At 63.4% G+C, this 115343-nt stretch carries 102 protein-coding genes and 2 pseudogenes (1 of these 104 running past the window's edge); 75 read left to right on the top strand and 29 right to left on the bottom strand.

The annotated features are described in order from the left end of the window. A protein-coding gene (locus EOA13_RS12145; protein WP_127292922.1) for an isochorismatase family cysteine hydrolase crosses the window boundary here: on the bottom strand, positions 1-456 show its 5' portion. The gene continues 189 nt to the left of window position 1, outside the view; the window shows 456 of its 645 coding nt (coding positions 1-456); the start codon lies at positions 454-456; the stop codon falls past the left edge of the window. Positions 457-688: 232 nt separating this feature from the next. Between EOA13_RS12145 and EOA13_RS12140 the strand changes: the two genes are divergently transcribed. Both EOA13_RS12140 and EOA13_RS12135 read left to right on the top strand, forming a co-directional pair. Then, positions 689-1543: an NAD(P)-dependent oxidoreductase gene (locus EOA13_RS12140; RefSeq protein ID WP_127292919.1), complete on the top strand. Its 855-nt coding sequence runs from the start codon at positions 689-691 to the stop codon at positions 1541-1543. Then, positions 1540-2346, top strand: coding sequence for an SDR family NAD(P)-dependent oxidoreductase (locus EOA13_RS12135; protein WP_127292916.1), 807 nt, complete (start codon positions 1540-1542; stop codon positions 2344-2346). Before EOA13_RS12140 ends, EOA13_RS12135 begins: the two co-directional genes overlap by 4 nt. Before the next feature lie 105 nt (positions 2347-2451). Here EOA13_RS12135 and EOA13_RS12130 read toward each other — a convergent pair whose 3' ends face one another. Beyond that, positions 2452-3237 carry an SDR family oxidoreductase gene (locus EOA13_RS12130; protein WP_127292914.1) on the bottom strand — a complete coding sequence of 262 codons (786 nt, stop codon included), beginning with the start codon at positions 3235-3237 and terminating at the stop codon, positions 2452-2454. Positions 3238-3335: 98 nt separating this feature from the next. On the opposite strand from EOA13_RS12130, the gene uxuA reads away from it, so the two are divergent. Continuing rightward, positions 3336-4520, top strand: coding sequence for a mannonate dehydratase (gene uxuA, locus EOA13_RS12125; protein ID WP_127292911.1), 1185 nt, complete (start codon positions 3336-3338; stop codon positions 4518-4520). A gap of 34 nt (positions 4521-4554) precedes the next feature. On the opposite strand, the gene EOA13_RS12120 is transcribed toward uxuA, so the two are convergent. Further along, complete coding sequence (locus EOA13_RS12120; protein ID WP_127292908.1) at positions 4555-4860, bottom strand: hypothetical protein; 306 nt, start codon at positions 4858-4860, stop codon at positions 4555-4557. Between EOA13_RS12120 and EOA13_RS12115 the strand changes: the two genes are divergently transcribed. The 23 genes from EOA13_RS12115 to EOA13_RS12015 all read left to right on the top strand — a co-directional run bounded on the left by EOA13_RS12115 (position 4861) and on the right by EOA13_RS12015 (position 30229). Further along, the gene (locus EOA13_RS12115; RefSeq protein WP_127292906.1) at positions 4861-6270 is read left to right on the top strand and encodes an LLM class flavin-dependent oxidoreductase; all 1410 of its coding nucleotides are present in this window, start codon (positions 4861-4863) and stop codon (positions 6268-6270) included. It begins immediately after the preceding gene. Beyond that, positions 6267-7505: an acyl-CoA dehydrogenase family protein gene (locus tag EOA13_RS12110; protein ID WP_127292903.1), complete on the top strand. Its 1239-nt coding sequence runs from the start codon at positions 6267-6269 to the stop codon at positions 7503-7505. Before EOA13_RS12115 ends, EOA13_RS12110 begins: the two co-directional genes overlap by 4 nt. Positions 7506-7513: 8 nt before the next feature. Continuing rightward, the gene (locus tag EOA13_RS12105; RefSeq protein WP_127292900.1) at positions 7514-8938 is read left to right on the top strand and encodes an LLM class flavin-dependent oxidoreductase; all 1425 of its coding nucleotides are present in this window, start codon (positions 7514-7516) and stop codon (positions 8936-8938) included. After that, positions 8935-9603, top strand: coding sequence for an LLM class flavin-dependent oxidoreductase (locus EOA13_RS38305; protein WP_206535276.1), 669 nt, complete (start codon positions 8935-8937; stop codon positions 9601-9603). Before EOA13_RS12105 ends, EOA13_RS38305 begins: the two co-directional genes overlap by 4 nt. Then, positions 9498-10079: an LLM class flavin-dependent oxidoreductase gene (locus EOA13_RS38300; protein ID WP_245490366.1), complete on the top strand. Its 582-nt coding sequence runs from the start codon at positions 9498-9500 to the stop codon at positions 10077-10079. The genes EOA13_RS38305 and EOA13_RS38300 overlap by 106 nt, the downstream gene beginning before the upstream one ends. 50 nt (positions 10080-10129) lie before the next feature. Next, positions 10130-11392 (top strand): acyl-CoA dehydrogenase family protein, encoded by a 1263-nt coding sequence (locus EOA13_RS12095; protein WP_206535274.1) that lies wholly within the window; start codon positions 10130-10132, stop codon positions 11390-11392. Further along, complete coding sequence (locus EOA13_RS12090; protein ID WP_127292895.1) at positions 11389-12606, top strand: GNAT family N-acetyltransferase; 1218 nt, start codon at positions 11389-11391, stop codon at positions 12604-12606. Before EOA13_RS12095 ends, EOA13_RS12090 begins: the two co-directional genes overlap by 4 nt. Positions 12607-12729: 123 nt before the next feature. Beyond that, positions 12730-14487, top strand: coding sequence for an ABC transporter substrate-binding protein (locus EOA13_RS12085; protein ID WP_127292893.1), 1758 nt, complete (start codon positions 12730-12732; stop codon positions 14485-14487). A gap of 29 nt (positions 14488-14516) precedes the next feature. Further along, positions 14517-16163, top strand: coding sequence for an ABC transporter ATP-binding protein (locus EOA13_RS12080; protein ID WP_127292891.1), 1647 nt, complete (start codon positions 14517-14519; stop codon positions 16161-16163). Further along, on the top strand, positions 16156-17121 hold the full coding sequence (locus EOA13_RS12075; protein WP_127292888.1) for an ABC transporter permease: 966 nt from the start codon (positions 16156-16158) through the stop codon (positions 17119-17121). The genes EOA13_RS12080 and EOA13_RS12075 overlap by 8 nt, the downstream gene beginning before the upstream one ends. Positions 17122-17125: 4 nt before the next feature. Further along, positions 17126-18118 (top strand): ABC transporter permease, encoded by a 993-nt coding sequence (locus EOA13_RS12070; RefSeq protein WP_127292886.1) that lies wholly within the window; start codon positions 17126-17128, stop codon positions 18116-18118. Positions 18119-18342: 224 nt separating this feature from the next. Beyond that, the gene (locus EOA13_RS38640; protein WP_245490363.1) at positions 18343-18927 is read left to right on the top strand and encodes an ABC transporter substrate-binding protein; all 585 of its coding nucleotides are present in this window, start codon (positions 18343-18345) and stop codon (positions 18925-18927) included. Next, positions 18924-19919, top strand: coding sequence for an ABC transporter substrate-binding protein (locus EOA13_RS38635; RefSeq protein ID WP_245490362.1), 996 nt, complete (start codon positions 18924-18926; stop codon positions 19917-19919). The genes EOA13_RS38640 and EOA13_RS38635 overlap by 4 nt, the downstream gene beginning before the upstream one ends. Positions 19920-19936: 17 nt before the next feature. Then, on the top strand, positions 19937-20914 hold the full coding sequence (locus EOA13_RS12060) for an ABC transporter permease (protein ID WP_127292883.1): 978 nt from the start codon (positions 19937-19939) through the stop codon (positions 20912-20914). Between the two features lie 4 nt (positions 20915-20918). After that, a complete protein-coding gene (locus EOA13_RS12055) occupies positions 20919-21761 on the top strand; it encodes an ABC transporter permease (RefSeq protein WP_127292880.1) in 843 nt (280 codons plus the stop codon). Continuing rightward, positions 21758-23395, top strand: a complete 1638-nt coding sequence (locus tag EOA13_RS12050; protein ID WP_127292877.1) for an ABC transporter ATP-binding protein — start codon at positions 21758-21760, stop codon at positions 23393-23395. The genes EOA13_RS12055 and EOA13_RS12050 overlap by 4 nt, the downstream gene beginning before the upstream one ends. A 176-nt stretch (positions 23396-23571) precedes the next feature. Further along, positions 23572-24624 (top strand): 2-oxoglutarate and iron-dependent oxygenase domain-containing protein, encoded by a 1053-nt coding sequence (locus tag EOA13_RS12045; RefSeq protein ID WP_127292874.1) that lies wholly within the window; start codon positions 23572-23574, stop codon positions 24622-24624. A 29-nt stretch (positions 24625-24653) separates the two neighbouring features. Next, the gene (locus tag EOA13_RS12040; RefSeq protein ID WP_127292872.1) at positions 24654-25979 is read left to right on the top strand and encodes a PLP-dependent transferase; all 1326 of its coding nucleotides are present in this window, start codon (positions 24654-24656) and stop codon (positions 25977-25979) included. A 60-nt stretch (positions 25980-26039) separates the two neighbouring features. After that, on the top strand, positions 26040-27074 hold the full coding sequence (locus EOA13_RS12035) for an ABC transporter substrate-binding protein (protein ID WP_127292869.1): 1035 nt from the start codon (positions 26040-26042) through the stop codon (positions 27072-27074). A gap of 11 nt (positions 27075-27085) precedes the next feature. After that, positions 27086-28087: an ABC transporter permease subunit gene (locus EOA13_RS12030; protein ID WP_127292867.1), complete on the top strand. Its 1002-nt coding sequence runs from the start codon at positions 27086-27088 to the stop codon at positions 28085-28087. Then, positions 28081-28872, top strand: a complete 792-nt coding sequence (locus tag EOA13_RS12025; protein ID WP_127292864.1) for an ABC transporter ATP-binding protein — start codon at positions 28081-28083, stop codon at positions 28870-28872. Before EOA13_RS12030 ends, EOA13_RS12025 begins: the two co-directional genes overlap by 7 nt. Then, the gene (locus EOA13_RS12020; protein ID WP_127292861.1) at positions 28869-29207 is read left to right on the top strand and encodes a hypothetical protein; all 339 of its coding nucleotides are present in this window, start codon (positions 28869-28871) and stop codon (positions 29205-29207) included. The genes EOA13_RS12025 and EOA13_RS12020 overlap by 4 nt, the downstream gene beginning before the upstream one ends. A gap of 2 nt (positions 29208-29209) precedes the next feature. Next, entirely contained in the window at positions 29210-30229 is a 1020-nt protein-coding gene (locus tag EOA13_RS12015) for an isopenicillin N synthase family oxygenase (RefSeq protein ID WP_127292859.1), read from the top strand. A 2-nt stretch (positions 30230-30231) separates the two neighbouring features. Here EOA13_RS12015 and EOA13_RS12010 read toward each other — a convergent pair whose 3' ends face one another. Then, entirely contained in the window at positions 30232-30504 is a 273-nt protein-coding gene (locus tag EOA13_RS12010) for a hypothetical protein (protein WP_127292856.1), read from the bottom strand. A gap of 157 nt (positions 30505-30661) precedes the next feature. Here EOA13_RS12010 and EOA13_RS12005 point away from each other — a divergent pair, with 157 nt between their 5' ends. The 4 genes from EOA13_RS12005 to EOA13_RS11990 all read left to right on the top strand — a co-directional run bounded on the left by EOA13_RS12005 (position 30662) and on the right by EOA13_RS11990 (position 35471). After that, positions 30662-31696, top strand: a complete 1035-nt coding sequence (locus EOA13_RS12005; protein ID WP_245486044.1) for an amino acid ABC transporter substrate-binding protein — start codon at positions 30662-30664, stop codon at positions 31694-31696. A 13-nt stretch (positions 31697-31709) separates the two neighbouring features. After that, positions 31710-32903, top strand: coding sequence for an ABC transporter permease subunit (locus EOA13_RS12000; protein ID WP_127292853.1), 1194 nt, complete (start codon positions 31710-31712; stop codon positions 32901-32903). Continuing rightward, the gene (locus EOA13_RS11995) at positions 32900-33982 is read left to right on the top strand and encodes an amino acid ABC transporter permease (RefSeq protein WP_127292850.1); all 1083 of its coding nucleotides are present in this window, start codon (positions 32900-32902) and stop codon (positions 33980-33982) included. Before EOA13_RS12000 ends, EOA13_RS11995 begins: the two co-directional genes overlap by 4 nt. Before the next feature lie 166 nt (positions 33983-34148). Beyond that, positions 34149-35471 carry an LLM class flavin-dependent oxidoreductase gene (locus tag EOA13_RS11990; protein WP_127292847.1) on the top strand — a complete coding sequence of 441 codons (1323 nt, stop codon included), beginning with the start codon at positions 34149-34151 and terminating at the stop codon, positions 35469-35471. A gap of 79 nt (positions 35472-35550) precedes the next feature. Here the strand turns inward: EOA13_RS11990 and EOA13_RS11985 are convergent, their stop codons facing one another. From EOA13_RS11985 to EOA13_RS11965, 5 genes are read right to left on the bottom strand one after another with little or no spacing between them, the layout of a single operon-like run. Then, entirely contained in the window at positions 35551-36867 is a 1317-nt protein-coding gene (locus EOA13_RS11985) for an aspartate aminotransferase family protein (protein ID WP_127292844.1), read from the bottom strand. Next, positions 36864-37631 carry an N-formylglutamate amidohydrolase gene (locus EOA13_RS11980; protein WP_127292842.1) on the bottom strand — a complete coding sequence of 256 codons (768 nt, stop codon included), beginning with the start codon at positions 37629-37631 and terminating at the stop codon, positions 36864-36866. The genes EOA13_RS11985 and EOA13_RS11980 overlap by 4 nt, the downstream gene beginning before the upstream one ends. After that, a complete protein-coding gene (locus tag EOA13_RS11975; RefSeq protein WP_127292839.1) occupies positions 37631-38953 on the bottom strand; it encodes a glutamine synthetase in 1323 nt (440 codons plus the stop codon). Before EOA13_RS11975 ends, EOA13_RS11980 begins: the two co-directional genes overlap by 1 nt. After that, positions 38950-39597, bottom strand: a complete 648-nt coding sequence (locus EOA13_RS11970; RefSeq protein WP_127292836.1) for an isochorismatase family cysteine hydrolase — start codon at positions 39595-39597, stop codon at positions 38950-38952. Before EOA13_RS11970 ends, EOA13_RS11975 begins: the two co-directional genes overlap by 4 nt. Next, positions 39594-40532, bottom strand: a complete 939-nt coding sequence (locus tag EOA13_RS11965) for a MurR/RpiR family transcriptional regulator (RefSeq protein ID WP_127292833.1) — start codon at positions 40530-40532, stop codon at positions 39594-39596. The genes EOA13_RS11970 and EOA13_RS11965 overlap by 4 nt, the downstream gene beginning before the upstream one ends. A 145-nt stretch (positions 40533-40677) precedes the next feature. Here EOA13_RS11965 and EOA13_RS11960 point away from each other — a divergent pair, with 145 nt between their 5' ends. The 7 genes from EOA13_RS11960 to EOA13_RS11930 are packed head-to-tail and all read left to right on the top strand — an operon-like array spanning position 40678 to position 48214. After that, on the top strand, positions 40678-41844 hold the full coding sequence (locus tag EOA13_RS11960; RefSeq protein ID WP_127292830.1) for an FAD-binding oxidoreductase: 1167 nt from the start codon (positions 40678-40680) through the stop codon (positions 41842-41844). Positions 41845-41858: 14 nt separating this feature from the next. Further along, complete coding sequence (locus EOA13_RS11955; protein ID WP_245490361.1) at positions 41859-43700, top strand: branched-chain amino acid ABC transporter ATP-binding protein/permease; 1842 nt, start codon at positions 41859-41861, stop codon at positions 43698-43700. A gap of 41 nt (positions 43701-43741) precedes the next feature. After that, positions 43742-44908, top strand: a complete 1167-nt coding sequence (locus EOA13_RS11950; RefSeq protein ID WP_127292824.1) for an ABC transporter substrate-binding protein — start codon at positions 43742-43744, stop codon at positions 44906-44908. Between the two features lie 4 nt (positions 44909-44912). Next, the gene (locus EOA13_RS11945; protein WP_127292822.1) at positions 44913-45617 is read left to right on the top strand and encodes an ABC transporter ATP-binding protein; all 705 of its coding nucleotides are present in this window, start codon (positions 44913-44915) and stop codon (positions 45615-45617) included. 5 nt (positions 45618-45622) lie between these two features. Continuing rightward, a complete protein-coding gene (locus EOA13_RS11940) occupies positions 45623-46504 on the top strand; it encodes a branched-chain amino acid ABC transporter permease (RefSeq protein WP_127292820.1) in 882 nt (293 codons plus the stop codon). Positions 46505-46508: 4 nt separating this feature from the next. Beyond that, positions 46509-47138: an FMN-binding negative transcriptional regulator gene (locus EOA13_RS11935; RefSeq protein WP_127292818.1), complete on the top strand. Its 630-nt coding sequence runs from the start codon at positions 46509-46511 to the stop codon at positions 47136-47138. A 29-nt stretch (positions 47139-47167) separates the two neighbouring features. Further along, on the top strand, positions 47168-48214 hold the full coding sequence (locus EOA13_RS11930; RefSeq protein ID WP_127292815.1) for an ornithine cyclodeaminase: 1047 nt from the start codon (positions 47168-47170) through the stop codon (positions 48212-48214). A gap of 16 nt (positions 48215-48230) precedes the next feature. Here the strand turns inward: EOA13_RS11930 and EOA13_RS11925 are convergent, their stop codons facing one another. The 4 genes from EOA13_RS11925 to EOA13_RS11910 all read right to left on the bottom strand — a co-directional run bounded on the left by EOA13_RS11925 (position 48231) and on the right by EOA13_RS11910 (position 52876). Then, positions 48231-49334: an alcohol dehydrogenase family protein gene (locus tag EOA13_RS11925; protein ID WP_127292813.1), complete on the bottom strand. Its 1104-nt coding sequence runs from the start codon at positions 49332-49334 to the stop codon at positions 48231-48233. A gap of 8 nt (positions 49335-49342) precedes the next feature. Further along, on the bottom strand, positions 49343-50722 hold the full coding sequence (locus EOA13_RS11920; RefSeq protein WP_127292810.1) for an aspartate aminotransferase family protein: 1380 nt from the start codon (positions 50720-50722) through the stop codon (positions 49343-49345). Between the two features lie 38 nt (positions 50723-50760). Then, a complete protein-coding gene (locus EOA13_RS11915) occupies positions 50761-52254 on the bottom strand; it encodes an NAD-dependent succinate-semialdehyde dehydrogenase (RefSeq protein WP_127292807.1) in 1494 nt (497 codons plus the stop codon). A 130-nt stretch (positions 52255-52384) separates the two neighbouring features. Then, positions 52385-52876, bottom strand: a complete 492-nt coding sequence (locus EOA13_RS11910; protein ID WP_023809051.1) for an Lrp/AsnC family transcriptional regulator — start codon at positions 52874-52876, stop codon at positions 52385-52387. Positions 52877-52957: 81 nt separating this feature from the next. Between EOA13_RS11910 and EOA13_RS11905 the strand changes: the two genes are divergently transcribed. From EOA13_RS11905 to EOA13_RS11850, 11 genes are all read left to right on the top strand, one after another. Beyond that, on the top strand, positions 52958-54343 hold the full coding sequence (locus EOA13_RS11905) for a PLP-dependent aminotransferase family protein (RefSeq protein ID WP_127292804.1): 1386 nt from the start codon (positions 52958-52960) through the stop codon (positions 54341-54343). A 124-nt stretch (positions 54344-54467) separates the two neighbouring features. After that, on the top strand, positions 54468-55253 hold the full coding sequence (ehuA, locus tag EOA13_RS11900) for an ectoine/hydroxyectoine ABC transporter ATP-binding protein EhuA (RefSeq protein WP_127292802.1): 786 nt from the start codon (positions 54468-54470) through the stop codon (positions 55251-55253). 87 nt (positions 55254-55340) lie between these two features. Beyond that, positions 55341-56192 (top strand): ectoine/hydroxyectoine ABC transporter substrate-binding protein EhuB, encoded by an 852-nt coding sequence (gene ehuB / locus EOA13_RS11895; protein WP_127292799.1) that lies wholly within the window; start codon positions 55341-55343, stop codon positions 56190-56192. A 204-nt stretch (positions 56193-56396) separates the two neighbouring features. Beyond that, positions 56397-57056, top strand: a complete 660-nt coding sequence (gene ehuC / locus EOA13_RS11890; RefSeq protein WP_127292796.1) for an ectoine/hydroxyectoine ABC transporter permease subunit EhuC — start codon at positions 56397-56399, stop codon at positions 57054-57056. A 34-nt stretch (positions 57057-57090) separates the two neighbouring features. Next, complete coding sequence (gene ehuD, locus EOA13_RS11885; RefSeq protein ID WP_127254759.1) at positions 57091-57750, top strand: ectoine/hydroxyectoine ABC transporter permease subunit EhuD; 660 nt, start codon at positions 57091-57093, stop codon at positions 57748-57750. A 3-nt stretch (positions 57751-57753) separates the two neighbouring features. Continuing rightward, positions 57754-58530 (top strand): ectoine utilization protein EutA, encoded by a 777-nt coding sequence (gene eutA, locus EOA13_RS11880; RefSeq protein ID WP_127292793.1) that lies wholly within the window; start codon positions 57754-57756, stop codon positions 58528-58530. A gap of 183 nt (positions 58531-58713) precedes the next feature. Then, positions 58714-59709 carry a hydroxyectoine utilization dehydratase EutB gene (eutB, locus tag EOA13_RS11870; protein WP_127292790.1) on the top strand — a complete coding sequence of 332 codons (996 nt, stop codon included), beginning with the start codon at positions 58714-58716 and terminating at the stop codon, positions 59707-59709. Then, complete coding sequence (eutC, locus tag EOA13_RS11865) at positions 59706-60698, top strand: ectoine utilization protein EutC (RefSeq protein ID WP_127292787.1); 993 nt, start codon at positions 59706-59708, stop codon at positions 60696-60698. Before eutB ends, eutC begins: the two co-directional genes overlap by 4 nt. A 150-nt stretch (positions 60699-60848) precedes the next feature. Continuing rightward, positions 60849-62027, top strand: coding sequence for an ectoine hydrolase DoeA (gene doeA / locus EOA13_RS11860; RefSeq protein WP_023809042.1), 1179 nt, complete (start codon positions 60849-60851; stop codon positions 62025-62027). 5 nt (positions 62028-62032) lie between these two features. Beyond that, positions 62033-63031: a N(2)-acetyl-L-2,4-diaminobutanoate deacetylase DoeB gene (gene doeB, locus EOA13_RS11855; protein WP_127292785.1), complete on the top strand. Its 999-nt coding sequence runs from the start codon at positions 62033-62035 to the stop codon at positions 63029-63031. Positions 63032-63435: 404 nt separating this feature from the next. Beyond that, complete coding sequence (locus tag EOA13_RS11850) at positions 63436-63756, top strand: hypothetical protein (protein ID WP_245478279.1); 321 nt, start codon at positions 63436-63438, stop codon at positions 63754-63756. 154 nt (positions 63757-63910) lie between these two features. Here EOA13_RS11850 and EOA13_RS11845 read toward each other — a convergent pair whose 3' ends face one another. From EOA13_RS11845 to EOA13_RS11835, 3 genes are all read right to left on the bottom strand, one after another. Further along, positions 63911-65029, bottom strand: a complete 1119-nt coding sequence (locus EOA13_RS11845) for a P1 family peptidase (protein ID WP_127292782.1) — start codon at positions 65027-65029, stop codon at positions 63911-63913. Between the two features lie 4 nt (positions 65030-65033). Next, positions 65034-66665, bottom strand: a complete 1632-nt coding sequence (gene xseA, locus EOA13_RS11840; protein WP_127292779.1) for an exodeoxyribonuclease VII large subunit — start codon at positions 66663-66665, stop codon at positions 65034-65036. An 83-nt stretch (positions 66666-66748) separates the two neighbouring features. Then, complete coding sequence (locus EOA13_RS11835; protein WP_027035580.1) at positions 66749-67705, bottom strand: LysR substrate-binding domain-containing protein; 957 nt, start codon at positions 67703-67705, stop codon at positions 66749-66751. Between the two features lie 178 nt (positions 67706-67883). On the opposite strand from EOA13_RS11835, the gene EOA13_RS11830 reads away from it, so the two are divergent. Next, a complete protein-coding gene (locus EOA13_RS11830; protein ID WP_127254768.1) occupies positions 67884-68174 on the top strand; it encodes a DUF1127 domain-containing protein in 291 nt (96 codons plus the stop codon). A gap of 161 nt (positions 68175-68335) precedes the next feature. On the opposite strand, the gene EOA13_RS11825 is transcribed toward EOA13_RS11830, so the two are convergent. From EOA13_RS11825 to EOA13_RS11810, 4 genes are all read right to left on the bottom strand, one after another. Further along, positions 68336-69385, bottom strand: a complete 1050-nt coding sequence (locus EOA13_RS11825; RefSeq protein ID WP_127292776.1) for a DUF937 domain-containing protein — start codon at positions 69383-69385, stop codon at positions 68336-68338. A gap of 100 nt (positions 69386-69485) precedes the next feature. Continuing rightward, the gene (locus EOA13_RS11820) at positions 69486-70859 is read right to left on the bottom strand and encodes a glutamate--cysteine ligase (RefSeq protein WP_127292773.1); all 1374 of its coding nucleotides are present in this window, start codon (positions 70857-70859) and stop codon (positions 69486-69488) included. A 142-nt stretch (positions 70860-71001) separates the two neighbouring features. Next, entirely contained in the window at positions 71002-71736 is a 735-nt protein-coding gene (locus tag EOA13_RS11815; RefSeq protein ID WP_127292770.1) for a 16S rRNA (uracil(1498)-N(3))-methyltransferase, read from the bottom strand. 31 nt (positions 71737-71767) lie between these two features. Continuing rightward, positions 71768-72415, bottom strand: coding sequence for a hypothetical protein (locus EOA13_RS11810; RefSeq protein ID WP_127292768.1), 648 nt, complete (start codon positions 72413-72415; stop codon positions 71768-71770). Positions 72416-72503: 88 nt separating this feature from the next. Here EOA13_RS11810 and EOA13_RS11805 point away from each other — a divergent pair, with 88 nt between their 5' ends. Further along, the gene (locus tag EOA13_RS11805; protein WP_127292765.1) at positions 72504-73202 is read left to right on the top strand and encodes a type 1 glutamine amidotransferase; all 699 of its coding nucleotides are present in this window, start codon (positions 72504-72506) and stop codon (positions 73200-73202) included. Positions 73203-73495: 293 nt separating this feature from the next. Then, positions 73496-73627 carry a hypothetical protein gene (locus EOA13_RS39350; protein ID WP_013893872.1) on the top strand — a complete coding sequence of 44 codons (132 nt, stop codon included), beginning with the start codon at positions 73496-73498 and terminating at the stop codon, positions 73625-73627. 39 nt (positions 73628-73666) lie between these two features. Here the strand turns inward: EOA13_RS39350 and EOA13_RS11795 are convergent, their stop codons facing one another. From EOA13_RS11795 to EOA13_RS11785, 3 genes are read right to left on the bottom strand one after another with little or no spacing between them, the layout of a single operon-like run. Further along, positions 73667-74440, bottom strand: coding sequence for a metallophosphoesterase family protein (locus EOA13_RS11795; RefSeq protein WP_127292763.1), 774 nt, complete (start codon positions 74438-74440; stop codon positions 73667-73669). A 27-nt stretch (positions 74441-74467) separates the two neighbouring features. Further along, positions 74468-75613 carry an alpha-hydroxy acid oxidase gene (locus EOA13_RS11790; RefSeq protein ID WP_127292760.1) on the bottom strand — a complete coding sequence of 382 codons (1146 nt, stop codon included), beginning with the start codon at positions 75611-75613 and terminating at the stop codon, positions 74468-74470. A gap of 18 nt (positions 75614-75631) precedes the next feature. Next, on the bottom strand, positions 75632-76435 hold the full coding sequence (locus tag EOA13_RS11785) for an FCD domain-containing protein (RefSeq protein WP_023809029.1): 804 nt from the start codon (positions 76433-76435) through the stop codon (positions 75632-75634). Between the two features lie 195 nt (positions 76436-76630). Between EOA13_RS11785 and EOA13_RS11780 the strand changes: the two genes are divergently transcribed. The 5 genes from EOA13_RS11780 to glcF all read left to right on the top strand — a co-directional run bounded on the left by EOA13_RS11780 (position 76631) and on the right by glcF (position 82713). Next, positions 76631-77953 carry a DUF3422 family protein gene (locus EOA13_RS11780; protein ID WP_127292757.1) on the top strand — a complete coding sequence of 441 codons (1323 nt, stop codon included), beginning with the start codon at positions 76631-76633 and terminating at the stop codon, positions 77951-77953. Positions 77954-78080: 127 nt separating this feature from the next. Next, positions 78081-79577, top strand: coding sequence for an FAD-linked oxidase C-terminal domain-containing protein (locus EOA13_RS11775; RefSeq protein ID WP_127292754.1), 1497 nt, complete (start codon positions 78081-78083; stop codon positions 79575-79577). 53 nt (positions 79578-79630) lie between these two features. Then, the gene (locus tag EOA13_RS11770) at positions 79631-80095 is read left to right on the top strand and encodes a DUF559 domain-containing protein (protein ID WP_245490360.1); all 465 of its coding nucleotides are present in this window, start codon (positions 79631-79633) and stop codon (positions 80093-80095) included. Positions 80096-80171: 76 nt separating this feature from the next. Continuing rightward, the gene (glcE, locus tag EOA13_RS11765) at positions 80172-81377 is read left to right on the top strand and encodes a glycolate oxidase subunit GlcE (protein WP_127292748.1); all 1206 of its coding nucleotides are present in this window, start codon (positions 80172-80174) and stop codon (positions 81375-81377) included. A 10-nt stretch (positions 81378-81387) separates the two neighbouring features. Then, complete coding sequence (gene glcF / locus EOA13_RS11760) at positions 81388-82713, top strand: glycolate oxidase subunit GlcF (RefSeq protein ID WP_127292746.1); 1326 nt, start codon at positions 81388-81390, stop codon at positions 82711-82713. Between the two features lie 15 nt (positions 82714-82728). On the opposite strand, the gene EOA13_RS11755 is transcribed toward glcF, so the two are convergent. Next, positions 82729-83649 carry a bifunctional 5,10-methylenetetrahydrofolate dehydrogenase/5,10-methenyltetrahydrofolate cyclohydrolase gene (locus EOA13_RS11755; protein WP_127292743.1) on the bottom strand — a complete coding sequence of 307 codons (921 nt, stop codon included), beginning with the start codon at positions 83647-83649 and terminating at the stop codon, positions 82729-82731. A 260-nt stretch (positions 83650-83909) separates the two neighbouring features. Then, entirely contained in the window at positions 83910-84647 is a 738-nt protein-coding gene (locus tag EOA13_RS11750) for a L,D-transpeptidase (protein WP_127292741.1), read from the bottom strand. 214 nt (positions 84648-84861) lie between these two features. Here EOA13_RS11750 and EOA13_RS11745 point away from each other — a divergent pair, with 214 nt between their 5' ends. Then, complete coding sequence (locus EOA13_RS11745; protein ID WP_127292738.1) at positions 84862-85500, top strand: DNA-3-methyladenine glycosylase I; 639 nt, start codon at positions 84862-84864, stop codon at positions 85498-85500. Positions 85501-85530: 30 nt separating this feature from the next. Here the strand turns inward: EOA13_RS11745 and EOA13_RS11740 are convergent, their stop codons facing one another. Continuing rightward, positions 85531-85782: a hypothetical protein gene (locus EOA13_RS11740; RefSeq protein WP_127292736.1), complete on the bottom strand. Its 252-nt coding sequence runs from the start codon at positions 85780-85782 to the stop codon at positions 85531-85533. Between the two features lie 229 nt (positions 85783-86011). Between EOA13_RS11740 and hisS the strand changes: the two genes are divergently transcribed. From hisS to EOA13_RS11710, 5 genes are all read left to right on the top strand, one after another. After that, positions 86012-87517 (top strand): histidine--tRNA ligase, encoded by a 1506-nt coding sequence (hisS, locus tag EOA13_RS11735; RefSeq protein WP_127292733.1) that lies wholly within the window; start codon positions 86012-86014, stop codon positions 87515-87517. Positions 87518-87695: 178 nt separating this feature from the next. Beyond that, complete coding sequence (locus tag EOA13_RS11725; RefSeq protein ID WP_127292729.1) at positions 87696-88817, top strand: ATP phosphoribosyltransferase regulatory subunit; 1122 nt, start codon at positions 87696-87698, stop codon at positions 88815-88817. Next, entirely contained in the window at positions 88814-89512 is a 699-nt protein-coding gene (hisG, locus tag EOA13_RS11720; protein ID WP_127292726.1) for an ATP phosphoribosyltransferase, read from the top strand. Before EOA13_RS11725 ends, hisG begins: the two co-directional genes overlap by 4 nt. Before the next feature lie 417 nt (positions 89513-89929). Continuing rightward, positions 89930-91702, top strand: coding sequence for an AMP-binding protein (locus EOA13_RS11715; protein WP_127292724.1), 1773 nt, complete (start codon positions 89930-89932; stop codon positions 91700-91702). A 184-nt stretch (positions 91703-91886) separates the two neighbouring features. Then, entirely contained in the window at positions 91887-92990 is a 1104-nt protein-coding gene (locus tag EOA13_RS11710) for a calcium:proton antiporter (RefSeq protein WP_127292721.1), read from the top strand. Positions 92991-93383: 393 nt separating this feature from the next. Here EOA13_RS11710 and EOA13_RS11705 read toward each other — a convergent pair whose 3' ends face one another. Together EOA13_RS11705 and EOA13_RS11700 are read right to left on the bottom strand one after the other, a co-directional pair. Beyond that, positions 93384-94436, bottom strand: a complete 1053-nt coding sequence (locus tag EOA13_RS11705; protein WP_127292718.1) for a sensor histidine kinase — start codon at positions 94434-94436, stop codon at positions 93384-93386. Then, the gene (locus EOA13_RS11700; protein ID WP_023809013.1) at positions 94433-95872 is read right to left on the bottom strand and encodes an ATPase domain-containing protein; all 1440 of its coding nucleotides are present in this window, start codon (positions 95870-95872) and stop codon (positions 94433-94435) included. The genes EOA13_RS11705 and EOA13_RS11700 overlap by 4 nt, the downstream gene beginning before the upstream one ends. A gap of 297 nt (positions 95873-96169) precedes the next feature. Here EOA13_RS11700 and EOA13_RS11695 point away from each other — a divergent pair, with 297 nt between their 5' ends. Continuing rightward, positions 96170-98086 (top strand): PAS domain-containing sensor histidine kinase, encoded by a 1917-nt coding sequence (locus EOA13_RS11695; RefSeq protein ID WP_164780057.1) that lies wholly within the window; start codon positions 96170-96172, stop codon positions 98084-98086. A gap of 334 nt (positions 98087-98420) precedes the next feature. Here EOA13_RS11695 and EOA13_RS11690 read toward each other — a convergent pair whose 3' ends face one another. Further along, positions 98421-99098: an MIP family channel protein gene (locus EOA13_RS11690; protein WP_023809011.1), complete on the bottom strand. Its 678-nt coding sequence runs from the start codon at positions 99096-99098 to the stop codon at positions 98421-98423. 182 nt (positions 99099-99280) lie between these two features. Between EOA13_RS11690 and EOA13_RS11685 the strand changes: the two genes are divergently transcribed. The 12 genes and pseudogenes from EOA13_RS11685 to EOA13_RS11625 all read left to right on the top strand — a co-directional run. Further along, positions 99281-100570 (top strand): RsmB/NOP family class I SAM-dependent RNA methyltransferase, encoded by a 1290-nt coding sequence (locus tag EOA13_RS11685; RefSeq protein ID WP_127292713.1) that lies wholly within the window; start codon positions 99281-99283, stop codon positions 100568-100570. A gap of 126 nt (positions 100571-100696) precedes the next feature. Then, positions 100697-101155, top strand: a complete 459-nt coding sequence (locus tag EOA13_RS11675; protein ID WP_013530371.1) for a PaaI family thioesterase — start codon at positions 100697-100699, stop codon at positions 101153-101155. Positions 101156-101303: 148 nt separating this feature from the next. After that, positions 101304-101972, top strand: a complete 669-nt coding sequence (locus tag EOA13_RS11670) for a 5'-methylthioadenosine/S-adenosylhomocysteine nucleosidase (RefSeq protein WP_127292711.1) — start codon at positions 101304-101306, stop codon at positions 101970-101972. Positions 101973-102027: 55 nt separating this feature from the next. Further along, entirely contained in the window at positions 102028-103590 is a 1563-nt protein-coding gene (gene guaA, locus EOA13_RS11665; RefSeq protein ID WP_127292708.1) for a glutamine-hydrolyzing GMP synthase, read from the top strand. 667 nt (positions 103591-104257) lie between these two features. Next, entirely contained in the window at positions 104258-107419 is a 3162-nt protein-coding gene (locus EOA13_RS11660) for a VCBS domain-containing protein (protein ID WP_127292705.1), read from the top strand. Between the two features lie 64 nt (positions 107420-107483). Continuing rightward, on the top strand, positions 107484-109178 hold the full coding sequence (locus EOA13_RS11655; RefSeq protein WP_127292702.1) for a type I secretion system permease/ATPase: 1695 nt from the start codon (positions 107484-107486) through the stop codon (positions 109176-109178). A 19-nt stretch (positions 109179-109197) separates the two neighbouring features. Then, the gene (locus EOA13_RS11650; protein ID WP_127292700.1) at positions 109198-110535 is read left to right on the top strand and encodes an HlyD family type I secretion periplasmic adaptor subunit; all 1338 of its coding nucleotides are present in this window, start codon (positions 109198-109200) and stop codon (positions 110533-110535) included. A 371-nt stretch (positions 110536-110906) separates the two neighbouring features. After that, positions 110907-111083, top strand: a pseudogene (locus EOA13_RS38630) (recombinase family protein); the annotation flags it as partial. 425 nt (positions 111084-111508) lie between these two features. After that, a complete protein-coding gene (locus tag EOA13_RS11640; RefSeq protein ID WP_127292698.1) occupies positions 111509-112768 on the top strand; it encodes an aminomethyltransferase family protein in 1260 nt (419 codons plus the stop codon). Between the two features lie 142 nt (positions 112769-112910). Then, positions 112911-113804 (top strand): methylenetetrahydrofolate reductase, encoded by an 894-nt coding sequence (locus EOA13_RS11635; protein WP_127292695.1) that lies wholly within the window; start codon positions 112911-112913, stop codon positions 113802-113804. Positions 113805-113836: 32 nt separating this feature from the next. Then, the gene (locus EOA13_RS11630) at positions 113837-115042 is read left to right on the top strand and encodes an aminotransferase class V-fold PLP-dependent enzyme (RefSeq protein WP_127292693.1); all 1206 of its coding nucleotides are present in this window, start codon (positions 113837-113839) and stop codon (positions 115040-115042) included. Between the two features lie 11 nt (positions 115043-115053). Next, a pseudogene (locus tag EOA13_RS11625) lies at positions 115054-115343 on the top strand (D-glycerate dehydrogenase); the annotation flags it as partial.

The following is a 115343-nucleotide window of genomic DNA, read 5'->3' as shown; positions in this document are numbered from 1 at the left end:
GACCGTCGAGCGCACACAGATGTTGGTGACCACGCCGAAGATGATCAACTGATCGGTCTGCATGTCTTTCAGCGTCAGGTCGAGGTCGGTTTGAAAGAAGGCCGAGTAGCGCCGCTTGATCACATGGATCTCATCGTCGCGGGCGCCGAGATCCTCGATGATCTCCGGCCCCCAGCTTCCGTCCAGGCAATGCGGCGTGCGCTTCAGCCATTCGCGCTCGCGCCGCATGCCGGGCCGGTGGCTGTCATGGACCCAGATCACCGGCACGCCGGCGGCGCGCGCGGCTTCGATCACGGCCAGTTGCGGCGCGACCAGCGTCTCGTACCCAGGCAGGACCATGGCCCCGCCGGGCTTGCAGAACTCATTGACCATATCGATGACGACAACGGCCGCACGGCGTGGATCGAGGCGCACCGCGTCATCGTGCCGATGTGAGGAAAAACTGTCCACGGACATGGCGAGCTCCTTTGACCGATCGTTGATGCTCATACAAAAAACCTTGATGGATGCCAAGTCAATCCCGTTCGACGCAAAGCGTGCTGGTCGGCCTTGCGCACCGCGCTCCGACAAGCGTATGCGCTATTTGTCCATCGCGAAATGGCCTTGACAACGCTTGTCAGGCATGTGCTCGATTTGTATGACCATCAACAATATTCAAGCCGCTTAATTGCGGAGCCGAGGCCGAGATATGAAAACCATCGTCACCGGAGCCAGTGGCCTGCTTGGCCGCCATGTGGCCGAGGCTCTGGTTGCGGCCGGCCACGATGTGCTTGGTGTCGATGCCGTGGTGCCGGGTGAGGTCGCATGGCGCCACGCAACCGCCGATTTGACCGATCTGGGATCGACACTGCAGCTGGTGCGCGATTGCGATGCCGTTGTGCATGTCGCGGCCATTCCGCGGCCGACCGGCCGGGCCGGCGGCGAGGTGTTCAAGACCAACATCGCGACCGCCTACAATGTGGTCGAGGCAGCTGCCATGGCCGGCGCCAGGCGCTTCGTCTATGCCTCGTCCTTCAGCGTTTTCGGCTATCCCTTTTTCGAGAAACCTGTGCGGCCGCCCTATCTGCCGGTCGACTTCAACCATCCGGTCGGCGCGCAGGACCCGTACGGCCTGTCGAAATGGCTGGGCGAGGAAATCGTCGACGCGGCGGTGCGCCGCGGTGCCTTCTCGGCGGTCAGTGTCCGCATGCCGTGGATCCAGACGCCGGGTTCTTTTTTCGACGGCGTCGGGCCGCGCCGCGCCACTGCCGACAGTGCCCGCGACCTGTGGGCCTACCTGGATGCGCGCGACGCCGGGCAGGGCTTCCTGCGGGCGCTTGAATGGCAAGGCGACGGCCATCTGCGCGTCCTCCTGAGCGCCGCCGACACATTCATGGAAGAGGAAACCGAAGCGCTTTTGCGCCGGGTCTATCCTGATGTCGTTCTATCGCGACCGATCGCCGGCTTCGGCGCCGTGCTAGACACGATCCATGCGCGCGAAACGATCGGCTTCGAGCCAAGCCATTCGTGGCGTTCCTATCCGAAGCCGGAGGCCGGACAATGAAACGGTTCGACAAACAGAATGTTCTCGTCACCGGCGGCGCGGGCGCGATCGGCAGCGCGGCGGTGCGGCGTTTCCTTGACGAAGGCGCGCGGGTCGCCATTGTCGACCGCAATGGCGCGGCGGCGCGGCAATTGGCCAGCTCCCTCCGCGACGACGCCCTGGCGATCGAGGCTGACGTCACCGATGAAGCGGATGTGCGGCGCGCCGTCGCAACGATCGTCGAGGCGTTCGGCGGCCTCGACGTGGTGTTCAACAATGCCGGAATTTCCGGCGTCGTCGCTCCCGTTCACGACCTGCCGGTCGAAGACTGGGATACGACCATCCGCATCAATCTGCGCGGCATCTTCCTCGTGCTGCAGGCGTCGCTTCGGGCGATGATCGAGGCCGGGACCGGTGGCTCGATCGTCAACATGGGCTCGTCCATGGCCGGTTGGGACGTCCTTTCGGGTGGTGCCGGCTATGTCGCTTCCAAACACGGGGTGGTCGGCCTGACGCGGGTCGCAGCGCTCGATGCCGCGCCTTACGGCATACGCGTCAACGCCATCTGCCCCGGCGTGATCGAGACGACGCTTGGCGTGCCGGCTTCCGGCGACGGCGAATTCAAGAGCAGCGTCCAGCATTTCGCCGACCGCATTCCGTTGCGCCGCATCGGCCAGCCGGACGATGTCGCGGCCGCCGTGGCTTTCCTGGCCTCCGACGAGGCGAGGCACGTCACAGGCGTGGATTGGCTGATCGACGGCGGCCAGACCTTGCAGAGTTGGGCCAATGCCCCTGATGGCGGTGCGTTTCCGAGATTTCGCTAGGGTGCGGCGCCGGGGCGCGCTCACCGTGCAGCCTGTCTCGGCCTTCAATGGCGAAGTGTAAATAGTCGGATGTCAACGACTCCCGGTCGCCCGACCCCTCATGATTTACTTCACCCCGATGCCGGCAGTCAGGCCGCCATCGATCTTGTAGTCAGCGCCAGTGCAGAAGCCGGCCTTCGACGAACACAGGAAAGCGATGAGTTCCGCCACCTCCTCCGGCTCGCCGATGCGCCCGATGGGGTGCGCTTTGCCGAAGCGCTTGTAGGCGGCCTCGACTTCGGCATCGCTGCCATTCTCGCCACGCGCGGCCTTTTCCAGGATCGGAGTGCGGATCGAGCCGGGGCTGACGGAATTGACCCGGATGCCGGAGCGCGCATGGTCGAGGGCCAGGGCACGCGTCAGCGTGTGGATGGCGCCCTTGGTGGTGGCATAGGCGGCGACGTTTTGCTGGCAGGCAAAGCCCTGCACCGAAGCGACGTTGATGATGGCGCCGCCGCCCCTGCGGACCATTTCCGGGATGCCGAAATGCGCTGTCAGATAGATCGACCCGACATTGACCGACATCGCCCTGTTCCAGGTCTCGAAATCGGTGCTGGTCGCGGTTCCGTACGGATGCACCGCCGCCGAATTGACGATGATATCGAGGCCGCCGAACCGCTCGACGCCAGTCGCGACCGCGTCGCGAACCTGATCGGGCACGGAGACGTCGGCGCCTATGACCAGCGCCCCGGCTGCGGAGCTTTCCAGTTCCGCTTTCAGCGCCGCGTTGGCCGCGCGGTCGATGCCGCAGGCGACGATCGCAGCGCCTCCAGCCGCAAGGCGTCTGGCGGTTGCGAGGCCAATCCCGGTCGTCCCCGTCACCAAGGCAACCTTGCCGTCGAAATCCTTCATTGGGAAAACTCCTTCATTCGCTGTCCGAAACCGTTCCTAGTTTGACACCCATCGTGGTCCAACAATAGGTTGCCGTTCTCTCGCAGAAGGAAGCGGCAATGGAACAGTGCTGGCGCTGGTATGGACCGAACGACCCGGTAACGCTCGATCATGTCAGGCAGGCCGGTGCGACCGGCGTGGTGAGCGCCTTGCACGATATCTATGACGGGCGCGCCTGGCCCCTCGAGAGCATTCTGGAGCGCAAGCGTGTCATCGAGGCCGCCGGCCTGACATGGTCGGTGGTCGAGAGCATTCCGGTCCACAACTCCTTCAAGATCGGCGCGCCGGAACGCGAGCGCTATGCCGGCTACTATCGCGACTCAATTCGCGCGCTCGCCAAGGCCGGCATTGCGACGGTCTGCTACAATTTCATGCCGGTGGTCGACTGGACGCGAACGGATCTAGCCTATCGGCTGCCGACGACAGGTTATGCGCTGCGTTTCGACGCGATCGATTTCGCGGCCTACGATTTGTTCGTGCTGAAGCGCGTCAATGCCGAGGCCGGCTATACCGCCGCCCGCATCGCCGAGGCGGAAGCGCGGCTGAAGGAATTGAGCAGCGAAGCGATCGACAGGATCGAGCGCAACCTGATCGCCGGCCTGCCGGCGACCGAGCGCAGCTATAACAGGGACAGTTTTCGCGAGGCCCTGGCGGACTACGATGCGATCGGACCAAAGGAGCTGCGCGACAACCTTGCTTGGTTCCTGCGCGAGATCATTCCGGTGGCCGAAGAGGAGGGGGTGCGCATGTGCATCCATCCCGACGACCCGCCCTTCTCGCTCTATGGCCTCCCCCGCATCGTTTCGACCGCCGAGGATGCGCGTTTCATCCTCAACGCCGTCGACAGCCCCGCCAACGGCCTGACGTTCTGCACTGGCTCCTATGGGACGCGCGCCGACAACGACATCGTCGCCATGGTCAAGGAATTCGCCGACCGCATCCATTTCGCCCATCTGCGCAACATCACCATCGAGGATGACGGCTCGTTCTACGAGGCCGAGCATCTCGAGGGCGGCACCGACATGGCGCATGTCATCCTGGCTCTGATGCAGGAAGAGGCACGCCGCCGCCGGGAAGGCCGTGCCGACTGGCGTATTCCGATGCGGCCAGACCATGGCCATCTGCTCGCCGACGACATCGGCAAGACCAGGATCAATCCCGGCTATTCGCTGCTCGGCCGGCTGAAAGGCCTCGCCGAGCTGCGTGGCATCATGCGCGCCATCGAGCGGTTCGAGCTGGCTTGAGCGGCCCCCTCAGTTCGGCTGGCAGGATCTGAAACTATCGCGCCGGTTTTGCACTCCCGCGGTGCTTATATGCCACATTGATGAGAAACGCCCTGGGCCGCATCGCGCCAGGGCAGCCATGCGCTGCCGCAGTTCGGCGAAGCTGGGCATGGATTGTCCGCATGGCTTGACGACAACCTTGGTGATGCGGCTCGACACTGGCCGCTTCGACGCCATCCAGTAATGGATTGTCACAAACACCGCGATCTTTAGGAAAAATCTCCACGCGCGATGCTTTGAATACACTAAATCCATAGACAAAGACCGATCCCGTGCTGAGCGCGTTTGTCTGGGTTGTCATATGGCAAAATCTCCTATTATTCTCAATGGCTTCACCATGAATGCCGTCTCCCATGTCGCCTACGGCCTTTGGCGTCATCCGGCCGACCAGGCCTATCGACATCCCGAGCTCGACTACTGGATCGAGCTTGCCAAAGCACTGGAGGAGGGCGGCTTCGATTGCTTGTTCATCGCCGACGCGCTGGGCCTTCTCGACGTCTATGGCGGTGGATACGACGCCTCGCTGGCAAAGGGCGTGCAGTCCCCCGTCAACGATCCGCTGTTGCTGGTCTCAGCGCTTGCCGGCGCGACAAGCCGGCTGGGTTTCGGCGTCACCGTTTCGACGACCTACGAAAAGCCATATCTGCTGGCGCGCAAATTCGCCACGCTCGATCATCTCACCAAGGGGCGGATCGCCTGGAACGTCGTCACCTCGCAGCTCGACAGCGCGGCGCGCAATCTCGGTCTCGACAGGCAGGTGGCGCATGACGAGCGCTACGAGATCGCCGACGAGTTCATGGATGTCGCCTACAAGCTCTGGCAGGGTTCCTGGGAAGACGGTGCCCTGGTGCGTGATCGCGGCAGCGCCGCCAACCCGGACGGTCTCTATACCGATCCGGAAAAGGTCCATCCGATCGGTCATTCCGGTCGCTACTTCAACGTTCCGGGTCCGCATCTCTCGGAGCCCAGTCCGCAGAGGGTGCCGGTGCTGTTCCAGGCGGGCGGTTCGCCGCGCGGCCAGCGCTTTGCCGCTCGTCACGCGGAGGTGGTCTTTGTCGCCGGTGCCGATGTCGATGGCATCCGCCGCAATGTCGCTGAGGTGAAGCGGCTTGCCCACGATGAAGGCAGGGCTCCAGGCAGCATCAAGTTCATATCCGCGGTCTCGGTGATCACGGATGAAACCGACGCCGCCGCGGCCGCCAAGCTCGCTGACTATAGGTCGCACTACGATGTCGAAGGCGCGCTGGTGCATTATTCGGCAACGACCGGCATCGATTTTTCCAGGCACGATCTCGACCAGCCTATCCGCTACACCGAAACCGATTCCAACCGCTCCCTGCTGCGCATGTTCGACGACCCGTCGTCGGGCCGCCAGTGGACCTTGCGCCAGGCGTTTTCCCCGGAGGGCGGTTTTGGGCGCGGCAAGTCGTTTGTCGGCGGTCCGAAGACCGTTGCGGACGAGCTCGAGCAATGGCTGGAAGCCACCGATACCGACGGCATCAATTTGACGCATGTGATCAGCCCGGGCAGCTTCATCGATTTCTCCGCCCATGTCGTTCCCGAGTTGCGGCGGCGCGGGCGCCTTCGCGAGGATCTCGGTCCCTCGCTGCGCTCCAGGCTCTTCGGGCGTGACAGCCGCCCGCCCGCCGATCATCCGGCGGCGCGGCATGCCTTCTCGCAGGTCCGCCGGCCGGAGGCGTTGGCATCATGACCATCCATGCCGTCGTTCAGCGCGAGCAGCGCAGCGATTTCCAGGGCTGGGCCGAGAAGGCCGAGGGGGTGGCACGCGAGCTCAAGCGCACCGCGGCCGCGCGCGATCTGGCCGGGGCCGCCCCGCACGCCGAAATAGACCTTTTGCGTCTAGCCGGCCTGCTGACGATCTATATTCCCGAGCGATTTGGCGGAGGCGGCGCGACGCCGGCCGAAGTACTGAGGATCGTCCGTATCCTGGCAAAGGGCGACACATCGATAGCCCAGATCGTCATCTACCATCTCTTCGGCACGGCAATCGGATTGGACGGCGACAACAAGTCCCTGATCGAAAGACGGCTTCAAGGCTTTCTCTCCAAGGGCTGGTTTCATGCCGGTATCGCGCAGGCCGCCTATGAGCCGCTTGTCGAGGCGAGGCAGGTGGACGGCGGTTTCGTGCTCAACGGCGCCAAGCCTTTCACCAGTGGTGCACAAGTGGCCGACACGCTGCAGGTCTGGGTGCGCTTTGCCGGGAGCACGCGGATCGCCGGCACCGATGCCAGCGGTCATATCGGCCAGTTCATCGTCGCCAACCCCACGTCAGGCCTCAGCTTCGGCAATGACTGGGACAATATCGGCCAGAGGCTGACGGTGAGCGGCAGTGCGGCGCTCGAAAATGTCGCCGCATCCGCCGACGATCTGGTCGGGCATTGGCCTGATGATACGGTTCATCCACCGCGTGCCATGCTGCATGTGCCGATCGTTCATGCAGCCTTCGGCGAACTTTATCTCGGCACCGCCCTTGCCGCCCTGGAAGACGCCAGGGATTACATCACCCAACACGGCAGGCCATGGCTGTCCTCGCCGGCAAAGAAAGCCTCCGAGGACACGCTGGTTGTCGAGCGCTTCGGCCGGCTTTCGATCGCGCTGGCGTCCGCGCAGGCGCTCGCGGACGCCGCCGGCGAGGCCGTGCAGCGCGCCTTCGAGCGAGGCAGGGATCTCACCGCGGAAGAACGTGGCCATGCCGCGGCAATCGCCTACCAGTCGAAGGTGCATTCGACCGAGGTCGCCCTAGAAGTGACGTCGCGCATATTCGAACTGACCGGTGCCCGCTCCACGGCGCGCTCGTTCGGCTTCGACCGCTACTGGCGCAACGTGCGTACGCACAGCCTGCATGATCCCGTCCACTACAAGGTGCTGGAAGTCGGTGACTTCGCGCTTAACGGCCGTGTGCCGCCGCCAACCTACTATTCGTGAGCCGAAGCATGGCAAATTCCACCCATAAGGCGGTCAAGCCTCTCATCCTCAACGGCTTCGGTATGACCGTGGTCGGTCACGTGTCGGCGGGCCTCTGGCGTCATCCGAGCGACCGCGCCAACACCTACACCAGCCTCGAATACTGGACCTCGCTGGCCAAGCTGCTCGACGACGGCGGCTTCGACGCGCTGTTCCTCGCTGACGCGCTTGGCCACCTCGATGTCTTCCGGGGGACACCGGATGCGTCGCTGCGCACCGCAGCCCAGTCGCCGGTCAACGACCCGCTGCTGCTGGTCTCGGCAATGGCCGCCGCCACCAGGCATCTCGGCTTCGGCATCACCGTGTCGACCACTTACGAGCAGCCCTATCTCCTGGCCCGCAAGTTCACCACGCTGGATCATCTGACCAAGGGCCGCATCGCCTGGAACGTCGTCACCTCGGTTCTGGAATCGGCGGCGAAGAATCTCGGCCTGGAGCGCCAGATCGACCATGACGAGCGTTATGATCTGGCGCAGGAATTCCTGGATGTCACCTACAAGCTCTGGGAGGGATCCTGGGAGGACGGGGCGGTCGTGCACGATCGCGAGAAGGGGCTCTACACCGATCCTTCCAAAGTCCATCCGATCGGCCATCACGGCAAATATTTCTCCGTGCCCGGCGCGCATCTCGCGCAGCCCAGTCCGCAGCGCACGCCGCTTCTGTTCCAGGCGGGAACCTCGCCGCGCGGGCGCGAATTCGCTGCTCGCAACGGCGAGGTGGTGTTCCTCGGCGGCACCAGCACGGCCTCCATCCGCCGCTCGGTCGAGGCGATCCGTGCCCGCGCCGTCGAACTCGGACGGGCGCCGGATGCGATAAAGTTTATCACCGCGGTCACCGTCATCACCGGAGCCACGGACGAAGAGGCCGAGGCCAAGCACAAGAACTATCTATCCTACACCAGTGTCGAAGCGGCCCTGGCGCTGTTTTCGGCATGGACCGGCGTCGACTGGTCGCAATATCCACTCGACCACCCGCTCGAATATATCGAGACAAATGCCGGCCGTTCAGCCCTTGCCAATCTGACGCGGATCGATGCCGACCGGCGCTGGACCGTGGCCGGGATCGCCGAGTATATCGGGCTCGGCGGCATCCATCCCAAGCTGGTCGGCTCACCGCAGAGGATCGCCGACGAGCTCGAACGCATCGCCGATGAATCCGGCGTCGACGGCTTCAACCTGGCCTATGTCGTCAGCCCGGGCACATTCGAGGACTTCATCGAATTCGTCGTCCCGGAGCTGCGGCGGCGGGGTCGCATCCGGGAACGTGGCGCGCCCGGCACCACGATCCGCGAGCGCTTCCAGGGAGCGGGCCAGCGGCTGCTGCGCGACGACCATCCGGGAACAGCCGCACGCGACCGCTCGAACTGGGGTACCATCGTCGAGGCGGCCGAGTGAGCGGTATCCATCTCCACTGGTATCTGCCGACCAACGGCGACAGCCGGGAAATCGTCGGCTCTGGCGATGATTCCCATCTCGGCAACGGCCCGTCACGATCGCGGTTCCGGGAAGCGAGCCTCGATTACCTCTCACTGGTCGCCAAGACCGCGGAGACGTTAGGCTTCGAAGCCGTGCTGACGCCGACCGGAACCTGGTGCGAGGATGCCTGGATAGTCACGGCGGCACTGGCGCAGGTCACCACGCGGTTGAAGTTCCTCGTCGCCTTCCGTCCCGGCCTGATCTCGCCGACGCTGGTCGCCCACCAGGCGGCGACCTTTCAGCGCATATCGGGTGGGCGGCTGCTGCTCAACGTCGTCACCGGAGGCGATCCGCTGGAGCAGAGACGCTTCGGCGACCACCTCGGCCACGATCAGCGCTATGAGCGCACGGGAGAGTTCCTCGAGATCCTGCGCGGCGTGGTCCTGCCCGCCGGTTCGGGCCGGCGCTTCGATTTCAGGGGAAAGCACTATGACATTGAAGGCGCCAGATCGATTTCGGCAAATGGCCGCTTCCCGACATCTTCTTCGGCGGCGCAAGTGGTGCTGCGCAAGCGGTCGCCGCGCGCCATGTCGACACCTATCTGGTCTGGGGCGAGAGCCCGGCAACGGAAGCTGCCCGGATAGGCCATGTGCGGGAACTCGCCGCCGCGCAGGGCCGCAAACTAAGCTTCGGCATACGCCTGCACGTCATCAGTCGCGATACCGAGGCGCAGGCCTGGGAAGAAGCCGAGCGGCTGCTGGAGAGACTGACGCCGGAACGGATCGCGCAGGCGCAGGCAATCCTGGCGCGCACGGAATCGGCCGGCCAGCGCCGGATGAACGCGTTGCATAGCGACAGCGGCACCGCGGCGCTCACCGCGCGCAGCGTGCGCGATCTCGAAATATCGCCGCATCTGTGGGCCGGCTACGGCCTGGTTCGCGGCGGCGCCGGCACGGCGATCGTCGGCAGCCACGAGCAGGTTGCGTCGCTCATCGAGGAGTACCACGCCGTCGGCTTCGACCACTTCATCCTGTCGGGCCAGCCGCACGTCGAGGAAGCCTATCATTTCGCCGAAGGCGCGCTGGCGGTCTTGAAATCGAAGGGGCTGCTCGCAGCCTGAAATATGTGCGGCCTCAGGTGGACGCGACAATGGAGCATGACGAGAAGACAATGTCGGACATTCAGATCTATCCGGGCCTCAGCGACGCCGAATTCGAGACCTGGGCCGAGAAGGCCCGCGACGTGGCGCAGCAACTCGCGGCAACGGCGCTCGAACGCGACCGGGCGAACAAGGACCCGGTGGAAGAACTGGCGCTGCTGCGCGACAGCGGCCTGCTCGGCTTGGCCGCGCCACGCGAGTTCGGCGGCGCCGGCGCAAACCTCGTCCAGGCGCTCAAGATCAGCCGCATCATCGCCGCCGCCGACGGCTCGATCGGGCAGTTGATCGCCTATCACTATTCCAACGGTGTCTGGACCTACATTCTCGGCACGGCCGAGCAGTGGGAAAAGACGGCGCGTGGCGTCGGCGCACAAGGCTGGTTCCAGGGCGGCGTCAGCAACCCGCGCGACCAGTGGAACGAGATCGAGCATGTCGGCGACCGCCGATTCCTGAACGGCAGGCGCACCTTCGCAACCGGCGCCTCGGTGGCCCAGGTCATCACCGTCAGCCTCTGGGACAACGGCAAACGCGCTCACTACCAGATCCCGCCGACGCGCCAGGGCATCAGCTTCGGCGGCGACTGGGACAATCTCGGCCAGAGACTGACTGCGAGCGGCAGTGTCACTTTCGACCATGTCGAAGTCTTCGAGGATGAGCTGCTCAGCGCCCTCGACGATTATGAGGGCGATGTCGAATTGCGCGACGGCCTGCGCGTCCTGTTCAGCCAGCTCATCTTCATCAATTTCTATCTCGGCATTGCCGAGGGCGCTCTTGCCGCCGCCGCCGATCATGTCCGCCGCTTCGGCCGGCCCTGGCCGGAGTCCGGGCTGGAACGGGCGATCGACGATCCCTACCATCTGGTGCTGTTCGGCCGGCTATCCGCCGGCATTGCGGCGGGCATAGCAATCGCCGACAAGGCCGCGGCGCTTTACGAGGCGGCACTGCATGCCGGAGCGTCGGTGACGGCGCAGCAATGGGGCGAACTCGCAACGATCATCGACCAGGGCAAGATCGTCGCCAACGACGTCGTGCTCGACGTGACGGCGCGCATCTTCGAAGCGACGGGCGCGCGCTCGACGGCCAACAAATATGGCCTCGACATCTATTGGCGCAACGCGCGCACCCATACCGTCCACGATCCGGTCTCCTACCGGGCGCGCGAGGTCGGCACATATCTGCTGGCCGAAACGCTGCCGAGACCGCGAACCTATGCGCAGCCGCCGCAGCCGGAAGCGCACAAGCCTGAAGCCGTGCCCACGCGGAGGGCATCATGATATCGGATGTGCGCCTGCTGACCGGGAAGGCCGAACTCGCGCAGGCCGCACGCACCTTCCGCACGGCCATGGTCGGCCTGCCGCCGCTCGGCCCGATCGACGACGCGCTGATCGACAGATTGTTCGAGCCGGATCGCACCTGGGGCGCCTTCGACGGCGAGACGCTCGTTGGCACAACCGACTCCTATTCGGGACGGATCGCGGTTCCCGGCGGCGCCTGGTTGCCGCAGGCCGCGGTCACCCATGTCGGGGTGCTGCCCACCCATACGCGGCGTGGCGCCGCCACGGCGCTGTTCAAGGCGCAGCTGCGCGCCGCGCGCGAGCAGGGCGAGGCGGCGGCCACCTTGCGGGCCTCCGACGCGCGCATCTACGGCAACTTTGGCTATGCGATCGCCAATACTTCTGTCAGCCTGGAAGTCGACACCCAGCGCGCGCGCCTGCGGGCAGGGCTGACGTACACCGACAAGATTCGGCTGATCGACAGCGACGATGCCTGGGCGATACAGGCGCGCATCTACGCGGATCAGCCTGTTTCGCGCGCGGGCGTCATCACACGCTCGGCCTATTGGTGGGATTTTCAGGCGTTGCGCCAGGCGCACAGCGGCACGCCTAACTACGTCGCCGTTCACGGCGACAACGGTTCGGAAACCGGGTTCGTGCGCTATCACCCTGTCGGCCTCGACAGCTGGTTCACCAGCTCGGAACGCACCATCGTGGTCGATGATATCGTGGCCTACAGTCCGGCCGCCTATGTCGCGCTGGTCGCACATCTGCTGGCGGTCGACCTGCCGCATCGCATCGTCTTCTGGAGCCGTCCCGCGGACGATCTGCTGCCGTGGCTGTTCGAGGATTTTCGAAGCGTTCGCGTTTCGGCGGCGCGCGACGAAACATGGCTGCGGCTCCTGGACGCTGAAAAGGCTCTAACAGCCCGGTCCTATGCCGGGCAGGGCAGCGTCGTGCTGGAAGTCTCCGATGCCATCCTGCCCGAGAACGCGACCAGGCTGCGCCTCTCGCCAGAAGGAGCCGAGCGCACCAATCTGTCCGCCGCCGTGGTGACGGACGTGGCCGCGGTTTCGGCGGCCTATCTCGGCGGCGTGAAGTGGTGGCAGCTCGCGCAGACGGGGCGCCTCGGCGACTTCGACCGGGCTGCGGTCGAAACGCTCGACACGCTGTTCACGGCGCCGGCCTTGCCTCATTCCGGAACAATGTTTTGACAGGCGGAGCTAATATAAAATGTATTTTGAAAGTGTGTTTGAAAAATGGGTAATTCTATCTCAAAATTATTCTCGCTAAATGCAATGGTATTTTGAAGAATTATTTATAATCGGAGAGAAGTAATGACAACACATGTTGCGCGTAAGTTATTATTGGGAATTGCAATTGGCATTCTGTCGATTTCTGTTCTTGGTTCATCCGCGCAAGCGGAAGATCTGAAACATGGCGGGGTCCTGCGGATTGCTTCGATCCAGTCCGATCTCGATGCGTTCGATCCACTCACCGGCTACAGCATCGATTCCTGGGAAATCCTGCGCGCAACAACGCGCCAGCTGGTGACCTATCCCGGCTCGCCAGCCGGCCTTAAGGAGGACACCACGCTCGTGCCGGATCTCGCCAAGTCCTGGGACATCAGCGACGACGGCAAGGTCTACACCTTCCATTTGAAGGACGACGTGTTCTTCTCCGGCAGCCTCGAGCGCAAGATCGTCGCCAGCGATTTCGTCTATGGCGTCAAGCGCTTCTGCGATCCCAACAAGCAGGTCGCCGCCATCAACTATTTCAACCTCGTGATCTCCGGCTTCGTCGACTATTGCAAGGAATTCGCGAAAGTGCCGACAGGCGATCTCGCTGCGACCAAGGCTTTCACCGACACGCATGAGATTGCCGGCGTCTCGGCTCCCGACGAGCACACGCTGGTCATCAAGTCGGACACCAAGAACTACGATTTCCTCAACATCCTTTCGATGAATTTCGTGTCGCCGGTGGCGCCCGAGATCGCGTCCAAATATTTCCCGGACTCGCTGGAGTCGCGCAAGAACCTGCCGTCCAGCGGCCCTTACTATGTCGACACCTACGAGCAGGGTCAGAAGCTGGTCCTGAAGAAGGCAAAGAATTTCAAGCCGGAGTCCGACCCAGCGCGCAAGGCCTATGCCGATGAGATCGATATCGATTTCACGGCCAACAGCGAGGACAGCGTCGTCCAGAAGATCATCGCCGGTGAGGCCGATCTGTCGCTGTATCTCGACATCCCGCCCATTCCGACGATCCAGCGCTTCCTGTCGCAGAAGAGCCCCGACATCCATGTGACGAACAGTGGATCGGCGAACTTCATCACCTTCAACCAGCGGCCGGAGGTCAAGAGCGACGGGGCCGAGGCGCTGCGCAAGCTGAAGGTCCGGCAGGCGCTGACCTATGCGGTGAACCGCGAACATCTGGCGCAGACCCAGGCCGGTTCGATCGGCGCCGTGCCGCTCACCCAGATCATCACCTCGACCATTCTCGGCTACGAGAAGTTCGATCCGTACCCGACCGAGAGCTACAGGGGTGATCCGGCCAAGGCAAAGGAACTGCTCGCCGAAGCGGGATATCCGAATGGCATTGCGTTCGACGCGATCTACAGGGGCAACGCGCAGTTCGAAGCGATTGCCGTGACGCTGAAGGAGGATCTGGAAGCAGCGGGTATCACGCTCAACCTGATCCCGATCCCGCCGACGCAGTGGTACGCCTTCATCCAGGATCCGAAGAGCCGCTGGGACGTGTCCCTCGGCGGCACATTCTCCCCGGACTGGCAGGGACCGAGCACGCGCATGCTGCTTGGCGGCTGGCTGAATTCGGACGCGGCACCTTGCGGCACCGGCAACGTCCACGCCATTTGCTACAGCAATCCGGAACTCAACAAGCTAGCGGCGCAGGCTTATCCGTCGGACGATCCGGGGCCGATCTGGACCAAGGCCGACAAGCTCGTCTCCGCCGACCTGCCTTGGATTCCGTTGTTCGAGAAACGCAAGGTCGTGGTCACCTCCGATCGGCTCGCCAACTGGGTGTGGTCGTCGCTGGCGGTCAATGCCGACATCACCAACATCGCTCTCAAGCAGTAGCAAGGCCGGACCGGCAAAAGGAGGCGCGCGTGCCCATCTTCTCTGTCGCCGATCTGCGCGTCGCGTTCGGCGGCGTGGACGTGGTGCATGGCGTCTCGTTTTCCGTCGAGCCGGGCAGGACGCTTGCCATCGTCGGTGAATCGGGCTCGGGCAAGAGCGTGTCGCTGCTCGGCGCCACCGGCCTTCTGCCACCGGCGGCGAGTGTTCGCGGCAGCGTGCTGCACAAGGGCGATGAGATACTGGGCCTCTCCGCCGGCGACCTGCGCCGGCGGAGAGGTGCCGACATCGGCTTCGTCTTCCAGGACCCGCTCAGCAATCTTCATCCGTTGAAGACGATCGGCCAGCAGATCGCCGAAGCGATCACCGCGCACCGCGGGGTGGGACGTGGGGAGCTGCGTCAGCGCGTTCTCGATCTTCTGGCCGATGTCGGCATCCCCGACCCTTCGGCCCGCGTGAACGACTATCCCAGGCAGTTCTCGGGCGGCATGCGCCAGCGCGTGATGATTGCAGCGGCGATCGCGCTCAATCCCGGTCTGATCATCGCCGACGAACCGACGACGGCGCTCGACGTGACCGTGCAGGCGTCGATCCTTGATCTGCTGAAACGAATCCAGCAGGACCACGGCACGGCAATGATCTTCGTCAGCCACGATCTGGCCGTCGTTTCGGACATTGCCGACGATGTCCTGGTGATGCGCGCGGGGCACGTCGTGGAGCAGGCGCCGGCCGAGCTGATTTACAGGGCACCGCGCCAGGCTTACACCAGGGAGTTGCTCGGTGCGGCGCGGCTTGGCGGCCTTGTTGCACGCGCGGCGCGATCATCGCTACTCCCGGCGCTGCCGTCGATGCCCGATTTGCTCTCCGTCTCGGCAATCGCGCGTTCGTTCGCAGGCCGCTCCGCCGCAGGCGGTCTGATCAGGCCGGTGCTCACGGATATCTCGTTCACCGTCCGCGAAAACGAGATCGTCGGCCTCGTCGGCGAATCCGGCTCCGGCAAGTCGACAATCGGCCGGCTGATCGCCGGGCTCGACCGGCCGGACGAGGGCAGCATCTCCCTGCGGGAGCGTATCTATTCGCGTCCGGGTGTCGGCGGCATCGCCATCGACCGGCAATTGCGGTCGGACATACAGGTTATCTTTCAAGACCCCTATGCAAGCCTCAACCCGCGGCGGCGCATCCGGTCCATTCTGGCGGAACCCTTCATCATCGGCACCAGACTGGACGCCGCGGCGATACGCCGGCGCGTGCAGGATCTGGTGCGCGACGTGGAACTTCCCGACGACGTGCTGGATCGTTTCCCGGCCCAGCTTTCAGGTGGCCAGCGGCAGCGTGTCGCCATTGCGCGCGCCATCGCGCTCGAACCCTCGCTGATCGTCGCCGACGAGCCGGTATCGGCACTCGACATCACGACGCAGGCGAAGATCATCAGGCTGCTGCAGACCATTCGCCGGCAGCGAGGCCTGTCGCTGCTCTTCATCTCGCATGATCTCGGCGTCGTGTCGGAACTGTGCGACCGCGTCATCGTGCTGGAGAAGGGCGTCATCGTGGAAGCCGGCGAGACAGGCCGTGTCTTCGGCGCTCCCCGGCATCCCTACACGGTCAGGCTGATAGACGCGATCCCCGGCAAGGTCCTGCGGCGCAACCCGGTTCCCGAGCGGATCGCCGCGCATGCCTGAGATCCGTGCCCTGGCGTCCGTCCAGGACCACGTCCTGCTGGGGCATGGCGAGGTGGTGAATTCCTACAGGTCGCTGCTTCTGCGAGCGCTGCTGCGCGAACGGTCCTTTCGCATCGGCGCGCTGATCATAGGCTTCGTCACCGCCGGTGCGCTGCTGGCGCCAGTGGTCGCATGGCTGCTGGGGCACGGGGTGACGGAGCAGTTCCGCGATACGGCGTTGACCGAGATGGGACTGCCGACTGGCCCCACGTTCGAATTTCCACTTGGCGCCGACGGCAACGGCCGCGACGTGCTGGTCAGAACGCTCTACGGCGCGCGCGTATCGCTGGCCATCGCCATCCCGGCGACCACGCTTGCCATGATCATCGGCACCGCCATCGGCCTCGTCAGCGGATTTCTTGCCGGTCGCGTCGACCGCGTCATTTCGCAGGCGGTGGACGTCGCTTTGTCGTTTCCGTTCATCGTCACCGCGCTCAGCCTCCTGTCGCTGAACCGGGGCGTCGATGGCAAGCCGTTTGTTGCGCCCTCCCTGGTGGTGGTGCTGATCATAACCCTGTTTTCCTGGACCTACTTTGCCCGGCTGACGCGCGGCCTGGTGTTTGTCCTGCGCCGCAGCCCGCTGGTGGAAGCCGCGCAGACGATCGGCGCCTCGAAGACCAGGATCATCATGCGCGAGATCCTGCCCAACATCGCGCCGGTCATCCTGGTCTACTGGGCGGTACAACTGCCGACCAACATCATCGCCGAAGCGACGCTCTCCTTCCTCGGCGTCGGCGTGCAGGCGCCGCAGCCGAGCTGGGGCAATATGATCGCCGAGGCGCAGCGCTCATCCCTCTACCAGTTGCAGCCATGGTTCCTGCTCGGACCCGGCATCGCGCTGTTTCTGACCGTGGCCGGCTTCAACACGCTGAGCGCTGGCCTGCGCAACGTCCTCGACCCCCATCGCCGCAGCGGGTGACGCCATGATCCGGCATACAGGCAGGCTGATCTTCCGGGCGCTCTCGACGCTGCTGATCGTGCTGGTGATCGCGTTCTTCATCACCCGCACAGCCTACCGCAATCCGGCCGCCATGCTGGCGCCGCGCAACGCCAGCCAGCAGGCGATCGATGCCATAGCGCACGCGCTGCGGCTTAACGAGCCATGGTATCTCCAGCTATGGTATTACCTCTACCGCGGCCCCGACATCCAGGGCGCGCCGATGGGGATCGCTCACTGGCCGCCGGCGCTGGGCTACTCCTTCCGCAAGCAGACACCGGTGACCGATCTCATCCTGTCCAAGGTGCCGGTGACGCTTTCGCTAGCCCTTGGTGCCGTCGTCATCTGGATGACGCTGTCGATCCTGCTTGGAGTGATTGCCGCGCGCCGGCAAGGCTCCTGGCTGGACAGGCTGATATCGAGCTTAGCCTATGTGAGCCTGTCGGTGCCGACGTTCCTATCCGGCATCCTGATCTCCTACTTCCTCTTCTTCCAGCTCTCCAATCATGGGGTCTTCTGGTTTCCAAGCAGCGGTTATGTGCCGCTGACGAAAGATCCGTTCGAATGGGCCCGGCATCTGGCCCTGCCGTGGCTGACGCTGGCACTTGCCGAGATCGGCATTTTCCAGCAGCTGATCCGCGCAAGCATGCTCGAGATCCTTGGCGAGGACTACATAAGGACGGCGCGCGCCAAGGGTGTTCCGGAATGGCGGGTCTATTACGATCATGCGTTGAAGGCCGCGCTCAATCCGGTGATCACGCTGGGTGGCCTGGAGCTTGCCGTCATCATGGGTGGGGCGATCGTCACGGAGACGATCTTCGGATTGGACGGCGTCGGCCGGCTGGCGATCAACTCGGCGCTTGAAGGCGATTTTCCGGTCGTCATCGGGACGACGATCTTCGCCGCGGCATCGTTCGTGTTCTGCACCTTCGCCGTCGACATCACAACCAGATGGCGCGATCCGGCGAGCCAGTCGTGACCGGTCGCCATCGGGCAATTCGCTCTCATTTCAGCACGGATATTGGGAAAAATATCCGCTCTTGCTGAAATCGATGAAGCACGTTCCCTTATCATAATCCCCTTTGTCACAAATTCGCACCGCAATTCGCAAGCAGATCGGCCGCGTCATTCGGTGGAGCCACACTCTCCTGCGGAGCGACATCTCAGGCTCCGCGATCAATTACTCGACAAGGTGAACTCACGATGATCTCCCGCCTGTTGCGAACCATCATGCTGTCTCTGGCAGTCACCCTCCCGACGCTGACCGGACTGGCGGCACAGGAGGCGGGCGGGACGCTCAATCTGATCGTGCAGCCCGAGCCGCCGACGGTCAATGTCGGCGTCAACCGCCTCGGCCCGACGACCTACGTCGGCAACAAGATCTACGAGAGCCTGTTGACCTATTCGGCCGATCTGAAGCCGCTGCCGAGGCTGGCGCAAAGCTGGTCGATTTCGGATGACGGCCTCGTCTACACCTTCAACCTGCGCCGCGATGTAAAATGGCATGACGGCCAGCCGTTCACGGCCAAGGACGTGGTGTTCAGCTTCCAGAAGTTTCTGCCGGCACTTCAGGCCCGCTCGCGACTCAACCTGGCGGAGGTGAAGGACATCGCCACGCCGGACGACCACACCGTGGTGTTCACGCTCAAGGCGCCGTACCCAGCCTTCATCTACGTCCACAACACCGCCGTGCTGCCGGCCCATCTCTATGAAGGGGTGAGCGACTTTCGCACCGCCGAGGCAAACAGCAAGTTCATCGGCACCGGGCCGTTCAAATTCGCCGAGTGAAGAAGGGGTCCTTCATCCACCTTGTCCGCAACCCTGACTATTGGGATGCCGGCAAGCCCCATCTGAACGACATCTTCTTCCACGTCATCCCTGACGCCAACAGCCGCGCCATCGCTTTCGAAACCGGTCAGGTGGATGTGCTGCGCGCAGGCGACGTCGAGAACTTCGACATCACGCGGTTGGCCGGGCTCGATGCCGTGCAACTGACCGAGGCAGGCTGGGAATTTCTTCAACCGGTCGGCTACATCCACCTCAACAACCGCCACAAGCCGCTCGACGATGCGCGGGTGCGCCGGGCGATCGCGCATGCGATCGACCGCCAGTTCATCATCGACACGATCTTTGGTGGATTCGGGCACGAGACCAACGGCCCGCTGTCGCGCCTGTCGCGGTTCAAGGACACATCGGTCGAAACGAAATATGAATTCGACCTGGCCAAGGCGAACGCCATCCTCGACGAGGCCGGCCTGAAGCCCGACGCCAACGGCGTGCGCTTCGAACTGCAGTTCGTTCCGCTGCCCTATGGCGAGCTGTGGCAGCGCGAGGCGGAATATATCCGGGAGGCGCTGGCGTCTGTCGGCATCAAGGTCAACATCGTGGCGACCGACGTGCCGGGCTGGTTCAAGCGGCTGACCACCTTCGACTATGATCTTGCCGAAAACTTTGTCTACACCACCCCCGACCCGGCAATCGGCATCAGCTATGCCTACACCACGCTCGAAGGCGACAATGCGGGCACGACCGGCGGCAATGTGCATGGCTATTCCAACCCCGAGGTCGACAGACTGCTGGCCGACGCCGCCCATGAGAACGACTTCGACAAGCGCAAGGCGCTCTATTCGCAAGCCCAGAAGATCATCTCCGCCGATGTGCCGCTGATCTGGACGCACGACATCGTCTTTCCGACGCTCTACCGAACCAAGGTTCACAATCTGATCGCGACCGGTCTCGGCACAGATGAAAACTTCGCCGATGTCTGGCTGGCGAAATAGCTGGCGGGCTGGGTAGGATGGATCGTCTTGGCTTCCTGACGGGACGGGCCGCCCGCGCGGTTCTCATCCTGTTTGGGGTTATCGTGCTCAACTTCGTGCTGCTGCGCCTCGCACCGGGAGATGCGGCATCCGTCCTGGCCGGGGATCAGGGCGCGGCCGACCCGGCCTTTGTCGCGGAACTGCGCCACGATCTCGGGCTTGATCGCTCCGTGCCCGAGCAATTGTGGATCTACACCAAGTCGCTGGCGCGTCTCGACTTCGGCCAATCCTACCGCGACCAGCGTCCTGTTGTCGATATCATCGCGGAAAGGCTGCCGGCCACACTGCTTCTGACATTGACCGCCTTTGGCTTTGCGTTGGGGATCGGCATTGCGCTCGGGTCCATCGCCGCCCGGCACGCCGGCAGTCTGCTCGACGCCGTGCTGACCGGCATTTCGGTGATGTTCTTTGCCATGCCGCTGTTCTGGACCGGCCTGATGGCGATCCTGCTGTTTTCGGTCTGGCTGAACTGGCTGCCGTCCTACGGCATGCAGACGGTAGGCGAGGGCGGGTCGGATCTCTCGCTTGTCGGGGATGTCGCCGTTCATCTCATTCTTCCGGCTCTGACGCTAGGCCTGTTCTACATGGCCATCTACATGCGCGTGACGCGCGCCTCGGTGCTCGACGTGCTCGATCGCGATTTTGTCCGTACCGCCAGGGCCAAGGGCCTGAAACCGGGATTGATCTGGCGCCAGCATGTGCTGAGGAACGCGCTGCTGCCGATCATCACCTTCGCCTCCTTGCAGGCCGGACAACTGATCGGCGGGTCGATCCTGATCGAGACGGTGTTCGCCTGGCCGGGCGTCGGGCGTCTCGCCTTCGATGCCCTCATGCAGCGGGACTACAACCTCTTGCTGGCGATCTTCTTCATCACCTCGACAATCGTCGTCGTCATCAACCTGGCCGCGGATTTTCTCTACGTTGCCGCCGATCCGCGCATCGAAATGGGAGCTTGAGGCGATGGCCTTGCCGCGAACCCCGTTCCTCAGGCATCCGGGCGCCATCGCCGGCGCGCTGATCCTGATCGCGATCCTCCTGATGGCGATCTTCGCCGGTATCCTCTTTCCGGGCGATCCCTGGCGCATGGTTGCGCGCCCGAACCTGCCGCCCTTCAGCCCGGGTCATCTGTTCGGCACCGACATGCTCGGCCGTGATCTTGCGGCCGGCATCGCCCACGGGGCGCAGGTCACGCTGCTGATCGCTCTGGCGGTGACGCTGCTCGCCGTCGCCTTCGGCACGGCGATAGGTGCTGTCGCCGGCTATTTCGGCGGCTGGGTCGACGACGTCGCCATGCGGTTCACCGAGTTCTTCCAGACCATCCCGAGCTTCCTGCTGACGGTCGTCATCGTTGCGATCGTCGCGCCTTCGCTGGCTTCGATCATCCTGGCCATCGCAATCGTCAGCTGGCCGCAGATCGCCCGGCTGGTCCGGGCCGAGGTGCTGAGCCTCGTCAACCAGGACTTCGTGCGGGCGGCACGGGTTGGCGGGCTGTCGACTGCCCGGATCATCTGGGGGCACATCCTTCCCAACGTGCTGTCGCCGGTGATCGTTGCCGCTTCGTTGATGACGGCGACCGTCATCCTGATCGAATCGGGCATCAGCTTCCTTGGTCTGGGCAATCGCGAGTTCGTCTCCTGGGGCTATCTGCTCGGCACCGGCAGGACCGCCTTTCGCGTCAACTGGTGGCTGTCGACCATTCCGGGCCTGGCGATCTTCCTCACCGTTCTTTCCCTGAACCTCGTCGGCGACGGCCTGAACCATTGGCTCAACCCTCGCAACAGCAATCGCGGTGGGCGCGCATGACGGCCCTGGTCGAGATCGCGGGTCTCTCCATCGCTTTGCCGGAGCACGCCGATCGAGCATTGGCCGTCGAAGACGTGTCGTTGCGTATCGACCGTGGCGAAGTGCTCTGCCTGGTCGGCGAATCCGGATCTGGCAAATCGGTATTGGCCGCGGCCATTGCCGGCCTGTTGCCTGCCAAGCAGCTCCGGATCGCCGCCGGTGCGATCCGTTTCGATGGCCGCGACATTGCCGGGATCAGCGAGGCTTCGTTCCGCCTGCTGCGCGGCAAGCGCATTGGCTTCATCTTCCAGGAACCGATGAGCGCGCTCAATCCGGTGCTGACCATCGGCCGCCAGATCGAGGAAGCGCTCGCCGCGCATGATGGCGGCGACCGCAAGGCGCGCACCGCTCGCGTGCTGGAACTGGCGCGGGCAACCAGGCTTCCGGATCCCGAGACGATCATTCACCGCTACCCGCACCAGCTCTCGGGCGGACAGCGGCAACGGGTGATGATCGCCATGGCGATCGCCAACGATCCGGACCTGCTGATCGCCGATGAACCCACCACCGCGCTCGACGTCACGACGCAAGCGGAAATCCTGCGGCTGATCCTTGAAATCCGCGAAAGGCTCGGCCTCGCCGTTCTGTTCATCACCCATGATATCGGCGTGGTCGCCGATATCGCCGATCGCGTCGTGGTGATGAAGGAGGGCCGGGTGATTGAGAGCGGCAGAGCAGACGACGTCCTCGAAGCGCCATCGCAGCCCTACACACGCCGCCTGATCGAAGCCGTTCCGGTTCTTCATACCAGTGCAATTCAAAGACGGGACGCAGGGGATCCGTTTCTCGTTGTCCGCGGGCTGAGCAAGACCTATCGTGATCGCCGCGCGCCTTGGCGGCGGCAGACCTCCGCCACCAGGGCGCTGGACGGTGTCAATTTGACGATTGGGCGCGGCGAGACGGTCGCCCTCGTCGGTGAATCCGGTTCGGGCAAGACGACGCTCGGCCAATGCGTCGTCGGACTGGCCGACTGGGATGAAGGCAGCCTGAGCTTCGACGGTGGCGATCTCGCCGGCACGACACGGGAGCGCATTTTACGTCCGCGTATCCAGATGGTGTTTCAGGATCCGTTCGCCTCCCTCAATCCGCGCCATCGCGTCCGCCGCATCCTTACCGAAGCCACCATAGTCAACGGCCTTTCACGCGAGAGGGCGGAGGAGAGCATGTCCCGCCTCCTTGTCCGCGTCGGACTTGACCCCGGTGCGGCCGATCGTTTCCCGCATGCCTTTTCAGGCGGCCAAAGGCAGCGTATTGGCCTGGCGCGAGCACTCATGCTTGAGCCCGACCTGCTCGTCGCCGACGAACCGGTCTCGGCCCTGGATGTCTCGATACAGGCGCAGATTCTCGACCTTCTGGCGGAAATCAAACGCGATCTTGGCCTGTCGATGCTGTTCATCACGCACGATCTTCGTGTCGCCTCGGCGATCGCCGACCGCATCGTCGTCATGCAGAGCGGCAAGATCGTCGAGGACGGTCCCGCCGAACAGGTTTTGACACGTCCCGGATCCGACTATGCGCGTGCGCTGCTGGCGGCGGTCCCAGGCCTGTCCTGGGAGCGGAGCCGCAGCCAGATCGACCGGGCCGCCGCGGAATAGAGGCGTGATACCGGTCGCAGGGCAAAATCTACCAATCTTGTAGAATTAACAAAAACGCGCTGTCCGTCTTGCCCGAGCGATACTGGAATTTCCCCACCTGCCACCGAAAGGGATGGCGTTTTCTTTGTTTCCATCGCCTGCGGTGCGACGCTTCGATCACCAAACAAGAGGTCGAAATGAGCAGTTCTGCTGGTAAACAAACGATTCCGGTGCTGGATTTTTCCCGCTATGAAGCCGATCCGGCATCTCGCAAAGAATTCATCGAGGGATTGCGGCGCGCTGCACGCGATGTTGGCTTTTTTTACCTGACCGGACATGGCATCGCACAATCGCTGATTGACGATGTGCTTGGCGCGTCACGACGTTTCTTTGCCTTGCCGGACAAGGACAAGCTCCAGATAGAGATGGTCAACTCGCCGCATTTCCGCGGCTACAACCGGATTGGACAGGAACTGACGAAAGGCCAGAGGGACTGGCGCGAGCAGGTCGACATCGGCTCGGAGGCACCGGCGCTGCCGCGCAATGCCTCGCTGCCGGCCTGGACGCGCCTGCAGGGACCAAACCAATGGCCGACCGCCTTGCCCGAGCTGAAGCCGCTTCTGCTGGAGTGGCAGGATCGCCTCACCGATCTTTCGACGCGCCTGCTGAAAGCCTTTGCCATTGTCCTGGAGCAGGATGAGGGTGCTTTCGAAGCCATCTATGCCGGCACGCCGAACCACCTCATCAAGATCATCCGCTATCCCGGCCGTGACGCGACCGAAAGCGAGCAAGGCGTCGGTGCGCACAAGGACAGCGGCTTCCTGACGCTCCTGCTGCAGGAAAGGCAGAAGGGGCTGCAGGTCGAAAGCGCCGATGGCGATTGGATCGACGCCGAGCCGCGCGCCGGCACCTTTGTCGTCAACATCGGCGAACTGCTGGAAATGGCGACCGATGGCTACCTGAAGGCCACCGTGCACCGGGTCGTAACGCCGCCAGCCGGCACCGACCGGCTGTCGGTCGCCTTCTTCCTCGGCGCTCCGTTCGATGCCGAGATTCCGCTCCTGGATCTGGCGCCGCACCTGAAGGCGCAGGCGAACGGGGTCACCCGCGATCCGCAGAATCCGCTCTACCGCAATTCCGGGCAAAACGCGCTGAAGAGCCGGTTGCGCTCGCATCCCGACGTCGCGCGGCGCCATCACGCCGATCTGCTGGCCGTCCAGGCACGCGCCGAAGCTGTCCCGGTCGCTTGACCGCCACAACCATCAGGAAGGAACGATAAATGACCCTGGAAAATCTTTCTCCCGAGACCCTTGCCCTTCACGGCGGCTCCTGGCGCGCCGATCCCGCCACCGGCGCCGTTGCCGTACCTATTTACCAGACCACGTCTTACCAGTTCCAGGACACCGGCCATGCCGACCGGCTGTTCGCCCTCGATGAGATCGGCCATATCTACACGCGCGTCTCGAACCCGACGCAGGATGCGCTGGAGACCCGCATCGCGGCGCTGGAAGGGGGTGCTGCTGCCCTTCTTGTGTCCTCCGGCCAGGCGGCCTCAGCCTATTCGGTGCTGAACCTTGCCGGCGCCGGCGACAACATCGTCTCCGCCACCGATCTCTATGGCGGCACCTGGGCCCTTTTTGCCGCGACCCTGAAGCACCTGGGCGTGGAAGTACGGTTCGTCGATCCGTCCGACCCTGAGAATTTCCGCCGTGCCACTGATGCGCGGACACGCGCCTACTATGCGGAATCGCTGCCCAATCCGAAGCTGCAAGTCTTCCCGATCAAGGAAGTCGCCGACATCGGCCGGTCGCTCGGCGTGCCGTTGATTATCGACAACACCGCGGCACCGCTGAGCATCAGGCCGTTCGACCATGGCGCGGCTGTCGTGGTCTATTCGGCGACGAAATACATTGGCGGCCACGGAACCTCGATCGGCGGCATCGTCATCGATGGCGGCAACTTCCCCTGGGAAGACCATGCCGAACGCTTCCCGACGCTGAACCAGCCCGATCCAAGCTATCACGGCAAGGTTTGGGTCGAGGCGGCCAAAGCGCTTGGACCGGTGGCGTATGTACTGCGCATCCGCACCGTGCTTCTGCGCGACGTCGGTGCCGCGATCAGCCCGTTCAATGCCTTCCAGCTGCTGCTGGGCCTGGAGACGCTGCCCTTGCGCATCCGTCAACACAATGAGAACGCCATCAAGGTGGCGGAGTTTCTGCGCGGTCATCCAAAGGTAAGCAACGTCATCTTCCCACGCTACCAAAGCGGCGAGAGCAAGCGCCGGGCCGATGCCTATTTCCGTCAGGGCAGCTACGGCGCGCTGGTCGGGTTCGAACTCAAGGATGGCCGCGAGGCTGGACGTTCCTTCATCAACGGGTTGAAGCTGCTCTACCACGTCGCTAACATCGGCGATGCGCGCTCGCTGGCTATCCATCCATCGACCACGACCCACTCGCAGCTTTCGCCGGAAGAGCAGCTCGCGACCGGCGTGACGCCCGGTTATGTCAGGCTTTCCGTCGGCATCGAGCATCCCGACGACATCATTCGCGATCTTGAACAGGCGCTCGATCAGGCCGTCGGCGATCGCGAATTGAAGGCCGCCTGAGGCATTTCTGCTGGCGAACAAATCGTCGGCTCCACATCGATCCGGTCACAGGAGGGTACAATGACTTCCAGCAGGAAAATCGGGGCAACATCGAAGATCTCGCGGCGCGGCGTGTTGCGCGCCGCCGGCACACTCGGCGTTGGCGCCGCAGCTGTGGCCCTGCTCGCCAGGCCGACCAGCTACGCCATAGCCGGCAATGCGACCAAGGTGCGGTTATCATGGACCGAGTTCGCGGCCTGCCATTCGCCGATCGCCTTCGCCCTTTCGAAGGGCATCTATGCCAGGCATGATCTCGACATCGAACTCTACTATCAAGGTGCCAGCGGCCAGACGCTGATCCAGTCGATCGCCACCAACAAGACGGATGCCGGCGCCGGCTTGCTCTATGACTGGGTCAAGCCGCTGGAGCAGGGGCTGGACGTCAAGCTGTTCGTCGGCTCACATGGCGGCTGTACAAGGCTGCTGGCGTCCAAGGCCTCCGGCGTCACCACGCTCGAAGGTCTGAAGGGCAAGACCATCGTCTCCTACGACGTCGCCAGCCCGCCAAAGCACTCCTTCCAGGTTGCGCTGGCCAAGGCAGGCCTCGATCCCGAAAATGATGTAAACTGGCTCAACGTGCCGTTCGATCTGGTCGGCGAAACGGTTGGTAAGGGTCAGGCCGATGCGCTGGCGCATCTCGATCCGTGGGCCTATTCCCACAAGAAGAAGTTCGACCTTGTGGAAGTCGCCAACACGCAAACCGGCTCGTTCGAAGGTGCAGTCTGCTGTGTGCTTGGCGTCAATTCGGCTTTCCTGGATGCCAACAAGGATGCCATCCGGCGGTTGGCCGAGGCCGACATCGAGATCCACGAATATGCCGCGGCGCATTCAGATGAGGTGGCAAAGTGGTTCGTCGACAATCTCAACCCGGGCTTCCCCTTTGAAGATATCCGCGACGAGATTGCGTCATGGGTGTTGCACAACCATCCGGTCGGCAAGGACCTGCAGGATCAGGTGAAGCATGCGGCCGCTGATCTGTCGCTGATCAAGGTGCTCGATCCCACCACCGACCCGGCGGAACTCGCGCAGCGGGTGACGGTCGACATTCTGGCCTGACGGTTGCGGTGATGAGCGCAGCGATCGACGAGGACGCAGGCGAAAAGAGTGTTTCTTCCGCTTCTGCCGGGCCCGTGTGGAAGCACGGGCTCTATGCCGCCTCGGCTTGGCTGCTCGCTGCCGTTGTCACGATTGCCTTCCCCGATGTCGTTCCGTGGGGTAGCCGCGATGTCTTCGTCGCCCTGCTGGTCGCCGGAGCGATGATCCTGGCCGGTCTTGCATTCAGCGTCGAAAAGCTTGGCGGATTTGGCCGCGGGCTGATGCACTACGGTCCATGGCTGATTGTGCTGGGCCTTTGGTTCGCGGTCTGGGAGTTGATCACCGCCAAGCTCGGCTGGATACCGAAACCATTCTTCACGCCGCCGCACGGCCTCCTGCATGTCTATATCGTCGACTGGCAACGCATCCTCATCTGCATCGCTTACACCGCGCGGCTGTGGACCATCGGCTTCTTCAGCGGCATCATTGTCGGCTTCATCGGCGGCGTGGCGCTAGGCTGGTCCAAAAACTTCGCCTATTGGGGCATGCCGGTGCTGAAGCTGATCGGCCCCGTGCCGGCGAGCGCCTGGATCCCGGCAACCTTCTTCCTGTTCCCGACGACGTTCCAGGCCAGCCTGTTCCTGGTCGCGCTTGCATCCGGCATACCGGTCGCGATCCTGACCGCGTCGGGCGTCAACTCGGTCAACCGCTCCTTCTACGACGTGGCGCGTACGCTTGGCGCCAGCAGCCGCTATCTGGTTCTTCGCGTGGCGATACCGGCCGCTCTGCCGCATGTCTTCGTCGGGCTGTTCATGGGGCTGTATTATTCCTTTGCCGTGCTGGTGGTCGCCGAAATGCTCGGCGCGAAATACGGTCTGGGCTGGTATCTGCAGTTCCAGACAGCCTATTCGGCCTACGCCAACGTCTACGCGATGCTGATCGTCATGGCATTGCTCTGCTCGGGTCTGGTCAAGCTGCTGTTCGTCGCGCGCGACCGGCTGCTCGGTTGGCAGAAGGGTGTCGTACAATGGTAGCCTTCGGCACCACTCGCGTCGCGGTCGATAACTCTGCCGGTCTTTCCGTCGACTTTCACGGCGTCTCGCATCAGTACGATCTGGATGGGCAACCCTTGCCGGTGCTGCGCCAGATCGACCTGGCCGTGGCGCCAGGCGAGTTCGTGGCGCTGCTCGGTCCGTCCGGCTGCGGCAAGTCGACCCTGCTGCGGCTGGCGGCAGGGCTGGAACGGCCAAGCAGCGGTGAGGTGCTGGCAAACGGGACAATCGTCGCCAGACCGGATCCGTCGCGCGTCCTGGTGTTTCAGGACCCGACGCTGTTTCCGTGGCGGACCGTTCGCGACAATGTCGCCATCGGGCCGGAAGCGCGCGGCGTCCTGCCTGGCAGTCAGAAGCGGATCGATGGTGTGCTTCGCCTGGTCAAGCTCGAGGCTTTCGCCTCCGCCTTTCCGCACCAGCTGTCCGGCGGCATGGCGCAACGCGCCGCGCTGGCGCGTGCCCTGATCAACGACCCGCGCCTGCTGTTGCTCGATGAGCCGCTGGGCCGGCTGGACTCACTCACCCGGCTGACCATGCAGGAGGAGCTTTTGGCGCTCTGGCGGCAGGCCGGATACACGGTCATTCTGGTCACCCACGATGTCGAAGAAGCGCTGCTGTTGTCCGGGCGCGTCATCGTGCTGACCGAGCGCCCGGCACGCATCAAGGCCGAGGTCGCGGTCGATCTGCCCTACCCCCGTCGGCGTGACGATCCGCGCATCGTAGCCCAACGCCAGCACATCCTCGAGATTCTCGGGTTCTCGGCATGACCGAAAATACGTCGGCATCGGTCAGAAAACTGTTTTCGCCGCGCTGGCTGGAAGCGGCGGGAATTGTCCTGACGCTCATTGCTCTCGTCTGGTGGGCGATCGTCTACGCACAGGTCATGTCGAACACCGGATTTCCAATCGAGCGCACCCTGCCATGTCTGCTGCAGACGTCTGACCGCTGCTCGCTAGCCATGTCGTTGTGCAAGACTTGGCATTTCCTCGGCATCCGGCGCTATTCGCCCGAACTGTTTTGGGCCGGAGCGATCATTTCCAGCTTCGCGCTTCTGTGGGGGAGCTTCATGCAAGATCCAAAGCAGAAAAAAGAAGGAACCTGACCATGCCCAGAATTGTGCCGGTGCTCGATCTGAGCCGTCTCGAACAAGGTGCCTCCGAATATCGTACCTTTCTCCTGGACCTGCGCACGGCGGCGCGAGACGTTGGCTTCTTCTATCTCAGCGGCCACGGAATTTCGGCCTTGGAGATCGACGACGTGCTCGATGCCTCGCGCCGGTTCTTCGCGCTGCCGGAGGCCGACAAGCTGGCGATCGAAATGGTCAAATCCCAGCAGTTCCGCGGCTACACCCGCGCCGGCGGCGAACTGACCAGGGGCGCGGCCGACTGGCGTGAGCAACTCGATTTAGGCGTCGAGCGCCAGCCCATAGCGCAGGGACCTGGAATTGCACCTTGGACACGGCTGCAGGGGCCGAACCAGTGGCCGTCTGCATTGCCGGAGCTCAAGCCGGCACTGCTCGCATGGCAGGCCAAGGCGACCGCGGTGGCGATTCGGCTGTTGAAAGCCTTCGCACTATCGCTCGATCAGCCCGAGGACGCCTTCGACGCGATCTACCGGGACTCGCCCAACCATCGCATGAAGATCGTCCGTTATCCCGGCCGTGACGCGACCGAAGGCGACCAGGGCGTCGGCGCGCACAAGGATGGCGGTTTTCTGACCCTGCTTCTGCAGGACGACAACAAGGGGCTGCAGGTCGAATATGACGGAAGCTGGGTGAATGTGGATCCGCTGGCGGGAACGCTGGTCGTCAACATCGGCGAACTGCTCGAACTGGCATCGAATGGCTATCTGCGGGCCACCGTGCACCGCGTCGTGACGCCGCCTGCCGGCGTCGAGCGGATTTCCGTCCCGTTCTTCTTCAGCGCGCGGCTCGATGCGACCATCCCGCTTCTTGGCCTTTCCGAGGAACTGGCGGCACAGGCGCGCGGACCGGCAAGCGATCCCGACAACCCGTTGTTCCGCGATGTCGGCACCAATGTGCTCAAAAGCCGGCTGCGTTCACATCCCGACGTGGCACGCCGCCACTATGCCGATCTTCTCAAGACCGGAACGGCGGGTTCGTGAGCTCAGCGGCGCATGAATTTTTGCCGTTTCATTTGTTTTTTGGAATGCCATTCGTCGCCAAGGCTTCGAAATAAGCCCAAAAAGGTAAAATCGTTCGGCGGTTTCCTCCCATTCCGCTGGACGGTGTTCCCCTCTGAAGGTTTTGACCTTCTATTGGCCGGGCCGTATTCGAGCCCGGCCATTTTTTGCCGCGCGATCTCCATCTTCAGCGGCGCGAACATATCCTTCGCATAAGCAATCCATTCGGGAACGGCGCGGTTCGCATTCGCCGCCAATGTGCATATTCGAAGCAATCTGCTTTCCGGACAGGCAAAAAAATGGATTGCCGTTCCTTAGTATACAAAACTTATAGAGTTAACTTCGGGGCAGTCGAACAGAGCGGGGGACGTTCCGCGATCGGCTGACAACAATGAACCTCAGGAGTTGACTGACATGACGATTGCAATGCGGCTTGGCGCCGGTTGGAGGACGGCACTGGCGACGACGCTGGTGGTGGCGGCGGGATTGTTCTCGACCGCGACCTATGCGGGCCCGACGCTCGACAAGATCAAGGAGCGTGGCTCCATCAAGGTCGGTGTCGGCACGACACCCGGTTTCTTCTCGCCGGACAGCAACGGTCGCTGGCAAGGCTTCTTCGCCGACTATGGACGCGCCCTGGCGATCACTGTCTTTGGCGACCCGGACAAGGTGGAGTTCACCAACTCTTCGCCGCAGCAGCGCCTGCCGGCGCTCCAGGCCGGCGAGTTCGACATTCTGCTGTCGGGCGTGACGGTAACGATCACGCGTGCCTTCCAGCTCGGCTTCCATTTCGGTCCGACGGTTTTCTACGACGGCCAGGGCATCCTTGTGCGCAAGGATCTCGGCGTCACCAAGGCTGCCGACCTGGACGGTGCCACGATTGGCGTTCAGAGCGGTACGACCGGCGAGTTGAACATCGCCGATTTCTTCCGCAAGACCGGCAAGAAGTTCACACCGGTGACGATCGAGGACACCGGCGAGTTCATCAACGCGCTGGAGACAGGGCGCGTCGACGCCATCACGCAGGACTCGTCCGATCTCGTTGGCAAGCGCACCCAGCTGAAGAAGCCTGATGACTACATTATCCTGCCCGAGCGGCTGTCGAAGGAGCCGCTCGCACCGGCAATCGCCGGTGGCGACGACCGCTGGCTCGAAATCGTCAACTGGACGGTCAACGCAACCATCCAGGCCGAGGAATGGGGCATCACCAGCAAGAATGTCGACGAGTTCCTGAAATCGCCGGATCCGGCCATCCAGCGCTTTCTCGGCGTCGACCCGTCGCTCGCCCAGGCGATCGGCCTCGATCCGAAATGGGCCTATAATATCGTCAAGACCGTCGGCAATTACGGCGAAATCTATGACCGGAACCTGAAACCGCTCGGTTGGGAGCGCGGCTACAACAGCCTGTGGACCAACGGTGGTCTGCTGTACTCACCGCCGTTCCGCTGAGACCCTTCAGCCAATGTCATTGACGGACGAAACCGTGCCGGGTCCAGACGGACCCGGCATGTTACGCAAGGTGTCCAGGTGGTGGGGCGACTGGCCGCTGACCCAGATCGCGGTGATCGCGGCTGTCATCGCCCTGTTCTGGCTGCTCGGCCACAACACCGCCGGGACCATGGCGCGCATCGGCATCACGCCGGGGTTCGACTTCCTCGGCAGGCCGGCGAATTTCGAGATCGGCGAGGCGCCGATCGCCTTCAGGGCGGGCGACCCCTATGCGCGCGCGATCCTGGCCGGTCTTCTGAACACGCTGACGGTGGCAGCGCTTGGATGTCTGCTCGCCACGATCCTCGGCGTTGCTCTCGGTGTTGCCGGCCTCTCAGGCAATCTGTTGCTGGCCGCGCTCGTGCGCTGGTATGTCGAGATCGTCCGCAACACGCCGCTTCTGCTTCAGCTGTTCTTCTGGATTTCGCTGGCAAAATCGTTTCCCTCGCCACGCCAGGCGCTCTCGGTCTTCGGCAGTTTCTTCCTCACCAACCGGGGCGTGTTCGTTCCCGGGCTCGCCTTTCATGGTGTGTCGGCGCCGACGCTCTGGCTGCTTGTCGGCCTCGCCTTGGCCTATATGGCTTTCCTTTGGAGGGCGCGGCGCGAGGGCAGCTTGCCTGCCAGGCGGCTGGGCATCGCAACCGCGGGGCTGCTGGCTGGCGTTGTGCTGACCTTTCCTCTAACCGGAGCCGGTGCGAGCTGGGAGATACCGGCGCTGGCTGGCTTCAACATTCGCGGCGGCTACAATCTGACGCCGGAATTCACGGCACTGTTGACGGGCCTGGTGGTCAAGTTTTCGGCGGCTATCGCCGAGATCGTGCGAGCCGGCATCCAGTCGGTCGACCGTGGCCAATGGGAAGCGTCCCGGGCGCTTGGCCTGCACAGCGGCCAGATCATGCGGCTCGTCGTGCTGCCGCAGGCCTTGCGCGTCATCACGCCGCTGACAACGTCCAGCTACCTGGACCTGACCAAGGATTCCAGCCTTGCGGTTGCCATCGGCTACCCTGATCTCGTCAGCATCATCAACACCACCGCCAACACGACCGGGCAGTCGCTGGAAGCGCTGACACTGCTGATAGGCATCTATCTGGCGATCAACCTGTCCGTATCGGCCGCCATGAACCACTACAACCGGCGTGTCGCTCTCAGAGGAATTGCGAGGACATGAGCATCTCCGACGCTGTTTACCTACGACCGTGGCGATCGTCGGCAACGCTGCGGACGTTGAAGATCGGGCTTTTCGGCACCCCGCTCAATTCAGTCATCACCCTGGTTACGGTGGCGTTGCTGGGCTGGATCGTACCGCCACTGCTGCGCTGGGGCGTATTCGACGCGACATGGACCGGAACCTCAGCCGACTGTGCACTCGCCAACGGGGCATGCTGGGCGTTCGTGGGGGCGAAATTCCGCTTCATCCTGTTCGCCTTCTATCCGCCGGCGCTGCAATGGCGCCCGCTCGTCGTCATGGTGCTGCTGCTGGGGCTCCTCGTCATCACCGCTCAGCCGCGATTTTGGCGCAAGGGATTGCTCGTCGCCTGGCCTGTCGTCGTCGTCGCCAGCTGGATCCTGATGTCCGGCACGCTGGTGCCTCCCGCCGTCCCATCGAACCAGTGGGGCGGGCTGGCCGTGACGCTGTTCGTATGGTCGGTCTGCTTCGGACTGGCGACGCCGCTGGCGATCCTGCTCGCCCTGGCGCGGCGTTCCGGCATGGGCGGCCTGCGCACGCTTGCGATCGCCTTTATCGAACTGATGCGTGGCACGCCGATGGTGGCCATCCTCTATGTGGCGATGCTCATCCTGCCAATGGCCATTCCGAATGGCCAGCTGATCGACAAGAATGTCCGGGCGATGATCATGATCACGCTGTTCTGGTCGGCCTATGTCGCCGAGGTCGTTCGTGCCGGCCTCCAGGCGATACCGGCGGGCCAGCACGAGGCCGCGACTGCGCTTGGCCTCGGCTATTGGCGCACGATGCAGCTCGTTGTCCTGCCGCAGGCGCTACGTCTGGTCATTCCCGGCATGGTCAATCTGGCGATCGGCTTCCTGCTGGCGACATCGCTGCTTGCCGTCATCGGCATTTTCGACCTGCTCAATGCGGCCCGATCCTCGGCGGCCGATCCGCAGTGGCTCGGCTACTACGACGAGGCCTATCTGTTCGCTGCGCTGATCTATTTCGTGCTGTGCTTCGGCGGCTCACGCTACAGCCTCTGGCTGGAGAAATATCTGCGCCGGTCGCAGCGACACTGAGCCTATAAAGCTCGCCGGCGTAGCGCTGTGCCATTTTGCGCTGGCGGCGGGGAAGCGAATGCTGCGGAAGCGCGTGGCGGGGGAACGCAATACCTTCCCCGTGCCTTGATGGAGGTCGATCCTCGTCGAGATTTGTTCAATCTCCAACGTCCGAGATATCCGCCACATGACACGAAAACAACTGCGCCTCGGCGCCTTCATGCGCCCCGTCAGCCTGCACACCGGCGCCTGGCGCTATCCGGGCGCCTATGCCGACGCCAATTTCAATTTCGCGCATCTGAAACGCTTCGCCCAGACCCTGGAAGCGGCGAAGTTCGACGCCTTCTTCATGGCCGACCATCTGGCCGTTCTCAACATGCCGATCGAGGCGTTGCGGCGCAGCCACACGGTCACCTCGTTCGAGCCGTTCACGCTGCTGTCGGCGCTCGCCGCCGTCACTGACCATATCGGGCTGGTCGCCACCGCATCGACGACGTTCGACGCGCCCTATCATGTTGCTCGCCGCTTCGCCTCGCTGGACCATATCAGCGGCGGACGCGCCGGCTGGAACATTGTCACCACGTCCAACCCTGACGCGGCGCTCAATTTCGGCCTCGACGAGCATGTCGAGCATGATGAGCGTTACCGGCGGGCGCGGGAATTCTACGAGGTCGTCACCGGCCTGTGGGACAGCTTCGCCGACGATGCCTTCATCCGCGACGCCGAAAGCGGGCTCTATTTCGACCCCGCAAAGCTGCATGTGCTTGACCACAAGGGCGAGCATCTCTCGGTGCGCGGTCCGCTCAACATCGCGCGGCCGGTGCAGGGCTGGCCGGTCATCGTCCAGGCCGGCGCCTCGGAGGCGGGGCGACAGCTGGCTGCCGAAACGGCGGAAGTCATTTTCGCCGCCCATGCCGATCTCGCGGCTGGCCAACGCTTCTTTGCCGACGTGAAGGATCGCGCCCAAAAACTCGGCCGGTCGCGCGACGACATCAAGATCCTGCCCGGTGCCTTTGTCGTGGTCGGCGACAGCGTCGAGGACGCACAGGTCAAACGGGCGAAGCTCGACAGCCTCGTCTATTACGAAAGCGGCATTGCCTCGCTGTCGATTGCGATTGGCCATGACGGGTCCGGTTTTGATCCCGACGCGCCCTTGCCCGAAATCCCCGAGACCAATGCCTCGAAGAGTGGCCGCGAGCGCGTCATCGAACTGGCACGCCAGGAGAACCTGACCGTCAGGCAGCTTGCGCAACGGCTGGGCGGCTATTTCGGGCTTGCTTTTGTCGGCACGCCTGAAACAATCGCCGACGAGATGGAGGAATGGCTGGTTGCCGAGGGCTCCGACGGGTTCAACATCATGTTTCCCTACCTGCCGGCAGGGCTCGATGATTTTGCCGAGAAAGTGGTGCCGGAATTGCAACGGCGAGGCATCTTCAGGCGGCAATATGAGGGGTCGACACTGCGCGAGAATCTCGGCCTGAAGCGGCCGCCCAACCGGTTTTTCGAGTAGAACATCCTTCGCGGAGAGGCTCCCAGGCAAGCGTCCGCGGTCATCGTTTGCGCCAGGATTTGCCTGCCCAGCTTCCCCGTCACCACATCATGAAGGAGGCGACGTCCGCGTCCGAGACCTTGCCGGCGTTGACGTCGGCGATCGCCTGATCGACGATCGCCACGCCCTCCGCCACTTCGTCTTCCGTCAGCGTCAGCGGTGGCATGAACTCCAGCACATTGGCCTTCAACCCGACATAGGTGAAGGCTGCACCCAGCTCATAGCCGCGATAGATGATCTTGGCCGTGGTCGCCGCCGCAACCGGCTCACGTGTCGTGCGATCCTTGACCAGGTCGACGCCGATGGCAAGGCCGCGCCCGCGCACATCACCGATGATCTCATGCCTGGCGGCAAGGGCTCGCAGCGCGTCGGAAAACAGCATGCCGATCCGCGCCGAGCGCTCGACCAGGCCGTCCGTCTCGATCGTCTTCAGCACCGCGTTGCCGGCCGATGTCGCCACCGGATTGCCGGCGGTTGTCTGCAGCGCGAAGGCCGGCGCATGGTCCATGATCTCCTTAGGGCCGATCACGGCCGACAACGGCAAGCCACCGCCGATGCCTTTGCCGAAGACGACGAGGTCCGGCGTCAGTCCTTCATGCTGGAAGCAGTGCATCTTGCCGCCGCGAGCGAGCCCGACCTTGACCTCGTCGACGACAATCTTGATGCCGTGCTTGCGGCAACGCTCCTGCAGCGCCTTGAGGAAACCCGGCGGCGGCACGATCAGTCCGCCATCCGACATCAGCGGTTCGATGAACACCGCCGCGACCTGATGCGGCGGGCAGGTGGTCTCGAACTGGTAGTCGAGCAGGGCAAACACGTCCTCGCTGCTGAAATTCGGGCGGTACGGATCGGGATAGGGCAGCAGAAGCACGCCCGGCCGGGGCAGCGTATGGGTCATGGCGGTATGGCCGCTGATGCCCATCGAGCCGGAGAGATTTCCGTGATAGGAGCCGATGAACGAGATGAAGCGCGAACGGCCGGTGGCCGCCTGCAGCACGCGCACCGCGCAGTCATTGGCGTCCGATCCGGAATGGCCGAACCAGACGCGCCGTTCGCCTTCTCCGGGCGTAATCGCCAGCAGCCGCTCCGCCAGCGATACAGCCGGCTCGTTCGGGTAGAGCAGCAGGCTCGCGCCGGCCATGTCGCGGATCGACATCTCGACCGCTTCGACGACGGCCGGATGGCCGTAGCCGAGCACCGCCGGACCGGCCGATCCCGACAGGTCGAGCAAGGAGCGGCCGCCTTCCTCGATCAGCCGGTTGCCCCGGCCGCCGATGACGCTGAGCGGCGAGAAACGCAGCTTGCCGATCTGGGCGATGGTCGCGGCATCACGTTCGCGCAAGCTGAGATTGCTCACGACACGGTTTCCGTATCGAGTGCCGGCAGTGCCGCTGCCAGCCGGTCCGCCCATTCCTCGATGCCGCGCCGTGTCGACAAAAGGTCCTGCCGGATCTCGACGAGGACAGCGGGGATACCGCGATCGTCGCCATGGATGGGCACGGCGTAGTCGGCGTCGCGGCTGATCACATAGGGCACGTTGGCCGCGACATTGAGCGCCGCGTCGGTGCGCAGGCCTGAAAGGATCGCCTCGGCGAGATCGCTTGCATGGTCATGCAGCACGCCGGCATGCCAAGGCCTGCTGACACCGAGGAAGACCGGCGTGAAGGAATGGATCGTCACGATCCGCGTCTGCCGGCCTGCTTGCGCCCGGCGATCGAGATACGCGGCCACCCGGTCATGGAACGGCGAAAAGATGATTTCGGCGCGCCGGATCCGCTCCGTCGCATCGATGCCGACATTGCCGGGAATGTCGGTGTCTTCCGACAGCACCGGAATGCTGCCTGGCGTGCCCAGTGGCCGGTTGAGGTCGATCAGCAGCCGCGAATAGCCGCTGAGGAAGGCCGAAGCATCGAGCTTCGACGACAGCAAGCGGGTCACTTCGGCGGCGCCGATATCCCAGGCGATGTGGCGCTGCAGATGGTGGGCATCGAGGCCGAGCTGCCGATACTCGGCCGGCATGTGGTTGGACGCATGCTCGCACAACAGCACGATATCGGAACGGCCGTGCTCGTTGAGGACCTCGACGGCCTCGGGCCAATCTTTTCCGGTCTGTACGGTCATCAATAGAGCGTCCGGTAGAGATCGCAGATGGAGGCCGGATCGAGACCGGCAAGACGCTCGGCTTCATGTCGCTTGAGGCCGACGAAGGTTTCGATGAAGACAGGCGCGAACCATCCCGTCACGGTGCCGTCGGCCAGCAACGCGTCCAGTGCCGCGGGCAGGGTTTCGGGCAGGCGCACCAGACCGAGACTTGCGCGCTCCGCCTCGCTCATCAGTGTCGGGTCGCCGGTGACCAAAGGTGGCGACGGCAGGCCCGCCTTCAGCCCTTCCAGCCCGGCGCGGATAATCGCCGCCAGCGACAGATAGGGATTGCCGGTGGCGTCCGCCGCCCGGTACTCGATATTGTACTGCCGCGCCGGATCGCGTCCGCCCATCGTCACAGTCGGGCAGATGCGCAGCGTCGCCTCGCGGTCGCGGTCGGCAAGCCAGGTGTAGGACGAACTCCAGTTGTGCGGCTTCAGCCGGTAGAAGGACGACACGCTCGACGCCGTCATCGCGGTCATTCCAGGCAGATAGCGCAGCACGCCGGCACAGAAGGCGCCGGCTTTGGCGGAAAGGCCGCCGGGCTGCGCCGGGTCGTAAGTTGCCGGCTTGCCGGCCTCGTCAACGAAGCTGAAATGGATGTGGACGCCGTTGCCGACGGCAGTTGGCGCGGTTTTGGGCGCGAAGCTCGCACGCCAGCCGGCATTGCGCGCCAATTCGCGCGTGATTTCGCGGATGGCGACGGCGCGGTCGGCTGCCGTCAGCACGTCCGCCGGCTCGTGCGTCACCTCGAACTGCTCGTCGCCGAATTCGGCGATGACCACTTCGGGTGCGACGCCGGCCTCCTCCAGCGCCGCCATCAGGTTGGGCGCGAAGGGGTCTGTGCGGCGCAATGCGGCGAAAGACATCGAATGCGCCGGCGCGAAGCCGCCGTCGGCGACATTGAATTCATGCTCGAAGGCGGCGATGACCGACAGGCCGGTTGCGGCTTTCAAATCGGCCAACGCCTCTTTGAGCATCATGCGGGTGCACCCGAGCCATGGGCTGCCATCGAGCTCGACGATGTCGCCGGCGACCATGTCGAACGGCGTCGCCGATCCGGTGCGTGTCGTGCGAAAGCGCGCCTTGAGATCGGGGATCAGCCGCAGGTCGCCCGACGAGCCCCAGGGGTTGGGATCGACGATCGAGTTGAACGGCGTCAGCGACAGATTGGCCTGCAGCCAGCCGACACCGGTCGTGGCAGTCTTCTGCAACTTGCTTTCGGCAACGAAGCGGCCCCGTGTGACGGCGGAGAGATCCGTGGTGACGACGGCAACCAGAGGCTCGACGGTCGATGTCATGCCGGTTTTCCCAAAGCGTTGAAGCGGGCGACGACCGTGTCGGTGTCGGCCACCCAGCAGTAGCCCCCGAAGGCCTTGAGCGCGATGTCGTGGCGTTCCTGCGTGATGGTGGCGCAGGCATCCGATACGCAGGTGACGAGATAGCCGCGGTCGGCGCCGTCACGCACCGCCATGTCGACGCATTGATCGGTCAGCACGCCGACCACGACGAGATAGCGGATGCCGAGGTTCTTGAGGAGATAGTCGACATTGGTCGAATTGAAGATGCCCGACGACGTCTTCGGCAGCATGATCTCGTCGCCAACCGGTGCCAGCGATGCCACCGGCAGTCCCTCCGGGAGGCTGGGGGCAACATGGATCGGCGTCAGCTTGTGGTCGAGCGAGCGGTCACGGCCGTCTTCGGTCAGGCTCTGGATGATGGTGTGCAGCACCTCGACGCCATTGGCCCGCGCAGCGGCCAGCAGGCGCTCCTGATTGGGGATCGTCTGCGACGATGTCTGCCGGTAGAAATAATGATCGGGGCCGCGCTCCGGATGCGACGGATCGGCGCCCGGCTCCAGCCAGATGCGCTGCATGTCGACGAGCAGCAGTGCCGTTTCGCCGGCACGGAAGCCTTCGTCTCGTTTGGGTAGGGCCTGGGTCATGCTTTGTCGTCCTGCTTTGCTGATTTGGGTCCCGGCGTCTTGCGGGGTCCGGATATCTTGCGCGCGCCGTTGTCTTGCGGGTCGCTGTCGAGTGTCACGGCATTGGCATGCCGCACCTTTTCGAGCCGCTCGATGCGGTTGCGGGCCTCGTCGCCCAGCGTCGAAACGATATGGGCGACCAGCGCTTCCATCTGTGCGATCGCCGGCGCCAGCGTGTCGTAGGGCGAGGCGACTTCGAGCGGACTGACGATGGTGACTTCGGCAAGATCTGATATCGGCGACAGCCATTGGTCGGTGAACAGGACAATGCGAACATCGAGCGCCGCCGCTTGGCTCGCATAGGCCATCACATCAAGCTGATAGCGGCGATAGTCGAACACGACGAGCACGTCGCGGCGGCCGAGGTCGGCGAGCGTGTCGAAGGTCTGCGGAGAAAGCACGCCGAGATCGCGAACCCCGGAGCGAAACTGTACGAGATAGCCGGCTAGCATGCCGGCGATGTGACGGCTGAACCGGCCGCCTACCATGACAATCTCGCCCTTGACCTCCATCAGCAGGCGGGCCGCCCGTTCGTATGTCTGGATGGGTGTTGCGGCAGTGGCTTTCTGCAAGGCCGTGGTGACGCTATCGAGGTATGCCAGCACGGCGCTGTCGTTGGAACCGCTCTGCCGCTTGGCCTCCATCATCAGCAGCGGCGAGTGCAGTCTTGCCTCGACTTCGGCCAGAAGCTTCGCCTGAAAATCCGGAAACCCCTCATAGCCGAGCTTCATCACCAGCCGCACCACGGTCGGGTCGCTGACACCGGCGCGCCGCGCCAGCGACGAAGCGGTGCCGAGGCCGGAGGTCGGATAGTCCGTCAACAGCAGCCGGACGATCTTCTCTTCCGACGGGGTCAGCGCAAGATCCCCGCGCATCAGAACATCGCGTATCGCCATGGGCCTCCCCGAAATCCATGTTCTCTTGTTTTGTCGAGTTTATTACAGAGATTTAAATCTCGGTCAACAATGAAGAGATGTTGACATTGTGCAATCGCTGGCTCTACCTTGTCGGAAAGCAGCCAAGAGACTGTGGGGAACAGCCATGCGAAACGGAAGCGACGTCATCGTCGTCGGTGCCGGTATTGTCGGATCGAGCGCCGCCTATCATCTGGCCAAGGCCGGTGTGAAGGTCACGTTGGTCGAGCAGACCCACCCCGCCGGCGGCCCGTCGGGCAAATCGTCGGCGCTGCTGCACGCCTTCTACCTGATGCCGGAACTGTCGCAGTTGTCCATCCGCGGCCGAGAGATCCTGGTGTCGCTGCCGGAAATCGCGGGCGAAGGATCCTTTGTCACCGAAATCGGCATGATGTGGGTCTGCGGCAACGACAACAAGGTGAGTTGGGCGGCGGCAGCCGAACGCATCCGCGGCGAGGGCGCGCGCATCGAGACATTGTCGCCGCAGGCCTTTGCCGACGCGGCACCCGGCTTTGCGCTGGAAAATGTCGCAATGGCGCTGTGGGAGCCGGAATATGGCTATGCCGATGCCTTCGGCGCCACCAACGCCATCGCCCGTGCTGCCCGCACCAGTGGTGCGAAGATCATGCAGAACACGCTGATCGAGAGCCTCCAGCGGCAGGGCGACCGCATCACCGGCGTCATCTTGACCGATGGAACGGTGTTGGAAGCCGATACGGTCGTCCTGGCCGCCGGGCCGTGGACGCGCCGCCTGCTGGCGACGGTGGGCCTGGATCTGCCATTGCATGTCGAGCGCCATCCGATGGCCGTGCTCGACGCTGCCGGCAAGGCAAGGCAGGTCATGCCATTCGCCTGGTGCGACGACATTTCCTGCAACTATGCTCGGCCCGACAATGACGGCGTCATCCTGGCCGGCACCTGGGCCGGCGGCGGCACCGGCCTGCGCCACGAACATGCAGGCCGCCCGCGCTTTGTCGAAAATCCAGATGATTACATGGAAGGTGTCGAGGAGCAGGAATCGGTCGAGATCCTTGAGACCTTCGCTGACAGAGTCCCGGCCATGGCCGAGCTTGGCATCCGCCCCGGCTATGCCGGGCTCTATGACATGAGCCCCGACGATCTGCCCGTCATCGGCGCCATGCCCGGTGTCGAAGGGCTGGTCGTTTCGGCGGGGTCCTCCGGCCACGGCTTCAAGACCGGGCCGGCCGTCGGTGAGGCCGTGGCCAAGCTGGTCACCGAGGGCGCGCAGCCGATCCTGGCGCCGTTTTCGCCCGATCGCTTCAGGGCCGCGTGATGGCGTCGCCGACGATGAGCGAGAGCAACTCACGTAGCTGCATGCCGGCCGCGTTTCGCAACGCCGCCGCCGATGCCCTGTGCATGGTCGCGGTGCTGCTGCTGGTGGCGCTTGCCGCCTTCATCTTTGGCAGCGCCGCCATGCAACGTGTAGTCACCTATGCAGCGATCATGCTGACGGCGGTGCTTGGCCTGCAGATATTCTCCGGCAACAGCGGCATCGTCTCGTTCGGCCAGGCCGCCTTCGTCGGCCTCGGCGCCTACGCCACCGGCATTCTCACCATGCCGACCGCATTGCAGCGAACGGCGCTGCGCGACCTGCCGCAATTCCTCGCAGGCCATCAACTCTCCTTTGTCGCGGCGCTGGCCGTCGTCCTGGTTCTGGCGGTCGTCATCGGCTTGTTGACCGGCACGCCGCTGCTCAGGCTTTCCGGATCGAGCGCTTCGATCGCAACGCTTGCCATGCTGATCATCGTCTACACGCTGCTGGTGGCCGGGCGCGAGATCACGCGCGGCAGTCAGCCATTCTATGGCGTGCCGCGCGAGGTCGGGCTGTGGACGGCTGCCGCTGTCGCTTCGATGGCGCTGGTGGCGGCGAGGCTGTTTCGCGAAACCTCCTTCGGCCTTGCCACCCGCGCCGCCGCCAATGACGAGCGTGGTGCGGCCGCCGTCGGCGTCGACCAGCGCACGGCGCGTCTGGCCGCCTGGGTGGCGGGCGTCGTCGCCGCCATGGCCGCCGGCGCCATGATGGCGCAATTCCTTGGCGCGTTTTCGCCGCGCGATTTCTATTTCGACCTAGGCTTCACCATGCTCGCTATGCTGATCGTCGGCGGCATGACCTCGTCGCTCGGCGCTTTCGCCGGCGTCATCGTCACCATCGTTTTGGTCGAAGTGGTGCGCCGCTTCGAAGGCGGCGGCGAAGTGCTCGGCCTGCATCTGCCCGTCCTGTTCGGTTTGACCCAGGGCGTGCTGGCCATCGCCATGATCCTGGTCATCTGGCGGCGCCCGACCGGTCTGTTCGGCGAGCGTGAACTGAACCTGCTGCGCCGGCCCGGACGTCAGGCCCTGATGGCTTCAACGGCGCCACCGCGGCATGTCGCGAGTGACCGGCTCACCGCCGACCATCTGTCGCGCCGTTATGCCGGCGTTGTCGCCGTCGACGACGTCAGCCTGAACTTCGAGACCGACAGCATCACCGGCATCATCGGCCCCAATGGCGCCGGCAAGACCACGCTGCTCAACATGCTTGCCGGTGATATCAAGCCAAGTGCCGGCACCGTGTCGGTCGGTGGCGTGGCCCGGCAGGCTTCGGCCTTCCGCTTCGCCCGCTCCGGCGTTGCCCGCACCTTCCAGAACATCCGTGTCTTCCCGCACATGACCGTGCTCGAAAATGTCGTCGTCGCCGCACGCCAGGTGGAACCTGATCTTGGCCATGCCGAGGCGGCGGCCATGGGCGAGCTCGCACGCATGGGGCTGGAGAAATTCGCCGATCAGCCGGCCGCCAGGCTTGCTTATGGCCAGCGCCGCCGGCTCGAAGTGGCGCGCGCTTTGGCGTTGAAGCCGCGCTTCCTGCTGCTCGACGAGCCGGCCGCCGGCATGAACGCCGTCGAGACCGCCGAACTGGTTTCGATTCTATCGACGGTTCGCGCTGAGCGCCGCATCGGCGTGGTGCTGATCGAACACGACATGCGGCTGGTGATGAACCTGTGCGAGCGCATCGTCGTCATCGATCATGGCCGCGTCATCGCCGACGGCACGCCGGGCGATGTCCAGAAGAACCCCGCCGTGATCGCAGCCTATCTCGGCAGCCGCACGGCGCGGGCCAAGACCGCAACGCCTGAAAACCAGACCGCATAGACCGCAACGACCAACGATAAAAATCCAGAAGGAGAACCGACATGCCAAGCCTCTATCGCCTCCATCGCGCCGCCCTGTGCGCGGCCGTGTTCGGCATCGCCGCCATTTCGACGGCCAGCGCCGAGGAGATCATCGTCGGTGCCGCGACCGCGCAGACCGGCGGCCTTGCCCCTTACGACCAGCCGGCACTTGCCGGCCTGCGCATGTCGCTCGACGAACTCAACGCCAAGGGTGGGCTCGGCGGCAAATACACCGTCAAGCTGTTGATCAAGGACACGCGCTCTGACACCGCGCAGACCGCCACTGTCGCCCAGGAACTGATCGACGCCGGCGCCAAGATCATGATCACGCCGTGCGATGCCGATCCCTCGATTTCCGCCGGCCAGCTCACCCAGCCGCTCGGTATTCCGACCCTGACGCTGTGCGGCTCCGCTCCCGTGCTCACCGGCGCGGTCGGCGACGTCATGTTCGGCACCTATCCGGCCGACAATGTGCAGGCGACGGCGGTCGCCGACTTCGCCGTCTCCGAAGGCAAGAAAAAGGTGTTCCTGCTGACCTCGCCGGATTCCACCTACACCGCCAATCTGCCGGAATATTTCGGCAAGGTGTTCGAGAAGAAGGGCGGCGCCATTGTCGGTCGCGGCACCTTCAGCATGGGCCAGCCCGACTTTTCCGCCGAGATCACCAACATCAAGGGCCTGGCCGACAAGCCGGACCTGATCATGACGGCGGCCTACGAGCCGGATTTCCCGGCCTTCATCCAGCAATTGCGCGGCGCTGGCGTCACCATCCCGGTCTATGGCGCCGATGCCATCGGCACGCCGACCATCAAGGCGCTCGGCAAATTGGTCGACGGTGTCGTCTACACCGCGGCTGGCTATGCCGAGCCGGGCAGCAAGCTCGAGGCCTTCAACGCCGCCTTCACCAAATATGCCGGCCACGCACCGGAATCGACCTATGAGGTCAATGGCTACGAGATCGGCCTGATCCTCGACCAGGCGGTCAAGACGGCGGGCTCCGACGACCCGAAGGCGATCCGCGACGCCATCGCCGGCCTCAAGGATTTCGAAGGCATCACCGGCAAGATCACCTATGCCGGCACCGATCGCATGCCGCTGCGGCCGGTGGCGCTGATGCGCTACGAGGGCGGCGAGGGCAAGCATGTCCAGACCCTGATCCCCGACGCTGCCGACGTTCCCGCGCCGTGATGTCATGCTGAGCGTCGAAGTCCTGAAAATCCGGTACGGCGAAGTCGAGGCGGTGCGCCGCGTCGACCTCACCGTCGGCAGCGGCGAGATCATCGCGCTGGTCGGCGCCAATGGCGCCGGCAAGAGCTCGACGCTCGGCGCCGTCGCCGGGCTGGTGCCGGCGGCATCCGGCAAGGTGATCTTCGACGGTGTCGACATCACCGGCCTGGCGCCGGAGGCGATCGCCCGCAAGGGCGTCGCGCTGGTTCCCGAAGGCCGCCGTATCTTCGCCAGCCTGACGGTGGCCGACAATCTGCGTCTCGGCGGCGCGGTGCACCAGCCGGCGGCCGAAGCCCGGCTGCGCGAGGAGGAGATGCTGGAGTTGTTCCCGATCCTGCGCCGCTATCATCGCGTCAAGGGCGGCAATCTGTCGGGCGGCGAACAGCAGATGCTGGCCATCGCCCGCGCGCTCATGGGCAAGCCGCGCATGATCCTGCTCGACGAGCCCTCGCTCGGCCTCGCCCCCCAACTGATCGACACCGTCTTCGACCTGATCGCCGAACTGCGCCGCAAGGGCCTGACCATCCTGCTGGTCGAACAGAATGTGGCCCTGGCGCTCGAAATCGCCGACCGTGCCGTCGTGCTCGCCAATGGCGAGGTGGTGCTGTCGGGCACGGCAAAAGAACTCGCCTCCTCGGACCTCGTCCGCCAGGCCTATTTGGGAGCTTGAGAAGCATGATCGCGCAGCAGATCATCAATGCGGTGAGCCTGGGCGGCGTCTATGCCCTGCTGGCGCTCGGGCTGGCGATCGTCTTTTCCATCGTCGGCCTCATCAACTTCGCCCATGGCGAGCTGATGACGCTGTCGGGCTACGCGCTTCTGGCCTCGCTGGTGCTCGGCTGTCCCTTCCCGGTCACCGTGCTTGTCGCCGTCTCCTGCGGCGCGCTCGCCGCCGTCGCCATGGAGCGCATCGCGTTTAGGCCGATGCGCGGCGCCAGCGTCACCAGCCTGCTGTTGACCAGCTTTGCCGTCTCCAGCCTGTTGAAGGTCGTATTCCAGAACGGCATTTCGGCGCGGCCGCAAGCTGTCGCCATGCCCGGCTGGATGACCGGCGCCTTCTCCTTCGGCGATTTCACCATTGGCGTTGGTCCCAGCATCTCCATTGTCGTCTCGGCACTGGCGCTGATTGCGCTGGAATTCTTTCTGCGCCGCTCGGTGACCGGCACGGCGATGCGCGCCGCGGCGGAAGATTTCGACGTCGTGCGCCTGATGGGCATTCCGGCCAGCCGCATCATCGCCACCGCCTTCCTGCTCTCCGGCCTGCTGGCCGGGCTGGCGGCGATGCTGTGGGTGGCACAGCGCGCCTCGGTCGATCCGCTGATGGGCTTCACGCCGGTGCTGAAGGCCTTCATCGCCGCCGTCGTCGGCGGGCTGGGCAGCTTGCCCGGTGCTGTCGCCGGCGGCTTCCTGCTCGGCATCATCGAGGTTTTGTTGCAGGCGACGCTTCCGGGAGCGATCGCCCCTTATCGCGACGCCATCGTGCTGTCAGGCGTCATCGCCGTGCTGCTGGTTCGCCCGCAAGGCCTGATCCCGGCGGTTCGGGCCCAGCGAAGCTGACCTGATGTATACAAAGCCTGAATTTGCACCGCTGTCGCGCGACGAGGTGTTCGGTCTGATCGAGGCCGCGGCCTTTGCCACGGTGGTGACAGCGGGACCGCAGGGCCTTGTCGTCTCGCATCTTCCCTTCGTGCTCGATCGCGACCGTGGTGAAAACGGAACGCTGGTCTCGCATCTCGCCGGGGCCAATCCGCACAGCACCTTGATCAGCGAAGGCAGGGAGACGGTCGCTATCTTCCACGGCCCGCATGGCTACATCTCGCCGTCCTGGTATCCGCGCAATCCGGTGCGCGACAGCGCGCCGACCTGGAATTTTGCCGTCGTGCATTGCCATGGGCATCCGGTTCCGCTCGACGATCATGCCACCGCAAGGCATCTCTTGCAGCTTGTTGACGTGCTGGAAAAAGATCGCGACGACCGCTGGCGCATGCGCGAGCTGGGGCCAGGCGGCATGGAGCGGCGCATTCCTGGTATCATAGGCTTCGACCTGCCGATCGGGCGGCTCGAGGCCAAGTTCAAGATGGGGCAGGATGAGCGCCTCTACGACACGAGCGAAGCCATCACGGCGCTGGAGCAAAACGATCCGGCGCTGGCGATGATGATGAAGACGCACAACGCGCATCGCCAGGACTGACCGTTTGCATGCGGCAAGGATAAGAAAAAATGATTCCCAATCTCAACATCGTGCCGTTCGTCAGCGTCGATCATATGATGAAGCTGGTGCTGAAGATCGGCGTCGAGCGCTTCCTCGTCGAACTCGCCGGCTACATCGAGGATGATTTCCGCCGCTGGGAGCTGTTCGACAAGACGCCGCGCGTCGCCTCGCACAGTGCCGAGGGCGTCATCGAGCTGATGCCGACCAGCGACGGCGAGGTCTATGGCTTCAAATATGTCAACGGCCACCCCAAGAACATGCGCGAGGGCCGCCAGACGGTGACCGCCTTTGGCATGCTCGCCGATGTCCACAATGGCTACCCGGTGCTGTTGTCGGAAATGACCATCCTGACCGCGCTGCGCACGGCGGCGATGTCAGCTCTTGCCGCCAAATACCTGGCGCCGACCGGCTCCAGCTGCATGGCGCTGATCGGCAATGGCGCCCAGGCCGAATTCCAGGCGGTGGCGTTCAAGGCGTTGCTCGGCGTCGACCGGCTGAGGCTTTACGACATCGACCGCACGGCCACCGAAAAATGCATCCGTAATCTCGCCGGTCTCGGTTTCGACATGGTCGCCTGCGGCACAGCGCAGGAGGCGGTCGAAGGGGCTGATATCATCACCACCGTCACCGCCGACAAGCAGTACGCCACCATCCTCACCGACAACATGGTCGGCTCCGGCGTCCACATCAACGCGGTCGGCGGCGACTGCCCGGGGAAAACCGAACTGCACCGCGATATCCTGCTGCGCTCCGATATCTTCGTCGAATATCCGCCGCAGACGCGCATCGAGGGCGAGATCCAGCAGCTTGCGCCGGATCATGAGGTGATCGAGCTGTGGCAGGTGATGTCGGGCGCCGTACAAGGCCGGCGCGATGCGACCCAGATCACGCTGTTCGATTCGGTCGGCTTCGCCATCGAGGACTTTTCGGCACTGCGCTATGTCAGGGATCAGCTGCGCTCGACCGGCCTCTACCAGGAACTCGACATGCTGGCCGACCCCGACGAGCCGCGCGACCTGTTTGGCATGCTGCTCAGAGCGGCCCAGCACGGTTGAGGGATAGTCGGGTTATTCAGCCAGCCGAACCCCACATCGCATCCGGCACCACCACCAGTTTGCCGACGAAATCCTTGGCGATGAAATCCGCCTGCGCATGGTGGAAATCGGAGAGCTTGTAGACGCCGCCGACCAGTGGCCGGATTTTCTTCGCTTCGATATATCCAACGATGCGGCGGAAATCGGCGCGCGTGCCCTGGCTCGAGCCATGCAGCTGCAACTGCTTGAGATACATCGTCCTGAGATCAAGCTGCACGACCGGGCCGGCAATCGCGCCGGCGGTGGTGTAGCGGCCCTCGGGCCGCAGGATGCGCAAGAGGTCGTTGAAGATGCCGCCGCCGACGAGGTCGGCGACAACGTCGATCGACTGGCCTCCGGTCGCCTCGGCCACCGCTTGCGGCAGGTCGGCTACACCACGCGTGATGACAGCCTCGGCGCCAATGTCGCGTACTGCCTGTTCCTTGCCCTTGCCGACGACGGCATAGGGAATGGCGCCGCGCGCCCGCGCCAACTGCACGATGCCGGAACCGACGCCGCCCGAGGCGCCGGTGACAAGCACGCGTTCACCGGCCTTGAGGGCGGCGCGCTCCAGCATCTGTTCACCGGTCAGGTAGGCGCAGCAGAAGGTGGCGAGTTCGATATCGCTCATGTCGGTGTCGATGACATGAGCGTTCTCGGCCGGCACCGCCTGGTATTCGGCGTAACCGCCATCGCGACCATGGCCCATATAGTCGATGTCGGCGAGCGAATCGTCGTCGCGATTGTAGATCGAGAAATCGACCATCACCCGTTTGCCGATACGGTCGGGCGACACACCTTCGCCGACAGCAGCGATGACACCGACAGTGTCGGTGCCCTGGATGCGCGGGAAGCTCAGCGTGTTGCCCTGGCGCCGCCAGGTCGACACGGCGGAAGCGTCCTCCTCCGTGCCATAGGCGCCCTTGCGCACCCAGACATCGGTGTTGTTCATGCCGCAAGCGCTGACCTTGACCAGCACTTCACCTGGCGCAGGCGCGGGCACTTTCACGTCGCTGCGGTAGACGAGCTTTTCCGGTCCGCCGTGCCCGGTAAGCAGCACGGCGGCCATGGTGGCGGGGACAGTTTTGGTCATGGCATTCATAGTCGCTCTCAGAGATCGGCAAACACGTTTTTCACCGCATCGGCTGTCTTCGACACGACGATGTCGGCTTCCTCGCGGGTCAGGCAGAGCGGCGGCGCAAAGCCCAGAATGTCGCCCTGCGGCATGGCGCGGCCGATGACCCCGCTTGCGGCAAGCGCCGTCGCCACCTGCGGCCCGATCTTGAGCGAAGCGTCGAAGAACACCCGGTCGTCCTTGTCGGCGACGAACTCGACCGCCGCCAGCATGCCGTCGCCGCGCACGTCACCGACATGTTTGTGACCGCCGACTGCCTTGGCCAGCTCGGCGCGGAAATAGGCGCCGATCTCCTTGGCATTTGTCACCAGGTCCATCTCGTCGATCAGTTCGAGATTGGCGACGCCGGCGGCAACACAGATCGGATGCGCCGAATAGGTCCAGCCATGGCCGAGCGAGCCGAGCTTGTCGGAGCCCTCAACCAGCACCTGCCACATCTTGTCGGCGACGATGACGCCCGACAGCGGCGCATAGGCCGAGGTCAGGCCCTTGGCGATGGTGATCAGGTCCGGCTTAATGCCGTAATGGTCGGAGCCGAACATGGTGCCCAGCCGGCCGAAGCCCGTCACCACTTCGTCGGCGACCAGCAGCACATCGTACTTCTTAAGCACCGCCTGGATCTTTTCCCAATAGAAGGCCGGCGGCGGCACGATGCCGCCGGTGCCTAGGATCGGCTCGCCGATGAAGGCCGCGACGGTTTCCGGGCCCTCGGCCAGGATCATCTCCTCGAGCTTGTCGGCACAATGCTGCGAAAATTGCTCCTCGCTCATCGAGCGGTCGGCGCGGCGGAAATAGTAGGGCGCCTCGGTGTGCAGGATCGGTGCGCGCGGCAGGTCGAAGGCGTTGTGGAACAGGTCGAGCCCGGTCAGCGAACCGGTCATCACGCCCGAGCCGTGATAGCCGCGCCAGCGCGAAATGATCTTCTTCTTCTCCGGCCGGCCGAGCACATTGTTGTAGTACCAGATCAGCTTGATGTTGGTTTCGTTGGCATCGGAACCCGAGAGGCCGAAATAGACCCTCGACATCCCTGCGGGCGCACGATCGATGATCATCTTGGCCAGCGTGATCGAGGCCTCGGTGCCGTGGCCGACATAGGCGTGGTAGTAGGCGAGGTTCTTCGCCTGGGCGGCGATGGCGTCTGCGATCTTCTGGCGGCCATAGCCGACATTGACGCAATAGAGGCCGGCAAAGGCGTCGAGGCTCTTCTTGCCGTTGTTGTCCCAGACGGTGACGCCTTCACCGCCGGCCATGATGCGCGTCGGGCTTTCGCCCCGCGCATGCGTGCCCATATGCGTCGAGGGATGGAAGAAGTGGTCGCGATCCCAGGCGGCGAGTTCGTTGGACTGGTCGAGCATTCTTTTGACTCCTGACAAAAGGGTGATTCCGGTGCAGCTTAAGCTACATCGAGGCAGAGATATTTGAGATCGGTGAAAGCCTCGAGTCCGTGGCGCGAGCCTTCGCGGCCGATGCCGGATTGTTTGACGCCGCCGAACGGGATCGGCGCGCCGGTGATCTTGACGCGGTTGATGGCGACCATGCCGTAGTCGAGGGCGCGGCCCATGCGTTGCTGCCGGCCACCATTCTCGGTCACGACATAGGCGACGAGGCCATATTCGGTGGCGTTGGCGCGGGCGATCACTTCGGCCTCGCTGTCGAACGGCGTCACGGCGGCCACCGGACCAAAAGTCTCCTCACGCATGATCAGCGCTTGGTCCCTGACATCGGCCAGCAGCGTCGGCTGGTAGAACAGCGGGCCAGCCAGGTGCCGCTTGCCGCCAGTGAGGCAGCGCGCGCCGTGAGCGATGGCATCGGCGACCTGTTCCTCGACCTTCTTGACGGCACGCTCGTGCATCAGCGGGCCGATGTCGGTGCTATCAGCAAGGCCATTGCCGGTCCGCAACGTCTCGATGCGCTTGGCGAAGGCGGCACAGAACCGATCGTAGATCGGACGCTGGACGTAAATGCGGTTGGCGGCGAGGCAGTCTTGGCCCGACGTGGCGAATTTGGCGTCGATGGCGATATCAACCGCTTTGTCCAGATCGGCATCGGCAAAGACGATCAGCGGCGCGTGGCCGCCTAGCTCCATCACCAGCCTTTTCATGGTCGGCGCACTTTGCGCGGCGATCAGCCTGCCGATCTCGGTCGAGCCGGTGAAACTCATGGCACGGACGCGCGGATCTTCGCACATCCGGCCGACGATGGTCGAAGCCTTGCCGGTGACGATGTTGAAGGCGCCTGCGGGCAGGCCGGCGCGCTCACCGAGTTCGGCCAGCGCCAGCGCCGACAGCGGTGTTTCCGAGGACGGATGCGCAACGATGGTGCAGCCGGCGGCAAGGGCTGCCGCAGCCTTGCGGGTCAGCATCGCCGACGGAAAGTTCCACGGCGTGACGATGCCGACGACACCGAGCGGCTCGCGCCGCACGATCATTTCGGCGTTCGGCAGATGGCTGGTGACGCTCTCGGCGTTCAGGCGTTTTGCTTCCTCGGCATACCATTCGATGAAAGAGGCGGCGTAGTCGATCTCGCCCAGCGATTCCTGCAGCGGCTTGCCCTGTTCCAGCGTCATCAGCAGAGCCAGATCATCCTTGGCGCCGATGATCAACTCGAACCATTTGCGCAGGATTTTCGAGCGCTCCTGCGGCAACAGCGACCGCCATGCCGGAAAGGAGCGTGCGGCGGCATCGATCGCCTTTGTCGTCTGCCGTGCATCTAGCGCGGCGACGAAAGCGACAGTCGTGCCGGTGGCCGGATCGGTGACCTCGAAGCTTTCAGCGGCTTCGCTTGCCGTCCAGTGGCCATCGACATAGGCGAGTTCACGCAGCAACCGGCGGTCGGTCAGGCGGTCGAGCGCTTCGTGGCGATGCGAGCGGGCGAAATGCGCGGACATGGTCAAAGCCTCCCGGTTCGGACTGATGCGGGAAGACTATCCGCCCGATGCAGATAGAGAGGCTGTTTGGATGCCTCGAAGGAGAGAGACTCTCTCTTTTGTCCCGCCCCGACAGATGATCTCTCCGGCCTTAAGCCGACGCCGGCAGCAGGTCGGCTATGGGCAGCGCGATCTCGTCCTTCACCGTCTTGGTGACGATGTAGGTGAAGTAGCGGTCGATGCCGATTTCCCGTTCGAGCAAGCCATCGACCAGCCGCTGATAGGCGTCGATGTCGCGCGCCATCACCTTCACCACATAGTCGACGCCGCCGCCGACAGACCAGCAGGCGACGATCTCGGGAACATCGCGGATGACGCGCTCGAAGCGGTCGAAATCGGCCTGGCGGTGGTTTGCCAGCGTCACCTCCATCAGCACGGTGGCAACGGGTGCGACGACGCGCATGGCGATCCTGGCGTGATAGCCCGAGACGATGCCGGCCTTCTCCAGCTTGCGCAGCCGCATCCAGCACGGCGTCGGCGACAGGCCGACCTGCTCGGCCAGCGCCAACTTGGTGATGCGTCCGTCGCGCTGGATGGCGTCGAGGATTTTCAGGTCGATCGGGTCGAGTTTCGCTGATGTCATCAGAGCTCACTTTTCGTCCGAGTACCATGACGGCGCATTATTTCGATTGTCAATTGCACTGATTTCGATCTCTAATAAGTCATGACATTGTGGCAACCCGATCCCGCGCTCATCCGGCGCCCGGCCTATCAATCGCTGGCCGACCAGTTCGCGCGCGCCATACATGACGGGCGCCTCGCCAATGGCGCGCGGCTGCCGACCCATCGCAGGCTGGCCGACGACCTCAAGCTTTCGGTGCAGACGGTCAGCCGCGCCTATGAGGAACTGATCCGGCGTGGCCTGATTTCGGGCGAGATCGGCCGCGGCAGCTTCGTCCAGACGCAGCGCCGCGAGCCGGAGCCGCCCTATTTGCCGGAGCGGCTCGGCGAAGTCATCGACCTGTCGATCCTGAAACCGGTTTGTGAGCCGATGCATCTGGAGCGGCTGAAACAGGCACTGGGCTGGCTGGCCGAGAACCTGCCGTCGAGTTCAGCACTTTCGTTCCGGCCCAACATGGTGTTTCCGCGCCACCGGGCCGTCGCCGTCGAATGGCTGAAACTGTGCGGCCTCGATGCATCCCCGCAGAACGTCAGCCTGACCAACGGCGCCACCGCCGGCATGACTGTGGCGCTGATGAGCGTCGCTCCGCCGGGCTCGACGGTCGCCACCGAAGCGATCGGCCACCATACGCTGGTGCCGTTGGCACGCTATCTCGGCTTCAACCTGGAAGGCCTGCCGATCGACGACAACGGCCTGATCCCGGAAGCGCTGGACGAAGCCTGCCGGCTTTCCGACATCCGCGCGGTCTTCGTGCAGCCCTCGGTGATAAACCCGACGGCGACTCTGATGGATGCGGCGCGGCGCGAGCAGATCGCGGCGGTCGCGCGCAAGCACGACATCGCCATCATCGAGAACGATGTGCTCGGCCCCCTGGTCGAAGACCGGCCGCCGCCGGTTGCCGCGTTCGCGCCGGAGCGCACGCTCTACGTCACCTCCTTCACCAAGATCACCGTGCCCGGGCTGCGCATCGGCTATCTCGTCGCACCCGACCGCTATGTCGCCGCCGTCGCCAACCGGCATCTGGTTTCGAACTGGATGGCGACGCCGCTGGTGGCCGAGATCGCCACCAAATGGGTGACCGACGGCACGGCGATGGAGCTTGTCCACTGGCAGCGCGCGGCTTTGCGGCGCCGGCAGGATATCGCAGCGCAAGTGCTGGCGGGGGGCGGCTATCGCGCCCGGCGAGACGGGCTGCATGTCTGGCTGCAACTGCCGGCCGACCGGGCCGAGGAAAGCTTTGTCGCCCAGGCTCGCCTGCAGGGTGTGGCGATTGCACCCGGAACATCCTTCCGTATTTCGGGCGCGCCGTGGCATCCGGCGGTGCGTATCTCGCTGGGTTCGACCACCGAGGGGGAACTGCGCGCCGGCCTCGGCGTTGTCACCAAGCTGCTGCTTGGCGATCCGGAACACCTGCTGCTCGCTATCTAGGCTGGGGTGCTCGGAAATTGTGCGGAATCAGAAATAATTGTCATGATATTATTTTCTCAATTGACATGATTTGGCGCGTTCCGCATCGTTAAGAGCATAGACCTCTCCAGGACGGGGAACTGCAGTGCCCACGCCCATCATCAAGATCGACGCCATTTCAAAAAGCTTCGGCACTTTCAAAGTGCTGGACGGTCTGTCGATGCAGGTCATGCCTGGCGAAAAGCTGGCACTGATCGGCCCGTCGGGCTCGGGCAAGACGACAATCCTGCGCATCCTGATGACGCTTGAGCGCATCGATGGCGGTCATATCCAGATCGACGGCGAGCAACTCTACCACATGGAGCGCAACGGACAGTTGCTGTCCGCTGATGAGCGGCATCTGACAAGGATGCGCCAGAAGATCGGCATGGTCTTCCAGCTGTTCAATCTGTTCCCGCACAAATGCGTCATGGACAATGTCACATTGGCGCCGATGCTGACCAAGGGCACGCCGCGTGCCGCCGCCGAAAAGCGGGCGATGGAACTGCTCGAAATGGTCGGCATGGCCGACAAGGCCAAGAGCATGCCGGCGCAGTTGTCCGGTGGCCAGAAGCAGCGCGTGGCGATCGCCCGGGCGCTGGCGCTGTCGCCAAAGATCATGCTGTTCGACGAGGTGACGTCGGCGCTCGATCCGGAGCTGGTCGAGGAGGTGATGAACGTCATGCGCAAGCTTGCCGCCGAGACCGACATGACCATGCTGCTGGTCACCCACGAGATGGGTTTCGCCCACGATTTCGCCGACCGGGTGCTGTTCTTCGATCGTGGCAGGATCGTCGAGGAAGGCAAGCCGGACGAGATTTTCCGCAATCCCAAGCAGGAGCGCACGCAAGGCTTCCTGAAGAAGATCATCGCGGCCGGACATCGCGTCTGACCGCAATGCCCAGGGCGACGAAGTCGTCCCGAGGTGGCGAGGGCCGCCTCGCAACAAAGCAAGACAAGAAACAAGGAGTTGGGAACAATGAAAAAACTTGGCATTCTGGCCGGCGTTGCCGGTCTTGCACTGACGGCGGTGCTGGCCGCCTCGAGCGTGGGGTCAGCCGACGACAGCAAGCTCGAACAGCTCAAGGCGCAAGGTTTCGCCCGCCTCGCCATCGCCAACGAGCCGCCCTATACGGCGGTCGCCGCCGACGGCAAGGTTTCGGGTGCCGCGCCTGATGTGGCCCGCGAGATATTCAAGCGGCTCGGCGTCGCCGACGTCGCCGCTTCGATCTCCGAATATGGCGCCATGATCCCCGGCCTGCAGGCCGGTCGCTTCGATGTCGTCACCGCCGGCCTGTTCATGAAGCCGGAACGCTGCGCCGCCGTCGTCTATTCCGAGCCGGTGCTTTGCGATGCCGAGGCGATGTTGGTGAAGAAGGGCAATCCGAAGGGCTTCAAGAGCTATGAGGATGTCGCCAAGGATACGACTGCGACCATCGGTGCGCCGGGCGGCGGCACCGAGGAGAAGCTCGCGCTCAATGCCGGCGTGCCACGCGATCGCGTCATCGTCGTGCCGGATGGCCAGAGCGGCGTGAAGATGCTCCAGGATGGCCGCATCGACGCTTATTCGCTGCCCGTTCTGTCGATCAATGATCTGGTCAAGAAGGCCAACGATCCGAACCTCGAAGTCATCGCTCCGGTGCAGGGCGCACCGGTCTATTGCGACGGCGCCGCCTTCAAGAAGGGCGACGAGGCACTGCGCGACGCCTTCGACGTAGAACTGGCCAAGATGAAGAAATCGGGCGAGTTCGCCAAGATCATCGAGCCCTACGGCTTCTCGGCCGCAGCCGCGATGTCGACCAGCCGCGACAAGCTCTGCGCGGCGAAGTAGGCGCCTTTTGCCCTTCTCCCCGTTTACGGGGAGAAGGTGTCACGAAGTGACGGATGAGGGGCGGCGCCAAGTTCTGAGAGTCTAGTGCCGCCCCTCATCTGCCTGCCCGTCCTCCGCAGCAGCTGCGCTGCAGCTACGGAGGGTGGACCGGCATCTTCTCCCCGTAAACGGGGAGAAGGAGCTAAACCCAACGTTGGAACGTAAATGACCCAGTGGTCCGGCTATTTCGGTCTGATATTGCAGGGAGCGCTTGTCACCATCGAGCTGACGCTGATGGGGTCGGTGCTTGCGCTGTTCATGGCCTTCCTCGCCGGAATGGGGCGGCTGTCGCGTTTCTTCGTGCTGCGCGCGCTGGCCACCGCCTATATCGAATTTTTCCGCGGCACCTCGATCTTCGTGCAACTGTTCTGGGCCTATTTCGTGCTGCCCTTCATCGGCATTTCGCTGACCCCGTTGCAGGCCGGCGTGCTGGCGCTCGGCCTCAATGTCGGCGCCTACGCCGCCGAAGTCGTGCGCGGCGCCATCCAGTCGATCGGCCGCGAACAGTATGAGGCCTGCACAGCGCTCAATCTCGGCCGCTGGCAAGGCATGCGTCACATCATCCTGCCGCAGGCGCTGCTGGTGATGCTGCCCACTTTCGGCAACAACGCCATCGAATTGCTCAAGGCGACCGCCGTGGTGTCGCTGATCTCGCTCACCGACCTGACCTTCCAGGCGCAGGTGGTGCGCGCCCAGACCGGCAACACCCTGGTGCCGTTCACCACCATCCTGATCATCTATTTCATCCTCGCCCTGCTCATCTCGTGGGGCGTGCGCTCGCTGGAACGACGCATGGCGCGCGGCCTCGATGGGGTGCGTGCCTGATGGCCAATTCCCTTCTGACAAATTGGGCTTGCTGATGGAGTGGGATTGGAACTTCGTCTGGGAAATCATGCCGACGCTGATCCAGGGGGTGAAGATCACCATCCTGGCGACGCTGCTCGGCTCGGTGCTGGCGGCGATCGTCGGGCTTGGCATTGCGCTTGCGCGCCGCTCGCCCAACAAAGCGCTGTCGCGCACGGTCGGCTGGGCGGCTGAATTCATCCGTGGCACGCCGCTGCTGGTGCAGCTCTATTTCATCTTCTACGTGCTGCCCGACATCGGCATCCTGCTGCCGCCGCTGGTCGCGGGTGTCATCGGGCTCGGGCTGCATTACGGCACCTACACGGCCGAGGTCTATCGTGCCGGCATCGACAATGTGCCGCGCGGCCAATGGGAGGCCGCCAAGGCGTGCAATTTGAGCGCCAGGCAGACCTGGACCCACATCATCATTCCGCAGGCCATCCCGCCGATGATTCCGGCGCTCGCCAATTACTTCATCGCCATGTTCAAGGAAACGCCGCTGCTGTCGGCGATCACCGTCCTGGAATTGATGAACCAGGCCAAAAGCGTCGCCAACACCTACTATCGCTATATCGAGCCGATCACCCTGGTCGGTGCTTTCTTCCTGGTCATCAGTCTATTTTCGGTCGTGCTGCTGCGCTGGCTGGAACGCCGCTACGGCAAGATCGAGAGGTAGCCGATGAAACCCTTGCCCGAGATCAGGGTCTACCCAAAACGGCCGGCGCTTGATGCACGCCCGCTCGACATGCGCATCGGCCTGATCATCCTGGCCACTGACCACACCAGCGAACCGGATTTCCGCCGCATGGTGGCGAGCGAGCGGGTCGGCGTCTATGTCGCGCGCATTCCCTATGCCAACCCGACGACGCCTGAAAACCTGCGCAAGATGCAGCCGGCGCTGACGGCGGGCGCGGCCCTGATCCTGCCGGACGAGAAGCTCGACGCCATCTGCTACTCCTGCACCTCGGCCTCGGTAGTGATCGGCGATACCGAGATCGAGGCGGCGATCCAGGCCGCAAAGCCCGGTGTGCCAGTCGTCACGCCGCCGATGGCGGGCGTGCGCGGGCTGCGTGCGCTGGGCGCAAGCAAGATCAGCATCCTTACCCCTTACACGGTCGAGACATCTAGGCCGATGGCGGCATATTTCGCCGCGCGGGGTTTCGACATCGCCAGCTTCACCTGCCTCGGCTTCGAGGACGATCGTGAGATGGCGCGCATCGCCCCGGCAACGCTTGTCGACCTGGCGCGTGAGGCGACCGACGCGAGCGCCGATGCGCTGTTCGTCTCCTGCACGGCGCTGCGTAGCGCCCTCGCGGTCACCGGCATGGAAAATTCTATTGGACGCCCCGTGGTGACCAGCAACCAGGCGACCGCCTGGAACTGCCTGAGATTGTGCGGGGATGAGGCGCCGCATCCTGAGTTCGGGCGGCTGATGACGTTGCCGTTGGTTCAGTAAGATTATGTCCAGTGTGAGCGAGCATCCCCCTCTGGCCTGCCGGCCATCTCCCCCTCAAGGGGGGAGATTGGCAGTTCATGCGTCACCGCTCTTCCTGCAACATCGACAATTGGCGAAAGTGTTGCAGCCGCTAATCTCCCCCCTTGAGGGGGAGATGGCCGGCAGGCCAGAGGGGGTCGCCCCATGACGCGCGCCATCGCCCTAGCGGACATCCGTACCGCCCGTGAGCGTATCGCCAACAAGATCGAGCGCACGCCAACAGTTTTGTCCCATAGCCTTTCGGAATGCTGCGGCGTGTCGGTTCACCTCAAGCTCGAACACCGGCAGACCACCGGCAGCTTCAAGCTGCGCGGCGCCTCGAACGCCGTCGCCTCGCTCAGCGCCGAACAGAAGGCGCGGGGCGTGGTCGCGGCCTCGACCGGCAATCACGGCCGCGCGCTGGCGCATGCGGCGAAGCTTGAAGGCATGCGCGCGGTGATCTGCATGTCGAAGCTGGTGCCGGGCAACAAGCTCGACGAGATCCGCCGGCTTGGCGCGGAGGTCCGCATTATCGGCGACAGCCAGGACGATGCCCAGCAGGAGGCCGATCGGCTGGTGGCGCAAGAGGGGCTGGTCATGCTGCCGCCCTTCGACCATCCCGACATTATCGCCGGGCAAGGCACGCTCGGGCTGGAGATGATCGAACAGGTCCCGGATGCCGCCCTCGTTCTGGTCCAGCTCTCCGGCGGCGGGCTCGCCTCAGGCGTTGCCGCGGCGATCAAAGGCGTCAGCCCCCGGACAAAAGTCATCGGTGTCTCGATGGCGCGTGGCGCGGCGATGAAGGCCAGCCTCGATGCGGGCCAGCCGGTGCTGGTGGAAGAATTGCCGACGCTTGCGGATTCGCTCGGCGGCGGCATCGGCCTCGACAACCGGCTGACCTTCGCCATGTGCCGCGACCTGCTCGACGATGTCATCCTGCTCAGTGAAGACGAGATCGCCGCCGGTATCCGCCACGCCTATGCGCAGGAGCGCGAGATCGTCGAGGGCGCCGGCGCGGTCGGTATCGCCGCGCTGCTCTCCGGCAAGGTCAGGTCGGACGGGCCAGTGGCTGTTCTGCTGTCCGGCCGCAATATCGATATGAACGCGCACCGCAGGATCGTCTGCGGCGAGGCGCCATCGCCCGGGGAGCGCGCCGCATGAGCCGGATGACCATCCTAACCGAGCAAGAATTGCGGGCGATCGTGACGCTTGATCTCGATGCCGTCGCCTGCATTGAAAACGCTTTCCGCGCGCTCGCTACCCTGCCGGTGGCGATGCCGCCGATCCTGCGGCTCGACATTCCCGAGCATCGCGGCGAGGTCGACGTGAAGACCGCCTATGTGCCTGGCATTGACGGTTTCGCCATCAAGATCAGCCCCGGCTTCTTCGACAATCCGAAGCTCGGCCTGCCCAGCGTCAACGGCATGATGGTGCTGCTGTCAGCCAAGACCGGCCTGGTTGAAGCGCTGCTGCTCGACAATGGCTATCTCACCGACGTCCGCACGGCCGCTGCTGGCGCCGTCGCGGCCAAACATCTGTCGCGGCAGGACTCGTCCGTTGCCGCGATCTTCGGCGCCGGCGTCCAGGCCGGATTGCAATTGGAAGCCCTCATGCTGGTGCGGCCGATTGCCGAGGCGCGCATCTGGGCGCGCGATGCGGCAAAGGCCGAGGCGACCGCCGGAGCCCTGCGCGAAAAGCTCGGTATCGCCGTGCGTGCCGAGCCCGACGCGGCAAACGCGGTTGTCGGCGCCGACATCATCGTCACCACCACGCCTTCGACCGAGCCGCTGATCAAGGCAGGGTTCGTTTCCGCCGGCCAGCACATCACCGCGATGGGCTCCGATGCCGAGCACAAGAACGAGATCGCGCCGGCAATCCTGCGCATGGCCGATCTCTATGTCGCCGACAGCGCCCGCCAGACGCGGCGGCTGGGTGAGCTGCACCATGCCATCGCGGCGGGTGTGATGGCTGGAGATGCGGAGGTGACCGAACTCGGCCAGATCATCGCCGGCGAAAAACATGGCCGGCGCTCGGCCAGCGACATCACCATCGTCGACCTCACCGGCACTGGCGTCCAGGACACGGCGATCGCCACGCTCGCTCGAGATCGCGCGCGGGTGGTGAAGGCGGGAACCATTTTCGAAAGCTGATGCTGGCCAAAGCGTGATCCGGAAAAGTGGGAACCGGTTTTCTCGGACAAACGGTTCCGTTTTGTCCAAAGATCACGCTCAAACAAGAACGACGAGTTGGATTCAAAGCTGATACCGGCCGCAAGGCCCAACAAACGAGGACCAAGAACAATGCAACCGAACCTGAAGTTCTCGCGCGGCGAATTTGCGGATCGTCTCGCCAAAACGCGCAAAGCCATGGAGGTGAAGGGCGTCGATCTTCTTGTTATCAGCGATCCTTCCAACATGGCCTGGCTGACCGGCTACGACGGCTGGTCGTTCTATGTGCATCAGGCCGTCATCGTGCCGCCATCGGGCGAACCGGTCTGGTACGGGCGCGGCCAGGACGCCAACGGCGCCAAGCGCACCGCCTATCTCGCGCACGACAATATCGTCGGCTACGCCGACCACTATGTGCAGTCGACCGAGCGCCACCCGATGGATTTTTTGGCCAGCGTGCTTGCGGATCGCGGCTGGGGCAAGCTGACAGTCGGCGTCGAAATGGACAATTACTGGTTCTCGGCGGCCGCCTTTGCGTCGCTGCAGAAGCATTTGCCCAATGCCCGCTTTGTCGATGCCACCGCGCTGGTCAACTGGCAGCGTGCGGTGAAGAGCCCGACCGAGATCGACTATATGCGCAAGGCGGCCCGCATCGTCGAAGCGATGCACCAGCGCATCTTCGACAAGATCGAGGTCGGCATGCGCAAATGCGATCTCGTTGCCGAAATCTATGATGCCGGCACGCGCGGCGTTGACGGTATCGGCGGTGATTATCCGGCGATCGTGCCGCTGCTGCCGTCGGGTGCCGATGCCTCGGCGCCGCATCTGACCTGGGATGACAGACCGATGAAGCGGGGCGAGGGCACCTTCTTCGAGATTGCCGGCTGCTACAACCGCTATCACTGCCCGCTGTCACGCACCGTCTTCCTCGGCAAGCCGACGCAGGAATTCCTTGATGCCGAGAAGGCGACGCTGGAAGGCATGGAAGCGGGGCTGGCCGCGGCGAAACCCGGCAACGCCTGCGAGGACATTGCCAACGCCTTCTTCGGTGTCCTCAAGCGATACGGCATCATCAAGGACAACCGCACCGGCTATTCGATCGGGCTGTCCTATCCGCCGGACTGGGGCGAGCGCACGATGAGCCTGCGTCCCGGCGACCGCACCGAACTCAAGCCCGGCATGACCTTCCATTTCATGACCGGCCTGTGGCTGGAAACGATGGGACTGGAGATCACCGAGTCCATCCTGATCACCGAAACCGGTGTAGAGTGCCTGGCCAATGTGCCGCGTAAGCTGGCGGTGAAGGATTGAGCCCGATGTCCAGCACCCGCCCGTCGCCGATCGCGCCGACCGTCGATTTCGACCGCGACGGCATCCAGCACGGTTTCCTGCGCTTGCCCTACAGCCGCGACGATTCCGCGTGGGGCTCGGTGATGATCCCGATCTGCGTCATCCGCAACGGCAACGGGCCGGCAGCGCTGCTGACCGGGGGCAACCATGGCGATGAGTATGAGGGACCGCTGGCCCTTTACGATCTCGCCAGGACCCTCGATCCCAAGCAAGTCAGCGGCACGGTGATCATCGTGCCGGCAATGAACTATCCGGCCTTCCGTGCCGGCACGCGCACCTCGCCGATCGACAAGGGCAACATGAACCGCAGCTTTCCCGGCCGGCCGGACGGAACCGTGACCGAAAAGATCGCCGACTATTTCCAGCGTGAGCTGCTCCCCCGCGCCGACATCGTGTTCGACTTCCATTCGGGCGGCAAGACGCTGGACTTCGTGCCGTTCTGCGCCGCGCATACTTTGCCCGACAAGGCGCTGGAGCAGAAAGCTTTCGACGCGGTCGCGGCCTTCGCCGCCCCGTTCTCGATGCGCATGATCGAGATCGACGCCGTCGGCATGTATGACACGGCAGCCGAGGAGATGGGCAAGGTCTTCGTCAGCACCGAGCTTGGCGGCGGCGGCACGTCGCGCGCGCAAACCGTGCGGATCGCGCGGCGCGGCATTCTCAACGTGCTGCGCCACGCCGGCATTGTCGCCGGTGCGGTGGAGAAGACCTCAACCCAGTGGCTCGACATGCCGTCGGGCGATTGCTTCTCCTTCGCCGAAGACGACGGCATGATCGAAACCATGGTCGATCTCGGCGAACCGGTCGAGAAGGACGCGGTGCTGGCGCGCATCCATTCCACCGGCCGCACCGGCATCGCCCCGCAGGAAATCCGGGCAAAAATGTCGGGCCTGCTGGCGGCGCGGCATTTCCCCGGGCTGGTCAAGGCCGGCGACTGCGCGGCGGTGGTGGCTGTGCACGTCTGAGCGATTCCGCCGAGGCTTGCTCCACCCCGTTCGCGTCCATCGTCACTTGCTCTTGGTCCGTTGCGGAGCCTTCGGCGCGGCGGAAAGAAGCAGCATGGCGAGCGGAGTCGACATTGCAGGAGGATGTCACTATATAGCGGCGGCTTCGACCCGCGCGCCCGAGGGCAGCACCTCGAAGCAACTGTGAATGTGTAGTGTGTTGCGCCATCTATTGTGACGGAAATCGGCTCGGAAACCGGAAAAAAGCAAATAGAAACAGTGGCGCAGCGCTGGGTGTGACCCAGCCAACGGTACCGACCCCTCCAGAATCAGAAAATGCTCTTGACCCCTCGATTTCCTATGGCTCTGTGGACCTTGGACGGCATTGGCTTGCCGGCTGGTCGCGACTCGGCTGGAATGGGGACATGCATCCTTTGCGGGATGTCGACGTTTATGATTACCAACCGGCTTTGCCGCCAGGGAACAGCAGTATGAGTGAACACGCCATCGAATTCTTGCGGGGATGGATCGGCGAAAAGGTCCATTGCCAGTCCTCCCAGGCAAGGATCGACAAGCAGGCCGAAACCCTGGCCAAGGAGTGCGCTGCCGAGGCGGCCGAGGTCGGCATTCCGCTGGAGGATATCCAGGAAGAAGTCGGCGATATCCAGGAACTTATCGCATCCCGGCTTGAGGAAGCGGCCGAGGCCGAGGAAAGCCAGCAGGCCCCCAGAAAAGCCGCGGAATGATCACCTAGAGAAGTTCACCGTTTCACGGAAACAGTGAACTTCTCTAACTCTTTGTTTTTACGCAATCCCTGACGAAAAACCGTTTCACACTTCCTGGAATTGCTCTAGCGGCGACGTTGTTTCAGCGCGGGCTTCTGGCCTGCGTTTTTTGTCTTCAGCCAAACTTCTCCTTCAGCCACGTCTTCGGCAGCGCCGGCACGAAATTGCCGTCGCGCCCGGTCATGTCGTCATTGGCGACCAGCGCGTTGAGGATTGCTTCCTCCACGATCTGGATCACCGCATCGAAAAACGGATCGATATCGGTGTCCGGAATAAAATTGGCGCTGGCGATGCGGCCGGAGGGCGCCAGCGCCGCGCTCGCATTGGCGGTTGAGAAGGCGATAAAAATGTCGCCTGAGCTGTGATAGCCGAAGCCGCCGGTCATGGCGACGCCGAGCGGCACCCGGCGGGCCAGCCGCTTCATCTGATGCGGCAGGAACGGTGCGTCGGTGGCGACGACGGCAATGATCGAGCCCTTTTCAGCACGCGGTGTGCCTTCGCGGACCGCCGGTTCGACGAGTTCCGGCCCGACGCGCAGGCCGCGAATGGTGATATTGCGCCGTTTTCCAAAATTAGACTGCACGAAGGCGCCGACGGTGTAGGCACGGCCGTGCCATTCGACGATGCGCGATGCCGTGCCGGAGCCGGCCTTGAAGCCGAAGGTGATCATGCCGGTGCCGCCGCCGACGCTGCCTTCCTCGATCGCTCCGCCGGCGGCGCCGTCGAGGGCCTGCGCAACATGCGCTGACGTCAAATGGTGACCGTTGATGTCGTTGAGGAAGCCGTCATAGGTCTCCGCCGCCACCGGCAGCCCCCAGCCGCTGTCGAGCGCTGCCGGCAGCACGCTTTGCATCCAGCGCAGCGTGCCGTCGCGTGAAACACCGCAGGAATGCGTGTTGGTGATGGTGATCGGGAAGTTGAAAGCGCCGGTTTCCTCGACGATGTGCGAGCCGGTCAATTCGCCGTTTCCGTTCTGGCTGAAGATGCCGGCGAAGACCGGGGTGGCGAGATCCGCCAGCGGTCTGGGCAGGATCGCGGTCACGCCGGTGCGCACCGGTCCCTCGCCCACGACAAGCGCGCCATCGCCCGAAATCAGCGTCGCATAACCGACCGCGACGCCGGGCACATCGGTGATCGAGTTAAACGGTCCGGGCCGCCCGTCGAAGCCGATGCCGAAATTCCGCGCGCGCGGTTTGCCTGAGGGCGTTGTCAGATGATGCGGATTATCGGTCATGGTGTCAGAACAGGGATCCCTGATTGCCGGGCTCTTTGGCCTTGGCCGCCGGCTTGGCCACGGCTTTCGGTTTTGCCGTGCCGGTGATCGCCACCGCATCGGCGATGCCGTCGGCGAACTCGAGCGAAAGCGCCATTCCCGACGCCACATCGGCAGCCTGCTTGATCACCGCGCCATCCGCATCCCTCACCAGCGCAAAGCCGCGCGCCAGGACGGCCTTGTGCGACAGTGTTGCCATCAGCCTGTCGGCCTGGACGACACGGCCGCGCAAACGCTCCAGCCTGAGCACCACTGCTTGCGTGCCGCGTCTTGTCAAAGCTGTCAGCAAATCCCTCTGCACGCGTTGCCGCCGTGCCGTCGGCTCGATCGTGATGCGGCCTTGCAGCATGGTCAATTGCTGCTTGTGCCGCTGCAGCGATGCCCTGGCACATTTTGGCAATTGATCCGCCGCTCGGTTAAGCTCCGCACGCCGGGCTCTTGCCAACGTGCGCAATGCCCCTTGTGCTCGCAAAAGATTGCGTTCGTTGGTGCGCCGCGCCTCGGCAATGCGCTGCGACAGCATTGCCGGTGTCAGCTTTACGGCAAAAAACCTTGCACGCTTGCGTTCGGTGGAGACCAACAGGCCCCGGCCAAGTCTGGATGTCGCCTCATCGAGGCGTCTGCGCGGCAGCGCCAGCAATTGGTCGGGCGAAGGCAGTGCGCGGGCCGCCGCACGAGCAGCCTGCCGTTTGCGCTCGAAATTGCGCAAGACCGCCGCTTTCAGCCGTGCACCGAGGCTGGCAAGCGTTGCTTCGAGATCGGCCTTCACCGGCACGGCGATTTCGGCTGCACCCGTTGGTGTCGGCGCGCGCACATCCGCGACGAGATCGATCAGTGTCCAGTCGGTCTCGTGGCCGACAGCCGAGATCACCGGAATGCCGGAAGCAGCAACCGCGCGGGCGAGCGCCTCGTCGTTGAAGCCCCAGAGGTCTTCGAGGCTGCCGCCGCCACGCGCCACGATCAACAGATCGGGACGCTGGACGGCGCCATCCCATGCCAGCGCGTTGAAGCCGCTGACCGCAGCAGTCACTTCCGCGCCTGACGTCTCGCCCTGAACACGCACCGGCCAGACCAGGATGTGCAGCGGAAAGCGGTCCTTGATGCGGTGGATGATGTCGCGGATGACGGATCCTGTCGGCGAGGTGACGACGCCGATGATGCGCGGCATGAATGGCAGCAACCGCTTGCGGTCGGTGTCGAACAGACCCTCGGCCTGTAGCCGCCGCTTGCGCTCCTCCAGCAGCGCCATCAGCGCGCCGGCGCCGGCAGGCTCCAGATTGTCGATGACGATCTGGTAGTTGGACTTGCCGGGATAGGTGGTGAGCTTACCGGTGGCGATCACTTCCATCCCCTCTTCGGGGCGGAACTTCAGCCGGCTCATCGTGCCTTTCCACACCACGGCGTCGAGCCGTGCGCGGTCGTCCTTCAGCGCGAAATAGGCATGACCTGAGGAATGCGGCCCGCGATAGCCTGATATTTCGCCGCGCACCCGCACATTGCCGAAGACATCCTCGACCGTGCGCTTCAGCGCGCCGGAGATCTCGCTCACCGTGTATTCGGCGGCATTGGTGCGTGATTCGGATGCTGCGTCGCTCATCGGCCGATTGGGGGACGGTTGGGCGCCCGCGTCAAGGTGGCCGTGTCGGGCCAGCCGTTCATAACCGGCATGCCTGACCCTGCCTACCAGCCGGGCAGGATCTGGTTCGGCTTGGTCCGCCGCAGTTTGGTGAAGGCGAGTGCTGCGAAATCGAATGTCCCGGGGTCTTCGCCGACCGGGACGGAGATATTGTCCAGGCTTTCCGAAATATGGCGGGCGAGCGCATCGACGATCTCCGGCCGCGACGTCTGGCCGCGCATGATACCGATGCGGCAGTCGGGCAGGGCGCCGAAGCCGTCGGCTTCGCTCAGCACCCGCATGCCGGGCCGCAGCGCGCATTCCGGCAGCACCGAGATCGCCAGCCCGGAAAGCACCGCGGCGGTGATGACGGTGGCCGAGAAACTGGTGAACAGGATGCGATAGTCGCGGTTCTGCTGGTCGAGCACATCGACGGCGGCGCGCCGCCAGATGCAGTTCGGCCGGCCAAAGGCCATCGGCAGCGTTTCCTGCTCATGCGTCGCATGGTTGGCCGAGGTGACCCACAGCAGCGGTTCGCGCCGCACCACCTCCGACTGGCCGCGTACGTCGTTGTGAGTCACCAGCGCGAGGTCGAGATTGCCGCGCTTGATATGCTCGACCAGCCCCGGCGTCGGCTCGCAGATGACGGTCAGTTCAACGCGCGGATTGGAGCGCGTGAACCGCGCCATGATCTCGGGCAGGAAACGATCGGCATAGTCGTCGGGCGTGCCGATGCGGATCGTGCCTTCGAGCCGCCGGTCATCGAAGGCAGCCAGCGTCTCACGGTTGAGATAGAGCAGCCGCCGCGCATAGGAGAGCAGCTTGTCGCCTTCCTCGGTCAGCCTGTTGGTGCGCCCGTCCTTTTCGAACAGCGGCTTGCCGAGCCGCTCCTCCAGACGGCGCATCTGCATCGAAACCGCCGACTGGGTCCGGTGCACCTCTTCGGCCGCCCTGGTGAAGCTGCCGGTATCGGCGATCGAGATGAAGGTCTGCAATTGATCGAGATCGAGCGGCGATTTCATCGACATGATCCATCACTAGTGTTGATGGTAAAGATTAGAAACATTCGTTGGATTAATCAATCACTCGATGGCAAATTGGTATTGTCCACATGAAGGCATGTGAATCGAAGCCGGAACGGCCGCTGTCGCCAGCGCCGATTGCAAGGCTTTGCCCGTTCGAGTCTGAAGGAGACCGACAATGACCACGTTCGATTTCGCCACCGAGACCTCGCGCATCACCTCGCGTCCGGCCGTTGCGACTCGCGTGGCCAACACCGTCTCCAACATCTATCGCGCCTGGAAAAACCGCCGCGCCTTTTATCGCCTTGGCGAGATGTCGGACGCCGAACTCGCCGATATCGGCCTGACGCGCGCCGACCTGCACGTCGCCATCGACGTGCCGTTTGGCCGCGACCCGACGGCGATGCTGCGCGAAATCGCCAGCGATCGCGTCGAAACAATCGAGGACATCGCCCGCAAGGTGGCCTGATCTGATGCTTCTTGTTTGGGTTGCCGCGAACCTTTTCGGGGTTCGATGCGACTGACGAGTATGCAGGCTCCCACTCCCTGCCGGATCCCCCCCGGCCCGCCTGCACTCTGCCCGGTCCTCCCAGGACCGGGCTTTTCTCTTTCTACCTCAGCGAAGACCGCCTACCGCCGGTCCATGTCCCGCTTGAACTGGTCGAAGATCGTTTCCACGCCCTTTTGGTAGTCGTCACGCTGCTGGGCGCCGGTCTCGAACATCTTGCCGAACAGGTCATCGAACGGGTTTTTCGGCCGGCCGCTCGGATTGGCCTGTGGCTGCGGTGCCTGACGCTGCTGTGGGGGCGCTTGAGGCTGTTGCGGCGCCGGCTGTCCGCCAGGGATGCCGCCTAAGCCACCGCCACCTTGCCGCAGCATCTCCTCGAAGATTTTCCCCAGCGGATTGTCTCCGTAGGGGCTTTGTGTCTGCTGCGGCTGCGCCCGCCCTTGCGGCTGCGGCTGAGGCTGAGGCGCGCCACCGCCGAACATGTCCTGCAGCACCTTGCCGAGTGGATTTTCGCCGTAGGGATTGGGCTGCGGCTGCGGCTGGCTTTGCGGCTGTGGCTGAGGCGCACCGCCGCCGAACATGTCCTGCAACACCTTGCCGAGCGGGTTGTCCATCGGGTTCTGGGGGGGCGGCGCCTGGCGCGGCTGCGGCGCCGGGGCCTGCATGCCGCCGCCTTGCCGCATCATCTGCTCGATGATCTCGCCCAGCGGATTGTTGCCGCCGCCGCCAAAACCGCCGGCGGCCTGCATCTGGTTTGTCGTCTGCTTGAACAGCCCGCCCATGACCATCGAGGCGATCGCCGGCAGCATCTGCTGCAGGATCTGCTGATTGACGCCGCTGGCTTGCGCCGCCTGGCTGGCCACGGCGCGCGACAGGTCTTTCGAGCCGAACAGGTGCCCGAGAATGCCGTTGCCCTCATCCACGCCTTGCGGCGAGAAGGCCCGGCTTGCGTCCTCGAAATACTTGGCGTGCTGGCCGCTGGCCATCGCCGTCATGAAGGCGCCGAGCCCGTAAGGGTCGGCGGTGTTGCGCTGCAGCCCCTGCGAAAAGGCCGGCAGCAATGCGGCGACCGCGGCTTGCGTCTGCTGCATCGAAAGCCCGTATTGCTGGGCAAGCGCCTGCATGCCGTTGCCGTTCTGGGCCTGGGTCAGCATGTCGAACAAGGAAGGCATTGGTCTCTCCTCCGGAAATCCTCGCCGAAGAAGCCTAGTTTGTTTCCACTTCCGATTGAAGCGGCTTTTGCCGGCCGGTCAGCTTTGCCAAATCCGAGGGTTAATAGGCGTATTCCATGAAAACCGGCTCGATCGAGCCGCCCCAGCGCGTGTGATAGGCCGACAGCATCTCCTCGGCGCTGGTGGTGCCGCGCGCCACGACTTCGTCCAACGTGTTGAGGAAGGAGGTCTCGTCGTAGCCGTCGCGGTTCTTCTTGCCACGGTTCTTCAGGCCCATGCGGGAAATGACCATCACGTCACGCGCGATCTCGCGCAGCGTGGTGTTGCGGAATGGTGCGGAAATGCCTTGTTCCGGCACGGCGTTGCGCATCGCCAGCGTTTCTTCATACGTCCAGCTCGAGGTCAGCGCCTCGGCGGCATCGAGTGCGGCCTCATCATAAAGCAATCCGACCCAGAAGGCCGGCAGCGCGCAGATGCGCCGCCATGGCCCGCCATCGGCGCCGCGCATCTCGAGGAAGCGCTTCAGCCGCACGTCCGGGAACAGCGTTGACAGATGGTTCGCCCAGTCGCCCATTGTCGGCAGCCCGTCCGGCACTTCATTGCGCGCGGCCCCGGCCATGAACTGGCGGAAGGTGATGTGGGTCATGTCGTGATAGCGGTCGTCGCGGATGACGAAATACATCGGCACGTCGAGCGCCCATTCGACATAGTCGGCAAAGCCGAAATCGGGCGAGAAGCAGAATTCGAGCAGGCCCGAGCGCTGGTTGTCGGTGTCGCGCCAGATGTCGCCGCGCCAGCTCTGCAAGCCGTTCGGGTGGCTTTCGGTGAAAGGCGAATTGGCGAACAATGCCGTCGACAGCGGCTGCAGCTTCAACGACACCTGCATCTTGCGGCGCATGTCCGCCTCGCTCTCGAAGTCGAGATTCACCTGGATCGTGCAGGTGCGGTACATCATGTCGAGGCCCTTGGTGCCCACCTTGGGCATGTAGCGCGTCATGATCTCGTAGCGCGATTTCGGCATTTTCGGCGTCTCGGCCAGCGACCATTTCGGACTGCCGCCGAGGCCGAGGAAGCGGATGCCCATCGGCTCGGCGATCTCGCGCACCTGCGCCAGATGGGCGTTGCCCTCCCGGCAGGTCTGGTGGATCGTCTCCAGCGGTGCGCCGGAAAGTTCGAACTGGCCGCCGGGTTCCAGCGAAATCGCACCCTGACCGGTCGGTTCGACCAGGCCGATGATGCGGCCGTCGTCGACGATCGGATCCCAGCCGAGCTTTGACTGCATGCCTTCGAGAATGGCGCGGATGCCGCGCTCGCCGCCATAGGGGACCGGTGCATTGCCGTCGACATAGAAGGGGAATTTCTCGTGCTCGGTGCCGATGCGCCATTTGTCGCGCGGCTTGTTGCCTTCGGCCAGATGCTCGACGAGTTCGTCGATGCCTTCGATGGGCCGGAAATCGGTTGTGTCGCGCGCCATGATCAGCCCTCAGAGGCGGTTGGAGAACCGCCGGCGCTAAATGGACGAAATGTCAGTAGCCGATCAAGCGAAAAATCCTGAGCCACAGGTCAACAGGAATTGAACCTTACCGCGCTCACCGTCCCTTGCAAGAGATGACGTTTCACCAGTCTCCGACTGTCGCCTGCATCACCGCGAGCGCGGCCACCGCCGCCGTGTCGGCGCGCAGGATGCGTGGGCCGAGCGGAATGGCGGTGACGAAGGGCAGGGCGCGCAGCATCTTGCGCTCGTCGTCGGAAAAGCCACCCTCCGGCCCGACCAGCAGCCCAAGCTTCTTTTCCTTGATCGCCTGCAGCGCGGCCAGCGGATTGTTGGTCGAAGCATCCTCATCGCAGAAGATCAGCCGTCGCCCTGTGTCCCAGCCGGTCAGCAAGCGGTCGAATTTTTCGGCTTCGCGCACCTGAGGCACCGCCAGGATGCCGCATTGTTCGGCGGCTTCGACGACATTGGCGCGAAGGCGGTCGATCGACGGCTTGGCCACTTGCGTGTGCTGGGTGATGACCGGCTGCAGGATGCCGGCGCCCATCTCGACCGCCTTCTGCACGAGATAGTCGAGCCGGCCCTGCTTTAGCGGCGCAAAGCAGTAGACGAGATCGGGCAGCGGCGGTTGTGGCCGTTGCAGCACCGACACCTTCAGCCGCACCGCCCTTTTTGTCTTCGCCGTGATGGCCGCCGACCATTCGCCGTCGCGACCGTTGAACACCAGGATTTCGGCGCCTTCGCCGAGCCGTAGCACATGCAGGAGATAGTGGCTCTGCTGTTGGCCGGCGTCGAACTCGATGTCTGGCCGCAGATCGTCGGGCACGAACAGACGTTGCATCTTGTAATTGGCGCGCATTGCGGAGGAATGAGCGAGCCGACCGCCGGCGTCAAGTCTCGGCGGACGGATGCCATACGGGGCGAAAGCCGTGACGCAACACGGCGAGCGTCGTGGCCGGCGTCAGCAGCGAGAGTGTCTTGCCTTCGAGCAGGTCGAAATCAGCTGGTGGGCCATATCCAGCAAAGCACCAGCGCAATGCTCTGCCGCCGCGCAGGGCATAAGCGATGCCGCCATCCCCAACCATGGCGCCGTCCGGCAGGTCGGCAAGCTCGTCAAAGGCCACCGTCGCCGGCTTGCCGCCCGACGCCAGCCGCTCCTTGTGCAGCCGCTTGTCGACTTGCGGCGCGCGCGGTTCGGCAATGTCGAAAGCTTCGCCGAACCGGCCGACGAAATCCCTGGCCCGTTCGCGCTGGCAAAAGAAGCAGGGGCGATGCCCGGCAGCCAGTGCCGTCACCTCGTCGAGGAAGAACAGCTCGGTCCAGCCCGCTTTGCCGCCCTTCCTGTTGCGGCCCATCGGTTCGCGCCGCACATCGCGGAATTGGCGGACGCAGATGATCCAGGCCGGAAGCGCCCAGCGCTTCTTCTTGAGCGTCTTCGTCTCGGGATCGTGGATGATGCCGCGATTGCCGGTGAACAGGCCGCGATCAGGCACGGCGTGGATGGTGCCGAACGGATCGACCCGGTTCTGCAGTGGCATAGTTTTCTCTCCGGACACGCATCTTGGCTGCAATGCGAGCGGCATGATATCGCTGGTCGCATCTTTTTCATGTCAGTAGGGTTTTGTGATGCGGGTGCTGGTGGTCCAGAACTACGACAATACCGGCCTTGGCCAGGTCGGCGCAGCACTTGCGGAAGCGGGTGCCGATCTCGACCTGCGTCTCCCTTACAGGGGCGATCCCCTGCCGGATGACGCCGCCGGGCATGATGCTATGGTGGTGCTCGGCGGGGGCCAGAATGCGCTGGCCGACGATGAGTACCCCTATTTCCCGGCACTGCTCGAACTGACCCGCGACTTTGCCGACAAGGATCGCGCCGTGCTCGGCATCTGCCTCGGCAGCCAGCTCGTCGCCCGTGCCTTCGGCGGCGAAAACCGCATCGGCGGCGCCAATGAGTTCGGTTGGCGCGGCGTATCGCTGACGGCGGACGCCAAGGCCGATCCGGTGCTGGGCGCGCTGCCGGAGAAATTCCCGATCTTCCAGTGGCATGACGACACCTTCGTGCTGCCCGAGGCCGCCGTGCGGCTCGCCGGCAACGATGTCGCCGAGAACCAGGCGTTTCGCGTCGGACGCGCCGTCTACGGTTTCCAGTTCCATTTCGAGGCCGACCGGCCGATGGTCAAGGACTGGAGCACGTCCTTTGCCCCGACCATCGCCGCGCGCCATCCCGACTGGGCCGGCAAGCTCGATGGCGAAATGGCCCGCAACGGACCCGATGCGGATGCCGCTGGTCTGGCCATTGCCCGTGCCTGGGTAGCGACCATCTGAGCGTTGGTCTCTCCGTACCCTCCAGCGTGACATAATTGGCACGCGGCGGTGAAACCGCCTGGGGAAAACCGTTTCATTCTTGGCTTGTGTCCGCCCGCCATCCTAGAAGGCGCGCGCTCTGCATCTTCTGTGCAACGGCTATGAACCTTTTGTGTGACCCGCGCGACACACCGTTGATACAGAACATGCCTAGAAGCGCAAAATCGTCGAAACTTTGAAGCGAATTCTCCGTTTCAACGCATTGGTAACCGCCTGGTGCACAGATGCAGAAAGCTCAACAAGAGATGACCTCCGTGAAAGCAGCGCTTCTGTCCTTTGCCATGTTGTCTGCCATCGTGCTGTGCGGTCTCGGCATCTATGCCGCCGACGCAGCCAACAATCACAACGCCGTAGACGGTTACGGCGTCACCGCCTCGCTGCGCTAAAGTCGGGAAGCGTCTTTCGCGTCCTCCGACGCGCGACGCTCAAGCTTCCTTGATCGTCATTGTCAGGATGCGTTTGTCCGCGCCGTCGACGACGAGCGCGCTCAGCATGCCTGATTGCCAGGCAAGCGTGTCGACATTGACGCGGTTGGCCATCACTTCCGCCTCCGGCACCGGGGTGTGGCCGTGCACCACGATCTTCGGATAAAGGTCGGTGTGGTTGTGGAAGACGTCGCGGATCCAGATCAGGTCCTGTGGGTTTTGCTTCTCCAGAGGATTACCCGGCCTGATGCCGGCATGACAGAAGAAGAAGTCCCCGAAAATCGCGGAGAACGGCAGTGACCGCAGGAAGTCGATGTGGCTTTGCGGCACGGCCTCGACCAGGGCCTGATGTCCTTTGCGCACGGCCGATTCGGCCTTGCCGAACCATACGCTGGTGCCTTCACTGATCGCCACGCCGTAAGACTGTGCCGTCTGGATGCCGCCGAACCGGATGAAAAGCCCTTCCGGGTCAGGGGTCTTGAGAAAATCGAGAAAGCCGATGTCGTGGTTGCCGGCCAGCATCAGGTGACGAGGGTCGCGCTCTTGCGCTTCGATCAGGAAATCGATGACGCCCTTCGAGTCCGGCCCGCGGTCGACATAGTCGCCAAGATGGATGACGCGCCAGTCGGCAGGCGCCTCCTGCTCGATCTCGGCCCTGATACGCAGATGCATGGCGGCCAGCAGGTCGAGCCGGCCGTGGACGTCGCCGATCGCATAGAGACGCATGCCGTCCGGCCCATGCGCGTCGAGAAAATGGATGCCGGGTTCTGCCAATTTTTCGGTGTCTCCGTGGTCAGGCGGTCACGGGACCTGGCGCCGGAGCTGGTCCTTGCCCATGTCGGTGACCAGACGCTTTCCGCATAGCGCCAGCGTGATGTCCATCTCCTTGCGGATGATTTCCAACGCCTTAGTAACCCCTTCCTTGCCAAGCGCCCCCAGGCCGTAAAGAAATGGCCGGCCGATATAGGTTCCCTTGGCACCGAGGCAAAGCGCCTTCAGGACATCCTGGCCGGAGCGGATGCCGCCATCCATATGCACTTCGATCGTGTCGCCGACCGCGTCGGCAATCTCTTCCAGCACGCCGATCGACGACGACGCACCATCGAGCTGGCGCCCGCCATGGTTGGAAACGATGATCGCGTCGGCGCCGGTCTTGGCCGCCATCAGCGCGTCCTCCTTGTCGAGAATGCCCTTCAGGATCAGCTTGCCGCCCCAGCGCTCCTTGATCCAGGCGACGTCCTTCCACGACAGATGCGGGTCGAACTGCTCCGTCGTCCACGATGCCAGCGAGGCCATGTTGCCGACGCCCTTGGCGTGGCCGACAATGTTGCGGAAGGTCCGCCGCTTCGTGCCGGCCATGGCGGCGCACCAGTGCGGGCGGATGGCCATGTCGACGATGTTCGTCAGCGTCAGCTTGGGTGGCGCCGAAAGCCCGTTGCGGATGTCCTTGTGGCGCTGACCGAGAATCTGCAGGTCGAGCGTCAGCACGAGCGCCGAGCATTTCGCCGCCTTTGCCCTGTCGATCAGGTTGAGCACGAAATCCTTGTCACGCAGCACATAGAGCTGAAACCAGAACGGCTTCGTGGTTACCGAGGCGACATCCTCGATCGAGCAGATGCTCATCGTCGACAAGGTAAACGGCACGCCGAATTCCTCCGCCGCCTGAGCCGCCAGCATCTCGCCATTGGCGTGCTGCATGCCGGTCATGCCGGTTGGCGCCAATGCCACCGGCATCGACACTTTTTCGCCGATCATCGTCGATGCCAGCGAACGGTTGTCCATGTCGACGAGAACGCGCTGGCGGAATTTGATCTTCTGGAAATCCTCTTCGTTGGCCCGATACGTGCCTTCGGTCCACGAACCGGAATCGGCATAGTCGAAGAACATCTTCGGCACGCGCCGGCGGGCGAGGTCCTTGAGGTCGGCGATGGTCAGGATCTGGCTCATGGGTTCCCGTCTCGATAGCTAGGAGCGTTTGCGTGCTGGTTCTGTATCGGTGGCGTCGACGCGCTGTTTCAACCTCAGTCGCGAGACGCGCTGCCAGTCGCCGCTGCGCTCGGCCTCCGCCATCGACCGTTCGACATAGGTGATGTGGTCCATCGCCGCTTGCCGGGCAGCATCCGGGTCGCCGGCCTTCACCGCCGCATGGATCGCGCGGTGCTGCGCGAGCAGGGCGTCGCGCGCGCCGGGCACGCTGAACACCAGCAGCCGGTTCTGGAACACGCCCTCCGACAACAGCCGGTAACAGGAGCGCAGCGTGTGCAAAAGGATGATGTTGTGCGCGCATTCGCAGATCGCGTGGTGGAACTCGACATCGATCTCGGCCTCGTCGTCGAAGTCGCCGGTCCGGTGCGCATCGTCCATGCGTGCCATGATCTTGTCGAGCAGCGCCATGTCGTCGGCAGTGGCGCGCCGTGCCGCGTATTCAGCCGCGACCCCTTCGATCTCGCGGCGGTATTCCAGATAATCGGTCACTGCCTTGCGGTGCATCGAGATCAGGTCCGTCACCGGCTTGGTGAAAAGCTGGCCGATGACATCGGCGACATGCGTGCCGCCGCCGGGCCTTGTCGTCAAAAGGCCGCGTCCTTCCAGTGCCTTCAGGGCGTCACGCAGGATCGGCCGGGATACGTCGAACTGGCGTGCAAGCTCGCGCTCGCCCGGCAGCCGGTCGCCGGTGCGCAGCACGCCTTCGAGGATGAGGCTCTCGATCTGCTGCACCACCTCGTCGGCGGTGCGCGAATGCTCGATCCTGGAAAAAATGTCGCTCAACAGAATGCCTGGAAGGTGAACCGGTGTCGCAGAATAGAGCCTGCCTCGCCAACTGGTCAAATTTTTTATCCAATTGACAAAAAGCGGGCCGATTTTCCGCCCGATGCCGTCATCTTCGGCTAACTTTGCTGTTTGCGTCATCAGGCCATTGGCACTAGAGGGACGCGAGTGCAAGAGGGCCCCGGGGAACAAGCCGTGTCAGACGACCCGTCCGATCTCGAATTCCAGCCGCGCGCCAAGGGCAGCGTCATGGGCTTTCCCGCGCATGAGGGCCGGCCCGGCGCACTCGGCGAGGTTCATGCCCGGCCGCATCCGCTGATCGAAAAGCCGCGCGTCCTGATGCAACTCGCCTTCATGACGGAGGGCGGCTCGGGCGTCGACCACGCGGTGCTTTCCGAACTGTCGCGGCGCCTCGGTATCGCCGCGCCCGACCGCCAGGCCCGCCACCATGCCATGAAATGGGGCAAGGGCTCGCTGCGCTGGGAGCGGCACACCGAATTCTCGACCTATTTGTGGGAAGGGCCGCTTTCCGAAAGCGGCAGGACGCAGGAGGCCTCACCCTTCGGCAACGGGTTTTCCCCGCCGGGAACCTGCATCTCCGGCATCAGGCTCGAAATCCGCAAATGGACGCAAGCAAGCGAGCAGCTGATAGCCGGTTTCGATCCGACCAGCCTGTGCTACTCGCTGGTCGAGCGCGGAAACGCCGCCATCGTCACCGATTTTCGCCAGGATGGCGATGGCCTGACCCGCATGCTGCTGCTCGATCGCGGCTTGACCCCGGCGCGCACCGGCGCGTTGTCGCAGCGGCTTATCGACATCGAAACCTATCGGACGCTGGCCATGCTCGGCCTGCCGCTGGCGTTGACCTTGTCCGGCCGCGCCCGCCGCATCGAGGACCGGCTGGCGCAGACCACGCTGGAGATGAAGGTCGCCGGGACTCGCGACAACCAGACCTTGCTGGCCGATCTGACCGAACTTGCGGCGGAGCTGGAGGCGGACGCGGCGTCGAGCCTTTACCGCTTCGGCGCCAGCCGCGCCTATGACGGCATCGTCGGCGAACGGCTGGAGGCGCTCGAGGAAGAGGCTGTGCCCGGCTATGACACATGGCGCGGGTTCCTGCAGCGCCGCGTGGCACCCGCAATGCGCACCTGCCGCTCGGTCGAGGAGCGGCAGGAAAATCTATCGCGAAAACTGACCCGCGCCACGACGCTGCTGCGCACCTGGGTTGATGTCGAGGTCGAGAAGCAGAACCGCGACCTGCTTGCCTCGATGAACAACCGCGCCCGCCTGCAATTGCGCCTGCAGCAGACCGTCGAGGGGCTCTCGGTCGCCGCCGTCTCCTATTATGTGGTCGGCCTTGTCGGCTATGTCGCCAAGGGCGCCTCGATCTTCGGCCATGCCTTCGCGCCGGAGATCATTACCGCGGCTTCGGTGCCTGTCGCCATCCTGCTGGTCTGGTGGGGCGTACGCCGCGTGCGCCGGATGCACTCCGAACCCGGCAAGCCGCCCGGCGAATAGCAGCGGCAGATTGCCGCTGCGTAAGCCTGTCTCCGCCTTGAAGTGGATTCCCCGCCGCCACAGGATTTGCGCCCAACGCACTTCACTGGTAAAAGATTTTGACCAGTCAAGCGAAATGAGGCTGCTGATGTCCGGCCTGTCCATGCCGAAACCAGACGACGCCACGATGCGCCGGCGCGACGAGATCGTCGCCGACATGCGCATCATCGTGCCGGGTGAGGGCGTCGTCGACGCCGCCAATTCCATGCGCGCCTTCGAGAGCGACGGCCTGACCGCCTATCGGCAGCTGCCGCTGGTTGTTGTTCTGCCGCAAACCGTGGCGCAGGTTTCGCGCGTGCTGAAATACTGCAACGACCGCAACATCCGTGTCGTGCCACGCGGCTCCGGCACCTCGCTGTCGGGCGGCGCGCTGCCGCTCGAGGAGGCGGTGCTTTTGGTGATGAGCCGCTTCAACCGTATCCTCGGGATCGATTTCTCCAATCGCGTCGTCGTTGCCCAGCCGGGCGTCACCAATCTCGGCATCACCACCGCCGTCGAGCAGGAGGGCTTTTACTACGCCCCCGATCCATCCTCCCAGATCGCCTGCTCGATCGGCGGCAATGTCGCGGAGAATTCCGGTGGCGTGCACTGCCTGAAATACGGCCTTACCGCCAACAATGTGCTCGGCGTCGAGATGGTGCTGATGAATGGCGAGGTGGTGCGGCTGGGGGGCAGTCACCTTGATGCGGAAGGCTACGACCTGCTCGGCGTCATGACCGGCTCCGAAGGGCTGCTCGGCGTCGTCACCGAGGTTACCGTACGCATCCTGAAGAAGCCGGAGACGGCACGTGCACTGCTGATCGGCTTCCCGACCAGCGAGCAGGGCGGCCAGTGCGTTGCCGACATCATCGGCGCCGGCATCATTCCGGGCGGCATGGAGATGATGGACCGGCCGGCGATCCATGCGGCGGAAGATTTCGTTCATGCCGGCTATCCCCTCGATGTCGAGGCGCTGCTGATCGTCGAGCTCGACGGGCCGGGCGTCGAGGTCGATCATCTGATCGGGCTGGTCGAGGCGATCGCCTACAAGAACGGCTCGACCACCTGCCGCATTTCGCAGTCGGAACAGGAACGGCTGAGCTTCTGGGCCGGCCGCAAGGCGGCGTTTCCGGCCGTTGGCCGCATCTCGCCCGACTACTACTGCATGGACGGCACCATCCCGCGCAAGGAACTGCCGCGTGTGCTCGCCGGCATGCGCGAGCTGTCGGAAAAATACGGTCTCGGCGTCGCCAATGTCTTTCATGCCGGCGACGGCAATCTGCATCCGCTGATCCTCTACGATGCCAACGTACCGGGCGAACTCGACAAGGCCGAAAGCTTCGGCGCCGACATATTGCGGCTCTGCGTCAAGGTCGGCGGCGTCTTGACCGGCGAACACGGTGTGGGCGTGGAAAAACGCGACTTGATGCCGGAAATGTTCACCCAGATCGATCTCGACCAGCAGATGCGGGTCAAATGTGCCTTCGATCCCAACCATCTGCTCAACCCGGGAAAAGTGTTCCCGCAGCTGCGGCGATGCGCCGAACTCGGCCGCATGCACATTTCCGGCGGCAAGCTGCCGTTCCCAGACATTCCGAGGTTTTGAGGGTGATGACGTCTCAGAACGAGTGTTCCTCGCCCCCGCAAAGCGGGGGAGAGGTGGCTCGGGCGAAGCCCGAGACGGAGAGGGGGACGCCCGATACGCCGAGCCGACGTTCGCCTGAAAAGATCGCCCGTGCTCGTGCGCTTCGCCATGGCGATAATCAGGCGGAAGCAACTCTCTGGAACGAGTTGAAGGCCAAACGGCTAGGCGGCTACAAATTCGTTCGGCAAATGCCGATTGGGCCGTACTTCGCCGACTTTTCCTGCCGCGGCGAAGAGCTGGTCGTCGAGCTGGACGGAATTCAGCATGCCGAGAGTTCCTACGACAGACGACGCGATGAATTCATGCGCGGTGAAGGGTTCTCGGTATTGCGGTTCTGGAATGTCGACGTTCTTAGGAATTCTCGGAGCGTCTGCGAAACCATTCTTGCGGCGCTGGAAGGACGGCTCCACCAGGATGTTACAGCCTCAGACCTGAGGTTTGTCTTCGCAGCCAAGAAGATCGGAGGCGACGCTCTATGACTGCCCCCTCTCCGTCTCGGGCTTCGCCCGAGCCACCTCTCCCCCGCCTTGCGGGGGCGAGGAACCAGAGATACCCATGACCACCTTCACCCCAACCACGTCAGACGAAGTCCTCTCCACCGTCGCCTGGGCGGTGGCGGAAGGCTCGCCGCTGGAAATCCTCGGCCACGGCTCCAAGCGTGGCATCGGCCGGCCGCTGCAAACCGAACACACGCTCGACCTGTCGAGGCTCACTGGCGTCACGCTCTATGAACCGGCTGAACTGGTGCTGTCGGCAAAAGCCGGCACACCGCTGGCCGAGATCGAAAAGCTGCTGGCGGAAAACGGCCAGCAGCTTGCCTTCGAGCCGATGGACTACGGTCCGCTGTTTGGTGGCGAGCCTGGCAAAGGCACCATCGGTGGCGTGCTCGCCGCGAACCTCTCCGGGCCGCGCCGGCTGAAGGCGGGCGCGGCGCGCGATCATGTCCTGGGCATCAATGTGGTGTCCGGGCGCGGCGAGGCCTTCAAGTCGGGCGGTCGCGTGGTCAAGAACGTCACCGGCTATGACATGTCGAAGCTGATGGCCAACAGCTGGGGCACGCTGGCCGCCTTCACCGACGTCACCTTCAAGGTGCTGCCGGCAGCCGAGACCGAAGTCACGCTCGCCATTCGTGGCCTGCTCGACGATGCCGCTGCCGCCGCGATGGCCCTGGCGCTTGGCTCAAGTGCTGAGGTGTCGAGTGCCGCCCACCTGCCGGAGCGCATCGCCACGCGCGTCGCCAGCGCCAGTCTCGGCAGTGAGGCCGCCACGCTGCTGCGTGTCGAAGGCTTCGGCCCGTCGGTTGCCTACCGCATCGCCGCGCTGAAAACGCTGCTCGGCAAGGCCGGGCCGCTGCAGGAGATTGCCGGTGAGACTTCACGGCTGATCTGGCGCGATGTGCGCGATTGCAGGCCTTTCGCCGACAACAGCGAGAAACCGGTCTGGCGTGTCTCGATGACGCCGGGACAGTGCCACCAGATGGTCCTGACGCTGCGCATGCAGGCCGCCGTCAGCGCCTTCTACGATTGGCAGGGCGGGCTGGTGTGGCTGCGTATGGAAGAGGGCGACCCGGAAGCCGCTCTGTTGCGCGGGCTGTTGAGGAAACATGGCGGCGGCCATGCGACGCTGGTGCGTGCCGCACCCTCCCATCGTGCTGCTGTGCCGGTGTTCGAGCCGCAGCCGCCGGCGCTGGCAGCACTCAGCCAGCGCCTGAAACAGGAATTCGACCCGAAGAATATCCTCAATCCCGGCCGAATGGCCTAGGACATTAGCGATGCAGACCAATTTTTCGCTTGCCCAGCTTGCCGATCCGCATGTCGCGGAATCGGAAAAGATCCTGCGCAAATGCGTGCATTGCGGCTTCTGCACCGCCACCTGCCCGACCTACGTGACGCTTGGCAACGAGCTCGATTCACCGCGCGGGCGCATCTACCTGATCAAGGACATGCTGGAGAACGGCCGTCCGGCCGACAAGGAGATCGTCACCCATATCGATCGGTGCCTGTCGTGCCTTGCCTGCATGACCACCTGCCCGTCGGGCGTCAACTACATGCATCTGGTCGACCATGCCCGCGCCCATATCCAGGAGACCTACAAGCGGCCGCTGCTCGACCGCCTGACCCGCGCCATGCTGGCCTTCGTGCTGCCCTATCCCAAGCGTTTTCGCGCCGCTCTCAAGCTGGCGAAGCTGGGCAAGCCGTTTATGGGCTTGTTCGACAAGGTTCCGGCGCTGAAGCCGCTGAGTGCGATGCTCAAGCTCGCGCCGGCCTCTATCCCGACAGCATCGTCGATAGCTTCACCTGGCATCCATGCCGGGCAGGGGAGCAAAAGAGGCCGCGTCGCCATCCTCACCGGCTGCGCGCAATCGGTGCTCGATCCCGCCATCAACGACACCACGATTTCGCTGCTGACGCGGCTCGGCGTCGAGGTCGTGGTGCCACCGGGCGAGGGCTGCTGCGGGGCGCTGGTTCATCATATGGGGCGCGAGCAGGCCGCGCTTGCCTCTGCGAGGCAGAATGTCGATGCCTGGACGCGCGCCATCGAACAAGGCGGGCTCGATGCCATCGTCATCACTGCCTCCGGCTGCGGCACGACGATCAAGGACTACGGCTTCATGCTGCGGCTCGACCAGGCCTATGCCGACAAGGCGGCGCGCGTTTCGGCGCTGGCCAAGGACATTACCGAATATCTCTCGACCTTCGACCTGCCTGAACCGGTGCGCAAGCCGGGCACGGTCGTCGCCTATCACTCGGCCTGTTCGATGCAGCACGGCCAGAAGATCACCCGCCAGCCGAAGGAACTGCTCGCCAAGGCCGGCTTCATCGTGCGCGAGCCGCGCGAAGGGCATTTGTGCTGCGGTTCGGCCGGCACCTACAACATCCTGCAGTCCGAAATCTCGGCCAAACTGCGCGACCGCAAGGTGACAAACATCGAGGCGACGGGGGCTTCGATCGTCGCCACCGGCAACATCGGCTGCATCACCCAGATCGCTTCCGCCGCCAAGCTGCCGGTGGTGCACACGATAAAACTGCTCGACTGGGCCTATGGCGGACCGATGCCGGAAGGCGTTCGGGGAGAGAACCTCATCGCCGCGGAATAGGGCGCCCGTCCGGCACTACTCTGCCGCGAGCCTGTCCGCCGTACCATAGGTCGCCTCATAAAGCGCACGCTGGCGGCTGAGCGCGACCATGGTGTTGCGCAGCAGGATGGCGACCGTAATCGGGCCGACGCCGCCCGGCACCGGGGTGATCCAGGAGGCGACCTCGCGGACGCTTTCGGTGTCGACGTCGCCGACGATGCGGCTTGAGCCGTCAGGGCCGATTTCGGAATTGATGCCGATGTCGATGACGGCCGCACCCGGCTTGACCATGTCGGCCTTGATCAGCCGTGGCTTGCCGACGGCGACGAACAGCGCATCGGCGCGCCTTGCATGGGCGGCGACCGACCGCGTCATGTGGTGGCACACGGTCACCGTCGCGCCTTCGCTCATCAGCAGGAAGGCGATCGGCTTGCCGACGATTTCCGAATGGCCGACGATGACGACTTCCAGTCCCTTGAGGTCGAGGCCGGTTTCCTTGAGCAGTTCGACCGAGGCCGCCGCCGTGCAAGGCGCGAGATCGAGCTGGTTGTAGACGATGTTGCCGATCGAGGCCGGATGCATGCCTTCGACATCCTTGAGCGGATGCACCGCCGCCTGCAGCGTCCTGATCGGGATATGCACCGGGACCGGCCGCTGAATGATGATGCCGGTGACGCGCGGATCGGCATTCAGGCCGTGAATGGCCGCTTCCAGCTCGCCTGCCGTGATGGTGGCGGGAAAGCGCCGCTCCTCGAAATCGATGCCGGCGAGCTCAGCCTTGGCGCGCTGATTGCGCACATAAACATCCACCGCATCGGTGTCGCCGACGGTGATCGAGATCAGCTTGGGGGGAAAGCCCTCGGCTTTGGCGATTGCGGCGTCCTCACGAACGGCGGCGATGATGCGCTGGGCGACCGGGCCGCCCTTGAGATAACGGCTGTCTTCGGACAGGGGCATGGGGGAACTCTTTTGTGGAACTAGCCACCGAGATAGCAAAAGAATGCGGTAAAGGGCAGCATGAAAGCGAACCGCTATGCCCGTTGCGCGACGCGTGGGTGACCTTTGCCCTCGATTTCTGCTCAAAAACGGAAAGGGCAGCGCGGTTTCCCGTGCTGCCCTTCCTGACCGGCCGCATCCCCATACGGCCCGTCCCCCGTATCCCTAAACTGGCCTCGATAAGCGGACTGCTTTGCCGGCCAGGTGATTCGCAGGGATTATTATATCACCTCGACCGTGGTTCCGACATTGACCCGTTCATAGAGGTCGACCACGTCCTCGTTGCGCATGCGGATGCAACCCGACGACACCGCGCCGCCGATCGTCCACGGCTGGTTGGTGCCGTGGATGCGGTACTCGGTCGTGCCGAGATAGAGCGCACGGGCGCCGAGCGGGTTCTCCATGCCTCCGGCCAGATAGGTCGGCAGATAGCGGCCCTTGGCGGCTTCGCGCTTGATCATTTGCGCCGGCGGGCGCCAGTCCGGCCACTCGCGCTTGTTGGTGATCTTGTGCGTGCCCGACCATTCGAAGCCCGGCTTGCCGGTACCGACGCCGTAGCGCCGCGCCTTGCCGTTCTTCTCGATCAGGAAGAGGAAATTCTGCGTGGTGTCGATGACGATCGTGCCCGGCTTCTGCGCGCCGTCATAGTCGACCTCCTGCGGCAGGAAGATCGGGTTGATCTGCGGGCGCGTGGCCACACGTTTCGCAGGCGCCTGCACCGCTGCCGTCCGCACCCGGTCGGGCTGCGCCGCGCGCAGGCGCGGTTGTTGCTGCACGACCTGGCGGTTCTGGCGCACGATGCCGGGCGCATGGCCAAGCTGCAGCACCCAGGGTGCGGAAAGGTCGGGGCTCACCATCACCGGCGGCCTGTCGGCATAGCGGTCGCCGGCGATTGAGGGTGTGACGCCGGCGGCAAACACAGCCACGGCGCCGAGCACGGGAAACAGAACTGTCTTCATCGTAACGCACCTTGATCGTCTGATACAAACGGGTGGAAACGTCCTCCCGGTTCGGCGATCATTGGCGCGCAAGCAGCAACCGAAACATGAATCGGAATGCGTAAAATGCGGAACTGTCGGTAAACCTTTTGGTGTGGTTACCGCCGGGTTCAGGAATCTGGTAAAGCCGCAGTAAATGCAGCGCAAAAGCATATTAACGAACGGATTTTTGGCCATGAACAAGGAAAACACCGGCCTGCTCGCCGGTCCCGACGGCGTCGCGCGCTGCTTCTGGCACGGCAATCTGCCCGACTATCTGCACTACCATGATCATGAATGGGGACGGCCGGTGGCGGACGACCGCAGGCTGTTCGAAAAGATCTGCCTCGAAGGCTTTCAGTCGGGCCTGTCGTGGCTGACCATTCTGCGCAAGCGGGAGAATTTTCGCGAAGCCTTCGCCAATTTCGAGTTCGACAAGGTAGCAAGCTTCACCGACAAGGATGTCGAACGCCTGCTCGGCAATGCCGGCATCATCCGCCATCGCGGCAAGATCGTCTCGACCATCAACAACGCCAAGCGCGCCCGCGAGATGGCCGACGAGTTCGGCTCGCTGGCCGCCTGGTTCTGGAAGTTCGAACCCGGCAAGGGCGAGCGGCCCGTGATCGTCGATCTCGCCCATCTGCGCGCCAACCCGACCACGGCGGTCTCTGTCCGGATTTCGAAGGAGTTGAAGAAGCGCGGCTGGAGCTTTGTCGGCCCGACCACTGTCTACGCCTTCATGCAGGCGATGGGGCTGGTCAACGACCACCTCGAGGGCTGCGTCTGCCGCAAGGAGGTCGAGAAGCAGCGGAAGGCCTTCAAAAGGCCGAAATAGCCCCCTCTGCTTCCGGCGAAGCGGGTAATTTCAGGTGCCGTTGGCGCTGGCGAGCACCAGGCCGGCGACGATCGCCACCACGGTGGCCACGGTCGGATAGATCACCAGCAGGCCGGTCATCAACGCGTCGCGCATCGAAGGCCCCCCGCCGGTGTCGGCGGGTACTTCGAACGGGCCGGCAGCCTGGCTGACGATTTTCGGCGCGTGGATGTCGGCCCGGCGCAGGCGTGCGGGCAGTTCGGCACCGCTGGCGATGGCATGGAATCTTGCTGTGCTGGTCATCGCCGCGAACCCCCCCGTTTCGGCGCGTTTATCTCTTGCGATTGTGTCGGCACGATGCCGCACCCATGGCGGGATTGTTTCATTTTCGCTGCGGTTTTGTTTCACGGAAGTTCGAGCGTGGTGCTGGGTGCCGACCCTTGCCGCTCCCGGCTGCATCAGTTAGGAAACGCGCGTTGCCGAATAGGAAATTTCCTATCCCGCAACGCCACGAAACACCGGATGCTCACTCATGGCCGACAAATCGGAAAAGACGAAAGCGCGACTGCCGCGCGGTTTTGCCGACCGCAGCGCCGAGGATATCCGCGCCGTCGAGAAGATGATGGCGACGATCCGCTCGGTCTATGAGCTTTACGGCTTTGAACCGGCAGACCAGCCGCTGATCGAATACACCGACGCGCTCGGAAAATTCCTGCCCGATCAGGACCGGCCGAACGAAGGCGTGTTCTCCTTCCAGGATGACGACGACCAGTGGCTGTCGCTGCGCTACGACCTGACCGCGCCGACGGCGCGTTTCGTCGCCGAGAATTACGAGCGGTTGCCCAAACCCTATCGCAGCTATCGCTCCGGCTGGGTGTTCCGCAACGAGAAGCCGGGTCCGGGCCGCTTCCGCCAGTTCATGCAGTTCGACGCCGACACGATCGGCACGCCGGGCGTGGCCGCTGACGCCGAGATGGCGATGATGATGGCCGACGTCATGGAAGCGCTCGGCATCAAGCGCGGCGACTACGTCATCCGCGTCAACAACCGCAAGGTGCTGGACGGCGTGCTGGAGGCGATCGGCCTTGGCGGCGACGAGAATGCCGGACGAAGGCTGACGGTGCTGCGCGCGATCGACAAGCTGGACAAGCTCGGGCCGGAAGGCGTGAAGCTTTTGCTTGGCCCGGGCCGCTGGGACGGCGGCAAGGAGGGCGAAGGCGACTTCGCCAAGGGCGCCGGATTGAACAACGGGCAAGCCGAGGCGGTTCTTCTCGCGACTGCGAGGACTATACAGACCGGCCAGGATTCCATGGTCAGTTCGAACGCCATCTACCAGGAAGGCGTCGGCGAACTCGCCACGATTGAAGCGCTGGTCAGGGCGGCAGGATATGGCGAGGACCGTATCGCCATGGACCGCTCCGTCGTGCGCGGCCTCGAATACTACACCGGCCCCGTCTTCGAAGCCGAGCTTCTGGCCGAAATCCCCAACGAAGACGGCCAGATCGTGCGCTTCGGCTCGGTTGGTGGCGGCGGCCGCTATGATGGCCTTGTTTCCCGCTTCCGCGGCGAGCCTGTGCCGGCGACCGGCTTTTCCATCGGCGTCTCCAGGCTGATGACCGCGCTGAAGAACCTCGGCAAGCTCGATGCCTCGGACGTGATCGCACCTGTCGTCGTGCTGGTGATGGACAAGGACACCGACAGCCTCGGCCGCTACCAGAAGATGGTGGCGGAGCTGCGCGCCGCCGGCATCCGTTCCGAAATGTATCTCGGCGGCGCCGGCATGAAGGCGCAGCTCAAATATGCCGACCGCCGCAACTGCCCGGTCGCCATCATCCAGGGTGGCGACGAGCGCGCCAAGGGCGAGCTGCAGATCAAGGATCTGATCGAAGGCGCGCGCATGTCGGCCGAGATCACCGACAACGCCGAATGGCGCGCCGCGCGCCCGGCGCAGGTGACGGTGGCGGAAAGCGAGCTGGTTGGTGAGGTGAAGAAGATATTGGCGGCGCAGGCCGCTGATCGCGCGAAAGGTGGCGCTTGAATACCCCCCTCTGGCCTGCCGGCCATCTCCCCCGCAAGGGGGGAGATTGGATGCCGTCGAGGCTTTCGCCAATCTCCGGTGTTGAAGATGGCGCGCCAAGCTCGAAGCTGCCAATCTCCCCCCTTGTGGGGGAGATGGCCGGCAGGCCAGAGGGGGGTGCCTCGCGCCCATCCGATCGATGACCTCCCGCTACCCCGCAATATCAACCGACATCACCAACCTCTTCGCCACCCGCGACACGCATGCGGTCGAGGTTGCCATACTGCAGCCGGCCGACCCCTTCCTCGACATGGCCGGCGAGGATCTGCGCCGCCGGATTTTCCTTACCGAAAGCGAAACCGGGCAGACATTGTGCCTGCGGCCGGAATTCACCATTCCGGTCTGCCTCGACCACATAAGCTCGCAGGCCGGCACGCCGCGCCGTTATTCCTATCTGGGCGAGGTGTTTCGCCAGCGCCGCGAAGGCGGCAACGAGTTCTTCCAGGCCGGCATCGAGGATCTCGGCGACCGCGATACCGCTGGAGCCGATGCCCGCTCGGTGGCCGATGCGCATGCGCTGCTGTCGCTGGTGCTGCCCGGCCAGGCATTGGCGATCACGCTCGGCGACCAGACTATTTTCGAGGCGGTTCTGGCTGCCCTTGGCCTGCCGCGCGGCTGGCGCATGCGCCTTGCCCGTGCGTTCGGCTCGGCGCCGATGCTCGAGGCGGCTCTCGCCGATCTCGCCAATCCGCCGCGTAACGGCCAGCTTTCCGGGCCGGTCGCCGCCCTCGTCCTCGACGGCGATCTGGACGGTCTTTCCGCCCATATTGCCAGCGGCATGGAAGAGGCGGGCCTGTCGGCGTCCGCCGGACGCGCGCCGTCCGACATTGCCCGGCGGCTGATCGAGAAAGCCGAATTGCGCAGCGTTCGGCTGTCGAGCGAGGCTTTTTCCGCGCTCAAGAGTTTTCTGGCCGTCGACGTGCCGCTCAATAGTGCGGCCCAGGCACTGGAGACCTTCGCCAGCGATGCCGGTCTGTCGCTCGATGTCGCGCTGGAAAAGTTCGCTGCCCGCGCCAAGGCGATCGAAGCGCATGGCTTGCCGGCCGGAAAAATCCGCTACGACGCCGCCTTCGGCCGCCCGCTCGATTACTACACCGGCCTGGTTTTCGAAATCGCAGCCGACAATGGCGACCGGCCGCTGGTCGGCGGCGGCCGCTATGACCGGCTGCTGACCTTGCTTGGCGCGAAGACGCCTATCCCCGGCGTCGGCTTTTCGGTCTGGCTCGACCGCATCGAGGCATTGCGGGAGACGGCGCCATGATCACGCTGGCGATCCCGTCGAAAGGCCGCCTGAAAGAACAGGCGCTGGACGTGCTGGCCAAAGCCGGCCTCGCCGTCAGCCTGCCCGGCGACGAGCGCAAATACCACGCCCGCGTCGAGGGTCTGGACGATGTCGAAGTGGTGTTCCTGTCGGCTTCCGAAATATCAGGCGAGATCGGCCAGGGCGCCGTCGATCTCGGCATCACCGGCGAGGACCTGGTGCGTGAAAACCTCGCCGACTGGGAGACCCGCGCCGAAATCGTCGCCCGTCTCGGCTTCGGCAATGCCGATGTCGTGGTGGCTGTGCCGGACATCTGGCTCGACGTCGACACCATGGCCGATCTCGACGACGTCGCCGCCGATTTTCGCCAGCGCCATGGCCGGCGGCTGCGTATCGCCACCAAATACTGGCGGCTGACCCAGCAATTCTTCTCGCAGAAGCACGGCATCCAGGTCTATCGCATCGTCGAGAGCCTGGGGGCTACCGAAGGCGCGCCGGCGGCCGGTCTGGCCGATGTCATCGTCGACATCACAACCACCGGCTCGACGCTGCGCGCCAATCATCTCAAGGTGCTGGGCGATGGCCTCGTCCTGCGCTCGCAGGCCTGTCTGGTGGCGTCGAGGAAGACACGGGCGGCGGCGGATGAGGCGCTCTTGCGCGACATTGCCGCGAAGATGGCGGCTGCGGCCGGATAGCGGCGGGGCCCACTACCCTTAGGGCCCCGACCCAGCTTAAAAACCCTGACGGCCGCCCAGCGGTGTCGGTACTTTGCGCCGAGGTTTTCATGTTGATAGGAATTTTTTCTTGACCCGTGAGGGCAGCTATGCTACATTTTTGCCCATGGTGCTGATTTGCGCCAGTGATCCGCCGCCCAGGCGGGTTTTTGCGTTTTGGGGCTTCGTCAACCAACGCGAAGCTCCGAAGCATCGTTGACCTGCCACGACCATCGGCGGGATTTTCACCACCCCCTCGGGCTGATAGGTTCGGCCAATGCATGTCGCCCAAAGGTGATCTCGGTTTTGGGAGAACGACACGCATAAAAACAAGGACCTAAAGCGCGTCGCATGATTCCGTTTCAGCGCGACGCGCTTTAGTCCCGGGAGGAGAGAGCGATGCCGGTCAATCTCGACGAGCTGAAAAATGCCAGCAATTTGCGCGGACGCGGCGCGCGTGCTGGCGGTGTCTTCGTCGCACCCGTCGACAACAGGGCGCATGTCTCTGGTGAACGCAGCGTGCCGCTGCTCGACAAGACCATCCCCGCGCTGTTTTCCGACACCGTCAGCAAATACGGCACGCTCGACGCCGCCGTTTTCGTCGACCAGGACAAGCGCTTCACCTGGAGCGAACTGTCGGACACGGTGGACGCGCTGGCTGCCGGCTTCCTGGCACTGGGCTTGGCAAAGGGCGATCGCGTCGGCATCTGGTCGCCCAACCGCTGGGAATGGCTGGTGACGCAGTTCGCCACCGCCCGCATCGGCCTGATCCTGGTCAACATCAACCCCGCCTATCGGTTGACCGAGCTCGACTATGCGCTGAACAAAGTCGGCTGCAAGGCGCTGGTCACCGCGGCCAGGTTCAAGACCTCAGACTACCTCGGCATGATCGAGACGCTGGCGCCGGAGATCGCGACCGCAACGCCCGGCAAGCTCAAGGCACAGAAACTGCCGGCGCTGAAGATGGTCATCCGCATGGGCGACGAGAATTCGCCCGGCATGTTCAATTTCGGTGATGTGCTGGCCATGGCCGGCCGCGACGAGCATGACAGCCTCGACCGCATTTCCGAGGGGCTGAAGCCCGGCGACGCCATCAACATCCAGTTCACGTCAGGCACGACAGGGGCGCCCAAGGGCGCGACGCTGACCCACAACAACATCGTCAACAACGGCAATTTCGTCACCTCGGCGATCAAACTGACCGTCGACGACCGGCTGTGCATTCCGGTGCCGCTCTATCACTGCTTCGGCATGTCGATGGGGACGATGGGCTGCGTGTCGAAAGGCGCCACCATGGTATTCCCGGGCGAGGGGTTCGACCCCGGCGCCACGCTGAAGGCGGTGGCGCAGGAACGCTGCACCGGTCTCTATGGCGTGCCGACCATGTTCGTAGCACTCCTCGATCACCCCGACTTTTCGTCCTTCGATCTCTCCAGCCTGCGCACCGGCATCATGGCCGGCTCGCCATGCCCGATCGAGGTGATGAAGAAGGTGGTGTCGCTGATGCACATGGAAGAGGTGACCATCGCCTACGGCATGACCGAGACCAGCCCGGTCTCGTTCCAGAGCGGCGTCGACGACCCGCTGGAAAAGCGCGTGTCGACGGTCGGGCGCGTCCACCCCCATGTCGAGGTCAAGGCGGTCGACGCCGATGGCGCTACCGTTGCGGTCGGCGTACCGGGTGAGCTTTGCACGCGCGGATATTCGGTGATGAAGGGTTACTGGGACGACGAAGACAAGACCCGCGAGGCGATCGACAGCGACGGCTGGATGCACACCGGCGACCTCGCCACCATCGATGCCGAGGGTTATTGCAACATCGTCGGCCGGGTCAAGGATATGGTCATCCGCGGTGGCGAGAACGTCTATCCCAGGGAGGTCGAGGAATTCCTCTACCGCCATCCAAAGGTCAAGGAGGTGCAGGTGTTCGGCATTCCCGACGCCAAATATGGCGAGGAGCTGTGCGCCTGGATCGTGCTCAAGCCCGGCCAGATCGCCACCGAGCAGGAGGTCAAGAACTTCTGCGCCGGCCAGATCGCCCATTACAAGATCCCCCGCCACATACGCTTCCGCACCGAATTGCCGATGACGGTGACCGGCAAGCCGCAGAAGTTCTTGATGCGCGAGGCGATGGTGGAGGAACTGGGGCTGGTGACGCAGAAGACGGCGTGAGCGAAGGCGGCGCTTCGATTTGTTCGCGGCGCTGGGTGCGGTCAGGTCGCGATCCTGCTGCATCATTTGGAGCGCGTTGTTTGTGAGGGGGCGAACGCCGGCCGTCGGGCCTGCCCGACATTATCTAAGGTGCTCCACTCCACATGGGTTTTCGGCAAGGTTCGCAGAAGCGACAGGGGCTCGAATGAGTGGTTTCAAACGATCGGTGGTTTCTTATGCGATGCCCTTGGCCGCCTTGGTGATGGCTGTTGCAGTCAGGGCAGGCGGGCTGTCGGCGGACGAAGGTTCGCTGAGCGCCAGGATACTCGTCGGAGCGCTTTCGAGTGCGATCATGTTCACCACCATTTTCGTGGTGCTCGACCACGCCGAGTCGGTGGCTCGGCGTGTAGGAGAGCCCTACGGCACATTGGTGCTGACTTTTGCCGTGACGGCAATCGAGGTGTCGATCATCGTTTCCATGATGCTGCATGGAGAGAACAACCCGACGCTTGCACGTGAGTCCGTCTTTTCAACGGTGATGATTGCATCCACCGGCGTCGTCGGCACGTGTCTCGCGCTTGGCGGCTGGCGTCATCGCAAGCAGGCAATTGTTCGACAAGGGACCAGCGCATATTTGGCGGTTCTGATCGCACTGACCATCATGACGCTTATTTTGCCGACCTACACACAAGCTACGGGGCCGGGCACATTTTCGGCAGCTCAACTTGGCTTTGTGAGCGTGCTTTCGGTGCTGCTTTATGCGAGTTTTGTGTTCGCGCAGACTGTCCGCCACCGAGAAGACTTTGTCGAAGGGCAGGCCCACGGCGTTGCGCTGCGGACTGCCCCTGACGAAAGCGTCTTTGCCGGCACATTGCTGCTCTTGATCGGGCTGATCGGCATAGTCATGCTCGCCGAGCAGGTCGCCGCAAGTGTTGAAAACACGCTCGTTGCCTATCAGGTGACACAGGCTGACAGCATTGTGGGGGCATTGATCGCCGGGCTGGTTTTGATGCCAGAGGCCATTTCGGCGGTTCGCGCTTCACTCAACAATGAACTGCAACGCGGCTTGAATGTCGCGATGGGTTCCGCTTGCGCCACAATTGGTTTGACAATACCGGCGGTCGCAGCCGCCAGCCTGCTGACGGGAAGAGGGTTAACCCTGGGGCTGCCGGCGACTGACACAGTGCTTTTGATTTTAGCGCTGTTCATATGCAACGTAAGTTTTAGTACTGAAAGAACAACATTCTTGACGGGTGCGGTCCATATCGTGGTATTTCTTACATATATATTTCTTATATTTGTACCATGAACTCTGGCTCAGTTGGCAATTAGATGCGGCACGAGACAGCCGCCAACGGACTGCTTGGGTTCATCAGCCTGGAAGCCGATAGCGAACTGCAGACGACCGCCCTTTGCCTGAGATGGCGCTTCCGCGCCGAATTGCCGAGGACGTGACCGGCAAGCCGCAGAAGTTCTTGATGCGCAAGGCATGGTCGAGGAATTGGGGCTGCTGGCGCAGAAGACGGCTTGAGGGCTGGCTCGCGCTGCGGCTGGGCAACGGCCGGCGTCGACTGTGAACCCCGATTGGCATCCAACACCGGTGGGCCGTCCACGTCGACATTTGAGCCAGCTTCAATTGATAGCAATCTCGATGTTTCTCGAGATGCCGTGCTTTTGGGTGAGCAGCCAAGGTGCCGCTACACTACTCGGTTGATTGCGGGCTAAGGCGGGAGAGTAGTCCGTGAATCGAGAAACGCAGGCCATCCGATGCGAAGACGAGATCAGGAGGCTCTCCAAACAGGCTGGTCAGTGCGGCGCGCATATAGCGTGTGCCGTATCCTACTCGCGAGGGCTGAACGACCGGCGGTCCTCCCGATTCTGTCCATCTCAGCGCCAGAACTGGTTCCGAACTCGAAGCGATCTTCCATTCCAAATCTATCCTTCCTTCGGGATAGGACAATCCGCCATATTTGATCGCATTCGTTGCAAGCTCGTGGAGCGAGAGAGCGAGCGTCGTGCCGGCCTCGCGCGAAAGCAACACCTCGGGCCCCTCAATCGTAATGCCGTGTTGTCCGCTGGAAATGTACGGCGCGAGGACCGAATTCACGACATCTGTCAAAGGTACGGCCTCGCCGCCGGCCGCAAATACAGCGGAATGAACATCCGCCAAGGCTCTCAAGCGGCCCTTGAAGTCTTCGGACAGGCTGGCTGCCGAGGTTGCGCCGCGCCGTGTCATGTCAAAGATTGATACGACTGTTGCGAGGATGTTTTTTACCCGATGATTGAGTTCGAGGCGCAGCTCGGTTTCCCGCTCAAGGTAATCGCGTACGTCGCGCTGGCGGGCTCTGGTGAGGAGTGCCGACTGTATCCCGCTGATCAGTTCCAACGCGGCCACGGGACGTTGGTAAAAAATCTGGCGTGAACGTGGCCAGGCAGCGTTCAGGGCGGCCTGGACGCGCACTTGGGGCGCCGCGCGGTCGAGTAGGATCACGATGGGTATTTCCGACCAGTTCGGCTGATGCTGAAGGAAACTGGCAACAGTTGCGATGGCCGTGGGGTCCAAGGCTTCATGCGTAACGACCAGCACCCCGGGAGATAACGCAAGCAGGTTGTTCAAATCCGCGGGGTCGGCCGCTTGAGCCCGAACACCGCGCTCCTGCAGCAGGGAGGTCGTGTAAGCAGCGTCCTTACGGTAGGGCGCCAAAATGAGCACCCAATCGAGCGTTCCCAGACCGTTGGAATCGGTGCCGCTCACGTCTCAGGCAGAGGATTGTAGGCAACGACCGAAACCCCGGAGCTTGCAATGAAGAGTTCCCGGACATCGAGGTCGTGCGGACCGTGGCGCTTTTTGACGACTGTAATGTTGCGCCTCAACCGGCCCTCGTGCTCGGCCATACGAAGTAGAAGCACGGTATCCCCGAGAAAGCTGACATCGACGTCAATCCCGACATTCTGCCCGAGCAATCCATGCTGCGCGACGATGAGCATTGTCAGCACGTCCGCACGCGCGAGATGTTTCAGGAGAGATTGGATGTCGAGCACCGCCTTTTCGCGGTGGGGAAGTGAATTCAGATAGCCCGTGAAGCTGTCAATCACCACCACACGTGTATTGTTGCGGCTGACGACTTGCTGCACGATCTGGCCGAACTCGCCTGGCGAGATTTCGTTCGGGCTAAAATCGTAGATGACCAGTTGGCCATCCTTGTGGAACTGCCGCAGGTCCATCCCGAGCCCTTCGGAGCGGCGAAAGAAGGTCTCCAACCGCTCCTCGAACAGGAAGAGGGCAACGCTCTCGCCTCGCTTGAGAGAAGCCGTCGCGTAAAGAGACGACATAGTTGACTTGCCGGTTCCGGACTGACCGATAACCAGTGTTATTGTTCCTGACTCCTGACCGCCGCCAAACATCTCGTCGAGAGCCTCGACTCCCGATTTGATCAGTTGCGGCTTGGTCACCTCGGGAGGCGAGCCCGGCACAATCCTTGGAAACACAACGACGCCTTCACCCTCGCGAATGGCCATGTCATGATAACCGTCGGCATAAGGCACGCCACGCATCTTGCTGACTTCGATCCGCCGGCGCACCGCACCATAGTCCTCGAGCGATTTATCAAGGCGGATGACGCCGTGGGCGATGCCCTCGATTTCCTCGCCATTGTGATCGCCGCCACTGGTTTGGGTATCGAGCAAAACAGCCACAATGCCCCGCCTGGCCAGGAAGGCTTTGAAGCCGATCAGTTCCCGCCTAAACCTTGGCGTATCGCCGGTGATCAGCCGGATTTCGAGCAAGGAGTCGTACACCAGTCTGTGTGGTTTATATTCTTCGATCGCGCGTTCGATCGCCTTGCGCGTCTCATCCAAGCGAAGGTCGGCGGTCTGGAAAATCGTCTGATCGGCTGCGCCACTCACGGCTTCGGAGGCCGAAAGCTCTTCGACGCGAATTCCATCGAGCGTCCAGCCGTGTGAAGAGGCAATCGCCTGCAGTTCGGAAGCGGTTTGCGAAAGGCTGACGTAGATGCAGCGTTCACCGGCCGCCACGCCGGCACGCAGAAACTGCAAGGCTGCCGTGGTTTTGCCTGCGCCGGGATCGCCCTGCACGATATAAAAGTTCGAAGCGGGCAGACCACCACGAAGAATTTCGTCCAAGCCGGCGATACCGGAACTTACAACGGGCTGCTTTTTTCGCTCGGCCATTCCGCCCCTAGTCTCCACCAGAAACTGTCAGCCCGTCATTGGGCATCAATAATGTAGAACGGTTGCACCGCTTGGCCACCTGGCCCAGGGAAACATCGATTTCCTGGAGCTAATTCTAGTAATCGGCGCGCTGCTGGGAGGCAAGTAAATCTCCTTGAAATGGAGGACGAAGTTGGGATGCACACTGGTGCGAGGTCCACCACATGCCCGTCGGCACCAGTTCATTTGATTTAGCGTGGAACCATAAGGGGCCGGCGGCGGTTTTCTCCCGTTGCAGCGAAGTAAATGGATGGGGGAATGATTCAAGGGACCGTCAATCCAGCCGATGAGGATCGCTACCGCGTTCTCGTCCAGGCCGTTACCAATTACGCGATCTACATGCTGGATCCTTCCGGGATCGTGACGAGCTGGAACGCGGGCGCCGAGCGGTTCAAAGGCTATGCTTCCCGCGAGATCATTGGCCAGCATTTTTCCCGGTTTTACACACCGCAGGATCGGGACTCCGGCCTGCCCGCGCGTGCTCTGGAGACAGCAGCCCGTGAGGGCAAGTTCGAGAGCGAAGGCTGGCAGGTCCGAAGCGACGGGAATCGTTTCTGGGCTCACATTGTGATCGATCCCATCCGCGATCCAGGCGGCAACCTGGCCGGCTTTGCCAAAGTCACCCGTGATCTGACCGAACAAAAGAAAGCGGAGGAGGAACTCCGCAAAAGCCAGGAGCAGTTCCAACGTCTGGTCCAAGGCGTCACGGACTACGCGATCTATATGCTCGATCCACAAGGGATAATTACGAGCTGGAACTCAGGCGCCGAGCGTATCAAAGGCTATTCGGCGAACGAAATCATCGGGAAGCATTTTTCTCAATTCTATACGCCCGAGGATCGCGAGCGAGGCGGTCCGCAAAGCGCGCTGGAGACCGCCGCGCGTGAGGGTCGAGTTGAGCGGGAAGGTTGGCGCATCCGCAAGGATGGCACCGCGTTCTGGTCCCACGTGGTCATCGACTCGATACGGCACGACAATGGCGAGCTTCTGGGTTTTGCGAAGATTACCCGCGACATCACAGAGCGAAAGAAGGCGCAGGAGTCACTGGATCAGGCACGTGAGGCCCTTTTTCATTCACAGAAAATGGATGCGATCGGCAAGCTGACGGGCGGCGTGGCTCACGACTTCAACAATCTGCTGATGGCGGTTTTGGGCAGTCTTGAACTCCTTCGCAAACGGCTGCCCGACGATCCACAGCTGTTGCGTCTCCTCGACAATGCCGTGCTCGGTGCGCAACGGGGTGCCTCGTTGACGCAGCGCATGCTGGCTTTTGCGCGGCGACAGCAACTCGATCCAAGACCCGTTGACATAATTAGCTTGATACAGGGAATGAAGGAGTTGCTAGAGCGATCGCTAGGCTCAAGGGCGAGTATACAGACAAAATTTCCCCTTTCCCTCAATCAGGTCATGATTGATGAGAGCCAAATCGAACTCGCATTGCTGAATCTATGCGTCAACGCCAGGGATGCCATGCCTGACGGGGGAACGATCTTGATTTCCGCCCGGCAGGAACGGATTGGTGAAAGGCATGGCGCTGGCTTAACGCCAGGCGAATATGTCTGCCTTTCAATAATGGACAGTGGCGAAGGAATGGACGAGGAAACGCTTGCCCGCGCGACAGAACCGTTCTTCACCACAAAAGGAGTTGGCAAAGGGACGGGACTGGGTCTGTCGATGGTGCACGGGATGACGGAACAGATGGGCGGGCGCCTGGTTCTCATCAGCCACAAGGGAGCAGGCACGACTGCGGAAATGTGGCTGCCAGTGGCTGCCGCGACATCAGACCGCGCGCGGGAGCAGGAGGCCCTCAGCCCGAAAACCGCCGAGGCTGCCTCTCTCCGGATTCTGGCAGTGGATGACGACGTTCTAGTGCTGTTGAACACCGCTGCGATGCTTGAGGATCTTGGGCATGCCGTTACCGAGGCGCATTCGGCCGCAGCAGCCCTTGACCTGCTGGAGGAGCAGCCGTTCGACCTCGTCATAACGGACCATGCGATGCCAAAGATGACCGGCCTGCAGCTATCGGACGCAATGAAAACCAAGTGGCCGAAAATCCCCGTCATTATAGCGACGGGCTATGCCGAACTACCGGGCGCTCGCGAGATGAACGTTCTCAGCAAGCCGTTCACGGAAAAAGAACTGGCGTGCTCGATAGCTTCTGTTAGTCGTATTTAGGTCGCCCGCCCCACCGAACCTCAGCGAGCCTCGACCTTCCTTCGCGACAGTCATTTGTCGCGTTGACAATGCGCTTGGCGTTTCGTCCCCCCCTTTTTTAGCAGTGTCACGTTGAGAGCACCGTTCTTACGCGCGCACGCACCTGCAGCCTACTGTCTGCGGTGTCGGCTCTCAGGCATTGGCAACACTAACCTCAACGACCGAGATGGGGCGCAAAGCTCCCATCTAAGGCCGTGCCTATCCAAGCCGTGATTGGGGAGGCCTGGCGGGTCTATTGTGCCAATCACTCAGGCGCGGGCCATGGCCCGCGCTTTCGTATTCAACCCTCCAAAGCTCAATCCTTCTCAAACACCCGCGCCTTCGCAACCACGCCGGCGATGGCGCCGCCGATCAGCGGTGCAACGATGAACAGCCAGAGCTGGCCGATCGCGGCAGTTCCCGAAAACAGCGCCGGGCCGATCGAGCGGGCCGGGTTGAGCGACGTTCCGGTCACCGGGATGATGGCGAAGTGCAATCCTGCCAGCGTCAGGCCGATGACCAGTCCGGCGAACGCCGTCGAGTGCTTTTCAGCCGTGACGCCAAGGATCACGGTGACGAAGGTGAAGGTGCCGATCACTTCCCACAGGAATGCCGAGCTGACGCCCCATTTCGTCACATCCCAGCCATTGGCGCCGAAGCCGGTCGTGTGTCCGCCAACCTGGCCGGAAACGATGATCCACAACGCCAGCGAAGCAAGGACGCCGCCGATGACCTGCGCGATCCAGTAGGGGATGACGTCCTTGGCCGGCAGCCGGCCGGCAAGGAAGACGCCGAGCGTCACCGCCGGATTGAGATGCGCGCCCGAAATCGGGCCGATCGCATAGGCCGCCGCGATGAGGCCGATGCCGAACGCCAGACCGATGCCTTCCTGGCCGAGCGGCAGCGCGCCGCCGAAGCCGCCCGTCACCACAGAAGCCGTACCGATGAACACCAATAGAAATGTGCCTAGAACTTCCGCCAGATAAGTCTTCATTGCCCTCTCCTCGTGTCGATCCGCCGGTCCGCCTTTTTTGCGCCGCGAATCACAACCGGAAGAGTATTCGCAACCAGAAAAGTTGGAAAGCAGAGCGGTTGTGCAGGCCGACCTGCTTGTGCGCGCCGGTTGCGCGCTCTAGAGCAGGGCCGGAATAATTTTCTGCGTGACGGAACAAGACCATGCGACTGGGCGGACGGCTGGCTGCGGCCATCGAAGTGCTGGAAGACATCGGCCGGCGCCACCGGCCGGTGGCGGACGCGCTGAAGGATTGGGGCCTGTCGCATCGCTTCGCCGGCGGCGGCGACCGTGCGGCGATCGGCAACATCGTCTATGACGCCTTGCGCCACAAGCGTTCCGCGGGCTGGCTGCTGGGGCAGGACACGCCGCGCGCCATCGGCTTCGGCGCGCTGCTGCTCGAATGGGGCCAGACGGCACAATCGCTCAACGAGGCGCTTGATGGCGACAAGTTCGCACCGCCGCTGCTGACCGCCGCCGAGCTTCAGGCCATCGCCGACCATCGGCTCGCCGACGCGCCGGACGCGGTGCGGGCGGATGTTCCGGACTGGTGCGCGCCGCTTTTCGAGCGAGCCTATGGCTCGACCTGGGCCGACGAGGGCGCGGCGCTGGCGACGCGCCCGCCGCTCGACCTCAGGGTCAACACCTTGCAGGCCAATCGCGACAAGGTGCTGGCCGAACTGACGGGAACCGGCGCGAAACCCTCGGCAATCGCGCCACACGGCATCCGCATCCCGCCGATCGACGGCGACGGCCGGCACCCGAACGTGCAGGCCGAGCCGGCTTTCCAGAAGGGCTGGTTCGAGGTCCAGGACGAAGGCTCGCAGATCGCGGCCGCCCTTGCCGGGGCCGAAGCCGGCATGCAGGTGCTGGATTTCTGCGCCGGCGCCGGCGGCAAGACGCTGGCACTGTCGGCTTCGATGGAAAATCGTGGCCAGATCTTTGCCCATGATGCGGAGAAAGCACGGCTGGCGCCGATCTTCGACCGCATCCGTCGTTCGGAAAACCGCAATGTGCAAGTGGTCACCAAGCCCACAGAACTCGCGCCGCTCGGCAATCACATGGACATCGTGCTGGTCGACGCCCCATGCACCGGCAGCGGCACCTGGCGCCGCCGTCCCGACGCCAAATGGCGGCTGACGCAGAGACAGCTCGATGCCCGCAAGGGCGAGCAGTCGGCGATCCTCGATGCGGCCAAAGCCTATGTCAAACCGGGCGGCCTGCTGGTCTACATCACCTGCTCGGTGTTTGATGAGGAAAACGGTGAGCAGATCGCGGCCTTTCGGGACCGTAACAGCGGTTATGTTCCCGTCGACCACCGCCAGCTCTGGGACAGCCGTTTTCCCGGCCATGAGGCAGCCGCACGCATCGGCGCCAAAGGCGACATCTCGCTGTCGCCGGCGCTCAGCGGCACCGATGGGTTTTACCTCTGTGCGTTACGCAGATCGGCCTGAATCCAATTCCTGACGGATGCGCGGGGCCGGCCGGCAGGCCAGGTCGATTGTGCAGTGCAGCAAAAGCATTTGCCTGCCGTCCATGTCTCTGCAATAAGCTTATCCGCACAAAGGAAGGCAGCGGCAATGGCAGCAAAGATCGTACCCGCCCCGGACTATGAGGATCGCGTCAGGACCTCCTTCGCGCGCCAGAAGGCGATGGCCACGATCGGCGCCGAACTGACGCTGGTGACGCCCGGCATCATCGAGATCGAGATGCCCTATTCGGCGGCACTCACCCAGCAGCATGGCTTCCTCCATGCCGGCGTCATTTCGACGGCGCTGGACTCGGCCTGCGGCTATGCCGCCTTTTCGCTGATGCCGGAAAATTCCGGCGTGCTGACCATCGAGTTCAAGGTCAACCTCCTGGCGCCGGGCAGGGGCGAGCGCTTCCTGTTCCGCGGCTCGGTGACCAAGCCAGGCCGCACCATCATCGTCGCCGACGGCCAGGCCTACGCCTTTGCCGCCGACGGCGAGGCCAAGCTGATCGCCACCATGACCGGCACCATGATGACGGTGGTCGGGCGTGATGGCATAGAAGGTTGAGGAGCGGTCCGCGAAGCGGACGGAAAGCTCCCAAATGGGCTTTCCGAGCACAAACGCCCGGAGCCATAGCGGAGGGCTGGGCGCCGGTGAGGGCACGTCGCCGTTCTTACCTTCCGGTGTAGGTGATTGGGTAGAAGAGGAATAGATCATGACCGGTAAAGTGTCGCGCCTGGCGGGCAAGGACGTCCTCTTCGTCATGGCGGCGCAGGCCGAATACGGTCCGCACCTCAAGCAACTGTTCACGCCATTGATGACCGGTGTCGGTCCCGTCGAGGCCGGCGTCAGGCTGGGTGCCGAACTCTCCTGGCTGAAATCGCAAAAAGCATTGCCGGATCTCGTTGTTTCGCTCGGCTCAGCCGGCAGCCGGACGCTGGAGCAGACGGAGATCTACCAGGCGGTTTCGGTCAGCTACCGTGACATCGACGCTTCGCCGCTTGGCTTCGAAAAGGGCGCCACACCCTTCCTCGACCTGCCGGTAACCGTGCCATTGCCCTTCAAGATACCGGACATCAGGCAGGCGACCCTGTCGACCGGCGCAGCGATCATCACCGGTGCGGCCTATGATGCTGTTAGCGCCGACATGGTCGACATGGAGACCTTCGCCTGCCTGCGCGCCTGCCAACTGTTCGACATTCCGCTGATCGGTCTGCGCGGCATTTCCGACGGGGCGGCGGATCTCAGGCATGTCGGCGACTGGACCGAATATCTTGAAGTCATCGACGAGAAGCTGGCGGACGCCGTCATGCGGCTTGAACAGGCAATCGGAGACGGCGCCCTTCGGACGGAACCATCCCATGAAGATGCCAGACCAGCCTGAAAGTCGGGCTACGCAACCCATTGCGCCGACTCGTTTCTTTCTCTAAACGCTCGCCATGAAAACAGCCAATCATCCCGACACCGTCCTGATTGTCGATTTCGGCAGCCAGTTCACCCAGCTCATCGCCCGCCGCATCCGCGAGGCCGGCGTGTTTTCCGAGATCGTGCCGTTCCAGTCGGCCGAAGCGGCATTCAAGCGCATCAATCCGAAAGCCGTGATCCTCTCCGGCGGCCCGGCTTCTACCGGCGATATCGGCAGCCCGCGCGCGCCGCAGATCGTCTTCGACGCCGGCGTGCCGGTGCTTGGCATCTGTTACGGCCAGATGGCCATGTGCGTGCAGATGGGCGGCGTTGCCGAAAGCTCCGACCATCGCGAGTTCGGCCGCGCCTTCGTCGAGATCCAAAAGGACAGCCCGCTGTTCGAGGGCCTGTGGGCACCCGGCCAGCGCCACCAGGTGTGGATGAGCCATGGCGACCGCGTCATCTCCTTGCCCAAGGGCTTCGAAGTGTTCGGCAAGTCGGAAGGCTCGCCCTTCGCCATCTTCGGCAACATCGAGCGGAAGATGTACGGCATCATGTTCCACCCCGAGGTGGTGCATACGCCCGACGGCGCCCGGCTGCTGCGCAACTTCGTCCACAACATCGCTGGCATCGAGGGCGACTGGACCATGCGCGCCTACCGCGAGCACGCGGTCGAGACGATCCGCAAGCAGGTCGGCAAGGGCAAGGTCATCTGCGCGCTGTCGGGCGGCGTCGATTCCTCCGTTGCGGCGCTGTTGATCCACGAAGCGGTCGGCGACCAGCTGACCTGCATCCTTGTCGACCACGGCCTGATGCGCAAGGACGAGGCCGCGGGCGTGGTGGCGATGTTCCGCGAACACTACAATTTACCGCTCATTCTGGTGAACGCGTCGGACCGTTTCATCGACGCCCTCGAGGGCGAGTCGGACCCGGAGAAAAAACGCAAGACCATCGGCCGGCTGTTCATCGAGGTGTTCGAGGAAGAGGCCAAGAAACTCGGCGGCGCCGAATTCCTGGCGCAGGGCACACTCTATCCCGACGTCATCGAAAGCGTTTCCTTCACCGGCGGCCCGTCGGTGACGATCAAGTCGCATCACAATGTCGGCGGCCTGCCCGCGCGCATGAACATGCAACTGGTCGAGCCGCTGCGCGAATTGTTCAAGGACGAGGTCAGGGCGCTCGGCAGGGAACTCGGCCTGCCCGAAAGCTTCATCGGCCGTCACCCGTTCCCAGGTCCGGGTCTCGCCATCCGTTGCCCCGGCGGCATCACCCGCGAAAAGCTGGAGATCCTGCGCGAGGCCGACGCCATCTATCTCGACGAGATCCGCAAGGCCGGCCTCTACGACGCCATCTGGCAGGCCTTCGCCGTGCTGTTGCCGGTGCAGACGGTCGGCGTGATGGGCGATGGTCGCACCTACGAGTTCGTTTGCGCGCTGCGTGCCGTCACCTCGATCGACGGCATGACGGCGGATTTCTACCACTACGACATGGCCTTCCTCGGCGCCGCCGCCACCCGCATCATCAACGAAGTCCGCGGCATCAACCGCGTCGTCTACGACGTGACGTCGAAGCCTCCTGGAACAATCGAGTGGGAGTAGGGGAATGGCGGCAATGGCGTAATTTCGGCACGTAGCGCCTCCAGCGCAGACATCGCCGAGGTCGGGCCAACCGTGCTGCTGTCCGGCGCGTGAAGTGATCCAGTTGAATCCCCCAGCGTTCAAGCGAACTGGCCGGCTGCCGGGTTGGCGCGCTGCACGAGAAGTACGCAGCGATCAAGGTGCGGCGTTGGTATGGTGGTACGCTGGCGGGCTCTCGTCAGGCTGAGCCGCACGTTCTGCCGCCTGGCTCATATCGGGCGTGCGCCTGTTCGATCTCACAACTCGATTCTAGTGACTGTGGCTCCCCTTATGTTCGACTATTAACTGTTCGGCCAAGTTGGGCGTTGACGCTTCCTCTCTATAAGAGTTAATAATCTCCTAATATAAGAGACATCTAAAGTTTGTGGTCGGTACCACGGGTTTGACGATGTAATTTGGGTAGGAAAGCTAGCGCGACGACTAGTCGTCGTGTCCAGCATTGGGTCAATATCCGTCCGTGAATGGCCAGCTTGAAGCGGCTGTTCCAAGCGCGGCGGTGTGCCTGGCGACAATTCATGCCTGCCCGGATTCGCGCGGTTTTTCTTCGGCTGGAAGCAGCCGGTCGTTCAGTACTCAATGAAGCAGACGGTTGGACGTCGGTTCTTTAAACTACTAAGGGGGGTTGGAAATGGCTACTCAGGTCACCGGTGCCGGCGGCACCACGACGTCGTTCTCGAACACACCGCAGGCGAAGGACGACACGTTCCTCTATTCGGAAGATGCCACCGGCGTCCTAATCCTGAATGTTTTGGCGAATGATCTGGGAGGAGCGGCCAAACAGCTCTATTCCATCGACAACTCGATTAGTGATCCAACATCAACAAAGATATTTGCTCCGGCGGACCTGCTCACGCGTGACGCAACATACTCCGGTAATGTCGGAGGAGGGACCGACACGAGTTATCTGGGTGCCCATATCTGGATAGGCACTGATGGTACGATCCACTACGACACGGCGAATATCGACAGTACAATTCAAGCACTTGGGGCGGGAGAGGTTCTCACCGATAAAGTGACCTACGCCATCCAGCTCGGCAATGGCACGCTGAGCTGGGCCACGGCCACCATTCGGTTCACCGGCACCAACGACGTGCCGGTGATAACCTCAGGGCCGCAGGCAGGCTCCGTCGTCGAGGATGCCCCGACGACGCCGGACCTCACCGATTCCCTCAACGCCGCCGGCACCATCGCCTTCAACGACGTCGATCTCATCGACGGCCACACCGCCTCGTTCGCGGCGACCGCCGGCGAGACGGCGCTCGGCACCTTCTCGCTCGATCCCGTCAGCGAGGCGGCCGGCGCCGCCGCCGGCTCCGTCCAGTGGCATTACGCCCTCGACAACGCCGCCGCCCAATACCTTGCCGCCGGCCAGAGCGTCGTCGAGCACTACACCGTGACCGTCGACGACGGCCATGGCTCGACCGCGACCCAGGTCGTCGCCGTCACCATCACCGGCACCAACGACGCGCCGGTCATAGACCTCAATGGTCCGTCGCTGGGACCGACAACCTTGAACTATACAACCGGGTCCGCCGCCACGGCGATCGCGCCTTCGGGGACGGTAACAGACATCGACTCCGCCAATTTCGGCGGAGGCTCGCTGACCGTTGCGTTCACGGCAAACGGCACGTCTGCGGACCAGTTGACGATCCAGAACCAGGCCCCCGGGGCCGGCCAGATCACCGTCAGCGGCAGCGATGTGAGCTATGGCGGCACCCTCATAGGAACGTTCACCGGCGGCACAGGCGGGACGAGCCTCGTCGTCACCTTCAATGCCAGTGCCACGCAGGTTGCGACGCAGGCGCTGGCCGATCATATCCTCTATTCAAACGCGACTAGCGCCACCACCGCCAAGACCGTGACCTATACATTGGTGGATGGTGATGGCACCGCCAATGGGGGGACGGACACCGGCTCGGCCACGGCGACGATCAACGTAACGGGTAGCGATATCACGCCTCCGAGCGTTTCGATCAGTCACGTGCTGAGTTCAAGCCAGCAACAATCCACCTTCACTGTCCATGCAACAGATGCCAGCGGCGTCCAGAGCGTCCAATTGTATGACAGCATCGGAGGAGCCGCGCCCGTTCTCATCTATACCATGACTGCTGCAGAGCTGGCCGCCGGATCGGCGAGCGGCAACTATGTTCATACTTTTGATGACGGACCGGCTCCGTTCCCAGTCAGCAACTCTGTCCATCAGATAAGTGCAGTCGTCACCGACAACAGCGCGGTACATAATTCTGCCACCGCCGTGGATAGTGTTACGTTCAAGACCAACGGTGGCGGTGGGAGCAGCACAAAGTTCACGGCTCCCGCCGGCACCTCCGGCGAGCCCATCAATCTCGCCTTGACCGACCCCTCGCATGAAGGTGCGCTCATCACCGTCACGGTGAAGGACGTGCCTTCGGGCTGGACGATCGACGGCGCGACGCACAACGCCGACGGATCCTGGACGGTGCAGACCAACGACCTGCGCCAGCTGACCGTGACCACACCGGTCGAATTCACCGGCGCCGCAGTGCTCGACGTGCAACTGACCTGGATCAATGCCGACGGCACCTTGGGCAGCGCGTCGATCGCTGACAATGTCGAGGCCTACGCTCCGGGTTCGCCGATCTTCGCCTGGTCCGGCGACGACGTGCTGACCGGGTCGAGCGGTAACGACCTCTTCGTCTTCTCGCAGCCGATCGGCGCCGATACGGTGCATAATTTCGACGCCGCAGCCGACCAGATCGACCTTATCGGCTACAACGGATTGGCAGATTTTGCCGATCTCCAGACGCATATAGCCGACGATGCCCACGGAAACGCGGTGATCACGCTCGGCGACGGACAGTCGATCACGCTGGACGGCGTCCACTCCAGCGCACTGACGGCAAGCAATTTTGTCTTCGACCAGACGCCGGTGGTCAACAATGCCGGCACCATGACGATCGGCGACGGCGCTCTGCTGCCGCTGAGCGGCACGATCAACAATAGCGGCCTTATCTCGCTGGACTCGACGGGCAGCGAAACGCTGCTGCAAATCATCCAGCATGGCGTGACGCTGCAGGGCGGTGGACAGATCCTGCTGTCCGACAGCGCCGCCAACGTGATCTCCGGCACCGGGCCGGACGTCACTCTGGTCAATATCGACAACACGATATCGGGCGCCGGCCAGTTGGGCGGCGGGATGCTGAGCCTCGACAACCAAGGCACCATCATCGCCTCCGGCGCGAATGCGCTGGTCATCGATACCGGGGGCAGCGTCATCACCAACTCCGGAACATTGGAGGCGACCGGTTCAGGCGGCCTGACGATCACCGGCGGGTTGGCGAATTCCGGCATGCTGTTGGCCAATGGCGGCGACATCGTCATCCACGGCCAGGTTACCGGCGACGGCGATGCCACGATCGGCAACCTGTCGAAGCTCGAGTTCGGCGGCGCCTCCTCGACGGACGTCACCTTCGCGCACGATGCGGCCGGCACGCTGCAGCTCGATGACTCCTTCGATTTCAGCGGGCGGATCGGCGGCATCACCAATGACGACAGGCTCGAGCTCGAGGATATCCTGTTCGGTGCGGGAACGACGGCCGTCTACCAGGCAAACCAGGATGGCAGCGGCGGAACGCTGACCGTTTCGGACGGCACGCACGGCACCGCGCTGCATCTGGTGGGCTCCTATGATGCGAACGGCTTCAAGCTTGCCGATGACGGCCAAGGTCATACCGCCGTTTCGTACATTCCGGCCGAATTCACGCTGACAGGCGTCGGCAATGGAGGAATTTCAAGCGACTTCGGGGTGTGAATCAAAAGGGTCGTTGTCAGCGGCGGCTCACTTGGCCTGACGCGTATCGAGTGGGGTTTTGGAAGTGGATAGCAAGTTTCGAATTGTGAAGGATGCGCTTCGGGCATGCCGCCGCTATTTCGTGGTTGCGGCAGGATTCAGCCTGGCGATCAATCTGCTCTACCTCGCGTCCCCACTCTACATGCTGCAGATCTACGACAGGGTCGTCACCAGCGGCAGCGAAACCACGCTGGTGATGCTGACCCTGGTGTTGCTGGCCGCCTTCCTTTCGTTGGCCGGCCTCGACCTGGTGCGCGCCTCCATCCTGACGCGTGCCAGCGCGCGGCTCGACCGGTTGCTCTCGGCAAAAGTCCTCGCAGCGTCGGTCGAGACCCCATCGTCGGGCTCCTCGCAAAGTCAGCCGATCCGCGATTTCGACACGTTCCGGCAGGTGATCACCGGCAGCGGTATCCATGCCCTGTTCGACCTGCCGTGGTCGCCCATCTACATCGGCATCATCTTCCTGCTGCATCCGTGGCTCGGCTTCTTCGCACTGGGCTGCTCGCTGCTCCTGATCGCCATGGCGGTGCTCAACGAGTATATCGTGCGCTCGCCGCTGAAGCAGGCCAACGAGCTGGCGACGACCAACTACAACTTTACCGAGATGAGCCTCAGAAACGCGGAAGTCGTTCGCGCCATGGGGATGATCGACGGTCTCATCCGCCGCTGGGGGCGCGACCGCAACCTGGCGCTGCGGCGCCAGGCGGAGGCAAGCGACCGCGCCGCCCTGATGTCGGGCCTGATCCGTTTCCTGCGGCTCACCATGCAGTCGCTGATCCTCGGCCTCGGCGCCTATCTGGTGATCGAGCGGCAGATCACCGGCGGCACCATGTTCGCGGCGAGCCTCTTGCTGGGCCGGGGGCTGCAGCCGGTCGAGCAGATCGTCGGCCTTTGGCGCAGCCTCATCCTGGGGCGGGCGGCGTTGGCAAGGGTCGAGAAGCTGCTCGACGGCGGTGCGCAGAGCGAAAGATCTTTCAACCTGCCGAAGCCCACCGGCAAGATTTCGGTCGAGCAGGTCAGCTTTGCAATTGCCAGCCAGCAGAAAGTGCTTTTGCGGGACGTATCGTTCCGGCTGGAAGCAGGCGAGACGCTGGGAATCGTCGGCCCTTCCGGCGCCGGCAAGTCGACGCTGGCGCGTCATCTCGCCGGCGTCATGCAACCCAGTCGCGGCACCGTCAGGCTGGACGGCGCCGACCTGTCGCAATGGGGGCACGACGCGCTCGGCGACCACATCGGCTACCTGCCGCAGGATATCGAACTCTTCTCCGATACGGTCGCCGCCAACATCGGTCGCTTCAAGACCAATGTCGACCAGGAGGTGATCGAGGCCGCGCGGCTCGCCGGCGTGCATGAGATGATCATCCGCCTGCCGCAAGGCTATGAGACGCAGATCGGCGAAGGCGGCGCAGTGCTGTCAGGAGGATATCGGCAACGGATTGCTCTTGCCCGTGCGGTGTTCGGAACGCCGAACCTGATCATTCTCGACGAGCCGAGCTCCAATCTCGACGCCGATGGCGACCGCGCGCTGAGCGATTGCGCGATCGAGCTCAAGCGCCGCGGCAGCACGGTGATCATCGTCTCGCATCGGCCTTCGACTCTGGCGAATGTCGACAAGATCCTTCTGCTGCGCGATGGCGCCGTCGAGGCCTTCGGCATGAGAAACGAGATCGTGGCGCTGCTCAACCAGCGCGCGGCTCCAATGGCGGTGGCAACGCAATGAGCCGTGTTTGGAGAGAGCGATGAGCGACGGCGCCCTTACCTACCGGAGCCTGCCTGGCGACACCGGCATTCTGGCCCCGGATTCGATCCGGGTGCCGGCCTATATCGGCCTGCTGATCATCGCTGCCTTCTTCGGTATTTTCGGCGGCTGGGCGGCCTTTGCCCCGCTGAACGGCGCCGTGCTCGCCGACGCCATCGTCAAGGTGGAAGGCAATCGAAAGAGCGTACAGCATTTCGACGGCGGTACGGTGAAGGAGATACGCGTCAAGGATGGCGACGTCGTCAGGAAGGGCGACATCATGCTGAAGCTGGACGACACCAGGATCCGGTCCGAGTTCAATCTCTATGCCCAGCAATATGCGCTTTTGCGTGCAACCGATGCCAGGATTCGGGCCGAACTGGATGGCAGCGAGGCTGTTGCCTTTCCCAAGGACATTCTCAAGGAGCACGAAGACTACCTTAGGGATGCGATGGCAAACCAGATCGCCGACCTGGAAAGCCAGCGCGCCTCGATGGCCGGCGCCAGGCAGATACTCAAGCGGCGCATCGCCGAGCTCGAGGAGCAGATCCAGGGCAAGCAGGCTCGGGTCCAATCCTACCAGGCCCAGATGCAATCGACGATCGACGAGAAGGCCAGCCTGTCAAAGCTGCTCAAGGCCGGATTGACGACCCGCCCGCGCATTCTGGAACTGGAAAGATCGGCCTCGGATCTGCAGGGCCTGATCGACGAGAACCTCGGCGCCATAGCCGGCAGCCAACAGAGCAAGGCCGAACTCAAGGGCCAGATCGCGCAATTGACCTATGAGCGCCGAGCCAAGCTGTCGGCCATGCTGATCGATACGCAATCGAACCTTGCCGACCTCGTGCCCAAGATGTTTGCCGCCCAGGCTGCGATGGACCGAGCCGAAGTGCGCGCGCCTTATGACGGCCAGGTGATGGATCTCAGCGTCTTCTCGATCGGCGCGATCGTTTCGCCGGGCCAGACCATCCTCGATATCGTTCCGACCGAAAATTCGCTGATCGTCCAGGCCCAGATTCGCGTCGAGGACATATCGAACCTGCGACCCGATATGGCCGCCGAAGTTCGTTTCACATCCTACAAGCAGCGCTCGATACCCATAATTCATGGCCGCGTCACCCGCATTTCGGCGGATCGCATTACCGACAGCAAGACCGGGTTTCCCTACTATCTTGCCGACGTAGCGGTCGATCCGGTGGAATTGGCAGCAGCCCCACAGATTGCGCTTTATCCGGGCATGCCAGCGTCAGTCATGATCGTTACCGAGGAACGCACGGCACTCGACTACATTCTGGGTCCGCTGGTTGTGTCGTTCCACTCCGCCTTTCGCCAGAAATGACGGATTAGCCAAGTGACTTCGCTTTTGAGGTGATTCTAACGCAGAGCAGTTGGAGATCATCGGCAGGCAAAGGACCGGACAATCTCGCTACTCTAAAAGAGGCAGGACCAGTCCTCTCGGTCCGGCAATTGCGGGTCTGCCATGTTCCGTGCCGACAACCCCTCGGTTTCTTTGGTGCTGGAGATCTGATGATCCCGGCGATCGCAATTTTGAGCGGTGGTGACGGTACTTTTGTGCTGGCGGAGACAGTCTGCGGAAGCCACAAAACTTCAAAAAGACGTTCGATTGGTCCCGATAGCTGATGAAACCTCAGGATTTTTTGTGGTGTCTTTTCTTTTGAAATCAACAGCGTAATTTTTTGACGGTTTTGGTGTCGGATGGCAGGTATACGCATCGAGTTCTGCGCAGAGCAATTTGCGAACGACGGCAGCGTAGGTTCTGACGTGCTTAAGGTCATCAAACGTAGCATGGCCGCCGAGGCAAGCCGCATGCTCTCGCAGAAAGTCGTCATCGGTCAGAGCCGGATAGTCAAGGTGGGTTTCCGAGGACTGCCGGTCGGTTGCCGCGCAAAACTGTGAAAGCAACCGAACTGCCAGTTCTTTCCGGGCACCCACATCCTGGAAACGGACGTTGAACCGAACTGGGCTTATGACCCTGGCTGGACACCGAGCGGTTTCGTGGTCAAAGCGCGCAAGTGCTTTGGACGGCTGCTCAAACAACGGCTACAAATACTCAGGTTGAACTGCGGGTATGTCGTCGGCAACCGGGGGCATTCCGAAAAACTCCGTGAAATGAAAGTCTCGCCCAAGATACGGATGAGGCAAGAGACATCTGACTGAGCTGGTTCCTGCCGGTAGGAAATCCCCTGCGGTCAGCTCTTTGATAGACTCGTTTCCATGGCGCGGGATGCGCCGGTCCTCACCCGTTATTGATTGTCGCGGCGAAGTGCCTTGCGGCCGGGAGGAGACTTGGAATGGACGGCATCAAATTTACGACGGGGCTGAGCACGGTAGCAGATTCCCGGGTCGCGTTTCGCGGCACGCCTTTTGTCGAGCGTACCGCGCCGTTGAACCAGAATGCATTGTGGATGCGCTGGGACAGGAACATGGTCGTCGATTCGTATTCCGACATGGTCGAGGAGCTGGCGGCGATCCGCACCAGGGTTGCCATGGGCGACATGTCGCCATTGTCAAAGTATGTCATCGCCGGTCCGGATGCGGAAAAGTTGATGGACAGGCTCATCCCGCGCGACATCACCAAGCTACAGGTCGGGCAGATCTATTATGCTCCGTGGTGCGACGAGAATGGGCACGTCGTCGGCGACGGCCTGGTGTTCCGCATGGATGAAACGACATTCCGGGTTTCGGCCGATCCGGGCTTCGGATGGTGGAAACAACATGCAGAAGGTTTCGATGTCCGCGTAACCGATATCTCCGACAGCTACGGTCTCCTTACCCTGCAGGGGCCGCGTTCCCGCGAGGTTCTCCAGGCGGCCACCCAATCCGCGTTTGAGGAATTGCCGTTCTCCCGTCTTGCCATAGTCACCATCGCCGGCAGGCAGGTCGAGGTGCTGCGCCAGGGCTTTACAGGCGAGCACGGCTACGAGCTCTGGATCAAGGCTGATGACGGCGTCGCCGTCTGGGATGCGATCGAGGAAGCCGGCAAGCCCTATGGCATTCTTCCCGCCGGTGCCTGGGCGCTCGATCTGGCGCGCCTCGAGGCTGGGCTGCTGATCGTCGGCTATGACTACACCAGCGCCGGACCGGACCATGGCGGAGCGGGCATCCAGGCAGCGGGAAAATACCGGGCGTCTCCTTTCGATCTCGGGCTCGGCCGGCTGATCGATTTCCGCAAGGGCGACTTCATCGGCAAGGCGGCGCTGCAGCGTATCTCGAACACAGGCGAACATCGCCAGCTCGTCGGGCTCGACATCGACTGGGCGCAGGCTCTCGACGGCAAAGGGCTGGAGAACGATGCGCCTGGAAATCTGCGGCGCGTGCAGTGGTACCCGCTGAAAGCACTCCGCGGTGGGAAGGAAGTAGGGCACGCCAGCAGCGTCGCCTGGTCACCTTCGACGAGCAAGATGATCGGCTTCGGCCATCTGCGGCGCGAGGCCGCCGAGATTGGCACCGAACTCACGCTGAAGTGGAACAAGGATGGCGTGGCGGTCGACGTGAGCGCACGTGTCGTGGCGCTGCCGTTCCTGTCGCTCAAACGCGCCGCCAACGGCTGAAGCCACAGCTTCGCAACGGAAAGTCGTCCGTCGCATCCTCCCGCGACGACAGGCCGGGCGGCAGGGTCGCCCGGCTACCCGAACGTGTGGCCATTTTTAAGCTCGAAACCATCGAGCTCGCCGGCAGAAACCTGGAAAGATCATGAACGATATTCGCCGAGACTTTCTTCGAGCGCCTGGCGGGTCCGCATATGCGTTCGGTCCAGCCGTGTCGATCGAGCTCGCCCCGGAGCAGGCGCGTGGCTTTGCACCGCGCGCCGATTGCTTCGCGCCTGGCTCACGCGTCTTTCTTACCCATCTCGCCGGCAAGCCCGAAGCGCTGCAGATCGACGCGGCCTTGCGCATCAAGGAGATGGGCTACGTGCCGGTGCCGCATCTGGCGGCGAGGAATTTCAGAACCGCACAGGACTACGTCGATCTCGTTCAGGCGCACAGCCGCAACGGGATCGGTGAAGCGCTGTTTCTCGGTGGCAATCCAGCCCTTTTCCCGGGACCAATGGCCGAGGCCGCTCAGCTGCTCGCCCATCCCGTGTTGAGCGACAGCGCGATAAGGACCGCCTTCGTTGCCGGCTATCCGGAAGGGCATCCGGCCATCGTCGAAGCCGCACTGGCGGATGCGTTGCGCCGCAAGCTCGAAATCTGCGCGGATCGATCACTCGAGGCTAGGGTCGTGTCGCAGTTCGCTTTCGACGGCGATATGATCGGCGATTGGGCAAGGAACCTGCATACGCTCCATTCCGGATTGTCGGTCCATGTCGGGCTGGCCGGCGTGACCAGCCTGACGAAACTCATCAGGTTCGCCATGATGTGCGGCGTCGGCCCTTCGCTCGCCGCGCTCCGGCGTTCGGCAAGTGGCCTCTTCAACGTCATAGCAGACCGGAACCCGGCCGAAATCCTGGAAACGATGGCGGCCAACTACCCGGCGCCGCTTGGCCCTCTGCATCTTCATTTCTTCCCATTCGGCGGCTGGGAAAAGACGCTGGCCTGGCTCAGCGACTACCGGGAGCTCAGCCTTTCGCGGGTCAACGAACGATGAACCGCACCACACACCAACAGGAGGAACACGTCATGAAGAATGGAACGGCGCATCTTTTCATTCCCGGCCCGACCAACATTCCCGACACGGTGCGGCGGGCCATGAACGTGCCGATGCAGGATATGCGCGCCCCGGATTTTCCGGAACTGGTGCTGCCTTTGTTTCGCGACCTGAAGCGGATCTTCAAGACCGAGACCGGCAGCGTCTTCATATTTCCGGGCTCAGGCACCGGTGCCTGGGAGGCGGCGATCTCCAACACGCTCAACCGTGGCGATCGCGTGCTGATGTCGCGCTTCGGCCAGTTCTCGCATCTGTGGGTCGATATGGCAGAGCGGCTGGGGCTGGAGGTCGATTGCATCGATGTCGAATGGGGCGAGGGGGTTCCGCTCGACGCCTATCGGCAACGGTTGAGCGACGACAAGGGCGGCGAGATCAAGGCGGTATTCGCCACCCACAACGAGACCGCAACCGGCGTGACATCCGATGTCGCCGGCGTGCGTGCCGCGCTCGACGAAACAGCTCATGACGCGCTGCTGTTCGTCGACGGCGTCAGCTCGATCGGCTCGATCGATTTCCGGATGGACGAATGGGGTGTCGACCTCGCCGTCACCGGCTCGCAGAAGGGGCTGATGCTGCCGGCTGGGCTTGGCATCCTGGCGGTGAGCGCCAAGGCCTTGGAAGTGCACAAGCAGTCACGCATGGAGCGTTGCTATTTCAGCTTCGAGGATATGCAGGCGCCGTCCAAAACCGGCTTCTTCCCCTACACGCCGCCAACGCAGTTGCTGCTTGGGCTGAGGGCTTCGCTTGACCTCATCTTCGCCGAAGGACTCGAGCAGATCTTTGCCCGTCACCACCGCCTCGCCGAAGGTGTTCGCCGCGGTGTGCATGCGTGGGGACTGAGGCTCTGTGCCAAGGAGGAAAAATGGTGGTCGGATACGGTTTCGGCGATCGTCGTTCCCGACGATGTCGATGCCAGCCAAGTCATCGCCAACGGCTACTCCAGATATCGCACTTCCTTCGGCGCCGGCCTGAGCAAGGTGGCCGGCCGCGTGTTCCGCATCGGCCATCTCGGCGACCTCAACGAGGTCATGTGCCTCGCCGCCCTAGCCTCGGCGGAAATGTCGTTGCGCGACGCCGGGGCCAAAATCGAGGCCGGTTCCGGCGTCGCCGCTGCCCAGGAATGGTACCGCACCGAGATCGGCCGGGCCTTGCAGCCAGTGCACGAACGGGCGGCTTGAGGATGGCGATCATGAACAGACCGAAGGTAATCGTCACCCGGCAATGGCCGCGTGAGGTCGAACAGCGCCTCGCCGACCAGTTCGATGTCACGCTGAATGAAGCCGATCGTCCCTATGAGCAACAGGAACTTCGCGAGGCCTTGCTGCAAGCCGATGCGGTGCTGCCGACCGTGACCGACCGATTTGGCGCCGGTCTCTTCGCGGGTGGCGTCAGGGCAAGAATGCTTGGCAATTTCGGCGTCGGCTTCAACCACATCGATATCGCCGCCGCGAGAGCGGCGGGGCTGGTCGGCACCAACAC

The organism is Mesorhizobium sp. M7A.F.Ca.US.011.01.1.1 (assembly GCF_003998295.1).
GTDB lineage: Bacteria > Pseudomonadota > Alphaproteobacteria > Rhizobiales > Rhizobiaceae > Mesorhizobium.
The sequence above is the reverse complement of the archived record's forward strand: the minus strand, read 5'-3'. Positions and strand labels throughout refer to the sequence as shown.

What these genes read in the sequence shown, in the direction of transcription:
- EOA13_RS12025 (WP_127292864.1), top strand. Translation starts at nt 28,081, where the DNA reads ATGGTAGCCTTCGGCACCACTCGCGTCGCGGTCGATAACTCTGCCGGT.
- EOA13_RS12110 (WP_127292903.1), top strand. Translation starts at nt 6,267, where the DNA reads ATGACCATCCATGCCGTCGTTCAGCGCGAGCAGCGCAGCGATTTCCAG.
- EOA13_RS11845 (WP_127292782.1), bottom strand. Translation starts at nt 65,029, where the DNA reads ATGACCGATAATCCGCATCATCTGACAACGCCCTCAGGCAAACCGCGC.
- EOA13_RS12070 (WP_127292886.1), top strand. Translation starts at nt 17,126, where the DNA reads ATGATCCGGCATACAGGCAGGCTGATCTTCCGGGCGCTCTCGACGCTG.
- EOA13_RS11935 (WP_127292818.1), top strand. Translation starts at nt 46,509, where the DNA reads ATGTATACAAAGCCTGAATTTGCACCGCTGTCGCGCGACGAGGTGTTC.
- EOA13_RS11915 (WP_127292807.1), bottom strand. Translation starts at nt 52,254, where the DNA reads ATGTCCGCGCATTTCGCCCGCTCGCATCGCCACGAAGCGCTCGACCGC.
- EOA13_RS12120 (WP_127292908.1), bottom strand. Translation starts at nt 4,860, where the DNA reads ATGACAACCCAGACAAACGCGCTCAGCACGGGATCGGTCTTTGTCTAT.
- eutA (WP_127292793.1), top strand. Translation starts at nt 57,754, where the DNA reads ATGAAACCCTTGCCCGAGATCAGGGTCTACCCAAAACGGCCGGCGCTT.
- EOA13_RS12085 (WP_127292893.1), top strand. Translation starts at nt 12,730, where the DNA reads ATGACAACACATGTTGCGCGTAAGTTATTATTGGGAATTGCAATTGGC.
- EOA13_RS11750 (WP_127292741.1), bottom strand. Translation starts at nt 84,647, where the DNA reads ATGAAGACAGTTCTGTTTCCCGTGCTCGGCGCCGTGGCTGTGTTTGCC.
- EOA13_RS12050 (WP_127292877.1), top strand. Translation starts at nt 21,758, where the DNA reads ATGACGGCCCTGGTCGAGATCGCGGGTCTCTCCATCGCTTTGCCGGAG.
- EOA13_RS11670 (WP_127292711.1), top strand. Translation starts at nt 101,304, where the DNA reads ATGACCGGTAAAGTGTCGCGCCTGGCGGGCAAGGACGTCCTCTTCGTC.
- EOA13_RS11810 (WP_127292768.1), bottom strand. Translation starts at nt 72,415, where the DNA reads ATGCCACTGCAGAACCGGGTCGATCCGTTCGGCACCATCCACGCCGTG.
- glcF (WP_127292746.1), top strand. Translation starts at nt 81,388, where the DNA reads ATGCAGACCAATTTTTCGCTTGCCCAGCTTGCCGATCCGCATGTCGCG.
- EOA13_RS11830 (WP_127254768.1), top strand. Translation starts at nt 67,884, where the DNA reads ATGACCACGTTCGATTTCGCCACCGAGACCTCGCGCATCACCTCGCGT.
- EOA13_RS11675 (WP_013530371.1), top strand. Translation starts at nt 100,697, where the DNA reads ATGGCAGCAAAGATCGTACCCGCCCCGGACTATGAGGATCGCGTCAGG.
- EOA13_RS11740 (WP_127292736.1), bottom strand. Translation starts at nt 85,782, where the DNA reads ATGACCAGCACAGCAAGATTCCATGCCATCGCCAGCGGTGCCGAACTG.
- EOA13_RS11815 (WP_127292770.1), bottom strand. Translation starts at nt 71,736, where the DNA reads ATGCGCGCCAATTACAAGATGCAACGTCTGTTCGTGCCCGACGATCTG.
- EOA13_RS12090 (WP_127292895.1), top strand. Translation starts at nt 11,389, where the DNA reads ATGATATCGGATGTGCGCCTGCTGACCGGGAAGGCCGAACTCGCGCAG.
- EOA13_RS11805 (WP_127292765.1), top strand. Translation starts at nt 72,504, where the DNA reads ATGCGGGTGCTGGTGGTCCAGAACTACGACAATACCGGCCTTGGCCAG.
- EOA13_RS11695 (WP_164780057.1), top strand. Translation starts at nt 96,170, where the DNA reads ATGATTCAAGGGACCGTCAATCCAGCCGATGAGGATCGCTACCGCGTT.
- EOA13_RS11990 (WP_127292847.1), top strand. Translation starts at nt 34,149, where the DNA reads ATGACACGAAAACAACTGCGCCTCGGCGCCTTCATGCGCCCCGTCAGC.
- hisG (WP_127292726.1), top strand. Translation starts at nt 88,814, where the DNA reads ATGATCACGCTGGCGATCCCGTCGAAAGGCCGCCTGAAAGAACAGGCG.
- EOA13_RS11820 (WP_127292773.1), bottom strand. Translation starts at nt 70,859, where the DNA reads ATGGCGCGCGACACAACCGATTTCCGGCCCATCGAAGGCATCGACGAA.
- EOA13_RS12095 (WP_206535274.1), top strand. Translation starts at nt 10,130, where the DNA reads ATGTCGGACATTCAGATCTATCCGGGCCTCAGCGACGCCGAATTCGAG.
- hisS (WP_127292733.1), top strand. Translation starts at nt 86,012, where the DNA reads ATGGCCGACAAATCGGAAAAGACGAAAGCGCGACTGCCGCGCGGTTTT.
- EOA13_RS12030 (WP_127292867.1), top strand. Translation starts at nt 27,086, where the DNA reads ATGAGCGCAGCGATCGACGAGGACGCAGGCGAAAAGAGTGTTTCTTCC.
- EOA13_RS12000 (WP_127292853.1), top strand. Translation starts at nt 31,710, where the DNA reads ATGTCATTGACGGACGAAACCGTGCCGGGTCCAGACGGACCCGGCATG.
- ehuC (WP_127292796.1), top strand. Translation starts at nt 56,397, where the DNA reads ATGACCCAGTGGTCCGGCTATTTCGGTCTGATATTGCAGGGAGCGCTT.
- guaA (WP_127292708.1), top strand. Translation starts at nt 102,028, where the DNA reads ATGAAAACAGCCAATCATCCCGACACCGTCCTGATTGTCGATTTCGGC.
- EOA13_RS11630 (WP_127292693.1), top strand. Translation starts at nt 113,837, where the DNA reads ATGAAGAATGGAACGGCGCATCTTTTCATTCCCGGCCCGACCAACATT.
- eutC (WP_127292787.1), top strand. Translation starts at nt 59,706, where the DNA reads ATGAGCCGGATGACCATCCTAACCGAGCAAGAATTGCGGGCGATCGTG.
- EOA13_RS11970 (WP_127292836.1), bottom strand. Translation starts at nt 39,597, where the DNA reads ATGACCCAGGCCCTACCCAAACGAGACGAAGGCTTCCGTGCCGGCGAA.
- EOA13_RS12045 (WP_127292874.1), top strand. Translation starts at nt 23,572, where the DNA reads ATGAGCAGTTCTGCTGGTAAACAAACGATTCCGGTGCTGGATTTTTCC.
- EOA13_RS12140 (WP_127292919.1), top strand. Translation starts at nt 689, where the DNA reads ATGAAAACCATCGTCACCGGAGCCAGTGGCCTGCTTGGCCGCCATGTG.
- EOA13_RS11650 (WP_127292700.1), top strand. Translation starts at nt 109,198, where the DNA reads ATGAGCGACGGCGCCCTTACCTACCGGAGCCTGCCTGGCGACACCGGC.
- EOA13_RS11905 (WP_127292804.1), top strand. Translation starts at nt 52,958, where the DNA reads ATGACATTGTGGCAACCCGATCCCGCGCTCATCCGGCGCCCGGCCTAT.
- EOA13_RS11755 (WP_127292743.1), bottom strand. Translation starts at nt 83,649, where the DNA reads ATGCCCCTGTCCGAAGACAGCCGTTATCTCAAGGGCGGCCCGGTCGCC.
- EOA13_RS11940 (WP_127292820.1), top strand. Translation starts at nt 45,623, where the DNA reads ATGATCGCGCAGCAGATCATCAATGCGGTGAGCCTGGGCGGCGTCTAT.
- EOA13_RS11685 (WP_127292713.1), top strand. Translation starts at nt 99,281, where the DNA reads ATGCGACTGGGCGGACGGCTGGCTGCGGCCATCGAAGTGCTGGAAGAC.
- EOA13_RS38640 (WP_245490363.1), top strand. Translation starts at nt 18,343, where the DNA reads ATGATCTCCCGCCTGTTGCGAACCATCATGCTGTCTCTGGCAGTCACC.
- ehuB (WP_127292799.1), top strand. Translation starts at nt 55,341, where the DNA reads ATGAAAAAACTTGGCATTCTGGCCGGCGTTGCCGGTCTTGCACTGACG.
- ehuD (WP_127254759.1), top strand. Translation starts at nt 57,091, where the DNA reads ATGGAGTGGGATTGGAACTTCGTCTGGGAAATCATGCCGACGCTGATC.
- EOA13_RS11930 (WP_127292815.1), top strand. Translation starts at nt 47,168, where the DNA reads ATGATTCCCAATCTCAACATCGTGCCGTTCGTCAGCGTCGATCATATG.
- EOA13_RS11975 (WP_127292839.1), bottom strand. Translation starts at nt 38,953, where the DNA reads ATGACATCGACCGTCGAGCCTCTGGTTGCCGTCGTCACCACGGATCTC.
- glcE (WP_127292748.1), top strand. Translation starts at nt 80,172, where the DNA reads ATGACCACCTTCACCCCAACCACGTCAGACGAAGTCCTCTCCACCGTC.
- EOA13_RS11635 (WP_127292695.1), top strand. Translation starts at nt 112,911, where the DNA reads ATGAACGATATTCGCCGAGACTTTCTTCGAGCGCCTGGCGGGTCCGCA.
- EOA13_RS12005 (WP_245486044.1), top strand. Translation starts at nt 30,662, where the DNA reads ATGACGATTGCAATGCGGCTTGGCGCCGGTTGGAGGACGGCACTGGCG.
- EOA13_RS12055 (WP_127292880.1), top strand. Translation starts at nt 20,919, where the DNA reads ATGGCCTTGCCGCGAACCCCGTTCCTCAGGCATCCGGGCGCCATCGCC.
- EOA13_RS11955 (WP_245490361.1), top strand. Translation starts at nt 41,859, where the DNA reads ATGAGCGAGAGCAACTCACGTAGCTGCATGCCGGCCGCGTTTCGCAAC.
- EOA13_RS11660 (WP_127292705.1), top strand. Translation starts at nt 104,258, where the DNA reads ATGGCTACTCAGGTCACCGGTGCCGGCGGCACCACGACGTCGTTCTCG.
- EOA13_RS12075 (WP_127292888.1), top strand. Translation starts at nt 16,156, where the DNA reads ATGCCTGAGATCCGTGCCCTGGCGTCCGTCCAGGACCACGTCCTGCTG.
- EOA13_RS11715 (WP_127292724.1), top strand. Translation starts at nt 89,930, where the DNA reads ATGCCGGTCAATCTCGACGAGCTGAAAAATGCCAGCAATTTGCGCGGA.
- EOA13_RS11950 (WP_127292824.1), top strand. Translation starts at nt 43,742, where the DNA reads ATGCCAAGCCTCTATCGCCTCCATCGCGCCGCCCTGTGCGCGGCCGTG.
- EOA13_RS12060 (WP_127292883.1), top strand. Translation starts at nt 19,937, where the DNA reads ATGGATCGTCTTGGCTTCCTGACGGGACGGGCCGCCCGCGCGGTTCTC.
- EOA13_RS11710 (WP_127292721.1), top strand. Translation starts at nt 91,887, where the DNA reads ATGAGTGGTTTCAAACGATCGGTGGTTTCTTATGCGATGCCCTTGGCC.
- EOA13_RS12020 (WP_127292861.1), top strand. Translation starts at nt 28,869, where the DNA reads ATGACCGAAAATACGTCGGCATCGGTCAGAAAACTGTTTTCGCCGCGC.
- EOA13_RS11825 (WP_127292776.1), bottom strand. Translation starts at nt 69,385, where the DNA reads ATGCCTTCCTTGTTCGACATGCTGACCCAGGCCCAGAACGGCAACGGC.
- EOA13_RS11775 (WP_127292754.1), top strand. Translation starts at nt 78,081, where the DNA reads ATGTCCGGCCTGTCCATGCCGAAACCAGACGACGCCACGATGCGCCGG.
- doeB (WP_127292785.1), top strand. Translation starts at nt 62,033, where the DNA reads ATGTCCAGCACCCGCCCGTCGCCGATCGCGCCGACCGTCGATTTCGAC.
- EOA13_RS11910 (WP_023809051.1), bottom strand. Translation starts at nt 52,876, where the DNA reads ATGACATCAGCGAAACTCGACCCGATCGACCTGAAAATCCTCGACGCC.
- doeA (WP_023809042.1), top strand. Translation starts at nt 60,849, where the DNA reads ATGCAACCGAACCTGAAGTTCTCGCGCGGCGAATTTGCGGATCGTCTC.
- EOA13_RS12015 (WP_127292859.1), top strand. Translation starts at nt 29,210, where the DNA reads ATGCCCAGAATTGTGCCGGTGCTCGATCTGAGCCGTCTCGAACAAGGT.
- eutB (WP_127292790.1), top strand. Translation starts at nt 58,714, where the DNA reads ATGACGCGCGCCATCGCCCTAGCGGACATCCGTACCGCCCGTGAGCGT.
- EOA13_RS11725 (WP_127292729.1), top strand. Translation starts at nt 87,696, where the DNA reads ATGACCTCCCGCTACCCCGCAATATCAACCGACATCACCAACCTCTTC.
- xseA (WP_127292779.1), bottom strand. Translation starts at nt 66,665, where the DNA reads ATGAGCGACGCAGCATCCGAATCACGCACCAATGCCGCCGAATACACG.
- EOA13_RS11790 (WP_127292760.1), bottom strand. Translation starts at nt 75,613, where the DNA reads ATGAGCCAGATCCTGACCATCGCCGACCTCAAGGACCTCGCCCGCCGG.
- EOA13_RS11640 (WP_127292698.1), top strand. Translation starts at nt 111,509, where the DNA reads ATGGACGGCATCAAATTTACGACGGGGCTGAGCACGGTAGCAGATTCC.
- EOA13_RS12105 (WP_127292900.1), top strand. Translation starts at nt 7,514, where the DNA reads ATGGCAAATTCCACCCATAAGGCGGTCAAGCCTCTCATCCTCAACGGC.
- EOA13_RS11995 (WP_127292850.1), top strand. Translation starts at nt 32,900, where the DNA reads ATGAGCATCTCCGACGCTGTTTACCTACGACCGTGGCGATCGTCGGCA.
- EOA13_RS11690 (WP_023809011.1), bottom strand. Translation starts at nt 99,098, where the DNA reads ATGAAGACTTATCTGGCGGAAGTTCTAGGCACATTTCTATTGGTGTTC.
- EOA13_RS12135 (WP_127292916.1), top strand. Translation starts at nt 1,540, where the DNA reads ATGAAACGGTTCGACAAACAGAATGTTCTCGTCACCGGCGGCGCGGGC.
- EOA13_RS11920 (WP_127292810.1), bottom strand. Translation starts at nt 50,722, where the DNA reads ATGCTCGACCAGTCCAACGAACTCGCCGCCTGGGATCGCGACCACTTC.
- EOA13_RS11745 (WP_127292738.1), top strand. Translation starts at nt 84,862, where the DNA reads ATGAACAAGGAAAACACCGGCCTGCTCGCCGGTCCCGACGGCGTCGCG.
- EOA13_RS11980 (WP_127292842.1), bottom strand. Translation starts at nt 37,631, where the DNA reads ATGACCGTACAGACCGGAAAAGATTGGCCCGAGGCCGTCGAGGTCCTC.
- EOA13_RS11925 (WP_127292813.1), bottom strand. Translation starts at nt 49,334, where the DNA reads ATGAATGCCATGACCAAAACTGTCCCCGCCACCATGGCCGCCGTGCTG.
- EOA13_RS11850 (WP_245478279.1), top strand. Translation starts at nt 63,436, where the DNA reads ATGCATCCTTTGCGGGATGTCGACGTTTATGATTACCAACCGGCTTTG.
- EOA13_RS11835 (WP_027035580.1), bottom strand. Translation starts at nt 67,705, where the DNA reads ATGAAATCGCCGCTCGATCTCGATCAATTGCAGACCTTCATCTCGATC.
- EOA13_RS12035 (WP_127292869.1), top strand. Translation starts at nt 26,040, where the DNA reads ATGACTTCCAGCAGGAAAATCGGGGCAACATCGAAGATCTCGCGGCGC.
- EOA13_RS12040 (WP_127292872.1), top strand. Translation starts at nt 24,654, where the DNA reads ATGACCCTGGAAAATCTTTCTCCCGAGACCCTTGCCCTTCACGGCGGC.
- EOA13_RS12130 (WP_127292914.1), bottom strand. Translation starts at nt 3,237, where the DNA reads ATGAAGGATTTCGACGGCAAGGTTGCCTTGGTGACGGGGACGACCGGG.
- uxuA (WP_127292911.1), top strand. Translation starts at nt 3,336, where the DNA reads ATGGAACAGTGCTGGCGCTGGTATGGACCGAACGACCCGGTAACGCTC.
- EOA13_RS11945 (WP_127292822.1), top strand. Translation starts at nt 44,913, where the DNA reads ATGCTGAGCGTCGAAGTCCTGAAAATCCGGTACGGCGAAGTCGAGGCG.
- EOA13_RS11960 (WP_127292830.1), top strand. Translation starts at nt 40,678, where the DNA reads ATGCGAAACGGAAGCGACGTCATCGTCGTCGGTGCCGGTATTGTCGGA.
- EOA13_RS11700 (WP_023809013.1), bottom strand. Translation starts at nt 95,872, where the DNA reads ATGGCCGAGCGAAAAAAGCAGCCCGTTGTAAGTTCCGGTATCGCCGGC.
- EOA13_RS12115 (WP_127292906.1), top strand. Translation starts at nt 4,861, where the DNA reads ATGGCAAAATCTCCTATTATTCTCAATGGCTTCACCATGAATGCCGTC.
- EOA13_RS11965 (WP_127292833.1), bottom strand. Translation starts at nt 40,532, where the DNA reads ATGGCGATACGCGATGTTCTGATGCGCGGGGATCTTGCGCTGACCCCG.